The 112,694-nt window shown below is 67.0% G+C and carries 107 protein-coding genes and 2 pseudogenes (1 of these 109 running past the window's edge); 59 read left to right on the plus strand and 50 right to left on the minus strand.

Translation table 11 applies throughout. The features are described from left to right. The first annotated feature begins 33 nt into the window (after positions 1-33). On the plus strand, positions 34-993 hold the full coding sequence (locus tag L1081_RS27495; protein WP_215245501.1) for a LysR substrate-binding domain-containing protein: 960 nt from the start codon (positions 34-36) through the stop codon (positions 991-993). A 42-nt stretch (positions 994-1,035) separates the two neighbouring features. After that, complete coding sequence (gene argE / locus L1081_RS27500) at positions 1,036-2,193, plus strand: acetylornithine deacetylase (RefSeq protein ID WP_489417792.1); 1,158 nt, start codon at positions 1,036-1,038, stop codon at positions 2,191-2,193. A gap of 3 nt (positions 2,194-2,196) precedes the next feature. Here the strand turns inward: argE and L1081_RS27505 are convergent, their stop codons facing one another. Continuing rightward, positions 2,197-3,339, minus strand: a complete 1,143-nt coding sequence (locus L1081_RS27505; RefSeq protein WP_489417793.1) for an L-lactate dehydrogenase — start codon at positions 3,337-3,339, stop codon at positions 2,197-2,199. A 6-nt stretch (positions 3,340-3,345) separates the two neighbouring features. Next, on the minus strand, positions 3,346-4,596 hold the full coding sequence (locus L1081_RS27510) for an NAD(P)-binding domain-containing protein (RefSeq protein ID WP_489417794.1): 1,251 nt from the start codon (positions 4,594-4,596) through the stop codon (positions 3,346-3,348). Between the two features lie 263 nt (positions 4,597-4,859). Here L1081_RS27510 and L1081_RS27515 point away from each other — a divergent pair, with 263 nt between their 5' ends. Genes L1081_RS27515 through L1081_RS27535 form a run of 5 tightly spaced genes read left to right on the plus strand, consistent with a single transcriptional unit; the run spans position 4,860 to position 9,095 of the window. Further along, entirely contained in the window at positions 4,860-6,008 is a 1,149-nt protein-coding gene (locus L1081_RS27515; RefSeq protein WP_489417795.1) for a polyamine ABC transporter ATP-binding protein, read from the plus strand. A 49-nt stretch (positions 6,009-6,057) separates the two neighbouring features. Further along, the gene (locus L1081_RS27520; RefSeq protein WP_489417796.1) at positions 6,058-7,035 is read left to right on the plus strand and encodes a putative NAD(P)H-quinone oxidoreductase, PIG3 family; all 978 of its coding nucleotides are present in this window, start codon (positions 6,058-6,060) and stop codon (positions 7,033-7,035) included. Next, entirely contained in the window at positions 7,035-7,655 is a 621-nt protein-coding gene (locus L1081_RS27525) for a glutathione S-transferase N-terminal domain-containing protein (RefSeq protein ID WP_489417797.1), read from the plus strand. The genes L1081_RS27520 and L1081_RS27525 overlap by 1 nt, the downstream gene beginning before the upstream one ends. A gap of 7 nt (positions 7,656-7,662) precedes the next feature. Beyond that, entirely contained in the window at positions 7,663-8,136 is a 474-nt protein-coding gene (locus L1081_RS27530) for a type II 3-dehydroquinate dehydratase (RefSeq protein ID WP_489417798.1), read from the plus strand. Positions 8,137-8,138: 2 nt separating this feature from the next. Then, on the plus strand, positions 8,139-9,095 hold the full coding sequence (locus tag L1081_RS27535) for an NAD(P)-dependent oxidoreductase (protein WP_489417799.1): 957 nt from the start codon (positions 8,139-8,141) through the stop codon (positions 9,093-9,095). A gap of 10 nt (positions 9,096-9,105) precedes the next feature. On the opposite strand, the gene L1081_RS27540 is transcribed toward L1081_RS27535, so the two are convergent. Beyond that, on the minus strand, positions 9,106-9,924 hold the full coding sequence (locus L1081_RS27540) for a glucose 1-dehydrogenase (protein ID WP_489417800.1): 819 nt from the start codon (positions 9,922-9,924) through the stop codon (positions 9,106-9,108). Positions 9,925-10,102: 178 nt separating this feature from the next. Here L1081_RS27540 and L1081_RS27545 point away from each other — a divergent pair, with 178 nt between their 5' ends. The 10 genes and pseudogenes from L1081_RS27545 to L1081_RS27590 all read left to right on the plus strand — a co-directional run bounded on the left by L1081_RS27545 (position 10,103) and on the right by L1081_RS27590 (position 26,657). Beyond that, a complete protein-coding gene (locus L1081_RS27545) occupies positions 10,103-12,193 on the plus strand; it encodes a TonB-dependent receptor domain-containing protein (protein WP_489417801.1) in 2,091 nt (696 codons plus the stop codon). Positions 12,194-12,203: 10 nt separating this feature from the next. Continuing rightward, entirely contained in the window at positions 12,204-12,947 is a 744-nt protein-coding gene (locus L1081_RS27550; protein ID WP_489417802.1) for an ATP-binding cassette domain-containing protein, read from the plus strand. Then, positions 12,944-14,365: a DUF3526 domain-containing protein gene (locus L1081_RS27555; protein ID WP_489417803.1), complete on the plus strand. Its 1,422-nt coding sequence runs from the start codon at positions 12,944-12,946 to the stop codon at positions 14,363-14,365. The genes L1081_RS27550 and L1081_RS27555 overlap by 4 nt, the downstream gene beginning before the upstream one ends. Continuing rightward, positions 14,362-15,759, plus strand: coding sequence for a DUF3526 domain-containing protein (locus L1081_RS27560; protein ID WP_489417804.1), 1,398 nt, complete (start codon positions 14,362-14,364; stop codon positions 15,757-15,759). Before L1081_RS27555 ends, L1081_RS27560 begins: the two co-directional genes overlap by 4 nt. A 294-nt stretch (positions 15,760-16,053) precedes the next feature. Further along, positions 16,054-18,951, plus strand: coding sequence for a type VI secretion system tip protein TssI/VgrG (tssI, locus tag L1081_RS27565; protein WP_489417805.1), 2,898 nt, complete (start codon positions 16,054-16,056; stop codon positions 18,949-18,951). A 62-nt stretch (positions 18,952-19,013) separates the two neighbouring features. Then, positions 19,014-23,900: an RHS repeat-associated core domain-containing protein gene (locus L1081_RS27570; RefSeq protein WP_489417806.1), complete on the plus strand. Its 4,887-nt coding sequence runs from the start codon at positions 19,014-19,016 to the stop codon at positions 23,898-23,900. A gap of 6 nt (positions 23,901-23,906) precedes the next feature. Continuing rightward, positions 23,907-24,242 carry a hypothetical protein gene (locus L1081_RS27575; protein WP_489417807.1) on the plus strand — a complete coding sequence of 112 codons (336 nt, stop codon included), beginning with the start codon at positions 23,907-23,909 and terminating at the stop codon, positions 24,240-24,242. Positions 24,243-24,244: 2 nt separating this feature from the next. After that, positions 24,245-25,702 (plus strand): annotated as a pseudogene (locus L1081_RS27580) (polymorphic toxin type 47 domain-containing protein); the annotation flags it as partial. 13 nt (positions 25,703-25,715) lie between these two features. Next, complete coding sequence (locus L1081_RS27585; RefSeq protein ID WP_489417808.1) at positions 25,716-26,141, plus strand: DUF6756 family protein; 426 nt, start codon at positions 25,716-25,718, stop codon at positions 26,139-26,141. A gap of 18 nt (positions 26,142-26,159) precedes the next feature. Continuing rightward, the gene (locus tag L1081_RS27590; RefSeq protein WP_489417809.1) at positions 26,160-26,657 is read left to right on the plus strand and encodes an RHS domain-containing protein; all 498 of its coding nucleotides are present in this window, start codon (positions 26,160-26,162) and stop codon (positions 26,655-26,657) included. Positions 26,658-26,717: 60 nt separating this feature from the next. Here the strand turns inward: L1081_RS27590 and L1081_RS27595 are convergent, their stop codons facing one another. From L1081_RS27595 to adh, 9 genes are all read right to left on the minus strand, one after another. Beyond that, the gene (locus tag L1081_RS27595; RefSeq protein ID WP_489417810.1) at positions 26,718-27,014 is read right to left on the minus strand and encodes a type II toxin-antitoxin system RelE/ParE family toxin; all 297 of its coding nucleotides are present in this window, start codon (positions 27,012-27,014) and stop codon (positions 26,718-26,720) included. Next, complete coding sequence (gene relB, locus L1081_RS27600; RefSeq protein WP_489417811.1) at positions 27,011-27,319, minus strand: type II toxin-antitoxin system RelB family antitoxin; 309 nt, start codon at positions 27,317-27,319, stop codon at positions 27,011-27,013. The genes L1081_RS27595 and relB overlap by 4 nt, the downstream gene beginning before the upstream one ends. 105 nt (positions 27,320-27,424) lie before the next feature. Further along, positions 27,425-27,712 carry a copper-binding protein gene (locus L1081_RS27605; RefSeq protein ID WP_489417812.1) on the minus strand — a complete coding sequence of 96 codons (288 nt, stop codon included), beginning with the start codon at positions 27,710-27,712 and terminating at the stop codon, positions 27,425-27,427. 30 nt (positions 27,713-27,742) lie between these two features. Then, positions 27,743-28,249: a plastocyanin/azurin family copper-binding protein gene (locus tag L1081_RS27610; RefSeq protein WP_489417813.1), complete on the minus strand. Its 507-nt coding sequence runs from the start codon at positions 28,247-28,249 to the stop codon at positions 27,743-27,745. 59 nt (positions 28,250-28,308) lie between these two features. Then, positions 28,309-29,724: a multicopper oxidase domain-containing protein gene (locus L1081_RS27615; RefSeq protein ID WP_489417814.1), complete on the minus strand. Its 1,416-nt coding sequence runs from the start codon at positions 29,722-29,724 to the stop codon at positions 28,309-28,311. A 35-nt stretch (positions 29,725-29,759) separates the two neighbouring features. Next, entirely contained in the window at positions 29,760-31,184 is a 1,425-nt protein-coding gene (locus L1081_RS27620; RefSeq protein WP_489417815.1) for a TolC family protein, read from the minus strand. Continuing rightward, a complete protein-coding gene (locus L1081_RS27625; RefSeq protein WP_489417816.1) occupies positions 31,181-31,522 on the minus strand; it encodes a hypothetical protein in 342 nt (113 codons plus the stop codon). The genes L1081_RS27620 and L1081_RS27625 overlap by 4 nt, the downstream gene beginning before the upstream one ends. 117 nt (positions 31,523-31,639) lie before the next feature. Beyond that, positions 31,640-32,080 carry a hypothetical protein gene (locus L1081_RS27630; protein ID WP_489417817.1) on the minus strand — a complete coding sequence of 147 codons (441 nt, stop codon included), beginning with the start codon at positions 32,078-32,080 and terminating at the stop codon, positions 31,640-31,642. A 131-nt stretch (positions 32,081-32,211) separates the two neighbouring features. After that, on the minus strand, positions 32,212-33,732 hold the full coding sequence (gene adh, locus L1081_RS27635; protein ID WP_489417818.1) for an aldehyde dehydrogenase: 1,521 nt from the start codon (positions 33,730-33,732) through the stop codon (positions 32,212-32,214). A gap of 391 nt (positions 33,733-34,123) precedes the next feature. On the opposite strand from adh, the gene L1081_RS27640 reads away from it, so the two are divergent. The 5 genes from L1081_RS27640 to L1081_RS27660 all read left to right on the plus strand — a co-directional run bounded on the left by L1081_RS27640 (position 34,124) and on the right by L1081_RS27660 (position 39,720). After that, positions 34,124-35,629, plus strand: a complete 1,506-nt coding sequence (locus tag L1081_RS27640; protein ID WP_489417819.1) for a diguanylate cyclase — start codon at positions 34,124-34,126, stop codon at positions 35,627-35,629. A gap of 150 nt (positions 35,630-35,779) precedes the next feature. Continuing rightward, positions 35,780-37,117 carry an MFS transporter gene (locus L1081_RS27645; RefSeq protein ID WP_489417820.1) on the plus strand — a complete coding sequence of 446 codons (1,338 nt, stop codon included), beginning with the start codon at positions 35,780-35,782 and terminating at the stop codon, positions 37,115-37,117. A gap of 38 nt (positions 37,118-37,155) precedes the next feature. Further along, positions 37,156-38,211 (plus strand): Rieske 2Fe-2S domain-containing protein, encoded by a 1,056-nt coding sequence (locus L1081_RS27650; protein WP_489417821.1) that lies wholly within the window; start codon positions 37,156-37,158, stop codon positions 38,209-38,211. Next, positions 38,208-39,173, plus strand: coding sequence for a 2Fe-2S iron-sulfur cluster-binding protein (locus L1081_RS27655; RefSeq protein WP_489417822.1), 966 nt, complete (start codon positions 38,208-38,210; stop codon positions 39,171-39,173). The genes L1081_RS27650 and L1081_RS27655 overlap by 4 nt, the downstream gene beginning before the upstream one ends. A gap of 79 nt (positions 39,174-39,252) precedes the next feature. Then, entirely contained in the window at positions 39,253-39,720 is a 468-nt protein-coding gene (locus L1081_RS27660; protein WP_145743946.1) for a MarR family winged helix-turn-helix transcriptional regulator, read from the plus strand. A 40-nt stretch (positions 39,721-39,760) separates the two neighbouring features. On the opposite strand, the gene L1081_RS27665 is transcribed toward L1081_RS27660, so the two are convergent. After that, positions 39,761-40,804 carry a substrate-binding domain-containing protein gene (locus L1081_RS27665; RefSeq protein ID WP_489417823.1) on the minus strand — a complete coding sequence of 348 codons (1,044 nt, stop codon included), beginning with the start codon at positions 40,802-40,804 and terminating at the stop codon, positions 39,761-39,763. 193 nt (positions 40,805-40,997) lie between these two features. On the opposite strand from L1081_RS27665, the gene L1081_RS27670 reads away from it, so the two are divergent. Genes L1081_RS27670 through L1081_RS27705 form a run of 8 tightly spaced genes read left to right on the plus strand, consistent with a single transcriptional unit; the run spans position 40,998 to position 48,808 of the window. Next, positions 40,998-42,326: an extracellular solute-binding protein gene (locus L1081_RS27670; protein WP_489417824.1), complete on the plus strand. Its 1,329-nt coding sequence runs from the start codon at positions 40,998-41,000 to the stop codon at positions 42,324-42,326. Between the two features lie 3 nt (positions 42,327-42,329). Beyond that, positions 42,330-43,061: an SDR family oxidoreductase gene (locus L1081_RS27675; protein WP_489417825.1), complete on the plus strand. Its 732-nt coding sequence runs from the start codon at positions 42,330-42,332 to the stop codon at positions 43,059-43,061. Between the two features lie 4 nt (positions 43,062-43,065). Further along, a complete protein-coding gene (locus L1081_RS27680) occupies positions 43,066-43,935 on the plus strand; it encodes an ABC transporter permease subunit (protein ID WP_489417826.1) in 870 nt (289 codons plus the stop codon). 13 nt (positions 43,936-43,948) lie between these two features. Continuing rightward, positions 43,949-44,761: a carbohydrate ABC transporter permease gene (locus tag L1081_RS27685; RefSeq protein WP_047783884.1), complete on the plus strand. Its 813-nt coding sequence runs from the start codon at positions 43,949-43,951 to the stop codon at positions 44,759-44,761. A gap of 10 nt (positions 44,762-44,771) precedes the next feature. Next, positions 44,772-45,746: an alcohol dehydrogenase catalytic domain-containing protein gene (locus L1081_RS27690; protein ID WP_489417827.1), complete on the plus strand. Its 975-nt coding sequence runs from the start codon at positions 44,772-44,774 to the stop codon at positions 45,744-45,746. 12 nt (positions 45,747-45,758) lie between these two features. Beyond that, the gene (locus L1081_RS27695) at positions 45,759-46,823 is read left to right on the plus strand and encodes a sn-glycerol-3-phosphate ABC transporter ATP-binding protein UgpC (RefSeq protein ID WP_489417828.1); all 1,065 of its coding nucleotides are present in this window, start codon (positions 45,759-45,761) and stop codon (positions 46,821-46,823) included. A 10-nt stretch (positions 46,824-46,833) separates the two neighbouring features. Further along, complete coding sequence (locus L1081_RS27700) at positions 46,834-47,751, plus strand: PfkB family carbohydrate kinase (RefSeq protein WP_489417829.1); 918 nt, start codon at positions 46,834-46,836, stop codon at positions 47,749-47,751. 7 nt (positions 47,752-47,758) lie between these two features. Next, positions 47,759-48,808 carry a tagatose 1,6-diphosphate aldolase gene (locus L1081_RS27705; protein WP_489417830.1) on the plus strand — a complete coding sequence of 350 codons (1,050 nt, stop codon included), beginning with the start codon at positions 47,759-47,761 and terminating at the stop codon, positions 48,806-48,808. Between the two features lie 9 nt (positions 48,809-48,817). Here L1081_RS27705 and L1081_RS27710 read toward each other — a convergent pair whose 3' ends face one another. The 8 genes from L1081_RS27710 to L1081_RS27745 form a co-directional block, all read right to left on the minus strand. Then, positions 48,818-49,597: a TSUP family transporter gene (locus L1081_RS27710; RefSeq protein WP_489417831.1), complete on the minus strand. Its 780-nt coding sequence runs from the start codon at positions 49,595-49,597 to the stop codon at positions 48,818-48,820. Positions 49,598-49,711: 114 nt separating this feature from the next. Further along, a complete protein-coding gene (gene araD, locus L1081_RS27715; protein WP_489417832.1) occupies positions 49,712-51,475 on the minus strand; it encodes an L-arabinonate dehydratase in 1,764 nt (587 codons plus the stop codon). A 26-nt stretch (positions 51,476-51,501) separates the two neighbouring features. Continuing rightward, the gene (locus tag L1081_RS27720; RefSeq protein WP_489417833.1) at positions 51,502-52,320 is read right to left on the minus strand and encodes an aldolase/citrate lyase family protein; all 819 of its coding nucleotides are present in this window, start codon (positions 52,318-52,320) and stop codon (positions 51,502-51,504) included. A 20-nt stretch (positions 52,321-52,340) separates the two neighbouring features. Continuing rightward, entirely contained in the window at positions 52,341-53,324 is a 984-nt protein-coding gene (locus L1081_RS27725) for a tripartite tricarboxylate transporter substrate-binding protein (RefSeq protein WP_489417834.1), read from the minus strand. Positions 53,325-53,348: 24 nt separating this feature from the next. Further along, a complete protein-coding gene (locus L1081_RS27730) occupies positions 53,349-54,152 on the minus strand; it encodes a shikimate dehydrogenase family protein (protein WP_489417835.1) in 804 nt (267 codons plus the stop codon). Positions 54,153-54,156: 4 nt separating this feature from the next. Continuing rightward, positions 54,157-54,993, minus strand: a complete 837-nt coding sequence (locus L1081_RS27735) for an ABC transporter permease subunit (RefSeq protein ID WP_489417836.1) — start codon at positions 54,991-54,993, stop codon at positions 54,157-54,159. Further along, complete coding sequence (locus L1081_RS27740; RefSeq protein ID WP_489417837.1) at positions 54,990-55,892, minus strand: ABC transporter permease subunit; 903 nt, start codon at positions 55,890-55,892, stop codon at positions 54,990-54,992. The genes L1081_RS27735 and L1081_RS27740 overlap by 4 nt, the downstream gene beginning before the upstream one ends. Before the next feature lie 25 nt (positions 55,893-55,917). Then, positions 55,918-57,285, minus strand: coding sequence for an extracellular solute-binding protein (locus L1081_RS27745; RefSeq protein WP_489417838.1), 1,368 nt, complete (start codon positions 57,283-57,285; stop codon positions 55,918-55,920). A 164-nt stretch (positions 57,286-57,449) separates the two neighbouring features. On the opposite strand from L1081_RS27745, the gene L1081_RS27750 reads away from it, so the two are divergent. The 5 genes from L1081_RS27750 (at position 57,450) to L1081_RS27770 (ending at position 62,479) form a co-directional block, all read left to right on the plus strand. Next, positions 57,450-58,214 carry an FCD domain-containing protein gene (locus tag L1081_RS27750; RefSeq protein WP_489417839.1) on the plus strand — a complete coding sequence of 255 codons (765 nt, stop codon included), beginning with the start codon at positions 57,450-57,452 and terminating at the stop codon, positions 58,212-58,214. A gap of 34 nt (positions 58,215-58,248) precedes the next feature. Beyond that, positions 58,249-59,349, plus strand: a complete 1,101-nt coding sequence (locus L1081_RS27755; RefSeq protein WP_489417840.1) for an ATP-binding cassette domain-containing protein — start codon at positions 58,249-58,251, stop codon at positions 59,347-59,349. Positions 59,350-59,447: 98 nt separating this feature from the next. Further along, positions 59,448-60,707: a serine aminopeptidase domain-containing protein gene (locus L1081_RS27760; RefSeq protein ID WP_489417841.1), complete on the plus strand. Its 1,260-nt coding sequence runs from the start codon at positions 59,448-59,450 to the stop codon at positions 60,705-60,707. Between the two features lie 34 nt (positions 60,708-60,741). Continuing rightward, the gene (locus tag L1081_RS27765; RefSeq protein WP_489417842.1) at positions 60,742-60,885 is read left to right on the plus strand and encodes a hypothetical protein; all 144 of its coding nucleotides are present in this window, start codon (positions 60,742-60,744) and stop codon (positions 60,883-60,885) included. 88 nt (positions 60,886-60,973) lie between these two features. Further along, positions 60,974-62,479 carry a pre-peptidase C-terminal domain-containing protein gene (locus L1081_RS27770; protein ID WP_489417843.1) on the plus strand — a complete coding sequence of 502 codons (1,506 nt, stop codon included), beginning with the start codon at positions 60,974-60,976 and terminating at the stop codon, positions 62,477-62,479. A 128-nt stretch (positions 62,480-62,607) separates the two neighbouring features. Here the strand turns inward: L1081_RS27770 and L1081_RS27775 are convergent, their stop codons facing one another. Continuing rightward, complete coding sequence (locus L1081_RS27775; RefSeq protein ID WP_489417844.1) at positions 62,608-63,261, minus strand: isochorismatase family protein; 654 nt, start codon at positions 63,259-63,261, stop codon at positions 62,608-62,610. 171 nt (positions 63,262-63,432) lie between these two features. Between L1081_RS27775 and L1081_RS27780 the strand changes: the two genes are divergently transcribed. Then, a complete protein-coding gene (locus tag L1081_RS27780; protein WP_489417845.1) occupies positions 63,433-64,341 on the plus strand; it encodes a LysR substrate-binding domain-containing protein in 909 nt (302 codons plus the stop codon). Positions 64,342-64,371: 30 nt separating this feature from the next. Here the strand turns inward: L1081_RS27780 and L1081_RS27785 are convergent, their stop codons facing one another. From L1081_RS27785 to araD (L1081_RS27795), 3 genes are read right to left on the minus strand one after another with little or no spacing between them, the layout of a single operon-like run. Then, entirely contained in the window at positions 64,372-65,367 is a 996-nt protein-coding gene (locus tag L1081_RS27785) for a tripartite tricarboxylate transporter substrate-binding protein (protein WP_489417846.1), read from the minus strand. 46 nt (positions 65,368-65,413) lie between these two features. Beyond that, positions 65,414-66,124, minus strand: a complete 711-nt coding sequence (locus L1081_RS27790) for an RraA family protein (RefSeq protein WP_489417847.1) — start codon at positions 66,122-66,124, stop codon at positions 65,414-65,416. A 52-nt stretch (positions 66,125-66,176) separates the two neighbouring features. Continuing rightward, a complete protein-coding gene (gene araD / locus L1081_RS27795) occupies positions 66,177-67,904 on the minus strand; it encodes an L-arabinonate dehydratase (protein WP_489417848.1) in 1,728 nt (575 codons plus the stop codon). A gap of 82 nt (positions 67,905-67,986) precedes the next feature. Here araD (L1081_RS27795) and L1081_RS27800 point away from each other — a divergent pair, with 82 nt between their 5' ends. Continuing rightward, positions 67,987-68,682, plus strand: coding sequence for a GntR family transcriptional regulator (locus L1081_RS27800; protein WP_319434162.1), 696 nt, complete (start codon positions 67,987-67,989; stop codon positions 68,680-68,682). On the opposite strand, the gene L1081_RS27805 is transcribed toward L1081_RS27800, so the two are convergent. Then, positions 68,663-69,577, minus strand: a complete 915-nt coding sequence (locus tag L1081_RS27805) for a LysR substrate-binding domain-containing protein (protein WP_489417849.1) — start codon at positions 69,575-69,577, stop codon at positions 68,663-68,665. The two genes, L1081_RS27800 and L1081_RS27805, sit on opposite strands and share 20 nt — an antisense overlap. A gap of 97 nt (positions 69,578-69,674) precedes the next feature. Between L1081_RS27805 and L1081_RS27810 the strand changes: the two genes are divergently transcribed. Continuing rightward, on the plus strand, positions 69,675-70,778 hold the full coding sequence (locus tag L1081_RS27810; protein WP_489417850.1) for an alpha/beta fold hydrolase: 1,104 nt from the start codon (positions 69,675-69,677) through the stop codon (positions 70,776-70,778). 49 nt (positions 70,779-70,827) lie between these two features. Further along, positions 70,828-71,394 (plus strand): flavin reductase, encoded by a 567-nt coding sequence (locus L1081_RS27815; RefSeq protein WP_489417851.1) that lies wholly within the window; start codon positions 70,828-70,830, stop codon positions 71,392-71,394. A 26-nt stretch (positions 71,395-71,420) separates the two neighbouring features. Here L1081_RS27815 and L1081_RS27820 read toward each other — a convergent pair whose 3' ends face one another. Together L1081_RS27820 and L1081_RS27825 are read right to left on the minus strand one after the other, a co-directional pair. Beyond that, complete coding sequence (locus L1081_RS27820) at positions 71,421-72,425, minus strand: DctP family TRAP transporter solute-binding subunit (RefSeq protein ID WP_489417996.1); 1,005 nt, start codon at positions 72,423-72,425, stop codon at positions 71,421-71,423. A 43-nt stretch (positions 72,426-72,468) separates the two neighbouring features. Next, positions 72,469-73,251 carry an IclR family transcriptional regulator domain-containing protein gene (locus tag L1081_RS27825; RefSeq protein WP_489417852.1) on the minus strand — a complete coding sequence of 261 codons (783 nt, stop codon included), beginning with the start codon at positions 73,249-73,251 and terminating at the stop codon, positions 72,469-72,471. A 151-nt stretch (positions 73,252-73,402) separates the two neighbouring features. On the opposite strand from L1081_RS27825, the gene L1081_RS27830 reads away from it, so the two are divergent. Genes L1081_RS27830 through L1081_RS27850 form a run of 5 tightly spaced genes read left to right on the plus strand, consistent with a single transcriptional unit; the run spans position 73,403 to position 78,167 of the window. Beyond that, complete coding sequence (locus tag L1081_RS27830) at positions 73,403-74,404, plus strand: DctP family TRAP transporter solute-binding subunit (protein WP_489417853.1); 1,002 nt, start codon at positions 73,403-73,405, stop codon at positions 74,402-74,404. 20 nt (positions 74,405-74,424) lie between these two features. Further along, the gene (locus tag L1081_RS27835) at positions 74,425-74,871 is read left to right on the plus strand and encodes a type II 3-dehydroquinate dehydratase (protein ID WP_319442712.1); all 447 of its coding nucleotides are present in this window, start codon (positions 74,425-74,427) and stop codon (positions 74,869-74,871) included. 14 nt (positions 74,872-74,885) lie between these two features. Continuing rightward, positions 74,886-75,449 (plus strand): TRAP transporter small permease subunit, encoded by a 564-nt coding sequence (locus L1081_RS27840; protein WP_489417854.1) that lies wholly within the window; start codon positions 74,886-74,888, stop codon positions 75,447-75,449. After that, positions 75,446-76,726: a TRAP transporter large permease subunit gene (locus L1081_RS27845; protein ID WP_489417855.1), complete on the plus strand. Its 1,281-nt coding sequence runs from the start codon at positions 75,446-75,448 to the stop codon at positions 76,724-76,726. The genes L1081_RS27840 and L1081_RS27845 overlap by 4 nt, the downstream gene beginning before the upstream one ends. A 43-nt stretch (positions 76,727-76,769) precedes the next feature. Then, positions 76,770-78,167 (plus strand): ELWxxDGT repeat protein, encoded by a 1,398-nt coding sequence (locus L1081_RS27850; protein ID WP_489417856.1) that lies wholly within the window; start codon positions 76,770-76,772, stop codon positions 78,165-78,167. 92 nt (positions 78,168-78,259) lie between these two features. Here L1081_RS27850 and L1081_RS27855 read toward each other — a convergent pair whose 3' ends face one another. The 3 genes from L1081_RS27855 to L1081_RS27865 form a co-directional block, all read right to left on the minus strand. After that, complete coding sequence (locus L1081_RS27855) at positions 78,260-80,476, minus strand: BamB-related PQQ repeat family beta-propellar protein (protein ID WP_489417857.1); 2,217 nt, start codon at positions 80,474-80,476, stop codon at positions 78,260-78,262. Positions 80,477-80,567: 91 nt separating this feature from the next. Then, complete coding sequence (locus tag L1081_RS27860; protein ID WP_489417858.1) at positions 80,568-81,617, minus strand: ThuA domain-containing protein; 1,050 nt, start codon at positions 81,615-81,617, stop codon at positions 80,568-80,570. Between the two features lie 104 nt (positions 81,618-81,721). Beyond that, positions 81,722-82,738 carry a DctP family TRAP transporter solute-binding subunit gene (locus L1081_RS27865; protein ID WP_489417859.1) on the minus strand — a complete coding sequence of 339 codons (1,017 nt, stop codon included), beginning with the start codon at positions 82,736-82,738 and terminating at the stop codon, positions 81,722-81,724. A gap of 141 nt (positions 82,739-82,879) precedes the next feature. On the opposite strand from L1081_RS27865, the gene L1081_RS27870 reads away from it, so the two are divergent. After that, positions 82,880-83,662 carry an IclR family transcriptional regulator domain-containing protein gene (locus tag L1081_RS27870; protein WP_489417860.1) on the plus strand — a complete coding sequence of 261 codons (783 nt, stop codon included), beginning with the start codon at positions 82,880-82,882 and terminating at the stop codon, positions 83,660-83,662. A gap of 27 nt (positions 83,663-83,689) precedes the next feature. Here L1081_RS27870 and L1081_RS27875 read toward each other — a convergent pair whose 3' ends face one another. Further along, positions 83,690-84,394 (minus strand): phenylalanine--tRNA ligase beta subunit-related protein, encoded by a 705-nt coding sequence (locus tag L1081_RS27875; RefSeq protein ID WP_489417861.1) that lies wholly within the window; start codon positions 84,392-84,394, stop codon positions 83,690-83,692. A gap of 39 nt (positions 84,395-84,433) precedes the next feature. Beyond that, positions 84,434-85,291: a helix-turn-helix domain-containing protein gene (locus L1081_RS27880; RefSeq protein WP_489417862.1), complete on the minus strand. Its 858-nt coding sequence runs from the start codon at positions 85,289-85,291 to the stop codon at positions 84,434-84,436. 192 nt (positions 85,292-85,483) lie between these two features. Between L1081_RS27880 and L1081_RS27885 the strand changes: the two genes are divergently transcribed. Further along, entirely contained in the window at positions 85,484-85,684 is a 201-nt protein-coding gene (locus L1081_RS27885) for a hypothetical protein (protein WP_489417863.1), read from the plus strand. 144 nt (positions 85,685-85,828) lie between these two features. Further along, positions 85,829-86,275 (plus strand): SRPBCC domain-containing protein, encoded by a 447-nt coding sequence (locus L1081_RS27890; protein ID WP_489417864.1) that lies wholly within the window; start codon positions 85,829-85,831, stop codon positions 86,273-86,275. A gap of 11 nt (positions 86,276-86,286) precedes the next feature. Here L1081_RS27890 and L1081_RS27895 read toward each other — a convergent pair whose 3' ends face one another. Beyond that, on the minus strand, positions 86,287-87,036 hold the full coding sequence (locus L1081_RS27895) for a TerC family protein (RefSeq protein WP_489417865.1): 750 nt from the start codon (positions 87,034-87,036) through the stop codon (positions 86,287-86,289). A gap of 191 nt (positions 87,037-87,227) precedes the next feature. Here L1081_RS27895 and L1081_RS27900 point away from each other — a divergent pair, with 191 nt between their 5' ends. The 5 genes and pseudogenes from L1081_RS27900 to L1081_RS27920 all read left to right on the plus strand — a co-directional run bounded on the left by L1081_RS27900 (position 87,228) and on the right by L1081_RS27920 (position 90,038). Next, entirely contained in the window at positions 87,228-87,596 is a 369-nt protein-coding gene (locus L1081_RS27900; RefSeq protein ID WP_489417866.1) for a hypothetical protein, read from the plus strand. A 72-nt stretch (positions 87,597-87,668) separates the two neighbouring features. Further along, a pseudogene (locus L1081_RS27905) lies at positions 87,669-87,884 on the plus strand (GNAT family N-acetyltransferase); the annotation flags it as partial. Positions 87,885-88,109: 225 nt separating this feature from the next. Continuing rightward, positions 88,110-88,622 (plus strand): AAA family ATPase, encoded by a 513-nt coding sequence (locus L1081_RS27910; protein ID WP_489417997.1) that lies wholly within the window; start codon positions 88,110-88,112, stop codon positions 88,620-88,622. 83 nt (positions 88,623-88,705) lie between these two features. Further along, a complete protein-coding gene (locus L1081_RS27915) occupies positions 88,706-89,572 on the plus strand; it encodes an alpha/beta fold hydrolase (protein ID WP_489417867.1) in 867 nt (288 codons plus the stop codon). A gap of 34 nt (positions 89,573-89,606) precedes the next feature. Further along, positions 89,607-90,038: a VOC family protein gene (locus L1081_RS27920; RefSeq protein WP_489417868.1), complete on the plus strand. Its 432-nt coding sequence runs from the start codon at positions 89,607-89,609 to the stop codon at positions 90,036-90,038. Positions 90,039-90,152: 114 nt separating this feature from the next. Here the strand turns inward: L1081_RS27920 and L1081_RS27925 are convergent, their stop codons facing one another. From L1081_RS27925 to L1081_RS27955, 7 genes are all read right to left on the minus strand, one after another. Next, positions 90,153-92,105: a CHASE2 domain-containing protein gene (locus tag L1081_RS27925; protein ID WP_489417869.1), complete on the minus strand. Its 1,953-nt coding sequence runs from the start codon at positions 92,103-92,105 to the stop codon at positions 90,153-90,155. Then, the gene (locus L1081_RS27930; protein WP_489417870.1) at positions 92,106-93,401 is read right to left on the minus strand and encodes a FecR domain-containing protein; all 1,296 of its coding nucleotides are present in this window, start codon (positions 93,399-93,401) and stop codon (positions 92,106-92,108) included. Beyond that, complete coding sequence (locus L1081_RS27935; RefSeq protein ID WP_489417871.1) at positions 93,398-94,114, minus strand: response regulator; 717 nt, start codon at positions 94,112-94,114, stop codon at positions 93,398-93,400. The genes L1081_RS27930 and L1081_RS27935 overlap by 4 nt, the downstream gene beginning before the upstream one ends. 96 nt (positions 94,115-94,210) lie before the next feature. Further along, on the minus strand, positions 94,211-95,053 hold the full coding sequence (locus L1081_RS27940) for an OmpA family protein (RefSeq protein ID WP_489417872.1): 843 nt from the start codon (positions 95,051-95,053) through the stop codon (positions 94,211-94,213). 20 nt (positions 95,054-95,073) lie between these two features. Beyond that, positions 95,074-97,428, minus strand: a complete 2,355-nt coding sequence (locus L1081_RS27945; RefSeq protein WP_489417873.1) for a phage tail-like protein — start codon at positions 97,426-97,428, stop codon at positions 95,074-95,076. 555 nt (positions 97,429-97,983) lie between these two features. After that, the gene (locus L1081_RS27950) at positions 97,984-98,355 is read right to left on the minus strand and encodes a VOC family protein (RefSeq protein ID WP_489417874.1); all 372 of its coding nucleotides are present in this window, start codon (positions 98,353-98,355) and stop codon (positions 97,984-97,986) included. Positions 98,356-98,408: 53 nt separating this feature from the next. Further along, positions 98,409-98,888 (minus strand): VOC family protein, encoded by a 480-nt coding sequence (locus tag L1081_RS27955; RefSeq protein WP_489417875.1) that lies wholly within the window; start codon positions 98,886-98,888, stop codon positions 98,409-98,411. A gap of 97 nt (positions 98,889-98,985) precedes the next feature. Here L1081_RS27955 and L1081_RS27960 point away from each other — a divergent pair, with 97 nt between their 5' ends. Both L1081_RS27960 and L1081_RS27965 read left to right on the plus strand, forming a co-directional pair. Further along, a complete protein-coding gene (locus L1081_RS27960) occupies positions 98,986-99,477 on the plus strand; it encodes a helix-turn-helix domain-containing protein (RefSeq protein ID WP_489417876.1) in 492 nt (163 codons plus the stop codon). After that, positions 99,474-99,881 (plus strand): VOC family protein, encoded by a 408-nt coding sequence (locus L1081_RS27965; RefSeq protein ID WP_489417877.1) that lies wholly within the window; start codon positions 99,474-99,476, stop codon positions 99,879-99,881. Before L1081_RS27960 ends, L1081_RS27965 begins: the two co-directional genes overlap by 4 nt. Before the next feature lie 18 nt (positions 99,882-99,899). Here the strand turns inward: L1081_RS27965 and L1081_RS27970 are convergent, their stop codons facing one another. The 5 genes from L1081_RS27970 to L1081_RS27990 are packed head-to-tail and all read right to left on the minus strand — an operon-like array spanning position 99,900 to position 104,284. Beyond that, entirely contained in the window at positions 99,900-100,592 is a 693-nt protein-coding gene (locus tag L1081_RS27970) for a substrate-binding domain-containing protein (protein WP_489417878.1), read from the minus strand. Beyond that, positions 100,589-101,494, minus strand: coding sequence for a DUF1932 domain-containing protein (locus L1081_RS27975; protein WP_489417879.1), 906 nt, complete (start codon positions 101,492-101,494; stop codon positions 100,589-100,591). The genes L1081_RS27970 and L1081_RS27975 overlap by 4 nt, the downstream gene beginning before the upstream one ends. A 17-nt stretch (positions 101,495-101,511) precedes the next feature. Then, a complete protein-coding gene (locus L1081_RS27980) occupies positions 101,512-102,528 on the minus strand; it encodes a tripartite tricarboxylate transporter substrate-binding protein (RefSeq protein ID WP_489417880.1) in 1,017 nt (338 codons plus the stop codon). 15 nt (positions 102,529-102,543) lie between these two features. Next, positions 102,544-103,251, minus strand: a complete 708-nt coding sequence (gene ligK, locus L1081_RS27985) for a 4-carboxy-4-hydroxy-2-oxoadipate aldolase/oxaloacetate decarboxylase (protein WP_489417881.1) — start codon at positions 103,249-103,251, stop codon at positions 102,544-102,546. A 4-nt stretch (positions 103,252-103,255) separates the two neighbouring features. Beyond that, positions 103,256-104,284 carry an amidohydrolase family protein gene (locus tag L1081_RS27990; protein WP_489417882.1) on the minus strand — a complete coding sequence of 343 codons (1,029 nt, stop codon included), beginning with the start codon at positions 104,282-104,284 and terminating at the stop codon, positions 103,256-103,258. 193 nt (positions 104,285-104,477) lie between these two features. Here L1081_RS27990 and L1081_RS27995 point away from each other — a divergent pair, with 193 nt between their 5' ends. Continuing rightward, positions 104,478-105,752: a LysR substrate-binding domain-containing protein gene (locus tag L1081_RS27995; protein WP_489417883.1), complete on the plus strand. Its 1,275-nt coding sequence runs from the start codon at positions 104,478-104,480 to the stop codon at positions 105,750-105,752. A 21-nt stretch (positions 105,753-105,773) separates the two neighbouring features. On the opposite strand, the gene L1081_RS28000 is transcribed toward L1081_RS27995, so the two are convergent. Together L1081_RS28000 and L1081_RS28005 are read right to left on the minus strand one after the other, a co-directional pair. Further along, the gene (locus L1081_RS28000; protein WP_489417998.1) at positions 105,774-106,628 is read right to left on the minus strand and encodes an NAD(P)-binding domain-containing protein; all 855 of its coding nucleotides are present in this window, start codon (positions 106,626-106,628) and stop codon (positions 105,774-105,776) included. Positions 106,629-106,642: 14 nt separating this feature from the next. Further along, positions 106,643-106,849 (minus strand): isocitrate/isopropylmalate family dehydrogenase, encoded by a 207-nt coding sequence (locus L1081_RS28005; protein ID WP_489417884.1) that lies wholly within the window; start codon positions 106,847-106,849, stop codon positions 106,643-106,645. 69 nt (positions 106,850-106,918) lie between these two features. Here L1081_RS28005 and L1081_RS28010 point away from each other — a divergent pair, with 69 nt between their 5' ends. The 4 genes from L1081_RS28010 to L1081_RS28025 all read left to right on the plus strand — a co-directional run bounded on the left by L1081_RS28010 (position 106,919) and on the right by L1081_RS28025 (position 111,508). Next, positions 106,919-107,419, plus strand: a complete 501-nt coding sequence (locus L1081_RS28010; RefSeq protein WP_319442745.1) for a sigma-70 family RNA polymerase sigma factor — start codon at positions 106,919-106,921, stop codon at positions 107,417-107,419. Further along, positions 107,416-108,393 (plus strand): FecR domain-containing protein, encoded by a 978-nt coding sequence (locus tag L1081_RS28015; protein ID WP_489417885.1) that lies wholly within the window; start codon positions 107,416-107,418, stop codon positions 108,391-108,393. Before L1081_RS28010 ends, L1081_RS28015 begins: the two co-directional genes overlap by 4 nt. A gap of 57 nt (positions 108,394-108,450) precedes the next feature. After that, positions 108,451-110,967 carry a TonB-dependent siderophore receptor gene (locus L1081_RS28020; protein ID WP_489417886.1) on the plus strand — a complete coding sequence of 839 codons (2,517 nt, stop codon included), beginning with the start codon at positions 108,451-108,453 and terminating at the stop codon, positions 110,965-110,967. A gap of 109 nt (positions 110,968-111,076) precedes the next feature. Then, positions 111,077-111,508, plus strand: a complete 432-nt coding sequence (locus tag L1081_RS28025; protein WP_489417887.1) for a DUF3592 domain-containing protein — start codon at positions 111,077-111,079, stop codon at positions 111,506-111,508. Positions 111,509-111,548: 40 nt separating this feature from the next. Here L1081_RS28025 and L1081_RS28030 read toward each other — a convergent pair whose 3' ends face one another. Then, positions 111,549-111,992, minus strand: coding sequence for a nuclear transport factor 2 family protein (locus tag L1081_RS28030; protein WP_489417888.1), 444 nt, complete (start codon positions 111,990-111,992; stop codon positions 111,549-111,551). 126 nt (positions 111,993-112,118) lie between these two features. Next, positions 112,119-112,694 carry the 3' portion of a tripartite tricarboxylate transporter substrate-binding protein gene (locus tag L1081_RS28035; protein ID WP_489417889.1) on the minus strand. Its footprint extends 402 nt past the window's final position, so the window shows 576 of its 978 coding nt (coding positions 403-978); the start codon falls outside the window, past its right edge; its stop codon occupies positions 112,119-112,121.

Here is a 112,694-nt window from a genome sequence, read left to right on the forward strand (position 1 = left end):
CGCGCCGCTCCCCAGCCTCTTCTCTACCTCGACATGCTCAACCGCGTTTCCTTGCGTCAGATGGAGTATTTTGTCGCCACCGCGACGCACGGCAGCATCGCCGCCGCGTCGGCGCAGATCCATATCTCCTCGCCTTCGATCTCCGCGGCCATTGCGCATCTCGAGTCCGAACTGAACGTGCAGTTGTTCGTCCGCCATCCCTCCAAGGGACTGGGACTGACCGCCATCGGCACCCTGGTGCTGCGGCAGTGTGAAGACGTGCTCGACCAGTCCTCCCGCCTGTATGAGATCGCCTCGGATTCGAGCGATGTCATGCAAGGCGTCTTGCGGGTAGGCAGCTTCCAGTCGCTCACCGCCATGATTGCACCCGAGGTCATCTTCGGATTTTCCCGGGCGTTCGAGACGGTGGAAGTGGAGATGGTCGAAGGCGACCAGGTGGTCTTGATGAACAAGATCCGTGCGCTCGAGATCGACCTGGCGATCACCTACGACCTGCACCTGGGCGACGACATCGAGTTCGAAACCCTGGCGACGCTGCCGCCTTATGTGCTGGTGAGCGAACTGCATCCGTTGGCGCAGGAGAAGGCCGTCACGTTCGAGGAGCTGGCACCCCAGCCCTACGTGCTGCTCGACCTGCCGATGAGCCGGGAGTACTTCACCTCGCTTTTCGCCAAGGCCGGCGTCACGCCGAACATCGTGGCGCGCTCACGGTCCGAGGAAGTAGTGCGCTCCATGGTGGCCAACGGCATCGGGTATGCGCTGTTCAACGTGCGGCCCAAATCAAACCAGGCGCTCGACGGCAAACGCATGGTGCGTGTGCGTCTGGCCGGCACCAATCGCCCGATGCAGCTTGGCCTGGCAACGTACAAGCCAATGAAGCAGTCGCGGCTGACCCGCGTCTTCATGGAGCGCTGCCGCGCCTACATCTCCGACCAGTACATCCCCGGCATGAGCGCGGCGAGATTCTTCGACCCCCACATCGCAGCGCCCTGAAGCGCCCAACGCATCGCCATGGATCAAGAAAGTGCCGCAAGCATGTCCAGCACCTCGCTGCTGGAGACCCTGATTGCCTTTCCCTCGGTTTCCCTGAAACCGAACATCGGGCTCATCCACAAGGTCCAGGAGATCCTGGCGGAAGCCGGCATCGAATCGACCCTTGCACCGGACCCGCAGGACGCCAGCAGGACCAACCTGTTCGCCACGGTGGGCCCGCAAGGCGTCCCGAGTGTCCTGCTCTCCGGACACACCGACGTGGTGCCCGTGGACGGTCAGCCCTGGACTTCGCCGCCCTTCGAGGCCACGCACAAGGATGGCCGCATCTACGGACGCGGTGCGGCCGACATGAAGGGCTTCGTCGCCTGCGCCGTCATCGCCATGGTGGCTGCGGCCCGCAGACCGCTGAAGCGCCCCCTGCAACTGGCCCTGTCCTTCGACGAGGAGATCGGCTGCGTCGGCGTGCGCCACCTGCTGCGCCGGCTCGAGAACGACCTCCCCGCGCCCTACCTTTGCATCGTCGGCGAGCCCACCCTGATGCGCATCGGCACGGGTCACAAGGGCAAGTCCGCCTATCGGGCCATCTGCTGCGGCCAGGCCGGCCATTCGGGCCTGGCGCCAAGGTTCATCAACGCCGTCCACATGGCGAGCGACCTCGTCGCGTCGATGCGCGAGGTGCAGCGCGAACTGTCGGAGACCGGCCCTCGCGAGGAGGGCTACGGCGTGCCCTACTCCACGGTCCATGTCGGCGTGATCCACGGCGGCCGGGCCCTGAACATCGTGCCCAGCGAATGCGAGCTCAGTTTCGAGATCCGCCATGTCTCGCAAGACCAGCCCGAGGAGATCCTGGCCCGCGTGCTGCAACGCCTGGCCGAACGCGTGGCGGCCGATGCGGTGCATCCCGAGGCCCCGTTGCCGGACATCCAGCTGACCAACAGCTATCCCAGCCTGAGCACGCCCGAGGATTCGCCGGCCGTCGGCCTGCTCGGTTCCCTGCTGCCCCCCGGCACCCGCTGCACAAAGGTCGATTTCGGATCCGAAGGCGGCTTGTTCAAGCAGAGCTGGCGCGAAACTCCGGTGCTGATCTGCGGCCCCGGCAGCATCGAGGTGGCGCACAAGGCCGATGAATACGTGGAACTGTCGCAGATCGAAGCCTGCGACCGGATGATGGCCGCCCTCGTCGACTTTCTCTGCCAGTAGGCCTCAGCGCATGCGCAGGATTTCGCGGTCGACGCCGCGGACATCCGTCTTGCCGCAGAAGGCCATGGAGAGATCGAGTTCGTTCTGGATGAGGTGCAAGGCCGTGGCAACGCCTTTCTCTCCCAGGGCTCCCAGGCCGTACATCATGGCGCGGCCGATGTAGGTGCCGCGCGCCCCGAGCGCGATCGCCTTCAGCACGTCCTGTCCCGAGCGAATGCCGCCATCCATGTGCACCTCCACCCGGTGTCCGACGGCCTCCACGATGCGTGGCAAGGTGGAGATCGACGACGAGGCGCCGTCGAGCTGCCGCCCGCCGTGGTTGGACACCACGATGGCGTCGGCCCCGCTTTCAGCCGCCAGCCGCGCATCCTCGGGATCCTGGATGCCCTTGACGATCAGCTTGCCGTTCCAGCGCTTCTTGATCCATTCGATGTCTTGCCACGACAGGCGCGGATCGAACTGTTCCCGGGTCCACTCCACCAGCGAGCCGATGTTGTCCACGCCCTTCGCGTGCCCGACGATGTTGCCGAAATGGCGATGCCGCGTGCCCAGCATGTTCCAGCACCAGCGCGGCTTGCTCGCCAGGTTCACGAGATTGCGCAGGGTCGGCCGAGGGGATGTAGACAGGCCGTTCTTCTTGTCCTTGTGACGCTGCCCGAATACCTGCAGGTCCATGGTGACCACGAGCGCGGAACAGTTGGCGTTGCCGGCCCTCTCGATCAGGCCTTCCACGAAGCTCCGGTCGCGCAGCACATAGAGCTGGAACCAGAACGGATGGCGGCCGGTCGCTTCGGCCACCGCCTCGATCGGGCAGATGCTCATGGTCGACAAGGTGAACGGTATGCCGAACTTCTGCGCCGCGCGCGCCGCCAGGATCTCGCCATCGGCATGCTGCATGCCGGCGAGACCCGTGGGCGCAATCGCCACCGGCATGCTGACCGCCTGTCCCACCATGGTGCTGGCGGTGCTGCGCTCGGTGATGTCCACCGCCACGCGCTGGCGAAACTCGATCTTGCCGAAATCCTCTTCGTTGGCACGGTAGGTGTATTCGGTCCACGAGCCGCCATCCACATAGTCGTAGAACATCCGGGGCACGCGTTTCCTCGCCAGGCGGCGCAGGTCTTCGATGCAGGTGATCTCGGCCATGCAGGCTCAGGTCTTGCCGTACGACATGTACGCATCCTGGACCGCGATATGGTCGGCGATGTATTTCGCGTCGTGCCACACGCCGTAGATGAAGGACGAGGCGCGGTTGACCAGGTTCGGGAGTCCCAGGAAGTAGATGCCGCTCTCCGCGGAAATGCCCCGCTTGTGAAACGGCGCACCCTTTTCATCGAAGGCATTGACCTTCAGCCAGCTGTAGTCGAAGGCGAATCCGGTGGCCCAGAGAATCGTCGTGATGCCGGCCTTGGCGAGATCCAGGCTCATGATCGGCTCCTTGAGGCAGTCCGGGTCCGGCAGCAGCTCCCAGGCTTCGGGCTCCGGCGCAAAGGGCAAGCCGTTCTGCTCGATGTAGGCATCCGCTTCGCGCAGCACGTCGAAGTACGCCTGGTCGCCTTCCGCGACATTCCTGGCCAGGCCTTCTTCGAACTCGATGACACCGTCCTTGTAGGCCTTGGTCAGGCCGACCAGCGTCACGCCCATGTGCGCAAGGCGACGGAAATCGACCGTCTTGCCGCCCTCGTAGCCGCTGACGGCGAACGCGACGTGCTGCTTCTTGGGCTTGGTCTTGACCTCGTCCCACAGGCCCAGGGCACCGAGCCACCAGCAGTAATCGCGGCCGCGGTAGGAACGCGGCGGGCGGTAGTGCTCGCCCACCGAGAGATAGACCGTCTTGCCCGCCTTGCGCAGTTCCTCGGCAATCTGCGAGCCGGAAGCGCCCGCACCCACGACCAGCACGGCGCCTTCCCGCAACTGGCCCGGGTTCTTGTACGCCGAGGAATGCAGCTGCTGGATGCTGTCGGTTTCGGGAACGATCTTCGGATAGGCCGGAATCTGGAAGGGACCGGTGGCCGCAACGACGTTGATCGCTTCGATGACTCCCTCCGAGGTCGTGACCTTGAAGCCCGGGCGACCCACGTTGCGTTCCACCTGCTTGACCTCGACACCGGTGCGCACGGGCGCCTTCAGCATGGCGGCGTAGTCCTCGAAATACTGCGCCATGCGCTCTTTCGGCGGAAATGCCTCCGGCGAAACGCCTTCGAACTTCAACCCTGGAAAACGGTCATGCCAGGCGGGGCCATTCGCGACCAGGGAATCCCAACGCTCCGAGCGCCAGCGTTCCGCGATCCGGTTGCGCTCCAGCACCACATGCGGCACGCCCACGAGCGAAAGATGCTCGCTCATGGCGATGCCGGCCTGACCAGCGCCGACCACCAAGGTATTGATTTTTTCCACTGACATTTGTGTTCCTAAAGAAGATCGCACTGATGCACGTCGCCAGGCAGCCTGGAGACACCAGCCATCGATGCAGGCGAGTCTGAAGAAGCACACCGCATTTGAAAATCACGTTTTTCGGATTCAGGGCTTAGGAAAAAGCAAAGCGCTGCCCGCAAGGCCCTCGCTGGGACCTGTGCCCCGCGGCCATCGAGACCTTTCGTTTTTCCGAGGGGCGGCATCAATTTCGGCAAAGGCCTGGACACGGACTCCTGGCTTATCGTTCGCGCATGAAAGTAGTCCACTCCGACCCTGCAGCGCAGCCCGGCCTTTCGCATCCGCAGGCCGACACAGCCGTCAGCCTGGAGGGCGTGGTCAAGAAGTACCACGACCAGACCGTGCTGCACGAGGTCTCGCTGAAGATCAAGCGTGGCGAGTTCCTTACCCTGCTGGGTCCGTCGGGCTGCGGCAAGACGACGCTGCTCAACCTGATCGCGGGCTTTGCCGAGGCCGACAGCGGCGAGATCTTCATCGAGGGCCAGCCGGTGACCAGCGATCCGCCGCACAAGCGGCAGATCGGCATCGTCTTCCAGAACTACGCGCTCTTTCCGCACATGACCGTGGAGCGCAACATCGGCTATGGCCTGCGGATGCGGGGCGTACCCAACGACGAGGTGGCCCGGCGCGTCAAGGAAGCGATGGCCATGGTCAAGCTCACCGGCCTGGGGCACCGCAAGCCGCGCGAACTCTCCGGCGGCCAGCAGCAGCGTGTGGCGCTGGCGCGCGCACTGATCATCCAGCCCAAGGTGCTGCTGCTCGACGAGCCCTTCTCGGCTCTGGACAAGAGTTTGCGCGGCTCGATGCAGGTCGAGATTCGCGAGATCCAGCGCCGCCTGGGCCTGACGACGGTCTTCGTCACCCACGACCAGGGCGAGGCGCTGGCGATGTCGGACCGCATCGCCGTGATGTCGGCCGGCGTCATCCGCCAGATCGCTTCGCCGGCCGACCTGTACCGCAGTCCGCAGGATCCGTTCGTGGCGTCCTTTCTTGGCGACGTGAACATCCTGCCGGCCCACTACCACGGCAAGACCGCCCACGAGATCCAGCTGCGCCTGGGCTCCGGCTATCTCAGTCTTCCGCAGGCTCGGCTGGTCGATGCATCGCACGAAGGCGAAAGGCTGGACGTCTACGTCCGGCCGGAACACATCCTGCTGGAGAGCCTGCATGCCGGTTCGGTCCTGAGCGGCACCGTGATCCACCACGTCTTCCAGGGTGACCACATCAACACCTACGTGGATGTGGATGTTCCGAGGACGGCCCGGCAGGTGATCACGGTGCGCAGTGCAGGCCTGGACGCCATGCAGCATTGGCCCGTCGGCTCGGTCGCCGGGCTGGCGCTTCTCGATGAGGGCATCAGCGTCTTCAGCTCCCGAAAGTAACAGCCCGGCAAACCCCATGACCGACGTCAGAACCTCCCTTCCAAGTTCAATGCAAGCCATCGTCGCCCGGGAGCCCGGCGATGCCAGCGTGCTGGTGCTGGCCGAGCGCCCCATGCCCGTCCCAGGCGCCGGCGAAGTCCTGCTGCGCGTGCTGGCCGCCGGCATCAACCGGCCCGACGTCATGCAGCGCCAGGGCATCGCCAGGCCCACGCCCGGCATCACCGACGTCCTCGGACTGGAGGTGTGCGGCGAGGTGGTTGCCTGCGGCCCGGGTGCCGACAGCGCGCTGGTGGGCCAGCGGCTCATGAGTCTGGTGCCCGGCGGGGGCTATGCGCCGTGGTGCACGGCATCGGTCGATCATTCCTTCGTCGTGCCGGCCCCTCTGTCCGACATCGAGGCCGCGGCCTTGCCCGAAGGACTCTTCACCGTCTGGCACAACCTGTTCGAACTCGGGCGTCTCGCGATGGGCGAGACGGTGTTGATCCACGGCGCCGCGGGCGGCATCGGCACCCTGGCGATCCAGATGGCCCATGCGGCCGGCTGCACGGTCATCGTGACCGACAACGATGAAGCCCGGTTCCCCGAACTGAAGGCCCTCGGCGCCGATCTGGCGATCTGCTGGCCCACCACCGACTTCGCCCAGGCCTGCCTGGACTACACCGCGGGGCGTGGCGTGGACGTGGTGCTCGACATCGTCGGCGGCGACTATGTGCGCCGCAATCTTCAAGCCATGGCTTTCGGCGGACGGCATGTCAGCCTGTCCTTCATGCAGGGCTCGGCGGTCAGCATCGAACTGCTGACGCTGATGCAGCGCCAGCTGAGCCTGCACTCCTCCACCATGCGTCCGCAAAGCCACGCCGAAAAGGCCCGCATGGCCAGGCGCCTGGCCCACCACGTCATGCCGCTGCTGAGGAGCCGGCGGATCGCGCCGCGCATCCACGCCACTTTTCCGGTCGGCGAGGCCGCGGCATCGCATGCCATGCTGGAAAGCGGCAAGGTGTTCGGCAAGCTGGTGCTGGTGCCCTGATGATGAAACTCCTCTTTGCTCCGACGTCGCCCTTCGTGCGAAAGGTCATGGTGTGTGCGCATCTGACCGGACAGGCCGAGAAAATCCAACTCCTGGACAGCGCCGCTCATCCGGTTCGACGCGACCCGCGCATCGCGGCTCACAACCCGCTCGCCAAGGTGCCGACCCTGATCCTGCAAGACGGCCAGGTCCTCTACGACAGCCGCGTGATCTGCGAGTACCTGGCCAGCCAGGCGGACGCAGGGGCGATATTTCCCGCGTCCGGCGCCGATCGATGGACGGCGCTCAGCCGCCAGGCGCTGGGCGATGGCCTGCTCGACGCCGCGCTGCTGGCGCGCTACGAGCTGACGGCGCGTCCCCCCGAATTCCAGTGGCCCACCTGGCGCGAGACCCTGTTGACCAAGGTCACGGCCTGCCTCGCCTCGATCGAAACCATCGCATCCGAGCTGGCCCACGACAAGCCCACCATCGGCGAGATCACCGTCGGCTGCGCATTGGGGTATCTGGACTTCCGATTTCCCGAACTGAACTGGCGCGCGAAATGCGGCATCGCCGCCCGTTGGAACGAAGCTTTCCAGAGCCTGCCCGCCATGCAGGCCACCCAACCCTACGAAGCTTGAGAAAACGATGACCGAAACCTCGAATCCTCCCATCTCCGTCTGGTTCCTGAACGGCCCCAACGCCAACCTCTACGGCCTGGATTCCGCCAAGAACTACGGCACCGACAGTTTCCCCGTCCTGCAGTCGCGCTGCGAGCAAAAGGCCGCCTCGCTGGAGGTCCGCCTGCGCTTTCTGCAGTCGAACCATGAAGGACAGCTGATCGACTGGATCCAGGAAGCCCGCGGCGTCGCGGACGGCATCGTCATCAATGCGGCCGGTTTGACCTACACGTCCATCTCCATCCTGGATGCCCTGCTGTCTTTTCCCGGGAAGATCATCGAAGCCCATATGAGCAATATCTGGAAGCGCGAGCCCTTCCGCCATCACTCCTACATATCCAAGGCGGCGGATGGTGTCATTGCAGGACTCGGCGGAGACGGCTATGAACTCGCCATCGAGGCCGTCGCGCGCCTGGTGCGAAAGAACAAACAGGTTTCCTGAAGATGACGTTTCCTGAAGCAGCGGCTGTCGGCACCCTGGCCTTCTATAGCGACTTCGACGATTTCCAGACCTGGAAGAAGGCGCTTCAGACCCAGCTTCCGGCACTCCAGGTGATTCACGCAAGCCAGACCGAGCGGCCGGAAGAGATCGACTACGCCATGGTCTGGAAACCCCCGCAGGGCATTTTCGAACGCATGACGAATCTGCGGCTGATCATCAACCTGGGCGCCGGAGTCGACTCGCTGGTGGGGCGAGGCGACCTCCCAGGGAACGTTCCCATCACCCGGATTACCGATCCGCAGATGTCGCGGATGATGGCCGGGTATGTCCTGTTCGCGGTGCTCCGGCACGCCCGGGATATTCCGGTCTTCGAGCAGGCCCAGCGCTCAGGCCAGTGGGCCTATCGCCACCCGCGTTCGCCGGAGGAAATAACCGTTGCGGTGCTGGGACTGGGGCATCTGGGAGCCAAGGCAGCGCATGAAATTCAGCGCCAGGGGTTCAGGACGCTGGGTTGGTCGCGCAGCCTTGCGCAGATCGATGGCGTGGAGTGTTCGGCCGGCATGGAGACGCTCGATTCCGTGATTGGCCAAGCGGACATCGTCGTCCTGATGCTGCCACTCACGCCGCAGACAAAGCAGCTCTTCGATCGCGCCCGCCTCGAAAAATTGCGGCCCGGCGCTGCATTCGTCAACGTCGCAAGGGGCGCCCTGGTGGATCAGGCCGCGTTGACGAAACTCCTCCAAAGTGGCCACATCGGCGCGGCAACGCTGGATGTCTTCGAGCGCGAACCCCTGCCGGCCAGCGATGCGCTGTGGAGCATGCCCAACGTGCTCATCACCCCGCACCTCGCATCGGTGGCCATTCCATCATCCTCGGCCAGGCAGATCGCAGCCAACATCCTGCGCGTCTCAGCCGGCGAACTGCCAGACAACATCGTCGAGCCATCCCGCGGATATTGACGGGCGTCCTTCAGGCGTGGCCGGTGGGAGGCACGGGCATGCCCCGGCGCAGGGTCGGCAGGCCGACGCCCGCGGCATCGAAGCCGCCATCGACGGCCAGCACCTGGCCGTTGATGAAGCTCGCCTCGTCGCTGCACAGAAAGCCCACGGCGTTGGCCATTTCCTCCGGCGTGCCGTAGCGGCCCAGCGGAATGGTGTCGTGGTAGTCGGAGCGGATCGCCACGCTGTGCACGAGCTTGGCCATCTCGGTTTCCACCGGCCCCGGCGCGATCACGTTCACGCGCACGCCGGCGTTGCCCAGCTCCACCGCATGCTGCTTGGTCAGGTGGATGAGCGCCGCCTTGCTGGTGCCGTAGGCCACCCGCAGCGTGCTCGCGCGCAGGCCGGAGATGGAGGCGATGTTCACCACCGCGCCGCTCCCGCGTTCGACCATCAGCGCGCCGAAGGCCTGTGTGCACAGGAACGCGCCGTCCAGGTTGGTGCCGAGCACCGTGCGCCAATCCTCGAACGAGGTCTGGAGCACCGGCTTGAACACCGCCACGCCGGCGTTGTTGACCAGCGCATCGACGCGGCCGAAACGCTCCACCACGGCCTTTGCGGCGCTCTCGACCTGCGACGGCTTCGACACGTCGCAGTGCAGGCCGAGCAGCTCTGCAGGCTGCGCGAGTTCGGCCACCGCCTGGTCGAGCGTGGCGCCGTCGATGTCGAGCAGCGCGACGCTGTAGCCGTGCGCCAGGAACCAGCGGCCGATGGCCAGGCCGATGCCGCGCGCGCCTCCGGTGACGACGGCGACGCGGGGTGAGGAAGATGAAGTGGAGAGACCTGTCATTGGAACTCCTGCAGTGGAAGAAACCCGTGCGACAGCGCCGACGGGGGAGAAAGCCTGGAAGTACAGCACAAGCGCCGGAATTCATGACCACTTGTTATTGCGAATGCAATATCATTAATAATTCCAACGACTCCACCTGCCCCCGTGCCCGCCGCTCGGCCCCGGGCTCCTCCCATCCATGAACGCGCTCGCAAATTTCACACGTCGGCTCCCCTCGTCCTTTACGCTGATTGCCGGCGTCGCCTGCGCAGGGGCTGCGGCCGCGCAGCCTTCGGTCCAGACGCTCGGCGAAGTCAGCGTGACCGCGAACGACGAGGTTGCCGAGCGCCAGCGCAAGCGCACGGCGGTCACCAGCGACAGCACCGGCCTGCCCTCGGGCCTGAGCGTGATCACGGCCGAGGAGATCGGCACGCTCAACGTGGGGCGCGACATCTCCAACGTCTTTCGGCGCGTGCCCGGTGTGGTGGCCAACAACATCGACCAGGGCGACACCGGCAACGGCTTTCGCATGCGGGGTTTCGCCACCCAGGGCACGCATGGCGCGGATACGGCGGTATACGTGGACGGCGTGCCGCAAAACATGCCTTCGAGCCAGGCGGGCGCAGGACACGGGCCGGCGTACCTGGAATGGATCACCCCGGACATGATCGGGCGCATCGACGTCATCAAGGGGCCGATCTCCGCGCTCTACGGCGACCAGAACCGCGCCGGCGCGGTCAACCTCGCGACGCAAAGCGGCCCGATCCCTTCCAGCGTGGGGCTTTCGCTCGAAAGCCATGGCGGCCGCCGCGCCTCGCTGGTGCTGTCGAACGCATTCAACGAAGTGCAGTCGCTGCTCATCGCCGACAGCTATCGCACCGACAGCTACCGGCGCGACGGCAAGACCGCGCGCGACAACCTCTTCTGGAAACTCTCGACGCGCGCGGGAGACGGCCTCTACAGCCTGCGCATCAATCACTACAAGTCCGACGCCGTCGCGGCGGGCTATCTACTGCTGCCGGATCTGCAGCGTGGCGCCGTCGATCCACGCTCGACCCAGTTCAACCTGCCGGGTTTCGGCAGCGGCGAGCGCACCGCCCTGGTTTTCAACCGAAGCCCCGCGGTGGGAGAGGAAGGCTGGTCCGCCACCGCGTATGCCGAGCGCTTCGAGCGCGTGCGCGGCATCGCGAGCAGCAGCGTCCAGCACACGGTGGGTTCGGACGACCGCCACTTCTACGGTGGCCGGCTGGCGCACAACCTGGTCTTCGGCGACAGGGCATCGCTCATCTTCGGCGGCGAATTGCGCCGCGATGCCGGCGATGCCAGCCGGCGGATCTGGCGCTCGTGGCTGCCGACCGCCAACTACGTGAACAACCAGCAGCTCGATCTTCTGACCTACGGCCTCTTTGCCCAGGGCCAGTACAAGCTGGCATCCAATTTCAAGCTGCTGGGCGGCGTGCGGCGCGACTGGTTCGACTACGACATCCAGAACCGCAAGCTGCCGGGCGCCTCCACGGTCTACAAGGACGCGGTGACGACGCCGAAGATCGGCGCGGTCTGGGGCATCACGCCGGCACTCGAGGTGTTCGCGAACGTGGCCGAGGGCTTCCGCTCGCCGGCCGCCGAGCAGATCAGCAGCAGCGGCGCGACCGGTCCGCTAGGCGCCGCGGGAGGCACGGTGTACGGCGTTGCGCCATCCAAGGTGAAATCCCGCGACATCGGCTTCGCGCTCACCGCCGCACCGGGCTGGACGGCCTCGGGGGTGGCCTATCACACGCTCAACCAGGACGAGATCGTCGCGCAGCCGGACGGTTCGTACAAGTCGGTGGGCGACACGACGCGCAAGGGCTACGAACTCGAGACGCGGCTGCGGCTCGGCCCGAGCTGGTCGGTCTACGGCAGCTACGGCCGCATTGTCGAAGCGCGCGTGAACAACCCGCTGCCCAACACGGGCGCACGCCTTTCGGTGCCCGAGCACCAGTTCAAGCTCGGCGCCGAATACCGGCAGCGCCTCGGGGCCGGGCGCCTCACGCTCAACGTCGACGCCTATCTGACGGCCAACAATCCCTACTACCTGGGCACGCCGCAGACACAGCTGCGCATGATGCCCACCTACACGCGCTACGACCTCAAGGCCACCTACGACCGCGAGAACATCCAGTTTTCCGTCTTCGCGATCTTCCAGCCCCATCGCTTCGCCTTCGACATTGCCTACGGCTCCTCGGCCGGCTTGCTGATCTCGCCCCAGCCGCGCACCCAGGTGGGCGCGTCGGTGCGCTATTTCTTCTGACGCGCGCTCCATGGCACAGGAAGAAGAAGAGATCCTTTCGCTGCGCGCGCTCACGGTCGAACGCGGGGGCCGCCGCACCATCGACAGCCTCGACCTCGGGGTTCGCGCCGGCTGCGTCTACGCGCTGCTCGGCGGCAACGGCGCGGGCAAGACCACCACGCTGAATGTCTTCCTGGGCTTCGTGCAGCCGGCCTCCGGCGACGTGCGGGTGGCCGGCTTCTCGCCGGTGCGCGAGGCCCCCCAGGTGCGCCGGAGACTGGCCTACCTGCCCGAGAACGTGGCGCTCTATCCGTACCTGAGCGGCGTGGAGAACCTCCAGTATTTCTGCACGCTCGCAGGCATCGCGCTCTCGCGCGCCGCGGCGCGGGGGCTGCTGGAGCGGGCGGGGCTGCAGGCACCGGCACACGACGCCAGGGTGTCGACATATTCGAAGGGCATGCGCCAGAAAGTGGGGCTGGCCATCGCCGACGCCAAAGAGGCGCAGGCCATGCTGCTGGACGAGCCGACCTCGGGGCTGGACCCCGGCGCCGCCAACGATTTCGCGCAGCGCATCCGCGCCGCCGCCAGCAACGGCATGGCGGTGCTGATGGCCACGCACGACCTGTTCAATGCGAGGCAGGTGGCCGACCGCATCGGCATCCTGAAGGAGGGCCGGCTGGTCGCCGAGTTCGACGCGCACACGGTCAACCACGGCGAGCTGGAACACGCCTACCTCGCCCACACGCGCGGCGGCGATCCGGAGGCGCGTTCGTGAGGCTGTTCGCGGTCTTGCGCAAGGAACTGCGGGCGCTGCTTCGCGATGGACGCTTTGCGGTGCTGGCGCTGGCCATGGGCCTCTTGCTCGCCGGCCTGCTGGTCACGTCGGCGCAGCAGCATCGGCGGCTTGCCGCGGAGAAGGCGCAGGTAGCCGCGGCCGTGCGCGCGCAGTGGGACGCGCAGGGCGACAAGCATCCCCACCGCGGCGCGCACTTCGGGCTCTATGCCCTGCGCCCGGACTCGCCCCTCGCCGCCATCGACCCCGGGCTCGATCCCTACCTCGGGCAGGCGCTCTGGCTCGAGCCGCATCGCCGCAACATGACGCGCTTCCGTCCCGCGGCCGACGAAGCACCCTCGGTCCGCTTCGGCCAGCTGACACCGGCCTTTGCGCTGGTGGCGCTGCTGCCGCTGCTCATCATCGCGCTGGCCTTCAATGCCGTCAGCGCCGAGCGCGAGAGCGGCACGCTGCGCATGCTGCACAGCGCCGGCCTTCCGGGCAGCCGCCTGCTGGCAGGCAAGTTCGCCGCATTGATGTCGGTCGTCGCGCTGTTGCTGCCGGCCTGCGTCGGCGGTGGCCTCGCGCTGGCGGCGGCCGGGGGCCTTCCGCAGGTCGATGCGATCGCGCGCGGCGTGCTCGCGGCGGGGTCGTTTCTTCTCTACTACGGCATCTTTGCCGCGCTGGCGCTCGCGGTGTCGGCATGGCTTCCCACCAGCCGGCTCAGCCTCTTCGTGCTGCTGGGCCTGTGGATCGCCTTCGTCTTCGTCGTGCCGCGCCTGGGTGCCGCGGCGGCCGAGCGTGCCGTGCCGCTGCCGACGGCCGAGCGCTTCTGGAGCGACATCCAGCGCGACTACACGCAGGGCCTTCCGGGCGACCCCGACCTCGCCGCGCGCGGCAAGGCATTCGAGGCCGAACTGTTGCAGCGCCACGATGCCAAGCGGCTGGAGGACCTGCCCTTCGGTGTCGCGGCGGTGCGGCGCATGGCGCGCGATGCCTATGCGGACCGGGTGCATGCGCTTCACTTCGACGACCTGTGGCGGCGCCACATGCTGCAGGCGCAGTGGCTGCGCGCCGCCGCCGCATTCAGCCCGGCCATGGCGATGCGCGCCATCTCGATGAAGATGGCAGGCACCGACCTCATGCACCAGCGCCATTTCGAAGATGCCGCCGAAGCGTATCGGCGCCACGTCAACGCGAAGATCGACCAGTGGGACGCGGACCACACGCGCGGCCTGACCTCCTTCGACGACCGCTACGCGGACAACGACCTGTGGCGTTCCGTCGATGCGTTCCGCTATGTCCCGCCAGGCATCGGCTTCGCGCTGAAAGCCGCCCTGCCCGATTTCGCCCTGCTGCTGGCCTGGGCGCTGGGCGCCGGATGGCTTCTGGCCGCCAGCGTGCGAAAGCTCCAGCCATGACCGCCATGCCGATGCGCCTGGCGCGCGCCGAATGGCATCGTTTCCTGAAGCAGCGCCTGAACCTCTGGGTGCTTGCGGTGTTTGCGCTGCTGCTCGGTGCGAGCGCGGCATGGTCCGGCCTTGCCGCGCGGGACTACCGTGCGGCGGCCACGGCACAGCAGGAGAACTGGGAGCAGCTTCGCATCAAGGCCCGGGCCATGGCGGCCCAGCCAGCAGACGGCACCAGGGCCATGATGGCGGCCTTCCAGTTCGCGCGCGGCGATGCACCGCCGGCCCGGTTGCCGGCGCTCGGCGGCCTGGCGCTCGGCACCGGAACCTTCGAGCTGCTGAGTCCGGATGCGCGGGTGACCGTCGAAAGCCGCCATACCGATGCCCGCAAGGCGGAACGGCTCGGCAACCCGCTGCTGGAAGACCTTGGCCTGCCCGACTTCTCCACCGTGCTCGCGTTGCTGCTGCCCCTGGCGATCCTGGGCCTGAGCTGCGGGCTGGTGCAGGAGGAGCGCGAGCAGGGGCGATGGCCATGGGTGGTGACCCAGTGCGCCCGGCCCACACAGGTCTTTGCCATGGCGCTGGGCCTGCGCGGCATCGCGGCCTGGGGCATTGCCGCGGCAGCTTCGTTGCTCGCCTTCGCGCTCGATCCGGGTGCTACCGCCGGGGCCCTGTTCTGCTGGCTGGCCGCCGTGACCGCGTTCTGTGCTTTCTGGCTGGCCCTGGCCGGCCTGTTCTGCCTGCTGCCGGTGTCCTCGGGTTCCGCGGCCCTCGGCCTGCTTGCGTGCTGGCTGCTGTCGACCTTTGCCATCCCGGCCGCGCTGGCTGCATGGGCCGATCGGCAGGCGCCAATGCCGTCGCGGCTGGCCGCCATCGCGGAGATTCGCGATGCGCAGCAGGATGCCGAGGTTCACATGGACGAGCATCTGGCGGATTGGTATGCCGCCCATCCCGCAGCCGCGCCGTCCGCAGCCCGCAGCCACACGTGGCCGGTCTCGTTCCTGCCGCGCTACCTCGCGCAGGACCGCCGGATCCGGCCCCTGATGGAAGGCTTCGACGACGCGCGCGCCCGCCGCTTCGCCTGGCTGGAACGCAGGAACTGGCTGTCCCCGAGCCTGGCACTGGCCATGGCCGCGGACCGGCTGGCCGGCATCGACGCGCCGCGCTACCTGCGCCACGTGCAGCGCGTGAACGCCTACGAAGACGCGTGGCGTGACTTCTTCGTCCCGCGCATCATGAACTATCAGGGGCTCGCGGCCGAGGATTTCGACAGGCTGCCTCGCTTCGAGACGCCATCGGACGCAAGCACATCGGAGGTGCTGCGCCAAGTCCTGCTGCTGGGATTGGTGGCGCTGGCGCTGTCGGGCTGCATCGCGCTCGCACGCAGATCGTTGGAGAAACCATAGCCGCGCGAGGCCGGCGAGCCGCTCGGCCGGCTAACCCAAAGGGCCTCGTCCAGCGTCTTGGTGCGCGAGGAATGTAGCCCGTATTGATTACATCTTACGCCAACGGTCATCAAATAGCCTCGATCCGTGTCGAATTACCCATGAATGACCAAAGCCCTCTTGCATAATCCAGCTGATTGATGCGTCCTGTCACACACATTGCATCCAGACAGTTGATTGGCTAGTTTCTTCTCGAGAAGAAGAAAAAGATCAGGGAGGTCACATGGACACCACGTTCCTGCAAGGTGGCGGCTCGTGAAGCGCCGCGTCACCATCCAGACGCCGGTGGGCGAGGCACTGCAATTCCACCGCCTGGCGGGGCGCGAGGCGCTCAGCCAGGCCTATGCCTTCGACCTGGACCTGCTGGGCAGCAGCAACGCCATCGATGCGAAGGCCCTGCTCGGCAAGCCCGCCACCGTGGTGATGGAGACCGAGAGCGGCACCCCGCGCTACCTGGCCGGCCTTGTCACCCGCTTCGGCCTGTCGCACGAAGACGACCGCCAGGCCTTCTACAAAATGCGGCTGCGCCCCTGGCTGTGGCTCGCCACGCGCCGCTCCGACTTCCGCATCTTCCAGGACCAGACCGTGCCCGAGATCGTTGCGGCCGTGCTCGGGCGCTACGGCCACCCGATGGAGCAGAAGCTCAGCCGCAGCTACCGCCCCTGGACCTACTGCGTGCAGTACCACGAGAGCGACTTCGACTTCATCTCGCGCCTGTGCGAGCACGAGGGCCTCTACTTCTGGTTCAGGCACGAGGCCGGGCAGCACGTGCTGGTGTTCGCCGACGACATCGCCAGCGCCCACGCCTCCTTGCCCGGCGGCGAGACCGTGCGCTACCACCCGCACGAGCAGGCCGGCATGACCGGCGGGCTGGAGGCCAGCGAGCGCATCTACGAATGGGCGCAGGCCGAGGAGATCCGATCCGGCCACCACTTTCGCAACCACTACGACTTCGAGAAGCCCCAGGCCGACCTCGCCAGCCGGCGCCAGATGCCGCCGGGCCACGCGCACGACGGCTTCGAGCAGTACGAATGGCCGGGCGACCACCTGCAGCACGACGACGGCGAGACCTACGCGCGCATCCGCACCGAGGAGCAGCTGAGCCAGCGCAGCAGGGTCAGCGGCCGCGCCAACTTGCGCGAACTGGCCCCTGGCCACACCTTTCGCCTGCGCGACCATCCGCGCGAGGACCAGAACCGCCAGCACCTGCTGCTGGCGGTCGACTACGACCTGCAGGAGAACCTGCAGGCCAGCGAAGGCGCCAATGCGGGCGAAGGCTCGGTGCAGCGCTTCGCCTTCGAGGCCCAGCCCACCAGCTACGCCTGGCGCCCGCGGCGCGCCACGCCCAAGCCGCGCACCCGCGGCCCGCAGACCGCCGTGGTGGTGGGCCCGCCCGGCGAGGAGATCTGGACCGATCCTTACGGCCGCATCAAGGTCCAGTTCCACTGGGACCGCCTGGGCCAGCGCAACGAGAACGCCAGCTGCTGGCTGCGCGTGTCCACCGCCTGGGCCGGCGCCAGCTTCGGCGCGGCCGCGCTGCCGCGCATCGGGCAGGAGGTGATCGTCGATTTCCTCAACGGCGACCCGGACCACCCGATCGTCACCGGCCGGGTGCACAACGCCGACCAGATGCCGGCCTGGCAGCTGCCCCAGCAGAAGCAGCTCACGGGCCTGCGCAGCCGCGAGCTGGGCGGTGGCAAGAGCAACCACCTGGCGCTCGACGATTCGAACGGCAAGGTGCAGGCCCAGCTCAAGAGCGACCACCAGAGCTCCAGCCTGAGCCTGGGCCACATCGGGCGCATCGAGGACACGGCCGGGCGCCAGGACGACCGCGGCCAGGGCTTCGAGCTGCGCACCGACGGGCACGGGACGGTGAGATCGGCCAAGGGCCTGCTGCTGAGCACCGAGGCCCGCGCCAATGCCCAGGGCCACATCACCGACATGCGCGAGACGGTGGCGCGGCTCACGCAGGGGCGCGACCTGCACGAGAGCCTGGCGCAGATGGCGCAGCAGGCCCAGGCGCACGAGGCGGGCGACCAGGACGAGGTGGCCCGGAGCCTCAAGGAACAGAACGATGCGATCAGGGGGCAAGGCGGCAGCCCGGCCCAGGGCGAGTTCCCGGAGTTCCAGGAGCCGCACCTGACGCTGGCCAGCCCCGCGGGCATCCAGGCCACCACGGCCGCGAGCACCCACCTCGTGAGCGTGGCGCACACGGCCATCAGCAGCGGCGCGCACACCAGCGTGGCCACGGGCAACAGCTTCCTGGTGAGCGCCAAGGATGCGGTGCGCATGGTGGCCTTCAACAACGGCATCCGCATGGCGGCGGCGGCGGCCGACATCGACATCACGGCGCTCAGGGACAGCATCAACGCGCTGGCCAAGCTGGACATCAAGCTGGAGGCCAACCGGATCACCATCACGGCCAAGGAAGAGGTGCTCATCAACGGCGGCTCCAGCTACACGCGCTGGACGGCCGGCGGCATCGAGAGCGGCACCAACGGGCTGTGGCGCGCGCATGCGGCTTCGCATTCGATGGTGGGGCCGAAGAGCGACGGACAGCCGCGGCTGCCGCAGCCACCCCAGCTTCCGAGGGGCCAGCTCGACCTGTACCACCAGTACGTCAAGGCCGACGGCGCCACGCGGCAGGGCGTGCGGCAAGGCGACTACACGGTGGTCGACTCCGATGGCGGCACGCACACCGGCACGCTCGACGCCAATGGCTTTGCCAGCGTTTCCGGCCTTCCCATCGGACAGGCCAAGGTCACGTTCGGCAAGGACCCGAGCGATCCGTGGGAAAAGGGCAGCTACTTCGGCGAGCCCGATCGCTGGCCCGAAGAGCCCGCCACCACCGCGAGTATCGGCGCGGCAAACGGCGGCGGTGCAGCCGGCCTGCTCAGCAGCGTCGGTGGTGGTGTTGCCAATGTTGCCGGCATTGCCGGCAGCGCCCTGGGCCAGCTTGGCGGCCGTGCGGCACAGCTCGCACAGGCCGCGGGCATCGCCCAGCAGGCCGTCGGTGCGGCGCAAGCCATCGAGCAAGGCGGCGCCAGGGCGCTGCTCGGACAGGCCACCCAGGCCGCAGCCGGCATGGCGCCCCGGCTGCTGCCCGGTGCATCGGCCGGGATGCCGGGCCAGACACCGGGCTTTGCGGGCTGACGGCCGCAGCCGGTGCCGCATCCATCAACAAAAAGCAAGCATCCAGTTCAGGGGCAACAAAAATGACAGGCGACACGCCACAACAGAATCGACCGGCGCAAGAGGAGCAGGAACGCGAGCCCCAGGTAGCGGTGGCACCGCTGAACGCCATCGCGCAGGAAGACATCGGCACGGGCGCGGCCAAGCTGGACGCCTGGCTGCAAAGCATCAGCGACGGCTGGATCACACTGGCGCGCCTGTCGACCGTGGCTGGCAGCATCCCGGTGGTCGGCAACATCATGGCGCTTGCCGACGCGATCATGGACGTGGTGCGCATGATCCAGAAGAAGAGCTGGAACCAGTTCCTGGAGTGGGTGTCGCTGGTCATCAACGTGATCGGCGTCATCCCCGTTCCGCCGACCATGGCGGCCGCGCGCATGAGCCTGCGGCCCATGCTGGCCCTCATCAGGCAAAACGCCGGCCGCGTGGTCAAGGACCAGGCCGGCCGCGCCTTCGCCAATGCCGGCGAGGCCATGGTCACCGTCGCCGTCGGCCACCTGAACGACACCATTGCCGGAGAAATCGACAAGTTCGTCGACGAGGCCATGGCGCTCCTCGACAACATGCTGAAGGACTGCGCCAACATGATCGACGCGATCGTGGACGCCTTGCTCGACATCATGCAGCGCGGGCTTGGAGAAAAGCCCCTGCTCACGATCACGCCGCCGATGGAGCGGAAGACCTACGACCCCCATACCCAGACCACCATGGGCAGCCTGCTGAGCACGCTGAGTGACTGGGGCACCTCGGCCAGCAATACTGCCAAGAGCGGGATCAACCGCGTCAGCAAGGCGGCCTCCAGCCTCATTCCCGCGTGGGCGGTGGCCCAGGTCAAGGAGATCATGGGCGACCTGCTCGACATCAAGCAAGTCGCACGCGGCAAACTGCAGGCCATGGCCAGCGAAGCCGAGCGCAACAGCATCAAGTCGCTCCTCAAGATGCTGAAGACCGCCTTGCTCAATCGCAAGAATCGCCGAAACGGCATCGTGAACGCCACCGAGGGGGCGCGGGTGGACAGCAAGAAACCGGGCGGCGAAGTCGGCTTGGCCACCGCACAAGCCGGCCCGGGCGGCGATCCCGGCTGCAAGAACTGCCCCGCGCGTTCAAGCGAGGGCGGCGCGATCAGCCTGGCCATGGGCTGCGAAAGCTTCACGCACACCGATTTCGTGCTGGCCGCGCCCCTGCCCATCACCTGGGCGCGCACCTACCGCAGCAACCTGGGCGCCTTCGACCAGGGCAGCCTCGGCGCACGCTGGCTCACGCCCTACGGCACCCGCGTGGACATCGCCACGCCCGCGCAGGGCCCTCGGCGGGGCCAGCCGAGCCTCGTCTACCACGGCGCCGATGGCCGCAGCCACGCCTACCCCCTGCTCGCCGTGGGACAGCACCACCGCGATCCCATCGAGGAAGTCACCCTCACCCGCCTGAGCCCGAACCTGCTGACGCTGGACTTCGGCAAGCCGATGCCCGCCGGTGCGGCCAGCGACTGGCGCGAGACCTACGAGCTCGTCGACACCGCCGCCGCCAAGGTCCGCGCCCAAGGCAAGCAGCACTTCCGCCTGGTGGCGCAGCACGCGAGCAACGGCTTTGCCATCGGCCTGCGCTACGACCACGTCATTGCCGCGACCGGCGAGCAGGTGCTCAGCGACATCATCAGCAAGCAGGGCGACGCCACGCTCGCCCATGTCGGTACCCGCCCCCATGCCCACAACGGACTCATCGAAAGCCTGTGGGAAATCAAGGACGGCCAGCCCGTGCGCCAGCTCGCCGCCTACGTCCACGACGCCGAAGGCGACCTTGTCTCGGCACAGGACGAGAACGGCGCGCGTTGGAGCTACGGCTACAGCCACCACCTCCTGACCCGCTACACCGACCGCACCGGGCGCGGCATGAACCTCGAATACGACGGCACAGGCGCAGACGCCAAGGCCGTGCGCGAGTGGAGCGACGACGGCAGCTTCGCGCTCAAGCTGGAGTGGGACAAGAACATCCGCCTGACCTATGTGACCGACGCCCTGGGGCAAGAGACCTGGTACTACTACGACATCCTGGGCTACACCTACCGGATCATCCATCCCGACCAGTTGGAGGAATGGTTCTTCCGCGACAGCGCCAAGAACATCACGCGCCACATCCACACCGACGGCACCACCGACGACTACGTCTACGACGCCAACGGCAACCTCAAGACCCACACCCGCGCCGACGGCAGCAGCGTGCACTACGCCTACGACGCGCGCCACCGCGTCACCGGCATCCTCGATGCCGAAGGCGGCGCCTGGAAGCGCGACTACGACGCGAACGGCAACCTCACCGAAGAGATCGACCCGCTCGGCCACAAGACCGAATACGCCTACGACCCCGCCGGGCGTCCCGTGCGCATCACCGACGCCAAGGGCGGCATCAAGACGCTCACCTACACGAGCGCCGGCCAGCTGGCCAGCCACACCGACTGCTCGGGCAAGACCACCCAGTGGGCCTACGACGATCGAGGCCGCCTGGCCAGGATCACCAACGCCCTGGGCCACGCCACCCGGTACCGCTACACCGAAGCCGGCGAAGCCGCGCAGTCCGCGATGCCGGACCACGCCAACCACCCGGGCCAGCTCGAGGAGATCGTCCACCCCGACAACACCAGCGAGCATTTCGCGCACGACGCCGAGGGCCGCCTGCTCGCCCACACCGACGCGCTGGGCCGCCGCACCAGCTACAGCTACACCCGCGCCGGACTCGTGTCCCAGCGCACCGACGCGGCCGGCCACACGCTCAAGTACCACTGGGACCTGCTGGGGCGCCTGCGCGAACTGCACAACGAGAACGGCAGCCGCTACGACTTCCGCTACGACCCGGTCGGCAGGCTGCTCGAAGAAACCGGCTTCGACCGCAAGACCACCCAGTACCGCTACGACGAAGCCAGCGGCGTGCTGGCCGAAGTCATCGAAGCCGGCCACAGCACCCGACTCGAATTCGACCCCCTGGGCCGCCTGAGCGAGCGCCAGGCCGGCGAGCAGGCCGAGCGCTTCGCCTACGACTGCAACGGCCGCCTGGTCGAGGCCACCAACGCCGAGGCCAGGCTCCAGTGGTTCTACGACCGCGCGGGCAACCTCGTGCGCGAGCACCAGCACTACCTGGACCACGGCCACACGGCGGTCTGGCAGCACGGCTACGACGAGCTCCACCAGCGCGTTGCCAGCGTCCGCCCCGACGGCCACATCACCCAATGGCTCGCCTACGGCTCCGGCCACGTGCACGGCCTGCTCGTGGACGGCCAGGACATCCTGGGCTTCGAGCGCGACGACCTGCACCGCGAGATCGGCCGCGACCAGGGCAACGGCCTGCACCAAGGCTCGAGGTACGACCCGGCCGGCCGGCTGCTGGAGCAGCAGATTTCCTATACGAAATCCGGCGCGGCAGCATCCGCAACGAGTGCGGGTAATGCAGCAGGCGCAGCCGGCATCCGCCGTAGTTACCAATACGACAAGGCCGGCCAGCTGGTGGCCATCGGCGACAGCCGCCGCGGCAACCTGAGCTACCGCTACGACCCCGTGGGGCGCCTGCTCGAAGCCCACAGCCGCCTGGGCCGCGAGACCTTCGCCTTCGATCCGGCGGGCAACATCGGCAACCCTTCCGACACCGATGCGGACACACAGGCGGCCGGCCGCGTCACCACCCGCGTGGCGGTGCGCCTGAACGGCGATGGCCGCAGCATGGCCGGCCGGCTGATGGACAACCTGCTCAAGGACTATGCGGGGACCCACTACACCTGGGACGAGCGGGGCAACCTGGTCGAGCGCAGCCGCAATGGAGAAAAGACCACCTTCACTTGGGACGGCTTCAACCGCATGCGCAGCGCCGAGACCTTCGGTGAGACCACGAGCTTCAGCTACGACGCGCTGGGCCGTCGCATCGCCAAGCGAAGCTCACACGCGACGACCTTGTTTGGCTGGGACGGCGACACGCTGGCCTTCGAGAGCACGCAAAGCATCGAGGGCCGCCAGGAATACCTGGGCCGCGGCGACAGCGTGCACTACATCCACGAGCCCGGCTCCTTCGTGCCGCTGGTGCAGATCCGGCAAGCCCAGGCCGTGGCGCTGAGCCAGACCACCGACGTGAAGGCGCTGATCGCAGCCAACGGCGGGCGCTACGACATCGAGCAGGATCCGCTGTGGAACGGGGCGCAGCTCAACACGCCAGCGCCGTTCGCGAAGGAAGAGATCGCGTTCTACCAGTGCGACCACCTGGGCACACCGCAGGAGCTGACGGACCATGAGGGACGCATCGCCTGGTCGGCCAGCTACAAGGCCTGGGGAGAGGCCAAGCAGGCAATCAGCGAGGCGGGGCGGAAGGCCGGGTTCAGGAATCCGATTCGCTTCCAGGGGCAGTACTTTGACGACGAGACGGGGCTGCACTACAACCGGTATCGGTACTACGACCCGGTGAGTGGGAGGTTTGTATCGAAAGATCCAATTGGCCTCTCGGGCGGCATTAATTTGCATACATATGCGCCCAGTTCAATCGTATGGATCGACCCGCTGGGGTTAAGCGGGTTTCAACCTAAACCACTTAAAACCGGAAGCGTTTATAGAAATGCCTCCGGAACTGCCGATAGCATGACTCCGCGTCCGGGTGTGGACGATGTTAGAAAGGGAAGTCGACCGCCTGGACTTTCTGCTGCCACAAGTATTGATGGATTGGATTCTGGAAAGTATGTCGAATTAGATGTTGCGCATGCGTGCTCCTGCGGGCTAGATGTAATACATGATAAAGCTGATGGGCATGTCACCATACGGCCGGCCAACGACCCAAATGATGAAAAGCTCAAATCCTGGTCAGCCACTCGCGGCACCGGAAAACCACATTCATATACAGAAGGTCTGCTCGGAGGCGTTCGATCAAAAGGCAAAAAGTAACCGCACATGAAGTTTTTTTTGGAAAAATATCTCAAGGAAATAGAAACGCATTTCCTGAATGCAGGCGACGTGACCAGAGCCAATTCCGGAGTGAATGACAACGGAAGAGTGTTTTATGGTTACGCAAGCTTTTATCCACAGGAGCTTGATTTGATAGTTCAATTAAGCAAACATGGAGAAGAAAATTATCTCGTTGCCGCGGAAATAATGAATCAGGAAGGACAGGAAGATGAGGAAATCTTCAATTTTGTAGGCGATGCATTTTCCGTGGAAAAAGAATTAAATGCACGTCGAGATGAGCTGATTTCCAGGATTTTTTTGCGCTTAAAGCAATCTCCTTGAACCGACTGCTGGAGCAGCAGATCTCGCAGACGAAACCCGGCGCGGTCGAGGCCGTGGGCATCCGCCGCAGCTATGCCTACGACAAGGCCGGCCAGCTGGTGGCCATCGGCGACAGCCGCCGCGGCAACCTGAGCTACCGCTACGACCCCGTGGGGCGCCTGCTCGAAGCCCACAGCCGCCTGGGCCGCGAGACCTTCGCCTTCGATCCGGCGGGCAACATCGGCAACCCTTCCGACACCGATGCGGACACACAGGCGGCCGGCCGCGTCACCACCCGCGTGGCGGTGCGCCTGAACGGCGATGGCCGCAGCATGGCCGGCCGGCTGATGGACAACCTGCTCAAGGACTATGCGGGGACCCACTACACCTGGGACGAGCGGGGCAACCTGGTCGAGCGCAGCCGCAATGGAGAAAAGACCACCTTCACTTGGGACGGCTTCAACCGCATGCGCAGCGCCGAGACCTTCGGTGAGACCACGAGCTTCAGCTACGACGCGCTGGGCCGTCGCATCGCCAAGCGAAGCTCACACGCGACGAACTTGTTTGGCTGGGACGGCGACACGCTGGCCTTCGAGAGCACGCAAAGCATCGAGGGCCGCCAGGAATACCTGGGCCGCGGCGACAGCGTGCACTACATCCACGAGCCCGGCTCCTTCGTGCCGCTGGTGCAGATCCGGCAAGCCCAGGCCGTGGCGCTGAGCCAGACCACCGACGTGAAGGCACTGATCGCGGCCAATGGCGGGCGCTACGACATCGAGCGGGATCCGCTGTGGAACGGGCAGCAGCTCAAGACGCCGCAGGCCTTCGCGAAGGAAGAGATCGCGTTCTACCAGTGCGACCACCTGGGCACACCGCAGGAGCTGACGGACCATGAGGGACGCATCGCCTGGTCGGCCAGCTACAAGGCCTGGGGAGAGGCCAAGCAGGCAATCAGCGAGGCGGGGCGGAAGGCCGGGTTCAGGAATCCGATTCGCTTCCAGGGGCAGTACTTTGACGACGAGACGGGGCTGCACTACAACCGGTATCGGTACTACGACCCCCATTCCGGCAGGTTCATAAGCAGTGACCCGATCAAGTTACGGGGAGGGATCAATCTGCACCGGTATGTTCTCAGTCCAGTGCAGTGGATCGATCCACTGGGCTTGGCGGAACTGAGTCAAGCTCCTGACTTTGATACGGCAAGGCGACAGGCATTTGAGCGAGCAGGCATGACGAATCCCGCAAATGTTTCGTTCTCGAAAATGGATCCAGCAACGGGAACTGTTGTTGAGTTCAAGGGATCGGGCGGGGCCAAGGTTGCATACGATGCGCCGCACGCAGATCTAGATGCCACGCAGGGACATGACAAACCACACGTTGGATGGCAAACCGCTGGAAAGCGAGGCTGTGGATGTGGTAAGCGCGGCAATATCACATATGGGGGGCCTCAGCATCCTCATAGACCAGACGAGAAACTCTAAGGGGGGATCTGAGATGGGAAAGACAGATGCAGATGGACTTCGGGCCGAGCTATCAGCGGCACTTCGGAAATGTGGACTGAGCGACCGAGAACCAAGCAACAAACAAGAGATCCTTGAAAAAATCCAAGGCGCCTTTGTCGTCGGAAATCCAAGAGCTTGGTGGACCAATCTGAAGATCAAGCCCATCGTGCGGCACTACGAGGATGACAGTGGCTACTTGCATATTGGTGAGCTGGCACCTTCTTCTGAGGAAGGTGTCTGGTTCTTAGTGGATGAGGACAACGAGGAAAAATTTCTGTTTGATGTCCCCCTCCACGCTGTGCCGGAAATCATCAAGGAATGCCGATACTTTGAGTACTACATCGCCGCGCAGGATCTGCAGTGGCTGCTGGCCGAGAACGACCATGGAGACTTGTTGTTTGTGACCAAGAACGGCTAACGAAACGTTCCGAGCGTTGTGAACCTGCACAGCGGCGGAGGCGGCTTCAACCGCATGCGCAGTGCGACCACCTACGGCAAGACCACGCACTTCAGCTACGACGCATTGGGCCGGCGCATCGCCAAACGCGCCGAGCACGCCATCACCCTGTTCGGCTGGGACGGCGACACGCTGGCCTTCGAGAGCACGCAAAGCACCGAGGCTCGGCAGGAACATCAGGCCTGGCGCGGCGACAGCGCGCACTACATCCACGAGCCCGGCTCGTTCGTGCCGCTGGTGCAGATCCGGCAGGCGCAGGCGGTGGCGCTGAGCCAGACCACGGACGTGAAGGCGCTAATCGCGGCCAACGGCGGGCGCTACGACATCGAGCAGGATCCGCTATGGAACGGAGAGCAACTCAACCAGCCGCCCCAGCCCTTCTCAAGAGAGGAGATCGCGTTCTACCAGTGCGACCACCTGGGCACGCCGCAGGAGCTGACGGACCATGAGGGGCGCATTGCCTGGTCGGCCGACTGAGACCCAAAGCTTGCACCTGCCATGCAAACACCGGGGTGACGATCGAGATGCAACCGCTCTTCACAGCAGGTCTGTCAGCTCGCCGGGCCACAACTGGGCGCTGTGCAGAACTCGCAGGATGCGAACGCTATCCTTTCCAATCTGGTAGGCCACGACGTACGGCGTGCGGCGAACGATTAGCTCGCGCGTCCCTTCGATGCGCCCTGGACGCCCGCCCTCCGGAAACTGCGACAGCACCAGCACTTGCGTGGCGATGCGCTCGTCCACTGCAACTGCCGCGCGCGGGTCGTCCTGTTCGATGAAGTCGAAAATCCGCTCTCGGTCATCCATCGCCAAAGGCGACCACTCGAGCCTCACGCGTCTCCTTCGCCCGCTTTGAGCAGCGCGGCTGCCCGACGCTTGGCGAAGTGCGCTTCGACCTTCTCATGCGGAATGGCGGGACGCGGATCATCCAGGGCCTCTTGCACTTTGGCTCGGAACCAGGCGTCATGGGCCGCAGCGTCAACGGTAAAACCCGCCGGCAATGCGCCCTCCCTGGCTACACGTGTCAGAACGATCCTCATCACATCGGAGACGGTGAGGCCGATGTTGTCGAGCACCGCGGTGGCGCGCTCCTTCACGTCGGGGTCGATGCGGGTCTGGACCAATGCGTTTGCAGCCATGGCGGCCTCCGAGTCAGAAAATGGATCCATTGTAATTCAATTGAATGACATACGGCATGCAGGGTGCAGGGGGCCCGGTTCCTCCGCGGACCCGCCCCGCCCCCGTCAACGCACAGCTTCGATGTGCGTCACCACGATCTTCCCGTCCATCTTCCCCGCATCGAAGCGAACCTTGTCCCCCGCCTGGAACTTGTCCAGCACGGCCTCGTCGCTCACTCCAAAGACCATGGTCATGCCGGGCATGTCCAGGCTCTTGAGCGGGCCGTGCTTGATCGTGAGTTTCTTGTTGTCCTTGTCCACCTTGCGGATCTCGCCATCGGCAAGTTCCGCGGCGGAGACTGTGAAGGCCAATGCGGCCAGCGCCGCCATGAGTGAAATGCGAATCTTCGACATGGTCATGTCTCTCCTGGAGGTTGGGGTTTCTTACTTGGCGGCCGCGGTCTTGGCCACGGTGACGGCGCCCTTCATGCCGGCGTCGTAGTGGCCCGGCTGCAGGCATGCGAAGTCGACCTTGCCGGCCTTGGTGAACTGCCACACGATCTCGCCGCTCTTGCCCGCGGCCAGGGTCACCATGTTCGGATCGGCATGTTCCATCTCGGGGTTCTTCTTCATGGCTTCGTAGTGCTCCTTGAGTTCCTTCTCGGTGCCGAGCACGAGCTCATGCTTCAGCTGGCCCGAGTTCTTGACGACGAAGCGCACGGTCTCGCCTTGCTTCACCTTGATGTCGGCGGGCGTGAAGCGCATGCCGTCGGTCATGTCGACGTTGATGGTTCGCGTGGCCTTGGCGGCGACGCCGGGTTGCCCGATGGCCGCTTCGGCGTCGCCGTGGCCATGGCCCCCGGCGTGGTTGCCGGCAGCGGAGGCGCCTGCGGCCGCGAGGACGGTGAGCGCGGCGAAGGCGGTGTTGCGCAGGATGTTGTTGTGCTTCATGGTTGGATTCCTTCTGAGGGTTGGAGGTTGGAAGAAAGAGAGAAAGGAGAAACGAAAAATCAGTGGCCGGTGTGGCCGCTGCCGGGCTTGCGGATCTGGACTTCGATGTTCTTGGCAGGCATGTTCTGCGCGGGCATCGCGGCCGCACCGGCATCGCGTCGGCGCGAGGCTTCAGGCGCCTGGCCGTCGAACTCGTAGGCCACGGTGCCCTTGGGATGCTTGAACCAGCCGGGGTTGCTGTAGTCGCCGGGCTTCTGGTTCCTGCGCACCTTCACCACGCTGAACATGCCGCCCATCTCGACCGAGCCGAACGGCCCTTCGCCGGTCATCATTCGCGCGGTGTTGTCCGGAATGGGCATCTCCATCTCGCCCATGTCGGCCATGCCGCGCTCGCCCATCACCATGTAGTCGGGCACCAGGTTCGTGATCTGCCTGGCCACGTCCTTGTGGTCGAGGCCGATGAGGGTGGGCACGTCGTGGCCCATCGCGTTCATGGTGTGGTGGCTCTTGTGGCAGTGGAAGGCCCAGTCGCCCTCCTCGTCGGCCAGGAACTCGATCTGGCGCATCTGGCCGACGGCCACGTCGGTGGTCACTTCGTACTGGCGCGTGCTCTTGGGGGTCGGCCCGCCATCGGTGCCGGTGACGAGGAACTCGTGCCCGTGCAGGTGCATCGGGTGGTTGGTCATCGTGAGGTTGCCGATGCGGATGCGCACCTTGTCGTTGAGCCGCACGTTGAGCGAGTCGATGCCGGGAAAGATCCGGCTGTTCCAGGACCACAGGTTGAAGTCCAGCATCGTCATGATCTTGGGCGTGGCGCTGCCGGGCTCGACGTCGTAGGCGTTGAGCAGGAACACGAAGTCGCGGTCGACCTTCTCGATCAGCGGATGCTCGGCCTTGGGGTGCGTCACCCAGAAGCCCATCATGCCCATGGCCATCTGCGTCATCTCGTCGGCATGCGGGTGATACATGAAGGTGCCGGGCCGGCGCGCGACGAACTCGTAGACGAAGGTCTTGCCCGGGCGGATCGGCGGCTGGGTCAGGCCCGAGACGCCGTCCATGCCGTTGGGCAGGCGCTGGCCGTGCCAGTGCACGCTGGTGTGCTCGGGCAGCTTGTTGGTCACGAAGATGCGCACGCGATCGCCTTCGACCACCTCGATGGTCGGGCCGGGCGACTGGCCGTTGTAGCCCCACAGGTTGGCCTTGAAGCCGGGCGCCATCTCGCGCACCACGGGCTCGGCCACCAGGTGGAACTCCTTCACGCCGTTGTTCATGCGCCAGGGCAGCGTCCAGCCGTTGAGCGTGACCACGGGGTTGTAGGGCCGCCCGCCGGATGGCATGAGCGGCGGCATGGTGTTGGGCGTGGACTGGGTCACGGGCTCGGGCAGCGCGGCCATCGCCACCTTGCTCACGCTCGCGGCCGCGAGGGCGCCGGTGATGGCACCGGCGCCGCCGAGGAAATTGCGTCTGTTTGTCATGTCGTTCGAATCGTTGGTGAGTGCGGGTGGCGCATTCAATGGGCGGCGCCGGCGGAGGCGGCTTCGCCCCCCGCGCTGGCGGTCGGGGCGCCCATGGCCGTGGGCTTGCCGATCACCGAAGCCGCCAGTGCGGCATCGGCCAGCCAGAACTGCTGCTGGGCGTTGATGGCGTTGCTCACGCTCGCGATCTGGTCGCGCGCCTCGGCCAGCAGCTCGAAGACGCCGATCAGCATGCCGTTGTAGCGAAGCACGTTCTCGTCGGCCATGGCCTGGCGCAGCGGCACGATCTCGTCGCGGTAGTGCCGAGCGATGTCGTAGGCGGTGCGGTAGGCCGAATAGCCTTCGCGCAACTGCGACGAAGCGCCGCGCACGGTGGCGTCGTAGCGGTTGGCCGCCGCCAAGGATTGCGCGTTCAATGCATCGCGCTGTGCCGAGCCCCAGTCGAACAGCGGCAGCCGGATGTCGAGCTCGAAGCCGCGCCGTGTGCTCCGGGCGCCTTCGGCGCTGTCGAACACGGTGTCGCGCCGGCCACCCACTTCCACGTCGACGAAGGTCGACAGCAGGTTGATGCCCTGCGACTTGCCCGCCACGTCGAGCTGGGCGCGCGCGAGCTGCACGTCGAGGCGCTGCTCGGTCGCGGTGGCGGCCACTTCCTTGGCCTCGCGCGGCGCTTTCGGCAGATCGGGCAGCCGGTCGGGCAAGGCTAGCTTGGCGGCCTGCGCATCGTCCAGGCCCAATGCCCGAACCAGCTCCTCGCGCGCAGCGGTGGCTGCATGCTGCGCCGAGGCCAGCTGCGTGGTCGCGTCGGCATAGAAGACCTGCTGGCGCGCGCGCTGCAGCTTGCTGAAGTTGCCGATCTGCTGCATGCGCCGCGCGAGTTCCGCGCTGGCCTGCGCCGATCGGTTGACCTGCTCGGCGTAGCGCAGCATCTGCTGCGCGGCCACGGCGCGGACCCAGGCCTGCCGCACCTGCGTGACCTGGTCGACCACCGCGCCGGTGAGCTGCACCTTGGCCTGGCTCGACTGGCTGCGCGAGATCGACAGGCGCTGCGGCAGCAGGAGGAGGTCCACGAGACCGAAGGACAGGAGTCGCCCGAGTTCGAGTTCGCTGCCCAGGCGCATGCGCTCGAAGCTGAAGACCGGGTTGGGCAGCCGGCTCGACTGGTTGGACGCGGCGATGTCGCCCCAGCTCTGCGCGACCAGCGCCTGCACCGCGGGGCTGTTGGTGAGCGCGAGCTGCACCGCGTCGCCTTGCGACAGCGGCCTGGACAGCAGCTCCTGCGCGAGCGCGGCGCGGCGGTCGCGCTGCTCCTGCGTGCGGCTGAGCTCGAGCTTGCCGCCGGTGAACTGCCCGGCCTGGGTGTTGGTGTCCTGCAGCGCGTCGTCGATGCCGACCGAGGCGCAGCCGGCCAGCAAGGCGACCGCCGTGGCGACAACCGTGAGGCGCAAGGCGCGCTTCATGGCTTCTTCTCCTTGCCGGCGGGAGGCATGGGCATCGTATGCCCCTGGCGCGCGGCGGGCGCCTCGGAGGCGCCGCCACCCGCGGTCTCTTCGGCATAGGCCTTCCAGCCCCCGCGCTGGCGGACGGTCTCGTTGGCCTCCTTCCAGGGAATCGGCTTGTCGTCGGTGAAGGGCCGATAGCCCTCGAGCGCGGACTTGTAGCTCAGTGTGGTGGGCGCGCGGGTGGCTGCTTCCTCAGCGCGCGGCGCGGGAGCCGGTGCCGGCTGGGCCGCGGCAGCGAGCGCCGCCGCCATGGCCGGAAGGACAGCCAGCCAACGGGCCGGCAAAGATTGGGACATGGAATCCTCGCGTGTTCATGAACGGAATGCGTCACGGCCGCCCGAAGGGGCATGACGCAGGCGATGCATGCGCGCTGCTGCGGCCCGTGACCGGGCGCGCGCAGGCGCACGAACGCTTCAGGCGCGAGGAGGTTTGTCGAGAAGGCGCGGCGCGACCGTGGCCACCGTGCTGGCGGGCTCGATGAGGTCGGCGCGGGGAAGGCCCTGGAACACGATCAGTTCCAGCGTGCTGGTGAGCGCGGTGGCGTGGCAGGCGCCGCAGGTGCCGCACTTGTGCATGCCATCGGGATCCGCATGCGCGGCGGCGGTGCCGCTGTGCTCACCGGCGGATGGACCGGCGTCCTGCGCGGCGGCATCGTGGTGGTGATGGCTTGCATGCCCATCGCCGTGCGCCTGCTGCGCATGCCGATGCGCTGCGGCCGGCGCGGCGGTTGCCGCAACCGCCAAGGCCGCACCCTCATGGCCCGGCCCGCAAAAGACCATGGCTGCCGCCGCATACGCCTGGAAGGGCACGGCAAACATCACGATCCAGAGGACAAAGAGGCGAACCCGGTGCATGCGGAGCATTGTAGATAGAGCGGCAATGCCTGTCTGTATTCGACGGGCATGCGTGCCACTCTAGCCGTCCAGTCCGACGGTTTCCCGCCGGCTGGATTACAGCGCCGTCATCTTCGGGCGCCGCCGTGCCGTCAGAAGAACCCGAGCTTCTTCGGCGAATAGCTCACGAGCAGGTTCTTGGTCTGCTGGTAGTGGTCGAGCATCATCTTGTGCGTTTCGCGGCCGATGCCCGATTCCTTGTAGCCGCCGAAGGTGGCGTGCGCCGGGTAGGCGTGGTAGCAGTTGGTCCACACGCGGCCGGCCTGGATGGCGCGGCCCATGCGGTAGGCGGTGCTGCCGTTGCGCGTCCACACGCCGGCGCCCAGGCCGTAGGGCGTGTCGTTGGCGATCTCCAGCGCCTCGGCCTCGGTCTTGAAGGTGGCAATGGCGAGCACGGGGCCGAAGATCTCCTCCTGGAAGATGCGCATCTTGTTGTGGCCCTTGAACAGCGTGGGCTCGATGTAGTAGCCGCCGGCCAGCTCGCCGCCGAGCTGCGCGCGGCCGCCGCCGGTCAGGCACTGCGCGCCCTCTTCCTTGCCGAGCGCGAGGTAGCTCATGATCTTGTCCATCTGCATGGCCGAGGCCTGGGCACCCATCATGGTGTCGGTGTCCAGCGGATGGCCCTGCTTGATGGCCTTGATGCGCTCCAGCGCGCGCGCCATGAACTTGTCGTAGATCGATTCCTGGATCAGCGCGCGCGACGGGCAGGTGCAGACCTCGCCCTGGTTGAAGGCGAACAGCACCAGCCCTTCGACGGCCTTGTCGAAGAAGTCGTCGTCCGCGTCGGCGATGTCCTCGAAGAAGATGTTGGGGCTCTTGCCGCCGAGCTCCAGCGTGGCGGGAATCAGGTTGCCGGCCGCGGCCTGCGCGATGACGCGGCCCGTGGCCGTGGAGCCCGTGAATGCGATCTTCGCGATGCGCTTGCTGCCCGCCAGCGCCATGCCGGCCTCGCGGCCGTAGCCGTTCACGATGTTGAGCACGCCGGGCGGCAGCAGGTCGGCCAGCAGCTCGGCCATCACCATGATGCTCACGGGCGTCGATTCGGCCGGCTTGAGCACCACGCAGTTGCCCGCGGCAATGGCGGGCGCGAGCTTCCATGCGGCCATCAGGATCGGGAAGTTCCACGGAATGATCAGTCCCACCACGCCCAGCGGCTCGTGGAAGTGATAGGCGATGGTGTTCTCGTCGATCTCGCTGAGGGCGCCTTCCTGCGCGCGCAGGCAACCGGCGAAGTATCGGAAGTGGTCGATGGTCAGCGGAATGTCGGCGTTGAGCGTCTCGCGGATCGGCTTGCCGTTGTCCACCGTTTCCGCATAGGCGAGCAGTTCGAGGTTCTGCTCCAGTCGGTCGGCGATCTTCAGCAGCACGTTGGCGCGCTCGGCCGGCGAGGTGCGTCCCCATGCGCCCGCGGCGGCATGGGCCGCGTCGAGCGCGAGCTCGATGTCTTCGGCACCCGAACGGGCGGCGCGCGTGTAGGGCTTGCCGGTGATCGGCGTGATGACATCGAAGTACTGGCCCTTCACCGGCGGCACGAACTTGCCGTTGATGAAGTTGTCGTAGGCCGGCTTGAAGTCGATCTTTGCGCCGGGGGTGTTGGGGCTCGCGTATTGCATGGTCTGTTGTCTCCGTCGGGTAAGGGTTGGAAGGCGACCGCGCAAGCCGGATGCTGCGCGGTCCCGCGTGCTGCATTGCACGCGCCGTGCCACGCGGGACTGAAGGCCATTCGCACGATCTGGCACAAGGACCCGGGGGGACCGGGGCGGTTTCCTGCGCCAGGCTGCCACAGAGCTGTGTGCCGCGCTGAGCACCTGTCACGAAACGGGACAAAGCACCCGCCGCTGGCACACAAGATCAAGCAGTCGCCGGGTGCGCGCAGGGCGTCGCATTCGGATACATTGGGGCCGCGCTCGCCTCCGGCGGGACGCCGTCCTACCCCATGGCTGCCATGCTTCATTGCCCTGAGAGCGCGTAGTGCTTCGCGGACCTTCCATCACCGCCAAGACCATGGCTTTCGTGGCCGTGGTCTGCCTCAGCCTGCTGGCGATCGATTTCTGGAACAGCTGGGAGTCGCGCGCCGACCAGCTCCAGCAGATGAACGTGGCCGCGTCGAACCTCGCGCGCGCCATGGCGCAGCAAGCCGACGACGCCATCAAGAAGGCCGACACGGTGCTCGTCGGCATTGTCGAGCGCGTGGAGCACGACGGCACCGATCCGGCCGACGTGGCGCGGCTTCGCCGGGTGCTTTCCATGCGGGTCGCCGAACTGCCGCAGCTCGACGGCCTGCACATCTACGACAAGGAAGGCAACTGGGTTGCGAACTCCCGTTCCACGCCGCCGGAAAACCTGAACAACGCGGGCCGGGAGTATTTCGTCTATCACCGTACGCATGCAGACCGCGGACCGCACATCGGCATTCCCGTAAAAAGCCGCACCAGCGGCAGGCTGCTGGTTCCGGTTTCGCGGCGCATCAATCATGCGGATGGCAGCTTTGCCGGCGTGGCGCTCGCGACGATCCACGTCGAGTTCTTCTCCAGGTTCTACGACAGCCTGGACATCGGCCAGGCCGGCGCCGTCGCGCTGGTGCTCGAAAACGGAACCATGATGACGCGCCGGCCCTACAGCCCGGAGATGGTGGGCCGGAACATGCTCGAAACCGAGCTCTTCCGCGCCTACACCGCGCAAGGGCCGGTCGGAATGGCCTTCATCAAGTCGGCGCAGGACGGCGTGACGCGGTTGAACAGCTTCCGGCGCCTGGCCAACTATCCGCTGTTCGTCTCTGCGGCGCTGTCCAAGGACGAAATCCTGGCCAACTGGTGGCGCGAGACGCTCTGGCATTCGGGTGGCGTTCTTCTGCTGACCCTGATCGTCGGCTTCACCGGGTGGCGGCTGGTGCGGCAATTCCAGCTCCAGACCCGCACCGAAGCCGAGCTGCGGCAGGCGCGCGATGCGCTGGAAACGCTCAACGAGACCCTCAACACCCTGGCCATGGAAGACGGGCTGACCGGGCTCGCGAACCGCAGGCAGTTCGACATGGCGCTGGACAGCGAATACAGCCGCGCGGCGCGCACGGCGAGCACGCTGGCCCTGATCATGATGGATGTGGATTGCTTCAAGCAATACAACGACATCTACGGCCATGCCGCAGGCGACGAGTGCCTGCAGACCATCGGACGCACCATCGCCAGCGTCGCCTCCCGGCGCCCCGGGGACCTGGCGGCCCGCTATGGCGGTGAAGAGCTGGCGGTGCTGCTGCCGAACACCGACGTGGCGGGCGCGGTGATGCTGGCCGAACGCATCCGCAGCGCCGTGCGGGACCTGAAGATCGAGCACGCCGGCTCCGCCGACGGATTCGTGACACTGAGCGCGGGCGTGGACGCGCTCAGCCCCGCGGCCGGAAAGGCAAGCCAGCCCAAGGAACTGGTCCGCGCCGCCGACAAGGCGCTCTACGCGGCCAAGACCAGCGGACGCAACCGCGTGTGCGCACCGACGGTGCAGCCGGTGCCTGCGTGACCCGACTGGCCCGCCGCTCCAGCCAAGGGTAAACCCCAGTCAACGAGCCCTTGATTCCACGCGGGATGATTCAGTACACTGATTGTCATTCAGTGTACTGAATCAAAGGGCGCCAGCAACGTACTTGGCTGCCCTGCACAAGGAGACAAGATGACCCACGATCTACGCAAGACCTTCGATGAAGGCCCCATGAGCCGCTTCCAGTGGAGCGCGATCACGATCTGCATCACGCTGATCATGCTCGACGGCTTCGACGTGCTCGTCATGGCCTTCACCGCCGCCAGCGTCTCGGCAGAGTGGAAGCTCAGCGGTGCCCAGCTCGGCGTGCTGTTCAGTGCTGGCCTGTTCGGCATGGCGGCCGGCTCACTGTTCCTCGCGCCGCTGGCCGATCGCTTCGGGCGCCAAGCCATCATCCTGCTGTGCCTGGTGGTGATCGCGCTCGGCATGGGACTGTCGGCGCTGGCCCGGAGCAGCACGCAGCTGGCGGCGCTGCGCGCGCTCACCGGCGTGGGCATCGGCGGCATGCTGGCCAGCGTCGGTGTCATCACCTCCGAATACGCGTCGAACAAATGGCGCAGCACCGCGGTGGCCCTGCAGGCGACCGGCTATCCGATCGGCGCGACCATTGGCGGCAGCATTGCCGCGGTGCTGCTGGAGCACTACGGCTGGCGTTCGGTCTTCGTCTTCGGCGGCCTTGCCACGGCGCTGATGATTCCGCTGGTGCTGTGGCGCCTGCCCGAATCGGTCGACTTCCTCGTCTCCAGGCGCCCCGCCGGCGCGCTGCGCAAGCTCAACGCGCTGCTGCGCCAGATGAAGCGCCCGGCACTGGCCGAACTGCCGCCGCTGCCGCCGGCCGGCGAGCGCTCCGCCTCCACGGTGGCGAGCCTGTTCAGTGCAGGCCTGGCATGCTCGACACTGCTGCTGTGGGCCGCGTTCTTCCTGCTGATGTTCGGCTTCTACTTCGCGCTGAGCTGGACGCCGAAGCTTCTGGTCTCGGCGGGGCTGTCCGCGCGGGAGGGCATCACCGGCGGCGTGCTGCTGAACATCGGCGGCATCGTCGGCGGTAGCCTGTTCGGGCTGCTCGTCGCGCGGCTGGACCTCGGGCGCCTGACGGCCGCCAGCCTCGCCATCACGGCGCTGGCCATGGCCGCATTCGGCGCGGCCACCGGCCACCTCGGCGCATCGTTCGCCATCGCCTTCCTGATCGGCGGATTCATCTTCGGCTCGATGGCCGGGCTCTATTCGTTCGCACCGGTGATCTACCCGGCCGCCGTGCGCACCACCGGCATGGGATGGGCGATCGGCATCGGCCGCATCGGTGCCATCCTCGCGCCGCTCATTGCCGGGATGCTGCTCGATCGCGGCTGGCAGCCGCCGCATCTCTACTACGCCTACGCGCTGCCGCTGGTGGCAGCGATGGCTGCCGTCCTCGCGCTGCGCAGCAGCGCCGCGGCCCAGCCGGCCGGCCGCGTGGCCGCCGCCCACTGATCCCCTCGTTCCAACCCAGCCATCCGAAGGAGAGCTACATGTTCCCGAAAAACACCTGGTACGTGGCCTGCACCGGCAACGAAATCGACGACAAGCCCCTGGGCCGCAAGATCTGCGGCGAGAACCTCGTGCTGTACCGCGCCGCGGAAGGCAAGGCCACGGCGCTGGAAGACTTCTGCCCGCACCGCGGCGCGCCTCTGTCCCTGGGCCGGGTGGTCGAGGGCAAGCTGGTGTGCGGCTACCACGGCTTGGAGATGGGCTGCGACGGCAAGACGGTCGCCATGCCCGGACAGCGCGTGCGCGGCTTTCCGCCGATCCGCGCCTTCCCGGTGATCGAGCGCTACGGCTTCGTCTGGGTCTGGCCCGGCGACCCCGCCCTGGCCGACCCGGCCAGGCTGCATCACCTCGAATGGGCCGAAAGCCCCGACTGGGCCTACGGCGGCGGCCTGTTCCACATCCAGTGCGACTACCGCCTGATGATCGACAACCTGATGGACCTGACGCACGAGACCTACGTGCACTCGACCAGCATCGGCCAGAAGGAAATCGACGAGACGCCCACCACCACCAAGACCGAGGGCGACCAGGTCACCACCAGCCGCTTCATGGAGAACATCTCGGCGCCGCCGTTCTGGCGCATGGCGCTGCGCGGCAACCACCTGGCCGACGACGTGCCGGTCGACCGCTGGCAGATCTGCCGCTTCACGCCGCCGAGCCACGTGCTGATCGAAGTCGGCGTCGCCCACGCCGGCAAGGGCGGCTACCACGCCGATCCGGCGCACAAGGTGTCGAGCATCGTGGTCGACTTCATCACGCCCGAGACCGAGACCTCGCACTGGTACTTCTGGGGCATGGCGCGCAACTTCCAGCCGCACGACAAGGCGCTGACCGCATCGATCCGCGAAGGCCAGGGCAAGATCTTCAGCGAAGACCTGGAGATGCTCGAATCGCAGCAGCGCAACCTGCTCGCCCATCCGGATCGCGCGCTGCTGAAGCTCAACATCGACTCGGGCGGCGTGCAATCGCGCCGCGTGCTGGAGCGCCTGATCGCGCAGGAAGGCCAGGCCCCCGCGACTCCGGCAGGTGCGGCATGAACGCCTCCGAACTGAACGTGCGCGTCGCCCGCAAGCATGCGGAGGCGCTGGACATCTGCACCTTCGAGCTGGTGCATGCCGAGGGGCATGCCCTGCCTGCCTTCTCGGCCGGCTCGCACATCGACGTGCATCTGCCGAACGGCCTCACGCGCCAGTACTCGCTGTGCAACGATCCGCAGGAGAGCCACCGCTACCTGATCGGCGTGCTGCGCGACCCCTCGTCGCGCGGCGGCTCGCAGGCCATGCACGAGCTGGTGCAGGAGGGCAGCCTGCTGCGCATCAGCGCACCGAAGAACCATTTCCCGCTGGCCCACGCGGCCACCCGCAGCGTGCTGATCGCGGGCGGCATCGGCGTGACGCCGATCCTGTGCATGGCCGAGCGGCTGGCGCTGAGCGCAGCGCCGTTCGAGATGCACTACTGCACGCGCTCGCGCGAGCGCACCGCCTTTGCCGGGCGCATTGCGCAGTCCGCGTTCGCATCGCAGGTGCAGTTCCACTTCGACGACGGCGACGAGGCACAGAAGCTGTCGCTGCCCCAGGCGATCGGCACGCCGCAGCCGGGCGTGCACCTGTACGTCTGCGGCCCCAAGGGCTTCATGGACTGGGTGCTGGATGCCGCGCGCACCGCCGGCTGGCCGGCCGACCAGCTGCACTACGAGTTCTTCTCGGCCGAGATCGCCGCGTCGGACAGCGACGCGGCGTTCGAGGTCAAGCTGGCGAGCTCGGGGCGCATCGTCAAGGTCCCCAAGGACCGCACGGTGGTGCAGGCACTTGCCGAGGCCGGCGTCGAGGTGGCGACCTCCTGCGAACAGGGCGTGTGCGGTACCTGCCTCACGCGCGTGCTGGAAGGCGAGCCGGACCACAAGGACATGTACCTGACGCCGGAAGAACAGGCCGCCAACGACCAGTTCACCCCGTGCTGCTCGCGCTCGCGCTCGGCAATGCTGGTGCTCGATCTGTAGCGGCCCGCTCGGCGGTCGACCCCCTAGAATCGCGGGCTCCGCCCTTGCCGCCGGAGACCCGATTCAGCTTTCGACATCCATGCCCAGCCCCACTTCCGACGCCGCCGAGATCGACATCAACGACCAGCCGGGCCACCTGATTCGCCGGGCCCACCAGATCGCGGTCTCGGTGTTCCACGAGAAGCTGGGGCGCGACATCACGCCGGTCCAGTACGCGATCCTGCGCACCTTGCAGAAGAAGCCGGGCATCGACCAGGTCACGCTCGCGCAGCAGGTGGCGCTCGACACCTCCACCGCCGCCGACATTGCCGCGCGCCTGGAGACCAAGGGATGGATCACGCGCCAGGTGCTGGCACGCGGCCAGCGCGAACTGCGCCTGACCGCCGCGGGCACCGAGCTGCTCGCGCAGACGGTGCCGGCCATGGCCCAGATGCAGGACGCGCTCTTCAGCACCATGAGCGAGCAGGAGCGCCACGATTTCATGAAGCTGCTCGCCAAGTTCGTCACGGCCAACAACGACAGAAGCCGCGCGCCCATGCGCGCGTGAGTGCAGATCGGGCGCCCGCCGGCTTCGCGGCGCGGGCGCTTCAGCGGGCCTTTCGGCCCCCCTCCGGCCGGGGCCGCGACGTCGATTCGCGCACCACCAGCGACACATCGACCTCATGGTGCAGCGCGGCCGCGCGGCCCGACAGCGACCGGACCAGGTACTCCCCGGCGCGCGTCCAGACCTCGTCGGTGGGCACGTGCATGGTCGTGAGGCTGGGGCGTAGGTGGCGGCTCCATTCGAGATCGTCGAAGCCCATCACCGACAGGTCGTTGGGCACGTTGAGTCCGCGGCGCTCGGCCTCCAGCAGCACGCCGTAGGCGATCACGTCGTTGCCGCAGACCACCGCCGTGGGCCAGCCTTCGCGCGGCGACGACAGCAGCGACCGCGCACCCTGGCGCGCATCGTCCAGGTGGTAGGGCACCTCGATGTACCACTCGGGCTTCAGCGAAAGTCCGCTCTCCGCCAGCGCGCGCCGCACGCCCGACACGCGGGCCGTGGCCCGGTCGTTGTTGGACGAGATCGCCGCCACCATGCCGATGCGCGTGTGGCCGAGCTCGACCAGGTAGCGGCAGGCGCGGTAGGCGGCGGCCTCGTTGTTGCCGCCGACCGAGGCGTACGGCTTGTCCGGGTGGTACACGCCCACGTTCACGAAGGGAATGCGCTGCGACGCGAGCAGCCGGCGCAGCGCATCGGTGTGCATGTCGCCGCGCAGGATGAGCCCGTCGATGCCGCGGCTCACCATGTTCTGCGCCTGCCGAGCCTCGGTCTCGGGGTCGTAGCCGCTGGTCGACAGCAGCAGCAGGTAGCCCTGCAGCGACAGGTAGCTCTGCAATGCCTCGATGCCGCGCGCGAACATCGCGTTGTCCACCGTTGGAATGATCGCGCCGATGGTGCGCGTGCGGCGCGACGACAGCGCGCGCGCCGCCGCATCGGGGATGTAGCCCAGTTCGGCGATGGCCGCGTCGATGCGCATGCGCAGCTCGGGGCTCACCGACTCGGGGTTGTTGAGGGTGCGCGAAATCGAGGCCGTCGAGACGCCCACGTGTTTTGCAACGTCACGGATTCCCACGGATTTCGGCTTCATGATGAAACAGTTTACAGGAAACGATACGTAGCCGTTTACAGCCAATTTCCAGGGAAATCCCCTACGAATCTCTCTGCATGACGGCGCTTTGCGCGTTGACATTGATGAAGCTGATTCCGATAATTTTGTAAACGGTTACATGACGAATCGCTCGCTTGATGACCCGCCTTTGACACGTCACAGGAGACAGAAAATGAGCCAGGCCTTCCGCCATCCGGGCACCCGCCCCAGTGCCCGCACCACCGTGCGTGCCGTCGCCCTCCTCGTTGCGGCTTCGTGCGCCGGTGCCGCCTTCGCGCAGGAATTCAACTGGAAGAAGCACCAGGGCAAGACCCTGACCTTCCTTGCCAACAACAACCCAGTCGCCAACGCGCTGCTCAAGCACAAGGCCGATTTCGAGCAGCAGACGGGCATGACGCTGAAGGTCGACTCCTACCAGGAGCAGCAGATGCGCCAGCGCCTGGTCACGGTGATGAACTCGCGCAGCGACGAGGTCGACGTGTTCATGTCGCTGCCTTCGCGCGAGGGCATGCAGTTCGCCAAGGCCGGCTGGTATGCCGACCTTTCGGAGCTGGTGAAGACAGCGAGCGCCAAGGACTACGACTTCGCGGACCTGAGCGCAGGCATGCTCAAGGACGCCACCTACGACAAGCAGCTCACGGGCATCCCGATGAACGTCGAGGGGCCGGTGCTGTACTACCGCAAGGACCTGTTCCAGAAGTGCGGCGTGACGCTGCCCAGGAGCCTGCCCGAGCTCGAGGCCGTGGCGGCCAAGCTCAAGAGCTGCGAGCCCGGCGTCACGCCCTTCGTGTCGCGCGGCCTCAAGCCCGCCCTGCCCTTCACCTACAGCGTGTTCCTGCACAACATGGGCGGCCAGTACATGAAGGGCGGCAGGTCGCAGCTGTGCAGCAAGGAAGGCCAGGCCTCGCTGGCCCTGTACGCCAAGCTGCTGAAGGACTACGGCCCGCCGGGCGTCGTGAACTACAGCTTCTATCAAATCTCCTCGCTCTACCGCGAAGGCAAGGCGGCGATGGCCTTCGAGTCGTCGAACGAGCTGCGCAACGTGATGGACGGCGGGGCGCGCCTGAAGGACACCGCCGTTGCGGTGCTGCCCGCGGGCCCGGGCGGTTCGCATCCGACCGTCATCGGCTGGACCATGTCGGTGTCGGCGCACAGCAAGAACAAGGAAGCCGCCTGGTACTTCGTGCAGTGGGCCACCAGCCCCGCCACCCAGGCCAAGCTGGCGCTCGACGGCGTGGCGCCGCCGCGCGCGGCCGTCGCCAAGTCACCCGGCTACAAGGCCTGGACGGACGAGCAGCCGGTGCGCGCCGAATGGGTGGCGGCCGTCAACGAACTGGCCCGCACCGGCACGTCCGAGGTGGGCTATCCCATCGTCGCCAATCCGGCCTCGCGCGAGTTCATCGGGCAGGCCGCGACCGAACTCCTGCTGGGCCAGAAGATGCCCGCGCAGGCCTGCGCGGACGCCGACAAGCAGCTCGACGCGCTCATCGCCAAGGACTGACCGATGGCCGTGTTCGACTTCCCCGCAGGCCACCGTGTGCTGGTGGTCGGTGGCGCCGGCGACATCGGCGCCGCCATCTCGCGCGCCTTCCTCGAGATGGGCTGCAGCGTCACGGCCACGGGCGTGGACGAGGCGGCGCTCGCGGCGAGTTCGCTGGCGCCGCAGCCGCGCCTGGCGCTGCGCACACTCGACGTGACCGATGACGCCCAGGTCGCGGCCTTCGCGGGCGGCCTCGGCGGCCTCGGCACGCTGGTCAACTGCGCGGGCATCCTGGCACGCTTCAAGGAGTTCGAAGTCGAGACCTTCCAGCGCGTGCTGGACGTCAACCTCACCGGCACCTTCCGCCTGTGCAATGCCTGCCTGCCGCTGCTGGAAGAAAGCAAGGGCAGCATCGTCAACGTGGCATCGATGAATGCCTTCGTCGCGCTGCCGTTCATCCCGGCCTATTGCGCGAGCAAGGGCGGCGTCGTGATGCTGACCAAGTCGCTCGCGCTCGCCTGGGCCGAGAAGCGCGTGCGCGTGAACGCCATTGCGCCGGGCTATGTCGAGACCGCCATCAACGCGGCCGGCCGCCAGGACACGGCGCACTACGAGCGCATCCGCGCGCGCATTCCGCTGGGCCAGTGGGCGCAGCCGGACGACATCGCGGGCAGCGCCGTCTACCTGGCCTCGCCGGCGGCGCACTACGTGACCGGGACCGTGCTCGCGGTCGACGGCGGCTTTCTCGCGGGGTGAATGCATGAGCCAGTCGATCGGCACGCGCGGCCAGCTCGCGTTTCTCTCGCTGCCGGCCGTGATCTTCACGACCGCGATGATCGCCTTCCCCTTCGCCTACACCGTGTGGTTCAGCCTGCACGAGTACAGCTTCGGCGGCAAGCCCAAGCTCAACTTCGGCATGAACTACGTCGAGATGGCGGGCGACGGCGAGTTCTGGAACGGGCTGAAGATCACGCTCGCGCTGTACCTGCTCTCGCTGGTGCTGCAGCTCGTGCTCGGCACCTGGATCGCGCTGCTGCTGCACGGCTCGAAGAAGCTGTCGGGCATCGTGCGCACCCTGATGATCTCGCCCTTCGTGCTGCCGCCGGTGGTGGTCGGCATGATGTGGCTGGTGGTGCTCGACCCTTCCATCGGCGCCGCCAACTACCTGCTGACGGCCGCGGGCCTGCCGCGCTCCGACTGGCTGGCCTCGCCTGTGTGGGTGATCCCCACCGTGGCGATGATCGACACCTGGCAGTGGACGCCCTACGTGGCGCTGATCGTGCTGGGCGGCCTGCAGTCGCTGCCGCCGAACGTGTACGAGGCCGCGCAGATCGACGGCGCCTCGCGCTGGAAGACCTTCTGGCGCATCACGCTGCCGCTGCTCGCGCCCACGCTGGTCACGGCCGCGATCCTGCGCAGCGTGGACCTGCTGCGCTTCTTCGACATCATCTACATCACCACGCAGGGCGGGCCGGGCAACGCCTCGAACACGCTCAACATCTACGGTTTCCGCAAGGGCTTCGAGCTGTTCGAGATCGGCTATTCGAGCGCACTGATGATCACGCTGTCGGCCATCGTGCTGGGCGCGGTGATGGTGCTGACCCAGGCGCGCAGGCGCGTGGCCTGGTGAAAGAGACCACGCCATGAACGACAAGCTGGTGCAACGCCTCAACCTGCTGCAGATCGCCTTCGTGGCGCTCTTGATCCTGCTGCCCATCGCGTGGATGGTGCTCTCGTCCTTCAAGCCCTCGGCCGAGGTGACGGCCTATCCGCCCAAGCTGCTGTTCTCGCCCACGCTGGAGAACTACCGCACGCTCTTCGGCACCACGCCCTTCCTGCACTACACCTGGAACAGCACGGTGATCACCGTGGGCTCGACCGCCATCGGGCTGCTGCTGGGCATTCCGGCCGCCTTCGCGGTCTCGTGGACGCGCATCACCTGGCCCGCCACCGTCACGCTGCTGGCGCGCATGGCACCGGGCACGCTGTTCCTGCTGCCCTGGTACGTGATGTTCCGCGAAGCCGGAATGATCGGCAGCTACTGGGCGCTGATCCTCACCCATGCGGCCATCACGATGCCGATCGTGATCTGGGTGCTGCTGCCCTTCTTCGACAACATTCCGCGCAGCGTGCTCGAAAGCGCGCAGGTCGACGGCTGCAGCGTGCCGCGCATCCTCTGGCGCATCGCGCTGCCGCTGGTGATGCCCGGCGTGGTGGTGGCGTCGATCCTGTCCTTCGTGTTCTCTTGGAACTACTTCCTGTTCGCGCTCGTGCTGTCGAACGGCGACACCAAGACGCTGATCGCGGCGTCGTTCAACTTCATCGGCGAGGGCGCGTCCAACTGGGGCGCGCTGATGGCGGCGGCCTCCCTGATCGCGCTGCCGCCGCTCGTCCTCGCATTCATCGTCCAGCGCAGGCTCGTGTCGGGCCTGGCGATGGGCGCCGTCAAAGGTTAGGAGACTCTTCATGCAAGCTGCGATTTTTCATGGCGACAGGCGCATCACCATCGGCGAGGCGCCGATGCCCGAGCCGGCTGCCGGAGAGGTGCTGCTGCGCGTGCGGCGCACCGCGCTGTGCGGCTCGGACACCAAGCTGTGGTTCAGCGGCGCCAGCTTCACGCCGGGCCACGAGATCTTCGGCGTGGTGCAGCAGCCGGGCCATGCGCTCGACAGCAGGCGCTGCCTGGTCTACATCCCGGTGCACTGCGGCCATTGCGACGCGTGCCGCGCGGGCGACACGCAGATGTGCCTGAACGAATCGGTGCTGGTCGGCTGGAACCGGCCGGGCGGCTATGCCGAGTACCTCGCGGTGCCCGAGCAGTGCCTGCTGCCCGTGCCCGACGACATCGAGGACGAGCTTGCGCCCCTGCTGCTGGACACCATCGGCACCGCCGCGCACGGCATCCGCTTCGTGAAGCCACTGGTGCCGCCTGAAACCACGGGAGCGGTGCTCGTGACGGGCGCGGGCCCGGTGGGCATTGGCGCGCTGATCGCCCTGCAGAACATGGGCTACACCGACGTGTACGTGTCCGACCTGAAGGAAGAGCGGCTGCAGCTGGCCGAATCGTTCGGCGCCCGGCGGCATCCGGTGGGCGACGCGAGCAAGCGCTTCAAGCTCATCGTGGAGTGCAGCGGCGCGCATGCCGCGCGCAGTCTGGGCATGGAGATCGTGCTGCCGCGCGGCGTGCTCATCCTCATCGGCGAGAGCGACAAGCCCTGGCCGGTGCAGGAGAACAAGGCCATCCGCCGCAAGGACTTCTACATGGTGCGCACCTTCTATTTCCCGAAAAGCGACTTCGCGCTCAACGTGGAACTGCTGCGCGGCGAGAAGGCGCGCTACCGCAAGCTGGTGGATGCGCAGTTCGGCCTCGACCGGCTGCCCGAGATGTTCGGCCGCTTCGTGGCGGGCGAGCTGGTCAAGCCGCTGCTGGCGTTTGCCTGAGGACGCACCGGCATGGCAGCCATCCGCATGAACGGCCTGGTCAAGCGCTTCGGCGACGTGGCCGTGATTCCCTCGCTCGACCTGGAGATCCGCGACGAGGAGTTCGTCGTCTTCGTCGGCCCCTCGGGCTGCGGCAAGTCGACCTTGCTGCGCATCATTGCCGGGCTCGAACCCATCGACGGCGGCGAGCTCTACATCGGCGACAGGCGCGTGAACGACGTGGCACCGGCCCAGCGCGACATCGCCATGGTGTTCCAGGACTACGCGCTCTACCCGCACATGACGGTGCGCGACAACATGGGCTTCGGCCTGGAGATGCGCAACACGCCCAAGGACGAGATCGCGCGCCGCGTCGACCGCGCGGCCGGCATGCTGCGCATCGAGCCGTACCTCGACCGCAAGCCCAAGGCGCTGTCGGGCGGCCAGCGCCAGCGCGTGGCCATGGGCCGCGCGATGGTGCGCAATCCGAAGGTGTTCCTGTTCGACGAGCCGCTGTCGAACCTCGACGCCAAGCTGCGCGGTGAGGTGCGCACCGAGATCAAGGCGCTGTCGCAGCAGCTCAAGACCACCATGGTCTTCGTCACCCACGACCAGGTCGAGGCCATGACCATGGCCGACCGCATCGTGGTGCTGAAGGCCGGTGTGGTGCAGCAGTTCGGCACGCCCGAAGAGGTCTACAAGTCGCCCGCGAACCAGTTCGTGGCTGGCTTCATCGGCTCGCCGACGATGAATTTCTTCGACGTGAACGCCGAAGGCACCAACGTGCGCATGGACGAGGGCGTGCTGTTCCCGATGCCGCCGCGCTGCGGCGGTGTGGCCGGCCCTGCCGTGCTGGGCGTGCGGCCCGAGCACATGCGGGTGCTGCCCGGCAACGCACCGGGCCTGCGCGTGCAGGTCAGCGCGGTCGAGCCGCTGGGCTCCGACACGCTGGTGTACTTCGACCGCGCCGGCCAGCGCCACGTGGCGCGCGTGGCGCCCGAGCTGCAGGTGCGCCCGCGCGACACCATCACGCTGGATTTCGACATGGACAAGTGCCACCTGTTCGACAAGAACGACGGTGCGGTGCTGAGGTGCTGAGGTGAGTCCCGTGGAACGCCCCGCCCCGCGCGTGATCTGCCTGGGCCTGTCCGCGCTCGACATCACCTGGCAGGTCGACACCCTGCCGCAGGGCGGCGGCAAGACCCGCGCGAACGATGTGCGCGAGGGCGGCGGCGGCATGGCGGCGAATGCCGCCGCGGCGGCCGCGAAGCTCGGCGCATCGGTACAGTTCTGGGGCCGCGCCGGCTTGGACAGTGCGGGCCACGAGATGAAGGCGCAGCTCGCCGCGCTGGGCGTGGACGTGTCGCGCTTCAGGCTGTTCGAGGGCGCACGCTCGTCGCTCTCCGGCATCGTGGTCGATGCGCGCGGCGAACGCATGATCGTGAATTTTCGCGGCGCTGGCCTGCCGGCCGATCCGGCCTGGCTGCCGCTCGACGCACTGGCCGCGACCGACGCGGTGCTGGCCGATCCACGCTGGCCCGAAGGCGCGCTCGCGCTCTTCGGCGCGGCGCGCGCACGCGGCCTGCCCACCGTGCTCGACGGTGACGTGGCCGATGCCGCCGTCTTCGACATGCTGCTGCCGCACACCGACCACGCCGTGTTCTCCGAGCCCGGCCTTGCAGGCTATGCCACCGGCGCGCGCACGGTCGAGGAGCAGTTGCATTTCGCACTCTCGCGCGGCTGCCGCCTCGCGGCCGTCACGCTCGGCGAGCGCGGCCTGCGCTGGGCCGATGCCCAAGGGCTGCACGCCCTGCCCGCCTTCGCGGTGGAACCCGTCGACACCACCGGCGCCGGCGACGTCTTTCACGGTGCGCTGGCCTTCGCGCTCGGCGCCGGCTGGCCCGTGCCCCGCGCCTTCCAGTTTTCCGCCGCGGTGGCGGCCATCAAGTGCACACGACCCGGCGGACGCGCCGGGGTGCCCGACTTCGCCACCGCGATGTCCCTCGTCGATTCCATCAAGGAGTGATCCCCTCATGACAACGCCCCCCCTCCACCTCGGCAAGAAATGGGGCCTGCGCCGCATGGCCACGCCCCAGGGCCACTTCACCATGGTCGCGCTCGACCAGCGCCCGCCGATCGCGCAGCTGATCGGCGCCAGGCGCGGCATCGCACCCGCCGACGTGAGCTTTGCCGACATGGTGGCCGTCAAGCGCACGCTGGTCGACACGCTCGGTGCGCACGCCAGCGCCATGCTGTTCGACCCGAACTACGCCTTCCCCGCGGCGCTGCAGAAGCTGCCCGCGCACACCGGCCTGGTGGTCACGCTCGAGGACCACCGCTTCCGCGACACCCCGGGCGGCCGGCTCTCGCACTCGATCGAAGACTGGAGCGTGGAAAAGATCAAGCGCGCCGGCGGCGACGGCGTGAAGGTGCTGGCCTGGTACCGTCCTGACGCCGAGCCCGAGGTGCTCGCGCACCAGCAAGCCTATGTGCAGAAGATCGGCGAGGAATGCCGCCAGTGGGATATTCCGCTGGTGCTCGAACTGCTGGTCTATCCGTTCCCCAGGAGCGAACGCCACACGGTCGACTACATCGAGTCGCCCGAGAAGATGCCCGAGCTGGTGATCGAGAGCGTGCGCGAGTTCGCCAAGCCGAAGTACGGCGTCGATCTCTTCAAGCTCGAGAGCCCGCTGCCCGGCGCCACGCTGCCGGCACGCGACGGCAGCGCCGCGCCACAGGCCGCGCAGGCCTGGTTCGACCAGATGGGCGCGATCTGCGAGGGGGCGAACATTCCCTGGGTGATGCTGTCGGCCGGCGTGACGCCGCCGCAGTTCCTGCGCGTGATGGAATACGCCTACGCAGCCGGCGCCCACGGCTTCCTGGCGGGCCGCGCGGTGTGGTGGCAGGCGCTGCAGCACTTTCCCGATCTCGAACGCTGCGCCGAGCAGCTGCGCCGCGAAGGCAGTGCCACGCTCGCACAGCTCGAAGCGCTCACGCTGCGCGCGGGCAACGCCTGGCAGGCCGACTACAGCGCCTTCGATGCCATGACGGCCGAAGGCGAACTCTGCGCGGCCTATGCCTGAGCCCAGGCATCAGCCCTGCGCGATCGCAAGCCACGCGCTCGCGACCAGCGTCGAGCCCGCCGCGGCCAGCAGGCCGCCCACCAGCCATTTGAGGGTGCGCGGCTGCAGCTTGTTCGGCAGCCGATGGTGCAGCCGCGTCACGCCGTAGACCACCGGCATCGCGCAGGCGGCGAGCAGCGCCGCGCGCCACGAGAAGTGCCCCGTGGGCAGCACGATCACGAGCCGCACCAGCGAATTGAACGCGAACATCAGCAGCAGCGCGCGGCGCACCAGTTCGCGCTCCAGCGGCTGGCGGTACATGTGGAAGACGATGGGCGGCCCCGAGCTGGAGAACAGCCCGCCCAGCACGCCCGACAGCCCGCCGATGACGGCAAAGCTCGTGCGGCCCGACACCGCGGGCTGCGGCCTGCCCTGCAGCACCAGCAGCAGCGCGCAGCCCAGGATCGACACGCCCAGCAGGCCCCGCAGCCAGTTCACCGCGCCGCCGCTGAGCCAGGTGAGCAGCATGAGCCCCGCGATCACGCCCACCGTACTGCCGTTGAGCGCCGGCTTCATCAGCCGCCACGGCACCACGCCGGGCCGTGCGCGGAAATAGGTCCATGCATTGATCAGGCTCAGCACCGTGGCGGCGTTGGCCGTGTCGCTGACGCTGGCGACGTGGAACACCGACACCAGGCCGAGCAGGATGAGGCTGAATGCGAACCCCGTGAGGTTCTGCGCGTAAGTGGCCAGCGCCACGCAGGCCATGAAGACCAGCACGGGGCCGGCTTCGGAAAGAATCGCTTGCACCGGAAATGAAAATCGTCGAGAGGCCGCGTCGGGCCCGAATGTCGCGGGCCGTATTGTCCCCGAACGGCGGGTGTGCCGATTCCGGTGCGCCGCGCGCAAGGCGCGGAGGCTTTTTCAGTAGATCGGCGGCTCGGGCGTCGGCGCGTTGCCGGCCAGGCTCGCGAAGTCGCAGCCCAGATGCGCCTGCGTCACTTCGTGCTGGAAGATCCTCGTGTAGCCGCGCGCGTAGGCCTGTGCGGGCGGCGTCCACTGTTTGCGGCGCTCGGCCAGCTCCTCGTCGGGCACCAGCATGTCGAGGCGGCGCTCGCCGATGTCGAGACAGATCGTGTCGCCGGTCTTCAGCAGCGCGAGCGGACCGCCGATGGCCGACTCCGGCGACACATGCAGCACGCAGGTGCCGTAGTGCGTGCCGCTCATGCGCGAATCGGAGATGCGCAGCATGTCGCGCACGCCCTGCCGCAGCAGCTTCTTCGGGATCGGCAGGTTGCCCCACTCGGGCATGCCGGGTCCGCCGACCGGGCCGCCATTGCGCAGCACCAGCACGGTCGATGCATCGCAGTCGAGTTCTTCGTCGGCCATGGCCGCGAGCATCTCGGCGTTCGAGTCGAATACCAGCGCGCGGCCGGTGTGGCGCAGCAGCTCGGGCGTGGCGGCCGAAGGCTTGATGACCGCGCCGTCGGGGCACAGGTTGCCGCGCAGCACGGCCAGCGCAATGCCGGCCTCGGGGCACTCGGGCGTGCCCTGCCTGAGTGGTGCGGCGGGGTCGAGGATGGTGCCGTCGTCCTCCGACGGCCAGCCCGCGATGTCCTCGCCGAGCGTGCGGCCCGTGACGGTGCGCGCCGACAGGTCCAGGTGCGCCGCGATCCTGTTGAGCACCGCCGGCAGGCCGCCGGCGTAGTGGAAGTCTTCCATCAGCTTTTCGCCCGACGGATAGAGGTTGGCGATGACGGGCACGCGCCGCGCGACCGCGTCGAGCTCGTCGATGTTCAGCTCGATGCCCGCACGCCCCGCCATCGCGGGCAGGTGCACGGCCGCATTGGTCGAGCCGCCGAGCGCCATGTAGGCGGCCACGGCGTTGAGGAACGAGGCCTTGGTGACGATGCGCGAGGGCTTCAGGTCTTCCCACACCATCGAGACGATGCGCTCGCCGCAGCGCCACGCCATTCGACTGTGCTCGGAGTCGACGGCCGGGATGCTCATCGCCCCCGGCAGCGACAGGCCCATGGCTTCGGCGATGGCGGTCATGGTGCTGGCCGTGCCCATGGTGTTGCAGGTGCCGGGCGTGCGCGTCATGCGCGCTTCGAGGCGGATCCATTCGGCCTCGCCGATGTTGCCGATGGTGCGCTCGGCCCAGAACTTCTTGGTGTGCGTGCCCGCGCCCACGGCCTGGCCCTTGTAGCGGTCGTTCATCATCGGACCGGCGGGCAGGAAGATGGCGGGAATGTCCATCGACAGCGCGCCCATGATCAGCCCGGGCGTGGTCTTGTCGCAGCCGCCCATCAGCACCACGCCGTCGATCGGCAGGCTGCGCAGCAGCTCCTCGCATTCGATGGCGAGCAGGTTGCGGTAGATCATGGTCGTGGGCTTGACCATCACTTCGCCCAGGCTCAGCGCGGGCAGCTCGAGCGGATAGCCGCCGGCCTGCAGCACGCCGCGCTTGACGGCCTCGGCACGCGCGCGCAGGTGCGCGTGGCAGGGCGAGAGCTCGCTCCAGGTGTTGACGATGCCGATGACCGGCCGGCCCATGAACTCCTCGCGCGCGAGCCCCTGCTGCTGCATGCGCTGGCGGTGCGCGAAGCCGCGGATGTCGTCGCTCGCGAACCAGCGCTGGCTGCGCAGTTCCTGCAGGGTCTTGGGGCGGGCGGCTTCGGTGGACATGCGGTGCGTTCTCTGGATCTCTGGGTTCAATAGGTGGCGGGGGCCGGCGCCGAAGCGGGCGCGGCGGGTGCGCCGCGCTGCTTGAAGCGCGCCGCGATGTCGTCGGCGCTCTTGCGCAGCAGCAGCTGGTCGTTGGCCACCGCCACGAAGAGCGCGCCAAGGTCGAGCAGCTCCCGCGCGCGCGGCTCGTCGTTCATGAGGATGCCGGGCGCCTTGCCGCAGGCGAGGATGCGCGCGATGGCGCGGTCGATGGCGGCGCGCACCGTGGGGTGGTTGACCTGGCCGGCCACGCCCATGCTGGCCGACAGGTCGCCGGGGCCGATGAAGACGCCGTCCACACCGTCGACGTTCGCGATGTCCTCGAGATGTTCAAGCGCTTCGACGGTCTCCACCTGCACCAGCACGCAGATCTCGCCGGAGGCCTCGGCCACGTATTTGGTGTCGCGCCCGAAGCGCGTGGCGCGCACCGTGCCGCCCATGCCGCGGATGCCGTTCGGCGGATAGCGCGTGGCGGCCACGGCGGCCTCGGCCTCGGCGCGGTTCTGTACGAAGGGCAGCAGCAGCGTCTGCGCGCCGATGTCCAGGTACTGCTTGATCAGCACCGGGTCGTTCCACGGCGGACGCACCACGGCCGAGGTGGGCCGCTCGCGCTCGGCCTGCACCGCCTGCAGCTGGCGCAGCATGGTGGTCGGATCGCCGGGCGTATGCTCGGCGTCGAGCAGCATCCAGTCGAAGCCGGCGCCCGCGAGCAGCTCGGAGACATAGGGGTCGGGCAGCGTCGACCAGAGGCCGATCTGCGGGATCTTCGCCGCGAGGGCGTGCTTGAAGGTGTTGCGTGAGGGCATGGGTTCGGTCCTTGCGTGGTTCAATCGATCTTCACGTTGCCGGCCTTGATGACCTCGCCCATCGAGGCGTGGTCGGCCTTCAGGCGCTCGGCGAACGCCTGTGGCGTCGATGAGAGTACATCGAAGCCCTGCTCTTCCAGCGGCTTGCGGAACGCAGGCTCCTTGAGGATCGCAACCATCTCCTTGTGCAGCCGCTCGACCACCGGCGCGGGCGTGCCGCTGCGCACCAGCATGCCGCTCCATGCAAGCTGCACCACGCCGGGCGCGCCGGCCTCGGCCATGGTCGGCACGTTGGGCAGCAGCCTGGAGCGCTGCGTGTCGGCCACGGCCAGCACGCGCACCCGGCCGCCTTTCTCCTGGCCCAGCACGGCCGAGAGGTTGTGGAACATCATCGGGATCTGCCCGCCCATCACGTCGTTCAGCGCGGCGGGCCCGCCCTTGTAGGGCACGTGGATCAGCCGGGTGCCGGTCTTCGCCTCGAACTGCAGCCCCGTGAGGTGCATGGTGTTGCCGTTGCCGGCCGAGCCGAAGCTCAGCGTGCCGGGCTCCTTCCTGGCGGCCGCCACCACGTCGGCCACGCTCTTGTAGGGCGTGCCCGCGCCCACCACGAGCACGTTGGGCGTCTGGTTGGTGAGCGTGATCGGCTGGAAGTCCTTCAGCGCGTCGAAGCCCGTGGCCTTGTAGAGGTGCGGGTTCACGGCCAGCGTGCTGACCGAGCCGAAGAAGATGGTGTAGCCATCGGCCGGCTGGTTGCGCGCCACGTAGGCGGCCGCGATGTTGCCGTTGGCGCCGGGCCGGTTGTCGATGACCACCGGCTGGCCCAGCCGCTGCGCCAGCGCCTGGCCGAAGGGCCGCGCGAACTGGTCGGCCGCGCCGCCCGCGGGCTGCGGCACGACGAGCACGATGGGCTTGTGCGGATAGTCGGCCTTGGGCTGCGCCAGCGCGGGTGCGGCGGCGAGCGCCATGGCCGACAGGGCCATGGCGGCCCTTGCGAATTTTTTCATGAGGTCTCCTGGATCAAGTGTTGTTCATGCGGCGCCGCCGCGCCAGAACGCGATCTGCGCGGCGACCTGGTGGTCGATCATGGGTTTGCCGCCGACCACCCGCAGCCCGCGCGCGGTGCATGCGGCCATGAGCTCGGTATCGCGCGCGGCGATGATGTCGAACAGCGCCGCACCGGCCGGCAGCTGCGCCGGGTCGAAGGGCATCGGGTCGCCCGCGTGCAGGCCGAGCGAGGTGGCGTTGATGGCGAGGCCGGCACGCCCCAGGCTGTCGGCGCGCGTGTCGGCATCGATGCCGGGGTAGGCCTTGCGCAGCTCGGCGCACAGCTGCTCCGCGCGCTCAGCTTCGCGGTTGACGATGTGCAGCTCACGCACGCCGGCCGCGGCCAGCGCGAAGGCGATGGCGGTGCCCGCACCGCCCGCGCCCACCAGCACCACCGGCCGATCGGTGCTCAGCACGCCGTGTGCGCATGCGGCGTCGACAAAGCCCACGCCGTCGAAGCTCTCGCCCGACCATTGGCCATCGGCATCGATGCGCATGGTGTTGACCACGCCGGTGCGCCGCGCCTCGGGCCCGAGCCGCGCGCACAGCGCATGCGCCGCGGCCTTGTGCGGGATCGTGAGGTTCAGGCCCTGCAGGTTGTCCACGCGCGCGAGCTGCGCCACGGTGGCCGCGAAGTCGCCGGGGTGCACGCCCATCGGCACCAGGCACCAGTCGAGGCCGGCAGCTGCGAAGGCCGGGTTGTAGATGCGCGGCGCGCGCACGTGGTCCACCGGGTGCGCGAGGATCGGCACGAGGCGCGTTGCGCCGCTGAGGTTCGCGGGGACCATCGCCTCAGCCCTTCACCGCGCCGGCCGTGAGGCCGCTGACCAGGTAGCGCCGCACCAGCATCGAGAACACCAGCACGGGCGCCATCACCAGCGAGCCGCCGGCGGCGATCTTGCCCCACTCCCAGCCCTCGTAGTTCATGAAGTTGACCACCGCGACCGGCGCGGTGCGCGCGTCGGTGCGCGTGAGAATGAGCGCGAAGAAGAAGTCGTTCCAGGCGTAGAGAAAGCACAGGATCGCGGTGGCCGCGATGCCCGCGGCCGCCACCGGCATCACGATCTCCATGAATACGGTGGCGTAGCCCGCGCCGTCCATCAGCGCCGCCTCTTCGAGCGAAGCCGGCACCGCGTCGAAGAAGGGCTGCATCATCCAGATCACCAGCGGCAGGTTAAAGGTCATGTAGATGAGGATCAGGCCGGTGCGGGTGTCGAGCAGGCCGAGGTAGCGGTACGCCAGGAAGAACGGGATCGTGAAGGCGATCGGCGGCGCCATGCGCGTAAGCAGGATGCCCAGGCCGAGGCCGAAGCGCCCGCGTCCGGTCCAGCGCGACAGCGCGTAGGCCGCGGGAATGCCGAACACCAGCGCGAGCAGCGTCGACACGATGCTCGTGACCAGGCTGTTGACGAAAGACTCCGGAAAGCCGGCCTGCCAGAGCCCCACGTAGTGCTCCAGCGTGGGCATGAAGAAGACCCGCGGCGGAAACTCGAGGATCAGCGGCGTCGGCTTGAACGACATCTGCAGCAGCCACAGGAACGGCAGCAGCATCGCGAACAGCACGAGCGGCACGGCCCAGCGCGCGAGCGGCCAGCGCCGGCGCAGCGAACTCAATCGACCGTTGCTCATTCGGCACCTCCGGCATGGCGGCTCACGCGCATCGCGCCCCAGCTGATCAGCACGGTGGCCGCGAGCAGCACGACGGTGATGGCGCTCGAATAGCCGAGCTCGCCGAAGTTGAAGGCCACCAGGTAGGCGTAGTAGTTGGTCACCTCCGTCACCGATCCCGGGCCACCGCCGGTCAACAGGAAGATCAGCGGAAAGGCCTTGATGCTGTCGATCAGGCGGAACAGCGTGCACACCAGCAGCACCGGCGCGATGTAGGGCAGCACGATATGGCCGAACACGCGCCAGGCGTCGGCGCCGTCCATGCGCGCGGCCTCGACGTATTCGGCCGGCAGCGTCTGCAAGGCGGCCAGCACCATCAGGAAGGTGAACGGTGCCCACTCCCAGGTGTCGGCGATGACGATGGACCACAGCGCGAAGTCGACGTGCGTGGTGAGCGCCGGCAGCGTCACGCCCAGCATGCGGGCGGCCTGGTAGATCGGGCTGATGTCGGGCGTGTAGATCAGCTTCCAGATCACCGCGACGACGATCGGCGGCAGCACCATCGGAATCACGAACAGGTGGCGCAGCGATTTCCAGCGCTCCTGCCCCGAATGCACGAGCAGCGCCAGCCCCGTGCCCAGCAGCACCTGCAGCACGACCGTGTAGACCGAGAGCCGCGCCTGCACGCCCAGCGAGCCGACGAAGCGCTCGTCGCTGCCCAGCAGCCTGTAGTTGCGCAGCGGCTCCGAGAAGTCACCCAGCGAGCCCGGGTTCACCAGCGCCCCGGGCGTCAGGCTCGTGACCAGCAGGAAGACGGTGGGCAGCCCCGCCACCACCAGCAGGAACAGCAGGCTCGGCGCCATAGCCATGCGCACGAAGCGTCGGCGCTGCGCCTCGTAGGACGCTTCTCTCGCGCTCACTGGTGCACCCTTGGCACTGCTGCGCTCATACCTTGGCTCCGGCGCGCCGCAGGCTGCCGAGCGCGGCCTCCTGCGCGGTCTTCATGGCATCGGCGGCCGGCGCCTGGCCCGAGACCACGCGCTCCACGGCCTTGTTCAGCACGTCGCCCACCAGCGGAAACTCCTTGACCGTGCGATACGCCATGTAGTTGCGCGTCTTGCCGGGCTGCTCGAGCACTTCGAGATAGAGCTTGCCGATGTCCTGCCCGTTGATGGTGTTGATGCGCTTGTACTCGGCGCTTTCGATCACCGAGCGCCGGCAGATCGACGGATGCCCGGTGTCCTTCACGATGCGCGCGGTGAGCTCGGGGCTCAGTGCCCACTTGATGAACTCCCAGGCCGCTTCCTTGTTCTTCGCGTTCCTAGGAATGCCGAGGCCCTGGCTGTTGGCGGCGGGAAAGTCGCCCTTCGGGCCGGCCGGCATGCGCACCACGCGCGCGGTGTCCTTCACCTTGCTCTCCGGCGAGCTCAGCATCGCCGTGACCCAGGAGCTCGAATGGATGAAGATGTTCGACCGGCCGCCGATCAGCGCGGCGCGCGCCTGGTCCTCGGTGTAGCCGAGCACGCCCTGCGGGCTGTATTTGGACAGCAGCGTCGAATAGAAGGCCGTGGCCTGCACCGCGGCGGCCGAGTCGAGCGTGGGCTTGATGTCGGTCGGCGGATTCGCGAACAGGTCGCCGCCGAAGCCGTGGATGTAGGGCGGCAGGAACCAGTGGTGCAGGTTGGAGCTCACGAAGCCCGTGACGCCGTCCTGCCCGTGCACCGCCTCGCAGACCTTCATCAGCTCGTCGAAGGTCTGCGGTGCCTCGACCCCGCGCTTCTTCATCAGGTCGGTGCGGCTCATGCCCATGAGCATCGCGCCGCCCTCCCATGCAAAGCCGTAGGCCTTGCCGGCCTTGTCGAGGTACGGCAGCTGCGCGCCCTTGACGAAGTCGTCCGGGTTCCAGCTGGCGGGCGTGAGCTTGCGGTCGGACGTGAAGTCGCTCAGGTTGGCGAGCAGGCCGGCCGCGACCCAGCGCGCGGCAAGGATGAAGGTGACGTTGCAGAAATCCCAGGCGCTCCCGCCCGAGGACAGTTCCAGGTCCGCCTGCTGGTTGTAGACCGGGAAGGCCGACAGCTGCAGGTCGACCGTCATGCCGGTCTGCTGCTCGAACTCCGGGATGTACTTGCGCAGGATGTTGAAGAAGCCGTGCTGGTACGCCGCGCCGCGCAGCTTGAGGCCGGCAAAAGGCTTGGCCTGCGCGATGGCGGGAAAGGCCAGCGCGCTGCCGGCGCCGACCACCGCCGTGGCGGCCGCGGCCTTGATCAACTGGCGGCGCTGCGTGTCGACAGCGGGGGTTTGCAGGAGGCTCATGCTTGTCTCTCTTTCGATCAGAATCACGCGGCGCAACGGTGGCGGCTGGCATGTTCAACTTGCTCGTGGAAGAGAATATGACAGACAAATAAGATCTTACCGATCATGGAAAACCCGGAATTCCGTACGACATCAGCCCATATAAGCTCATCACATCGATAAATATGTCAGACCATAAAATAAAAATTCCGAAGAAACCCACCGCCGCGGACGCGCCTGTCCGGCGCGGTCCGCTGGCCGTGACGGAGGCGCTCGCGCGGCGCGTGATCGGCGGCGAATGGGATGACGAATCGACGCTGCCGACCGAGGTCGAGCTGGCCGAGCAGCTGGGCGTGGCCCGCACCTCCGTGCGCGAGGCGCTGACACGGCTGAAAGCCAAGGGCCTGCTGGCGTCGCGGCAGAAGGCCGGCACGCGGGTGCTGCCGCGCATGCAATGGAACATGCTCGACGAGGACGTGCTGCGCTGGACCTGGTCGGGCCACGACCGCGCGCAGATGGCGCAGCACCTGATGCAGCTGCGGCGCATCGTCGAGCCGGCCGCCTGCGAGATTGCGGCGGCCTCGGCGCCCGATGCGGCCATTGCCGCGATCGAGCGCGCGTACCGCCTGATGGATGCCGCGGGCATGGACCCGGTGGCCTATGCCGGGCCGGACCTGAGCTTTCACCAGGCCATCCTCAGCGCCACCGGCAATCCGTTCCTGGTGGCCTTCGGCGCCACCATCGAGGCGGCGCTGCGCATGTCCTTCGAGCTGTCGACGCGCCAGCCGGGCGCGCCGCGCAAGAGCCTGCCGATGCACCGCGCGGTGCTCGACCAGATCTGGGCCCGCAAGCCGGCCGCGGCGCGCAAGGCCATGGAAGAGCTGCTCGGCCTCACCGAATCGAACATCCAGCGCGGGGTCGCCAGGTCAGGCGCCACGCCGCCGGCCTGAAGACCCTTTCCCTCCTTATCGGCAATCCACCACCATGGCAGAGATCCAGCTCCAATCCATCAGCAAGCGCTTCGGCGACGTCGAGGTGATCCCCGGCATCGATCTCACCATGCCCGACGGCCAGGTCACGGTGCTGCTCGGGCCTTCGGGCTGCGGCAAGTCGACCTTGCTGCGCATGATCGCGGGGCTGGAGACGCCGAGCGGCGGCCAGGTGCTGGTCGGCGGCCGCGTGGTGAACGACGTGCCGCCCGCCGAGCGCGGCTGCGCGCTGGTGTTCCAGAACTACGCGCTCTATCCGCACAAGACGGTGCGGCAGAACCTCGCCTTTCCCTTGCGCATGGCCAAGGCCACGGCCGCCGAGCAGGAACGCAGCGTGGACGAGATCGCGCACAAGCTCGAACTCACGCCGCTGCTGGAGCGCTATCCGCGCCAGCTCTCGGGCGGCCAGCGCCAGCGCGTGGCGATGGGCCGCGCGATGATCCGCAAGCCCGAGGTGTTCCTCTACGACGAGCCGCTGTCGAACCTCGACCTCGAACTGCGCGTGAAGCTGCGCCTGGAGATCGCGCGCATGCAGCGCACGCTGAAGGCCACCGCCGTCTACGTGACGCACGACCAGACCGAGGCCATGACGCTGGCCGACCAGATCGTGGTGCTGCGCAAGGGCCGCATCGAGCAGGTGGGCTCCCCGCTCGCGCTGTACCGCTCGCCCGCCAACCTGTTCGTGGCGGGCTTCATCGGCACGCCGCGCATGAACTTCTTCAAGATCGATGCCGCGCAAGCCGACGCGAACGGCACGCTGCTGCGGCTCGGCGATGCCCGCGTGCAGTTGCCGCGCCACGTGCCTGGCCAGCCCACCACGCTGGGCTTTCGCGCCGAGCAGGCACGCATCGGCGAACCTGCGCCCGGCGAAGTGCTGCTCGAACTCCAGGGCTGCGAGACGCTGGCGGTCGAGCAGCTGGGCGACCGCGCCTACTGCTATCTGCGCTCGTCGCTGGGTGAACTGGTGCTCATGGCGCCCGATGCCGCGACGGATCTCTCGGGCATCCTGCGCCTGGCCATCGCGCCGGCCTCGCTTCATTTCTTCGATGGCGACGGTATGGCCGTGGGCAGCGAGGAGCGGCGGCTCGCGGCTTGAAGGTTTCGGGTGAGTGCGGGGCGCGGCTGGTTGCGGAAGTACAAGCCCCACAATCGATCGCGACCGCTCCATTGCTCGAGCCTGGCTGACAATGACGCATGACCGACGAACGAGAGAACGCAGCAGCCTGGCCCGAATTCATGAGTGCCTTGGAGCCGGAGGCATCGGAGAGCACGGTGGCTGCTGCCGCGCCAGCAGACCTGGCCGTTCTGACCCCATCGAACGATCTTCCGGCTTCGGTCTCCGCTTGGTCCGGGGAATGGTCAGGATGGGCTGGCCAAGGCCGCCGCCACGACATCAAGCTCATCGTCGAGAGCCTCTCATTGCAGGCGGCCACGATCGTGTGCGCGCGAGCGTCCGATGCCCAGGGTGCTTCTAGCGAACGCGTGCTTGCTCGAATTCGCGGGAGTGAAGTTCTAGGCCGCTTGGCGAATGGTGCAGACATCCGATTCCGAATGAGAAATACAGATGTCGTCGAGCTTCTGTGGCACGAGCCGGACGGCCGCTGGATCGCTGGAGTCTTGTCCCGGCAGAGTGCCGACGAGCAACGACGCATCAGCGAGCGCGTACCCACCGCATTGTTCGAGCGTGGCGAGCAAGTCATGCTCGAGATGGTGACGTTCAAACCGGCCGGACGAGGTCCTTTTCCGACGCTCGTGTTCAATCACGGTTCGACCGGTAGTGGAAGCGATCCGTCGCTGTTTGCCAGCACGGTGACCAGCCCGGCACTGGCGAAGTATTTCAACGATCGGGGCTGGATGGTCGTTTTCCCACAGCGGCGCGGGCGCGGGAAGTCCAGCGGCCTTTACGACGAGGGTTTCGAACCGGATAGGTCGCGGTACTCCGATGACCCCCGATATGCTCTTGCGGGTTTCGAGCACGCGCTGGCAGACGTGGCGTGCATCGTCGAGCACTTGCTTTCTAGGGCTGACGTGGACAGTGAACACCTGCTCATCGGTGGCCACTCCCGAGGAGCCTTTCTTGCGTTGGCATGTGCTGGCGCACGGCCGGAGCTTTTTGGCGGGGTCCTCAATTTCGTGGGCGGCTGGGTCGATGAGCACGGACCCGCATCCGAGATGATCAATCAAGCAATCGCCAGGAGGGGAGCAACATTTTCCGGACCGACCGTATGGCTGTATGCGGAGAACGATCTGTTCTACAGCGTTGCCCATAGCCGCGAGAACTTTCACGCGTTCGAAGCTGCCGGTGGTCAGGGTCGGTTCCATGTACTCGAAACATTGCCGGGGCAGGACGGCCACCACGTCCTGTCCCTGACTGGCCTTTGGGAACCCGTCGTAGATCCCTTTCTTCAACGGCTCCATCCGGCGAATGCCCTTTCAGGAAGTCCACTCAGATGAGCGAAACCGTTGTCCTTTATCGACCGAACGGACCATGGATCGCTACGAGATCCAGAAGGTAGGCGGCGATCACCACACGGAATGCTGGATCCCCGCTGAGGACCTTGATGAACTCAACGAGAACATCGTTGGCATTACCGCTGCTGAAAGGACTCACGCAGAGCCGATGGCAACTTAACTCTACGTTGACAACTTCATCGACCCCGACATCATGTCCTGCGGATCGAAGAGAGCACTCTGATGCCAACCGGGGAAAGAAGGAATCCATGCCTCATGCCTTGCTGCGACGACTTTTGATGTCATTGGGCTGCCTGTCGGGACTTGCCGCTGCTCCTCTGGGGCAGGCCGCGCCGCTCGGCGAGCCCATCATGGTGAATACCGCCACTGCGGGCAATCAGCGTCCGATCTACTTCTCCGCAGGATCGAACGGAGAAAAACTTCTGATCTGGTTCGACGCCGCAGCAAATGCCACCTACGCTCAAAGAATAAGGTCCTCAGGAACGCCCTTTCTGACAAGGCACCAGATCCAGGCACCTCCGGCGTATGCGAATTTTTCGGTTGATCGCGCCGGCAACTTCGTCTTCGGAAGCCACCCTGGAAGAGTCATGGCTTATGACAGAAACGGAAATCTGCTCTCCAGCTTTCAAACAACTCCGGATTCATCGAGCACAGTCGCCAGCATGGATACGGATGGCAATATCACTGCAGCCTATTCGCGCTCGGCCTCGGAAGGCGCACCTCGGACGATCGCAATCAGGCGATTCAATACCAGCGGAATTCCCATCGGTCCTGAAGTCATCGTTGCATCGGATGCCCCGGACAAACTCTCCGGCCCCAGTTCGATTGCCACGGACGACGCTGGAAACATCGCATTGTCATTTGCGACCAGGCCCGGTCCGACGGCAAACCAATCCAACATCATGATCCAGCGCTTCAGCCGCGCAGGGGTTGCGCTGACTCCGGCACTTGTCGTCAGCGCCATCCGATCGATCTACAGTTCAGGCGGCCGTATTGCCATGGACCCCGGCGGAAAATCCGTCATCACCTGGAGCGCTTCCCAGGATGACAACTACACCTGGAACATCTACGCCCGGCCCTATGACGCGAATGGCAACCCCACCGAATTGGTGCGAGTCAACCAACGCATCCACGAAGGCGAACCCGGGCCGAATCCGGGAGTTGCAGAGAATGGAGATTTTGTCGTTTCATGGATTGCATCGAGCGGCGTTGTCGGCGGCCCCCAAAGCTCTACGTTGGCTGCCAGACAATTTCGCAGCGATGGAACTCCGATTACCGATGAATTGCGAGTCGACCCGCCGCAACCCCAATTTGGAGCCAACCCGCTGCTGGCAATGGATCCGGTGGGAAATTTTGCAGTGACATGGGTCAGCACCTCTGTCGAGACCGGATGGGACGTCATGGTGCGCTCCTTCAAGATGGACACCCGGCCGCCCCTTGTGCAGCTCCTGAACAACCAGGCCGTCCAAGGCCTGGCTGGCGGCACCGATAGCTGGAGCTATTACAGGATCACGGTCCCTCCCGGCGTCGCGCAGCTGAACATCAACATGGCCGGCCCCGTCGGCGGTGGTGATGGCGACATGTACATCCGCCTCGGCGCACTCCCGTCGCTGACGGCCTGGGACTATCGCCCCTACGTCAACGGCAGCAACGAAGCCATCGCGATCAGCAACCCCCTGCCGGGTGACTTCTACATCGCGATCCACGGGCGCAGCGCGTACTCGTCGGTCGGCCTGACCGCCAGCTACGACTGAGGCTCGCCTGGACACGCCAGGCGTTCGCCTCCGTGAACTCGTCCTCCCGCCAGCCCGACCGCTTCGCCGCGGCAAGGAAACGACACGGCGCTTCATGGCCGCCTTCCTTCTTTTTTTTAGTCTCTTGCTCAGCCTTCGTGCGCGCCGAACATGGTCTTGGCGTAGGTCACGCCCAGACCATAAGCACCACCGAATTTCTTGGCAATGCCGGTGGTCATTTCGTAGGTGTCCGAGCGGGCCCAGTCGCGCTGCAGCTCGAGAAGGTATTGCAGCGAGGTCATCGGCTGCGCGCCGGCCTGCACCATGCGGTCCATCGCACGGTTGTGCGCCTCGGCCGAGACGTCGCCGCAGGCGTCGGCGATCACATACACCTCGAAGCCCTGGTCGATGGCCGACAGCGCCGGGCCCACGATGCACACGCCGGTCCACAGGCCCGCGAGCACGATGCGCTTCTTGCCGATCTCGTTCACGCGCTCGATCACGGCGGCGTCTTCCCAGGTGTTCATCGAGGTGCGGTCGAGCATCTTCTGGCCCGGGAAGGCGTCGGTGATCTCGCTGAACATCGGGCCCGAGAAACTCTTCTCGGCCACCGTGGTCAGGATGGTGGGCACCTTGAAGCCGGCCGCGGCCTGCGCCACCAGAGCGGCGTTGTTGCGCAGGTTCACCGCATCGATGGAGTGCGTGGCAAAGGCCATCTGCGACTGGAAGTCGATCATCACCAGCGTGTGGTCGGTGGGAGTGAGCAGCTTGGCGCCGGCGGCGGGGGTGGCTTGGATGGACATGAAAAGTTCCTTCGGGGTTGAGTGGATGTTCGATTCGATTCACAATTGCTTTCGGAGAAAATCTCCTTGGCATGGACTGAATCATCGGGCCCTGGTCATGCGTCATCGACGAAACTTTTTACAAGCAACGATCGAAGTTTTCGATCACTGCTTTCCACCGGAAATTGCCACGTGCTCAAGCTCAGCCTGGAAGCCATCGAGGTCGTCGACGCCATTGCGCGCCACGGCTCCTTCGCCGCCGCCGCCGCGCGTCTGAACAAGGTGCCCTCCACCATCTCGTATGCGGTGGGCAAGCTGGAGGAGCAACTGGGCATGCTGCTGTTCGAGCGCAACGGCCCGCGCGTGACGCTCACCGGCGCCGGCGAGGAAATGCTCAAGGAAGGCCGCTGGCTGCTCAGCGCCGCGAGCGACCTCGAATCGCGCATGCGGCAGATCGCCACCGGCTACGAGTCGGAGCTGCGGCTGGTGCACGACTCGCTCATTCCCACCGAGGCGCTCATCGGCGACATCCGCGCCTTCGAGGACCTGCGCTGCGGCACCCGGCTGCGCGTGGGCTGCGAGGCGCTCACGGGCACCTGGGAGGCGCTGCGCGAGGGCCGCGCCGACATCGTCATTGCCGCGGGCGAAGGCCCGGCCGGCGGCGGCTACCAGGCCGTGATGGTGGGCAGCCTGGAGTTCGCGTTCTGCGTGGCGCCCACGCATCCGCTCACGCGCCTGGGCCGGCCGCTGCAGCGCGGCGACCTGCTGGAGTGCAACGCCATCGTGGTGGGCGACAGCGCGCGCACGCTGTCTGACCGCACGGTAGGCCTGCTCGCGGGCCAGCCGCGCATCACCGTGCCGTCGATGGCCGCGAAGATCGCCTGCCAGGTGGCCGGACTGGGCCATGGCTTCCTGCCGCGCGCCTGCATCGCGGACGAGCTCAGGCGCGGCACGCTGGTGGAACTGCCGACCGAGGAGCCGCGGCCGCCCGAAGCCTTCTGGCTCGCATGGAAGACCAATGCCCAGGGTCAGGCGCTGCGCTGGTGGCGCGAGCGGATGAACCGCACGCTGGTGCCGGCGCTGCTGCCGCGCTCGCGCTGAGCGGCCCGCACCGGCAGGACGCCGGGGAATTCAGTCCGCGGTCGCACCCGACTTCTTCACCAGCTCGGCCCAGCGCGGGATCTCGCGCGCCATGTGGTCGCGCAGTTCCTCGGGCGTGCTGCCGACGATCTCCATCGCCAGCTGGCCCGAGAGCTTGGCCTGCACATCGGGCTGCTTCAGCGCCTTGACGATTTCGGCATTCAAGCGCTGCACGATCGGCTTGGGCGTGCCCTTGGGCGCATACACCGCCTGCCACGACGACATCTCGAAGCCCGCCACGCCCGACTCGATCATGGTCGGCAGTTCGGGCACCAGCGCGATGCGCTTGCCGGTGGTCACGGCCAGCAGCTTGAGCCGGCCGCTCTTGACGAGCGGCAGCGCGGCCGTCACCTGGTCGAACATGAAGGGCACCAGGCCCGACGCGACGTCGGTCATGGCCGGCGGCGTGCCCTTGTACGGCACGTGCGTGAGCTTCACGCCGATCATGTCGGCGAACATCTCGCCCGCCAGGTGCGTCGAGGTGCCGGCGCCGGAGGACGCGAAGGTGCGCTTGGACTCGTCCTTCTTGAGCAGCGCGATCAGCTCGGCCACCGAGTTCACGCCGAGCTGGCTGTTGACGATCAGCACGTTGGGCAGCCGCCCGACCAGCGACACGGGCTCGAAGTCCTTCAGGGGGTCGTAGGGCAGCTTCTTGTAGAGGCTGGCGTTGATGGCGTGCGTGCTGATGGTGCCGCCGAACAGCGTGTAGCCATCGGGCGCGGCCTTGGCCACGTAGGCCGCGCCGATGCCGCCGGCCTGCCCCGGCTTGTTGTCCACCACCACCGACTGGTGAAGGCTCTCCTGCAGCTTGTTCGAGAGGATGCGGCCCACGATGTCGGTGGAGCCGCCGGCCGTGAAGGGCACGACGTAGGTGATGGTCTTGGCGGCGGGCCATTCGGCCTGCGCGAGGACCGAGGCCGGTGCCAATGCAAGTGCGGAGGCGAGTGCGGCGAACAGAAGGCCCGCGGCGCGTGGAATGAAGGGCATGGTGTTGTCTCTGTTGTCGTTGGTCGTCGTCGGAAAAAAGCCGGCGTCAGCGCCCGCGGGCCTCGCGCCAGGCCGCGAACTCGGTGCGGCTTTGCTCGTCGGTCGGCGGATAGAGGCCGAGGATGGAGCGGCCCTCGAGCACCTTCTCCTGCACGAAGTCCTCGAAGACGGTCATCTCGGTGGCCTCGGCCGCCACCTCGTCAGCCATGGCCGCCGGAATCACGATGACGCCTTCGGCATCGCCCACCACCACGTCGCCGGGCCACACGGCCACGTCGCCGCAGCCGATCGGCACGTTGATGTCGATCGCCTGGTGCAAGGTCAGGTTGGTGGGCGCGCTCGGGCGCTGGTGGTAGGCGGGAAAGCCGAGCTTCGCGATGTCGGGGCTGTCGCGAAAGCCGCCGTCGGTGACCACGCCGGCCACGCCGCGCTTCATGAGCCGGCTCACCAGGATGCCGCCGGCCGAGGCGGCGCGCGCGTCCTTGCGGCTGTCCATCAGCAGCACCGCGCCCACCGGGCACTGCTCCACGGCCTGGCGCTGCGGATGGTTGCGGTCGTTGAACACGGTGATCGGATTCAGGTCCTCGCGCGCCGGCATGTAGCGCAGCGTGAAGGCCTCGCCGACCATGTTGGGCAGACTCGGGTCGAGCGGATGCACGTCCTGGATGAACTGGTTGCGCAGTCCGCGCTTGAACAGCGCCGTGCACAGGGTGGCGGTGCTGACCTTCATCAGCTTCTCGCGGGTTGGGGGATTCACGTCGTCGGTCTCCGTTGGCTGTTGGCTTGGTCGTTGAAGGGGGAAGCGGTCTTCAGAAGATGTCCGGCTCGGGCACCGGGCGGCCGAACGCGGTTTCGAGGAAGTCGAAGTCGCAGCCCTCGTTGGCCTGCAGGATGTGGCGGCCGAACATCCAGCCGTAGCCGCGTTCGTAGCGCGCAGGCGGCGGCGTCCAGGCCGCCTTGCGCAGGGCCAGCTCTTCGTCGCTCACCTCGAGATGGATCGTGCGCGCGGGCACGTCCACCGTGATGCGGTCGCCCGTGCGCACCAATGCCAACGGCCCGCCCACGGCCGCCTCGGGCGAGCAGTGCAGCAGGCAGCCGCCGTAGCTGGTGCCGCTCATGCGCGCGTCCGACAGGCGCAGCATGTCCTTCACGCCCTGCTTGAGCAGCTTGGTCGGGATCGGCAGCATGCCCCACTCGGGCATGCCGGCGCCCTTGGGGCCGGCATTGCGCAGCACCAGGATGTCGTCGCCGGTCACGTCGAGCGCGGGATCGTCCACCGCCTTCTTGAGCGCCGGGTAGTCGTCGAACACCAGCGCGCGCCCGGTGTGCTGCAGCAGGTGCGGCGCGCAGGCGCTGGGCTTGATCACCACGCCGTCGGGCGCGAGGTTGCCGCGCAGCACGGCCAGCGCGCCTTCGGCATAGATGGGGTTGGCGAGCGGGCGGATGACGTCGTCGTTGAACACTTCGGCGCCCTCGATGTTCTGGCCGAGCGTGCGGCCGTTGACCGTGCGCGCCTCGGTCTTCAGGTGGCCGCGGATGCGCTCGAGCATCGCGGGCAGGCCGCCCGCATAGAAGAAATCTTCCATCAGGTAGGTGTCGCCGCTCGGGCGGATGTTGGCAACCACCGGCACGCGGCGGCTCGCCGCGTCGAAGTCGTCCAGCGTGACCGGATGGCCGGCGCGGCGCGACATGGCAATCAGGTGGACGATGGCGTTGGTGCTGCATCCCATGGCCATCGCGCAGGCGATGCCGTTCTCGAAGTTGGCGCGCGTGAGCATGCTGGCGGGCGTGAGGTCGTCCCACACCATCTCGACGATGCGGCGTCCGCATTCGGCGCTCATGCGCACGTGGTTGGCGTCGGCCGCCGGAATGCTCGATGCGCCCGGCAGCGTGAAGCCCACGGCCTCGGCAATGCCCATCATGGTGGCGGCGGTGCCCATGGTCATGCAGGTGCCATGGCTGCGCGCGATGCCCGCTTCCATCTCCTGCCAGGCCTGGTCGCTCAGCTGGCCGGCGCGGCGCTGGTCCCAGTACTTGAAGGCGTCCGAGCCCGAGCCCAGCACCTGCCCGCGCCAGTTGCCGCGCAGCATCGGGCCAGCCGGCAAATAGATGAACGGCAGCCCCATGCTCAGTGCGCCCATCGTGAGGCCCGGCGTGGTCTTGTCGCAGCCGCCCATCAGCACCGCGCCGTCCACCGGATGGCTGCGCAGCAGCTCTTCCGTCTCCATCGCCAGGAAGTTGCGGTAGAGCATGGTGGTCGGCTTGACCATGCTCTCGGACAGCGAGATGGCCGGCAGCTCGAGCGGAAAGCCGCCCGCCTGGAAGATGCCGCGCTTGACGTCGTCCACACGCTGCTTGAAGTGCGAATGGCACTGGTTGGCGTCGCTCCAGGTGTTGACGATGGCGATGATCGGCTTGCCCACCCAGTCGGCGGGCGCATAGCCCATCTGCATCACCCGCGAGCGATGGCCGAAGGAGCGGAAGTCGTCGGGCGCGAACCAGCGGGCGCTGCGCAGGGTGTCGTAGGAACGTGGCATCGGAGGCGGACCGGCATTCTTTGTGGGATCCACTACATTAAAACACTAATATATCACTCGGTCAAAGCGAAAATTCAAGCGAATGACAGCCCTCCCCCGGATCCGACTCGACCGCACACGCCTTGCAGCGCCCCAGGTGCTCGAAAAGCTGCGCGATGCCATCCTCTCCCTCGAACTCGTGCCCGGCACCGTGCTGGTCCGCCAGGAGCTGGCCGACCGCTTCGGCGTGAGCCAGACGCCGGTGCGCGAGGCCCTGCTGCGCCTTGCCGAGGAAGGCCTGGTGGATGTGTTCCCGCAGCACGCCACGCTGGTGAGCCGCATCGACGTGGACGCCGCGAGGCAGGCGCACTTCCTGCGCCGCTCGATCGAACTCGAGATCGTGCACCAGCTGGCCGAAGAGGCGCCGCCCGAACTCGTGGCCCAGCTGCAGGCCCAGGTCGCGCTGCAGGCCACGCTGGCGGCCGCGCGGCAGTACGGCGACTTCGTCGGCGCCGACCGCAAGTTCCATCACCTGATGTATGAAGCCGCGGGCGTGCCGAGCCTGTGGGACATGGTGTCCCGCGTCTCGGGCCACGTGGACCGCCTGCGCCGCCTGCACCTGCCCACGGCCGGCAAGACCGAGGCAATCCTGCGCGATCACCGCGCCATCGTGCGCGCCATTGCCAGGCACGACGGCGCTGCGGCGCAGAAGGCGCTGCGCGAGCACCTCTCCGGCACGCTGAGCTCGCTGCCGGAGATCTGCGCGCGTCATCCGGACTTCATTGCGGGCGGGAGCTGAAGCGCACCGGGAGCTTCGCACCGCTGGCCACCGCCACGAACGCATCGACCAGCGGCGTGCGCCTCGGGAAGGCCAGCGCAAGCTGATAGCTCACCGGCGTTCCCTTGCCGGCAAGCGGACGGAACGCCACGCCGGTGCGTCCCGCTGCCGCGAGGGCCGGCGCGACCAGCGCAACACCGACGCCGCCGGCCACCAGCGCCGCAATGGTCTCCATCTGGATGGCTTCCTGCGCCACGCGCGGCACGAACCCGGCGCTTCGGCAGGCCGTCACGATGCGGTCGTGCAGGCCCGGTCCCGCGCTCCTCGGAAAGAGGATCCACGGCTCCTGCGCCAGATCCGGCAGCTCGACCTCGGCTTGCGCAGCCAGCGAATGGCCTTCGGGTAGCGCCGCGACCAGCGCCTCTTCGCGCAGAGCGACCAGCTCCAGATCGCCTGCCCCGGCACAGGGCAGCACGACCAGGCCGATGTCGGCTTGCCCGTCCTGCAGCGCGGCCAGCTGCTCGGCGGTGGTTGCTTCGCGCAGCACGAGATCGACCTCGCCATGCGCATGCGAGAACGCGCGCAGGATCGCAGGCAACACGCCATGCGCAGCGCTCGCGACGAAGCTGATGCGCAGTGAGCCGACCAGTCCGCCCGCGGCGCGCCGCGTCAGCTGCAGCGCGCGTTCCGCCTGGCGCAAGGTGCGCCGGGCTTCTTCCAGCAGCACCTGTCCCGAAGGCGTGAGGCGCTCGACACGGTTGCTCCGCTCGAGAAGAACCGTTCCCAGCTCTTCCTCCATGTGGCGGATCGCCGCGGTCAGCGGCGGCTGTGCCATGTGCAGGCGTTCGGCCGCCTTGCGGAAGCTCAGCTCCTCCGCGACAGCGACGAACTGCCGCAATTGACGCAGGTCGATCATGCGATACGTCCGGTGGATCACTCGTTCACGAAGATGGTATTGGAAATATCGCGCGGGTAGCGGGAACATGGCCGCAGTCCATTGCAAGGAGAGTTGAATGCTGTTTCGAAAACCTGTTCTTGCGGCCGCCCAGGCGGCGGCCCTCATCCTCGGCGCGGCCGGCGCCGCAGGCGCGGCACCGGCCCGCACCGACTTTCGCGTCGAGACCCTCGACGGCCAGACCATTCGTGTGCGCGAAATCGTCGCCGCGAAGAAAGAAAATCGTCCGAACGCGCAGCCCCTCGTTCTCATTCATGGTGCCCGGGTGCCGGGCATCGCATCCTTCGATCTCGACGTGCCCCATGGCTCGCTCGCCGTGGACCTGGCGTCGGCCCTGGGCACGGCCGTGTATGTCATGGATGCGCGAGGCTATGGCGGCTCCGGCCGGCCCGCCGCAATGGAGCGGCCGCCCGGCGAAAGCCGCCCGCAGTCGCGCGCGAACGAGGTGGTGCGCGACATCGATGCCGTGGTGCGCGAGGTGTCGCGCCGCCATGCGAACGCACAGGTGAACCTGCTCGGCTGGGCCACGGGCGGCATGTGGGCCGCCTATTACGCATCGCTCTGGCCCGAGCGGGTCGGGCGCCTGGTCACGCTCAACACGCTCTATGGCGGCGCGTCCACGCATCCCACGCTCGGACCGGGCTCGCCCAACTCGGACCCGGCGCATCCCGAGCGCCTGCGGCCGACCACAGGCGGCTACGCGCGGTACGACGCCGCCTCGCTGCTGCCTTCGTGGGACCGCTCGATTCCATCGGACGACAAGGCCGCCTGGCGCGCCCCCGAGATCGCCAGGGCCTACGCCGACGCTGCACTGCGCAGCGATCCCGAATCCGGCCGCCACACCCCGCCCGCCTTCCGCGCGCCGCTCGGCGCCACCGAGGACAGCTTCTACCAGGCGGGGGGACGGCGTCTTTTCGACGCCTCCTTCATCACGGCGCCCGTGCTGGTCGTTCGCTCGGAGCACGACTTCTGGAGCCGCCCGGAAGACGCCGAGGCCTTCGCGCGCGACGCCGTCCGCGCCGCGAGTGTCCGCACCGTCACGATCCCCGGGGCCACCCACTATGTGCATCTCGACCGGCCCGAGCGCGGCCGCGAGCGGTTGATGGGCGAGCTCGCAGGATTTCTCCGCGGCACGAGCGCCACGGCTTCGAGCGGAAGCTGATGCTTCGCGGTACCGTACGCATTTCCGGATGCGACGACACGGTATCGCGATGACGAAGAAAAAGCTCTTCACCAAGGCGGACTTCCCTGTCTCCCAGGTGCGCCGGTTCCTGGAGCCAGGCCCGATCGTGCTCCTGTCTTCCCGCTGGCAGAGGGAGAACAACATCATGACGCTGGGCTGGTACACGGTGATCGAGTTCACGCCCTCGCTGGTCGGCTGCGTGATCGCGCGCGCGAACCACAGCTTCGAAATGATCCGCCGCAGCGGCGAGTGCGTCATCAACCTCCCCACACGGCCGCTCACCGACGAGGTCGTGCGCATCGGCAACAGCTCGGGATCCAAGATCGACAAGTTCGCAGCCTTCGGCCTCACTGCAGTCGACGCCGAGCGCGTGGAGGCGCCGCTCATCGGCGAATGCCACGCGAGCTTCGAATGCCGCGTTCACGACCGCAGCCTGGTCGGCAAGTACGACTTCTTCATCCTCGAGGTGGTGAAGGCCCACGTCGCTGAATCGCCCCGGCATCCGAAGACGATCCACTACACCGGCGAAGGCGTTTTTCTCGAATCGGGCAAACCCTTCAGCCGGCGCTCCCTGTTCAGGAGCGCGCTGCTCTGAATTGCCGAGGCTCTCGCCTCCCGAGCCTACTTGCGCACCTTGTCGATCTCCGACATCAGCTCCTTGACCGTGGCCTCGCCCACCGATGCGGAATACTTGTCGATCACCGGCTTCACCTTGGCGCGCAGCTTCGCCATTTCTTCCGGCGGCAGTTCCGAGACGGTCATGCCGGCCTTCCTGAGGGCGTCGAGCGCGCTGTCGGCGGCGCTGCGCGAGGCCGCGCGCTGGAACACGGTCGAATCCCTGGCGGCCTCGGTGAGGATCTGCCGCTCGTCGGCGCTCATGCCGTCCCAGGTCTTCTTGCTAACCAGGAGCGCCTGCGGGTTGTAGACGTGCCGCGTCTGGGTGATGTACTTCTGCACCTCGGCAAACTTGGATGCAAGGATGGTGGTGTTCGGGTTCTCCTGCCCGTCGACCGCCTTCTGGTCGAGCGCCGGATAGAGCTCGGGGAACGGCAGCGGCGTGGCGTTGGCGCCCAGCGCGCTGAACAGGTCGATGTAGATCGGCGATTGAATGACGCGGATCTTCAGCCCCGCAATGTCGTCCGCCCTTGCGATCGGCCGCTTGCTGTTGGTGAGATTGCGAAAGCCCAGGTCCCAGTAGCCCAGACCGTGCAGGCCCTTGCCATCGAGCCTGGCCATCAGCTTCTGGCCGAAGGGCCCGTCGGTGACCGCATCGGCCTCCTTGCCGCTGTTGAAGAGGAACGGAAAGTCGAAGACCGCGAACTCCTTGACCTGCGCCGAAAGGATGCCGGCGTTGAGCACCGTGAGCTCGACCGTTCCGCCCTGCAGCGCGGACACGGTCTGCAGGTCGCCGCCGAGGGTGCCGCCCGGAAACAGCTTCACCGTGATCTTGCCGCCGGACTTGGCCGTGACGATGTCGGCGAACTTCTGCGCGCCCTGCGCCTGCGGATGGCCGGTCTGGTTCTGGAATGCGAACTTGAGCGTGCGTTCCTTGACCTGCGCTGCCGCACCGGCTGTGGCCAGCGCGGCGACGGCCCCCACGGCGGCCAGCAGCAGTCTTGTTTTCATCGAGTGCTTCTTCATGGTGAATGTCTCCTTCATGCCAGACAACCTATGCTCTTTTCTTGAACAGCGCCGAGGCTCCGCTGGCACGGGCCACATCTTCCGCAGTCCGCAGAAGCAGCGGCCCCAGCGCCTCCATCCGCTGCGGCGTCAACCGGACCAGGGGCCCCGCAATGGTGACGACTCCTATCACCACGCTGTGCGTGCCGAATACCGGTGCGGCCATGGCCGTCATTCCTGGTGCGAACACCTCGTTGATCATGCTGAAGCCACGCTGGCGCGCCGATTTCACATAGGCCATCACGGTCTTGATGGAAGTCGGGGCCCTGGGACCGTAGTCTTCCGGTTTTCCCAATCCTTTTTTCGCTACCAACGCAATGGCGTCTTCCTCGCTCATCGTCGACAGCCACGCGTGCCCGGCCGCGCTGCATGAAAGCGCGACCGACAGCCCCATGTCCGGGTCGTAGCGCAGTCCATGGGTAGCACCCTGCGCCTTGGCGACGAAGGTCAGGTCATCGCCATCGACCACCGCCAGCCGCACCAGTTCGCCCGAGGCTGTGGCAAGCTGGTCGAGCAAGGGCTGGGCGATGTCCACGATGCCGGAACGACTCAGGAACGACAAGCCGAGCGAAACCAGCTTGATGGTCAGCATATAGTGGCCATCGCGCAGGTCCTGCCGCACGTAGCCGCAGCGGATCAACTCCGCCAGCAGGCGGTGCGATGCACTCAAGGGGATCTGCAATTCGGCCGCCAAGGTCGACAGCGCACAGCCCTCGGGACGATCCGCCAGGTATTCCAGCACCTTGAAGCTGCGCTCCAGTATCCCGCTCATTTCGCTCTCCGAATTCGTTTCACAGACGCAGGCGATCATGCCCGGGCCAGGTGCGACTCAGGGGAAGGGATTTCCATAGTGGAAATTCTTTCCAAGAAACTTATGATCGCCGCCGACCCGGCTTTCCCTCCCTTTTTCCTGAGGACGACTCGTGAAATTTCTTCGTACGCTTGCCCTGGCCAGCTTTTGCGTCTGCATTGCCTCTCCCTCGTGGGCCCAGCAGGAGCGAGTGATCCGCTTCGGCCACCTGAACAACGCCGACCACCCGGTGAGCCTGGGCGTGAAGCGCTTCGCCGAACTGCTGGCAGCCAAGAGCGGCGGCCGGATGAAGGTGCAGGAATACCCCGCCTCCCAACTGGGCAACGAGATGCAGCAGCAGTCCGCCCTGCAAGGCGGCGTGCAGCAGATGTCCGCACCCGCCACCACCTCGCTCGCAGGCATCGTCAAGGAGTTCGGCCTCGTCGACTTCCCCTTCTCGGTGACCGACTTCGCCCAGGCCGACGCGCTGCTCGACGGTCCGCTCGGCCAGGCCCTCATCGCCAAGCTGCCGGAGAAGGGCCTGGTCGCGCTGGGCTACTGGGACCTGGGCTTTCGCAACGTCACCAACAGCAAGCGCCCCATCACCCGGCCCGAGGACCTGGAGGGCCTGAAGATCCGCGTGATTCCCAACCCGGTGTTCCTGGAGACCTTCAAGGCCTTCAAGGCCAACCCGGTGCCCATGCCTTTTGCCGAGCTCTATGGCGCGCTCGAGTCGAAGGCGGTCGATGGCCAGGAGAACCCGTATGCGGTGATCCTGTCGAACAAGTTCTTCGAGGTGCAGAAGTTCGTGAGCGCCACCAACCACGTGTATGCGGCCAACATCGTGCTGGTCAGCAAGAAGTTCTGGGACTCGCTCACGCCGGGCGAGCAGAAGATGATGAACGAGGCGGCCAACGAGGCGCGCGGCTACCAGCGCCAGGTCAGCCGCGCGGCCGCGCAGAAGGCCGTGGGCGAACTGCAGGCCAAGGGAGCGCAGTTCAACGAACTGAGCGCCTCCGAGCAGGTGCGCATGCGCGAGATCGCCAAGCCGGTCATCGACAAGTTCGCCGCACAGTACGACCCCGCCATCGTCACGCTCTACAGCAACGAACTCGCTCGCATCCGCAAGCAGTGAACGTCCGAGCTCGCCCCACCATGAAAATCCTCGTCCTCCACGGCCCCAACCTCAACCTGTTCGGCCGCCGCGAACCCCACATCTACGGCAAGACGACTCTGGCCGAGATCAATGCACAGCTGCAGGCGCTCGCACAAGAGCTCGGCGCGACGCTGGAAACAATCCAGTCGAACCACGAAGGCGAGCTGATCGACTTCCTCCATGCCCATATCGACGATGCACAGGGTGCACTGGTCAACCCCGCCGGCCTCACGCAGCACGGCGTGCCGCTGCACGACGCAATCAAGGCCATGCCGTTCCCGACCATCGAGGTCCACATGTCCAACATCGCGGCGCGCGAGGCATGGCGCGCGCATTCGATCATTTCCCCGGCAGTCAAGGGCACCATCCAGGGGCTCGGCCCGCAGTCCTACCTCGCCGCGCTGCGCGCGCTGGTGGAGATCCAGAAGCAGGCAGCCACCACCTGAAGCGAGCAGACCCCATGAATCGTTGGATCGATCGATGCTGCACCGGCATCGAGGCATCGATCGCGGCCGCGCTTGCAGTCATGGTCGTTCTCGTCTTCGGCAACGTGGTACTGAGATACGGCTTCAACTCCGGCATCACGGTGTCGGAGGAAGTCTCGCGCTGGCTGTTCATCTGGATGACCTTCCTGGGCGCGGTGGTCGCGCTGAAGCAGCACGCGCACCTTGGCGTCGACATGGTGGTGCAGAAGCTGCCGCCCGCCGGCAAGAAGATCTGCCTCGCCGTGGGTCACGTGGTGATGCTCTACATCGTCTGGCTGCTGTTCCAGGGCAGCGTCGCGCAGGCGCGCATCAACTGGGACGTGACGGCGCCGGTCACCGGCGCGTCGATGGCCCTCGTCTACGCTTCGGGCGTGGTGTTCTCGGTGCTGGCCGGGTTCATCCTCGCGCTCGACCTGTTGCGGCTGCTCACGGGACGCATCGCCGAAAGCGAGCTGGTGATGGTCCAGGAATCGGAAGAAGCGGTTCAGCTGCAGCAGATCCTGGGCTCGCAAGGCGATGGCCTGGGTGAGCGCAAATGACCATCCTCGTCTTTGTCGGTTCCCTGCTGCTCGCCATGGCGATGGGCATTCCCATCGCGTTCTCGCTGCTCGCCAGCGGCGTGGCGCTGATGTGGCACCTCGACCTGTTCGATGCGCAGATCCTCGCGCAGAACGTGATCGGCGGCGCCGACAGCTTTCCGCTGCTGGCCGTTCCGTTCTTCATGCTGGCCGGCGAGATCATGAACGTCGGCGGCTTGTCGAAGCGCATCGTCGACTTCGCGCTCGCACTGGTCGGCCATGTGAAGGGCGGTCTCGGCTACGTGACCATCATGGCCGGCTGCCTGCTTTCCGCGCTCTCGGGTTCGGCCGTGGCCGACGCCGCCGCGCTGACCGCGCTCCTGCTGCCGATGATGGTCAAGGCCGGCCATGACAAGCCGCGCGCGGCCGGCCTCATCGCGGCCACCGGCGTGATCGGGCCGGTGATCCCGCCGAGCATCGGGCTCGTGATCTTCGGGGTGGCCGCCAACGTGTCGATCTCCAAGCTGTTCCTCGCGGCGATCGTGCCAGGCCTGCTCATTGGCGGGGCGCTCTGGCTCACCTGGGCCTGGCTGGTGCGCCGCGAGAAGATCGTGCCGCCGCCGCGCAAGTCGACGGCCGAGATCTTCACCACGTTTCGCAAGGCGCTGTGGGCACTGATGCTGCCGCTGATCATCCTGGTGGGCCTGCGCATGGGCGTCTTCACGCCGACCGAGGCCGCGGTGGTGGCCGCCGTGTACGCGCTCTTCGTGTCGACGGTCATCTACCGCGAGATCACCTGGCGCGACCTCTACGGCATCTTCGTGAGCGCCGCCAGGACGAGTGCCATCGTGATGTTCCTGATCGCCGCGGCCATGGTGAGCGCATGGCTCATCACGGTGGCCGACCTGCCCTCGAAGATCGTGGGCCTGCTGCAGCCGTTCATGGGCAACCAGATCCTGCTCATGCTCGCGATCATGGTCGTGGTGATGGTCGTCGGCACCGCAATGGACATGACGCCGACCATCCTGATTCTCACGCCGGTGCTCATGCCCGTGGTGAAGGCAGCAGGCATCGACCCGGTGTACTTCGGCGTGCTCTTCATCATCAACAACTCGATCGGGCTGGTCACGCCGCCCGTGGGCACGGTGCTGAACGTGGTGGCCGGCGTCGGGAAGATATCGATGGACGACGTCACGCGCGGCGTGGTGCCTTTCATGATTGCCGAGTTCGCCATCCTTCTGGTGATGGTGGTGTTTCCGCAGCTGGTGATTGCGCCGGCCAGATGGCTGGGCGGCTGAGATGCCGCCCTATCGCTGCGCCTTCGCCTTGCGGCGCCCTGCCTTGCTGGCAGCGCTTGCGCTCGCGTTCCTCGTGCAGCTTCCCGCGGCCGCGCAGGATCCCGAGCGCGAGGTGCTTGCCGAACAACTGACGCCGCTGGCCTTTGTCTCCCCCACCGGACTGACCCCGCTGGGCGGGCGGATGCTCTTCACGGCCTTTCACGTGGCGTCCGGCCAGGAGCTTTGGGTCACCGACGGCAGGGCCGCCGGCACGGCCATGCTGAAGGACATCCGCCCCGGCTTTCGTGGTTCCTTTCCCGCCTGGCCGACGCCATTCCGGGGCCACGTCTACACCACCGCCACCGACGGTGCGAGCGGACTCGAACTCTGGCGCACCGACGGCACGGCCGCGGGAACCTCGCGTGTGATCGACCTGCGCCCGGGCGAGGAAGGCGCCATGCCCAGCGAGCTCATAGTGTTCCGCGATGCGCTGTACTTCGTGGCCGACGACGGCCACAGCGGGTTCCAGCTCTGGAAGACCGCGGGCACCGCGAAGAGCACGATGCGCGTGTCGTCGATCAACACCGGGCCTCGCGCAGTCGCGCGCCAGCTCACCGTCGCCGGCAAGCGCCTCTTCTTCACCGCAACAACCCGCGAGCATGGCCACGAACTCTGGGTCAGCGAGGGCACGCCAGAGAGCACGCGACTGGTGAAGGACATTCGTCCGGGCACCGAGGACGCAGACCTCCATGCGCTGACGGCCGTGGGTGACGACATCTACTTCACCGCCAACGACGGCGAGCATGGCATCGAGCTGTGGAAGAGCGATGGCACCGAAGGCGGCACACGCATGGTGAAGGACCTGCGTCCGGGAACCTCCCCCTCGCGGCCGAACCACCTGGTTGCGCTCGGCCACCGCTTGTACTTTGCCGCGGACGATGGCGTGCACGGCACCGAGCTCTGGGGAACCGACGGCACTGCGGCTGGCACGGCGCTGGTGAAGGATATTCGCCCGGGACCGGGCGGGTCCATCTCGAGTCCTTTCGCGGCGATGGGCAACCGGCTGTATTTCGCGGCGACCGATGGAGCCTCCGGTGCGGAACTGTGGCGCAGCGATGGCACCGCCAAGGGCACCACGCTGGTCAAGGACATCGCGCCAGGGTCCGAGAGCGGATCCCCCGCCCGCTTCGCGGCGATCGGTTCGCGCTTGTGGTTCTCCGCGAACGGCGGCGGCGCCAGCGGTGTGGAGCCGTGGACCACCGACGGCTCGTCCGCCGGCACGCGCCCTGTCGCCGATGTTGCGGCCGGTGCGCGCAATGCGATGCCCCTGGGCTTTCGCGCGCTCGCAGACATGGTGCTCTTTGTCGCCGACGACGGCCGCGGCAACGAGCGGCTGTGGGCGCGCCGCCGCGATGGGCGGGTGACGCTGATCGGGGATCCGCTCTTCGCCCGCCTGCGTTGAGCCGGGCGCCCGGCACCGGGCGCGCGCACAAAAAAAAGCACCGGCCAAAGCCGGTGCCGTCGTTGCCGGCGCCTGGCCGGTGAGGAAAACGATCAATACACAACGATCTTTCCGGTGGGCCGGGGGCTGTGGCAATCGTTGTAGAAGTATTCGCCCGGCTTGTCGAAGGTGTGGTTCGCGGACTGCCCCGGCGCCAGCCTGAAAGCGAAGCGGCCCTCGAAGAACTGGGTGGCGCAGTGCGTGTTGGCATTGGTGCCCGGGTTCGTGAAGGTTACCGTGGTGTTCGCAGGCACGCGCATCCAGGTCGGCGTCATGGCATTGACCGCGGTCGATTCGGTTGCGCCCGGCTCGTTCGCTGCGGTCTGCACGCGCGCCAGGAACACGGTGTTGGGCGTCGGCAGCGCCGCACCCTCCACCGCGGCGCCGGACACCGGGCGACGCACGATGGGCGGTTGAGGCGTCGGCGGCGGCTGCACCGTGCCTCCAACCTTGAAGGCCCACAGGCGGTCGCCGCGCGGCGCCGAATCTCCGTACGGGATGCCCGTGCCGCCCGAGTACACCGCAACATACTGCTCGCCGTCGATCTCGTACGTCACGGGGCTGGCGCTGATCGCCGCGCCCGTCTGGAAGCGCCACAGCTCGCTGCCGTCGTTGGCATCCAGGGCCAGCAGGTTGCCATCGGGCTGACCGATGAAGAGCAGGTCGGATGCCGTGGTCAGGATGCCGTTGCCGTGCGCCAGCGAATACGGCATCTGCTTCTTCCACTTCACCAGGTTGGTGCCGGGATCGACGGCCACGACCGCACCGGTCATGTAGGTGCCCGGCGGGCGCAGGCCGTTGCTGGACTCGGTCAGCGAGTGGGCTGCCGCCACATAGCCCATGCCGGTATAGACCAGGCCGGTGCGCTGGCTGAAGGCCTGGTGGTTCCAGTTTGCGCCGCCGCCGTGGCCCGGGATGGAGAGGATCGGCACGTCCCAGTGCGCGTCGTAGAGGCAGCCCTTCGTGTAGTTGGGCACTGCGCGGTTGGGGTCTCCGGGAATCGCCGTGCCCAGCGGCTGATCGACGATGCAGGTCTCCGTCCATGCGCCCTGGCGCGGCAGGGGCTGCGTGGGCCAGCTTGCCTGGCGGGCGTCCTGCTTCACCGGCACCTCGTCGATGCCGAGCGGCGCACTGCCATCCTTGCGGTCCAGGATGTAGTACATGCCCGTCTTGCTGCCGTAGATGACGACCTTGCGTTCGCGCCCGTCGATCTTCACGTCCGCGAGCACGGGCGACATCACGTTGTCCATGTCCCAGATGTCGTGGTGGACCGACTGGAAGTGCCATTTGTATTCGCCGGTCTTGAGGTCCAGCGCAACGATCGAATTGGCGAACAGGTTCAGGCCCGGCCGGGTGGACCCGTTCTGGGACGAGCCGCCGCGCACGTTGCCGAAGGTCCAATACACCATGCCCAGCTCCGGGTCCACCGCGGGATGGATCCAGGGCGTTGCGCCGGCGCGGTCGGACTCGGCAGCACCGCCCCAGGTGTCGTAGCCGATCTCGCCGGGACGCGGCACGCCCCAGAACGAGGTCAGCACCTTCCCGGTGGTCGCGTCCGCCGAGAACGCGGCGCCGCGGTTGCCGTCATTGGTGCCCAGGTACACGCGCTTGTCGTGATAGACCAGCGCCACCTTCTGCAAGGCGCCCTGGTAGTCGGGGTCGGTGTTGCTGGTCGGATACTGCTTGATCCAGGCGATGGAGCCCGTATCCGTCCTGAGCGCCACCAGCCGGTTGCCGGTGGCGACGGTGAACACCAGGCCCAGGTCCTTGGCAACGGCCACGCCGCGGCGCGTGATCGAGCCGTAGGGGGTGGTCCACTTCCACTTCGTGAGGCCGGTCTTGCCATCCACCGCAATCACGTTGCCGAGCGCGGACTCGATATAGATGACACCGTCGACGACGACTGTCGTGCTCTGGTTGGTGCCGGTGGTCATGCCACCTTCGATCTGATTGACCCAGGCACCGCCCAACTGGCCTACGAGGCCCTTGTTGATCTTGTGGAGGCTGGAGTAGTTCTGGTTGCCCAGGTTGCCTCCCACCTTGGGGAAGTCCTTGTCGCCCGCAGTGCAGCAGCTCGACAGATCGGATGCGGGCGGCTCGGGCGCCGCGGCCGGCGGCGCGGACGGAGGCGGGGGTGCATTGGGTGCCGGGGCCGGCATCGACGGAAATACGGGCGCGCTGCCGCCCGATCCGCCGCATGCGCTGATCAACAGCGGCGACGTGAGCACGCCGCAGGAAAGCAGCAGCGTGACCAACGATTTTTGTTTCATGGGTATCTCCACTCGGTGAACGTGTGAACGGATGAACTCGGGGTGACCAGCGCCGCGTTTTCTCCACCGCGCCGATCGCTGCTGGAGGTCGCTATTCGGTGCAGAACGGCGTCAGTCCCATCGCCGACTTGACGCCCTGGACGACGAGCTTCTGGAACTCGATGGCACCGACCCCCGACAGGTCGGCAGCGAACGAGTGCGCGTTGTGCCCGAGCGTCGTGAGCCAGGCGCGGCCGCCGTCGTAGTACTGGCACCAGGCGACCGGATGGAAGTCCGCGTGGCCAGGGTGCGGGGCCGAGGTCAGTGGCTTCAGCGTGGAGGTGTCGACCTTGGCCAGGAACTTCACCTTCGTGGGAAAGGGCGCGAGGTTGTACCACTCGTCCTGGAAGCTGAAGCGCTTGGGCACGTCCTTCGTCGATGGGTCGTCCGAGACGATTTCAACGTCGCCGGCCCGGTTCGGCCCATGGTTGTAGAAGTTGGCGTTGCCGAGCAGGCCCTCGTAGTAGGGCCAGTTGTATTCGGCCCCGAATGCGTTGTGCAGCCCGACGAAGCCGCCGCCGCGGCGCATGTAGTTGCGCAGCGCCGTCCGTGCGGCATCCTGGCTCGTGCTGACAGCGCCGTTCCACAACGTGTCGCGGTTCGAGCTGGCAAAGATGACGGCCTTGTAGTTGTTGATGCGGCTTCCGAGGACCGCGACGTCTTCGGTCCAGTCGACGGTGATGCCTTCGGCCGTCAGCATGCGCACCAGCCCTGCCTGCATGATGTTGTCCGGATTCATCACCGGGTTCAGGCCGCTTCCCATGGGCGTGCCCAGGTTGGCGTGGCGCGGGCCGGCCGTGCGGGAGTAGACCAGCACGCGATCGGGCGTCGAGGCAAAGGCGCCCCAGTCGTTGTAGCACTTCGGATTCGTTCCCCTGCAGACGTTGTAGTAGGCGTCGAAGCTGTCGTCCTCGGCTTCGGCCACCGGATCCGTCGGCGCGTCCGGAGTGGGCTGCGCAGGCGCGCTCGGTGCCGCGGGCTGGACCGGGATGATCGGAAACGACACGCCGCCGCCGCCGCTGCCTCCGCCGCACGCGGTCACCAGCAGCGCCAGGGCCGCGGTCGATGCAAGTCCGAAAAGAAATGATCTGGGATCGTTCAAGGGAGTCTCCTTTTTTGGGGTCGATGGCGGAACCGGCCCGCAGGGGCTGCGGATTGATCAGGCACGGCGATGCCGTTCACGAGGAACGGCGAAGCCTCGGACGTTCACTGCTTGCGGATGCGAGCGAGTTCGTTGCTGTAGAGCGTGACGATGGCGGGGTCGTACTGTGCGGCGAACTTGTCGATGACCGGCTTGGCGATCTCGCGCATGCGCACCTGCTCGGAGGCGCTCAGTTCGTTGAACTGCGCTCCCTTGGCCTGCAGTTCGCCCACGGCCTTCTGCGCGGCCGCGCGGCTGACCTGGCGCTGGTAGCCGCGCGCCTCGTTGGCCGCCTCGTTCATCATCTTCTGCTCGCCCGGCGTGAGCGAGTCCCAGAACTTCTTGCTGACCAGCACGATGTTGGCCGCATACACGTGGTTGGTGGCGCTCACGAACTTCTGCACCTCGAAGAACTTGTTCGACAGGATCACCGCATACGGGTTCTCCTGGCCATCGACCGCCTTCGACTCGAGCGCGCCATAGAGCTCGGCAAAAGGCATGGGCACCGGGTTGGCCTTGAAGGCCTTGAAGGTCTCCAGGAACACCGGGTTGGGAATCACGCGGATCTTCAGGCCCTCCAGGTCCTCGGGCCGGGTGATGGGGCGCTTGCTGTTGGTGACGTTGCGAAAGCCCAGGTCCCAGTAGCCCAGCGCGACCAGGCCCTTCTCCGGCAGCTTGGCGATGAGGGCCTGGCCGAGCGGACCGTCGAGCAGCGCGTCGGCCTGGGCGAAGTCGGTCACCGAGAAGGGGAAGTCGACGAGGCCGAACTCCTTGACGATGCCTGCGAGCGAGGTGGTGGCGGGTGCGGACATCTGCTGCACGCCGCCTTGCAGGGCGGACTGCTGCTGCATCTCGTTGCCCAGTTGGGAGGCGGGGTATTCCTGCACCTTCATCCGGCCGCCGCTCTTGGCTGCCAGCAGTTCGGCGAAGCGCTTCACGCCCAGGCTCACCGGGTGGTCGGCGTTGTTCAGGTGGCCGAAGCGGATCACTCGCTCCTGCTGGGCCTGCGCGAAAGCAGGAGCAGGAACGGCCAATGCGAGGGTCAGGCCGGCAACTGCCAGCGAGCGGTAAAGCATTCTCAAGATGAACTCCTGCTGCGATGTGAGGGGTGCTGCCGGGGCGGTCTCCCGACGTTCTCCAACCCCAGGCGGCGCGATCTTAGTTGTTAAGTGGAAAAAGTTTCTACTAGTGAAAACACTTGGCAAAATGCTAGAGTTGTCCCCATGACCGCCATACTCGAACGCAGCTTCAAGGTCCTAGAACACCTGGCCGGCCACCCCGAAGGCCGCGCGCTCTCCGCGCTCTCCGCCGAGCTGGAAATGCCGCTGAGCGCTACCCACCGCCTGCTGAGCGAACTGATCCGCTGCGGCTACGTGCGGCAGGACCAGAGCCATGGCGACTACATGCTCACGATCAAGCTCGTGTCGCTCGGCCTGAGCTTCCTGAGCAACAGCGGCATCGTCGACGTGGCGCAGCCGCTGCTCGACCGGCTCGCGGCCGAATCGGGCGAGCTGGTGCGGCTGGCGGTGGTCGACGGCGACGAGCTGACCTTCGTCGCCAAGGCGCAGGGCGCCACGCGCGGCCTGCGCTACGACCCCGACATGGGCCTCTCGGTCAACCTCTCGTGCAGTTCCGCGGGCCACGCGTGGCTGTCGACGATGACGGACGAACAGGCGCTCCAGCTGGTCGCCAGGCAAGGCTTCGGACAACCCGAGGACTTCGGTCCGAAGGCGCCGACCACCGTCAAGGCACTGCTGGCGTACCTGCGCGCGGCCCGCAAGCGCGGCTTCGCGATGATCAACGAGGTGTTCGCGCCCGCCATGACGGCCATGGCCGCACCCGTGCGTAGCGGCAACGGCGCGGTGATCGGCGTCATCACCATCGCCGGGCCGCTGGTGCGGCTGACCGAAGAACGCATGCTCGCGCTGGGCCCGGCCCTCCTGGCCACGGCCGAGGACGTGGCGCACGCAAGCGGCGCGTCCGCGCTCTTCAAGCGGCGCGCCTGACCGGGCGCCTCGGGGGACGGCCGCTCTTCAGAACGCCAGGCGGGGCGCGTCTTTCCGCAACAGCGCGCACGCGGCAGGCGGCGCCCAGGTCTCGGCCAATGACCGGGACAGCGCATCGAGCAGCTGCCGGACATCGTTGACGGCGTCCGCATGCAAGGCCTCGGCCACGATGAGGACACGGGAGGTTTCGTCCCGCACGGCGGAACGCGCGCTCTGGCGATGGGTCCAGCGCCGGGCGTGCGCGCAGCCTGCGGCATCCGCAAAGACGACTTCGCCGCGATCGGGCGTTTCCGTTTCGCCCGAGAACGCGAGGTAGCTTTCGGTGCCGTCGGCGCACCGCACTTGCAGCCCCTCGGCCACCTTCGACAGGTCGAACATCGCGACCGGAATCGCGAAGGCCAGCGACAGCGCGTTGCAAAGATCGACGAGCGGATGGATCGGCGGCAGCGCGCCTTCCTTCCTGAACCGGCGCAGCAGCGACTCGGACGCGCACCGGTACTGCGTGGGCTTGAGGCCCATGCGTGCGAAGGTGCGGCGCCAGGCCTGGATCTCCGGAAGATCGGCTTCCGAGCCGACGGCTTCGAGCCGTGTGCGCGCCACGCCGTGGTAGTGCGCCACCTGCGCCTGCACGCAGGTGTTCCGGTGGATGCCCTGGGCCAGCAGGACGCCGGGCACCAGCTCGGGATGGCGCTGCCAGATTTCCGGCGAATGAGAGAAGAAGAAAGAGTGCATGGCGCAGTGTGTCGCCGGCGCGGTGGCCTGTCTTGAACGCTATTGCAGCCGTGCGGGCCGCGCCCAGGCGCGCTGCCATGCGCCGGGCGTGAAGCCGAAGTGCAGTGCGAACGCGCGCGTCATGTGGCTCTGGTCGGTAAAGCCGGCCGCCATGGCCGCATCCGCCAGTGCAGCGCCGCGCCGGATGAGGCCACGCGCCACTTCCGCGCGCTGCTGGAGCAGCCACGCGAACGGCGTGACGCCATGGACCGCCTTGAAGCGCCGCAGCAGCTGGTATTTGCTCAGCCCCGAAGACGCCGCAAGCTGCGCCAGGCTGGGCGGCTGTGCAAGGCAATCCGCGAGCATTTCGCGCGCCCGCGAGACGCCGGCCGATGCGGCGCGCGTGGGCAGCCTTTGCGCACCGTGGTGCGATGCGAGCACGGTGCAGGTCTGCACGAGCAGTTCCTCGCAGCGCAGTGCATCCGCCAGTGCCCGCTGCGGCGCGGCAGAGCGCGCCTCCAGCAGCTGCAAGAGCTCGCCCAGCGTGCGCCGCAACCGGTCGTCCTTGATGACGGGGCGGATCAGGGCCATGTCGTCATTCGCCGCGCCCGTTGCAGCCGCATCCACGGCCCATCGAAGCGCAGCGGGTTCGAGATACAGCATGCGCCAGCGCCGAAAAGGCTCGCCGAGCGGCCGCCCGTCATGCACCTCGCCCGGATTCGTCGCGATGAGGTGGCCGGCATGGGCCTCGACCTCGCCGCACCCGCTGGCCGAGCGTTGGGCGCCTTCGTCGATCACGCCGATGCCGAAGGTGGCATGCCAATGCCTGCCGTAGCGGCGCTGGCTCGAGATGCTGGTGCCATGCACGCCCTCCCAGGGAGAGCCGAAGACGCGGCAGTCGTGGTGCGGGTTCTTCATCGCGCGGAGTATGCATGGGCACGCGAACCCGCAGGATTCGCCGCAAAGTGCGCAAATTTGCACAGCTTCCTCCGCTGGCACCCTGCCCAACGTACTCCGTTTGCCAATGCGCGCTTGTAGGATCGCCGCCATCCAGCAAAGCACGCCATGCGGCCCGCACCCCACCACCCTTCCCCGTCCGCCTCGAATCGAATGAAGCAAATCTGCGTCAACTGGCGTTCGAGCGTCGTCCACGACGAGGACGACGAGCACTGCGACGACGGCCTGTGGGTACCCGAAACCCCTGCGGCGCGCAGGGAAGCCCAGGTGATCTGCGAAGTCCAGAATGCGATCTACGGGCACGGCTCGCACTGGATCGAAGAGCGCGAGGCTCTTCTTCTGCGCTCCACCTGACCAGGGCGCGCAGGCCAAAGAAACTGCGAACTTTCGGCCTCAAAAATTTTTATCGCGCGGCGCTACAGTTCGCTGTCGATTTTCCGCAGCCTCGTTCGTCGTGTCAGTGGAGGGTCATCCTCTGCACTTCAGGAGAACACAGCCATGGCTACCAACACCGTCCGCCTGCACCGCGTACTGCGCACCCCGCCCGAGCGGCTCTACCGCGCCTTCGTCGAACCCAGTGCCTTCGAGCGCTGGCTGCCGCCATTCGGATTCACCGGCAAGGTCCACAGCATGGATCCGGTGGTCGGGGGTGCGTGGCGCATGTCCTTCACCGCCTTTGGCAGCGGCCAGAGCCACTCGTTCGGCGGGAAGTACCTGGAACTCGTTCCGGGCCAGAGAATTGCCTACGACGCGGCCTTCGACGATCCCAACCTGCCGGGCACGATGAAGACCACCGTGACACTCACGGCCGTGTCCTGCGGCACCGAGATGTCCGTCGTGCAGGAAGGCATCCCCGACGTGATTCCCGTGGAGATGTGCTACCTGGGCTGGCAGGAGTCGCTTGTCGCGCTGGCCCAGCTGGTCGAGCCCGAGATTCCCGGCTGAGAAGCCGGGCTTCAGTCGCCCGGAATATGGGGCGGGTGCAGCTCCACGGGTTTGGCTGATTTCTTGCGCAGCCGGATGTTGAGCATCTCCACGGCCAGCGAGAAGGCCATCGCGAAGTACACGTAGCCCTTGGGCACGTGATGGCCGAAGCCCTCCGCGACGAGAACCACGCCCACCACCACCAGGAAGGCCAACGCCAGCATCTTGATGGTGGGATGGTTCGAGACGAAGCGGCCGATCGGGCCGGCGAACAGCATCATGAGGAACACCGACACGATCACCGCGGCGATCATCACCCGCACGTCGTCCACCATGCCGACCGCGGTGATGATCGAGTCCAGCGAGAACACCAGGTCGATGACCATGATCTGGAGGATGACGCCCGCGAAGGTCGCCTTGGCCGCGCTCGACTTCTGCTCATGGCCGCCCTCCAGCGACTGGTGGACCTCGCTCGTGCTCTTCCAGATCAGGAACAGCCCGCCCAGGATCAGGATCAGGTCGCGTCCCGAAATGTCCTTGCCGAGCACCGAGAAAAGCGGCGCGACCAGGCCCACGATCCACGCGAGCACCAGCAGCAGGCCGATGCGCATGAACATGGCCATGAACAGGCCGACGCGGCGCGCGAACTCGCGCTTGGCGGCCGGCAGCTTGTCGACCAGGATCGAGATGAAGATGATGTTGTCGATGCCCAGCACGAGCTCGAGCGCGGTCAGGGTCGCAAAGGCGATCCAGACCTGGGGATCCGTCAGCAGTTCAAGCATGGAAGATCTTTCGGCACGGCAGCGCCGGCAAAAAAGAAGGATGGGAAGCAGGAGCGAAGTCTGCCATGCGGCTTCCTGAGGGTTTTTCGCGTGACATCTTGAAATGTTCTTCACCGAAGCGATGTGTGCGAGTTCGCGCGGCCGAACGTTGGAAGAAGCATCGGGATCATTCCCATATCTCTGGAGACGAGATGACCTTTCCTCGAACCGTCCTCAAGCTGGCTCTCTCGGGCACGATTGCTGCAGGCGCACTTTTCGGTGTGGCCGCTGCAACCGCGGGCACCAGCTGGTCCATCGGCGTGTCGCTGCCCGGCGTGGTGGTGAGCGAGCCGGCACCGGTGTACTACGAACCCGCGCCGGTGTACTCGCGGCCGGCGCCTGTCTACTACCAGCCGGCGCCACCCGTGCGCTACCAGCCGCCCTCCTACGTTGCACCGGCGCCCGTCTACTACGAGCCGGGACCGAGCTGGGAAGAACGCCGCGCCGAGCGCCGTGAATGGCGCCGCCGCGAATGGGAGCGCCGCGAGCACTACCGCCACTATCGCGAAGACAGGGACTGATCCCGAGACTGATCGCAGCCGCGCGAACGGCTACAGTCGCCCTCGATGCCATTCAATTCTCGAGGAGCGGATATGCAGATTCGCAGCGCTGCGGCTTCCGATGCCGATGCGATACATCGCCTTCTTTCCGCCAACGGATGGGCGCACCGGATCGCCGATGCCGCACACCTCGGCCGGCTGATCTCGGCGTCGCAGCAGGCGGTGGTCGCGTTGTCGGCGGACGGCGAAATCGTCGGCTTTGCACGCGCTATCGACGATGGCATCTCCAACGGCTACCTGTCGATGGTCGTGGTCGCCGAGCCGTGGCGCCGGCGGGGCATCGGGCAGGCGCTGGTCCGGCACATCCTGGGGTCCGGGCCGGACATCACATGGGTGCTGGGCCGGCCGGCCGGGTGCCGCCGAGTTCTTTGCCAAGCTGGGCTTCAGCCCCTCGTCGGCCGCGATGGAGCGGCCGAGGGAGCGACACCTGCGGATGGCGCCTTGATCCGGGGAATCACGCGCATGGCGAAGCCGATGCTGATTGTTCTCGGCGGATTGCCGGGCACCGGCAAGACCACCATCGCGCGCGAACTCGCTGCCCGCTTCCCCTGCGCCTATCTGCGCATCGACACCATCGAGCAAGCGCTCATCCGATCGGGGGCTCTCGAGGAAGCGGGCCCCGCCGGCTACGCCGTGGCCTGCGAGCTTGCCCGGTCCAATCTCGCGCTCGACATGTCGGTGATCGCCGATTGCGTCAATCCGCTCCCGGTCACCCGCGAGGCATGGCGTGCGGTGGCAGCCGGCACATCCTCGGACTTGCTCGAGCTTGAGATCATGTGCTCCGACCCCGCCGAGCACCGCAGGCGCGTGGAGAGCCGGAGGGCCGACATTCCGGGCCACGTTCCGCCGACCTGGGAGGCAGTCGTGCGCCATGAATACGAGGCCTGGACCACGAGCCGCCTGGTCATCGATTCGGCGGTCGTCAGCGCGAGCGAGGCGGCCACCCTGATCCTGGACCGGTCGCGCAGCCAGGCCGCAGGCGAGTAAACGGCCTACATCCGGCTGCGCGCGAGGCTGATCAGCACGGGCTTCGCGAGGCATACGGTGCCTCTCGAAGGAGCACGCACCCAATGGCCCGCGATTCCACGCTTTCGATCGACGGCTTGACCCTTTCCTACCGCTGCGTCGGCAATCCCCGATCGCCGTGGCTGGTCCTGCTGCACGGCTGGCCGCAATCGAAGTCGCTCTACGACCCGGTGCTGGACGAATTGGGAAGGGATGCCCATGCCATTGCCTTCGACCTGCCCGGCATCGGCGGATCGCACGGCGTACCGCCGGCCCCATCGCCGTGCGAGCTGCATGCACTCGCCGGCCTCCTGCTGCGCGCGGCCGAATCGCTGGGCGCGCATTCGACCGTGTTCGCGGGCGTGGACATCGGCGGCATGCTCGCCTTTGCAGCGGCCCGCGAGCACGGCGCGCGCATTGCCGGCGCGGTGGTCATGAACACCGTCATCCCCGGCGTTGCGCCGTGGTCGAGACTCATCGCCGAGCCGCGCATCTGGCACTTCGCGTTTCATGCGATACCGCAGCTGCCCGAACTGCTGGTGAGTGGACGCGAGCGCGCCTATTTCGAGTACTTCTACGACCTGCTCGCGGGCGACAAGCATGCGCTGACGAGCGAGATCCGAAACGACTGGACGCGCGCCTACCAGCGGCCCGAAGCATTGAAGGCCGGCTTCGATTGGTACCGGGCGCTCGAGAGCGCCGCGCAGCGCAATGCAAGGCCCGTTCGCATCGACACGCCCATCCTGTACCTGCGCGGCGACGCGGGCGGCCGCGACATCGATGACTATGTCGAAGGCCTGCGCAATGCCGGGGCCGCGAATCTTCGATCGCGGCTCATCAGCGGCAGCGGCGAGTTCCTTCCCGTCGAGGCGCCCGCTGCAACCTGCGAGGCGCTGCGCGCATTTCGCGCTGAACTCGGGCATGCGGCCTGATCCAGGCAACATCGCCTTTTCTTCGGAGACCTCCATGCAACCAAGAATCACCGTCATCACCCTCGGCGTCGACGACCTGGAGAGAGCTGTCGCCTTCTATCGCGACGGGCTCGGCCTGCCTACCAACGGCATCGTGGGCAGGGAGTTCGAGAACGGCGCCGTCGCCTTCTTCGACCTGCAGCACGGGCTCAAGCTGGCCGTGTGGCCGCGCTCGAGCATCGCGGCCGATGCCGGCCTTCCGCTGCGCGCGGGCGGGACCCTCGAATTCACTCTCGGGCACAACGTCATGTCGAAGGCCGAAGTGGACGCAGTGATGCAGCAAGCCGCAAGGGCCGGTGCCACGGTGGTGAAAACCGCGGCGGACACTTTCTACGGCGGCTATGCCGGCTACTTCATGGACCCGGACGGACACCTGTGGGAGGCGATCTACAACCCGCAATTGCTGCCAAGGGTTGATGCTGCGTAGGGACTCCCTGTTCCCGCGTCGCCGCTTGTTTGAGGGCTGCCACCACGACGTCGAAGAACGGAACCACCGGCAAAACGCTTGTGCACTTCCCGATGGCGAGTATGCGTCGCGGCGCTAGGCTCCGTCGTTCTCATGGAATGTGATGCTGAACACTGTTCCTTTTCCGGGGGCACTCCGAACCTCGATGCTGCCGCCATGGCGCTCGATGACCGTCTTGACCAAGCTCAAGCCCAGTCCATGGCCAGCAACGCCTCCGTTTTGCTCGAGCCGGCTGTAGCGCTCGAACAAGGTCGGCAACGCTGACGCCGGAATTCCATCGCCCTGATCGCTCACCGTAACCACGGGCACCTGCCCCGGCGTCCAGACCAGCGCCAAGTCAGTGTGACTGCCGGCCGAGCTGTACTTGACGGCGTTCTCGGCCAGGTTGAACAGCGCGCGACCGAGCAAGCGAGGCTCGACGCACAGCCAACAGCCTGGAGCGTCGTCATCAAATTCCGGCAGAGTGAGTGTGAGCCGAATGCCCTTTTCCTTGGCAAGCGGCCAGACACGCTCATAAACTTCGGTCAGAAGCTGTGCCAGATCGACCTCCTCTCGCACATACTCCTCGCCCTCTGCACGCAGGTGCAATACAAAATCGTCCGCCAGGGAAAGCGTGGTTCTTACCTGTCGCTCGATGCGCCCATACAGCAGCGCGTCCTCACCACGGTGTGGAGGCTGCGTGCGCAAGAGTGCAAGCACGGCCGACTGCGGGGCGCGCAGATCATGCGAGAGCAGCTGCAGCGCCTCGGTGCGCCGGCGCTCCGCGTGATGCCTGGCCTGCAAGGCACGGTCAAGCGCATCAACCACTTGCTGCCAACCATCCCGTTTCGGTTGCGTCGATCCTGGCAGCATCGCGTCGGCGCGCAGGCTCAGATCGGCCAACAGCACCGCCAAACGTCTCCAGCTCCAGAGCAGATAGCCCAACAACGCCCCCAGCATCCAGCCTCCCACCGGCAACCACCAGCGCAGCCCCATCTGCAGTACCGTCGTGATCACCATCGCCAGCACACCAAAGGCCGACAGGCCCAAGAGGCTCGCACGCGGTCCCGCACGCCAGAGCCAGATCATCCAGCCCAGCAGTGCAAGCGCAGAAATGACGGCCTGGAGCCACGGAGGGACCGGAATCAGCGAGCGGTCGCGCAGCAATCCGTCCAGCGCCGCGGCATTGATCTCGACACCTGGCATCAGACCCGAGCCGCTGGAGAAAGGCGTCGGGTACTGGTCACCGATCCCCGTTGCGGTCAACCCGATCAAGATCGTCTTCCCGCGCAATGCGGCATCAGGTACCTCGCCGTTCAGCACGCTCACATAGGGTACGGTCTTGTAGTGCCCCGGGGGGCCTGAGAACGGGATGAGGATGCGAGATCCACGCAGCCAGCCCGTGCCATCCTGCGGCTCATCGGGGCCGCCGGCGGGTTTGTTTGCATCACTGACTTGCGCAAGTGCCAGCGACAGCGCCGGCCAACGATGCCCGGCGTTGCCCTCGTGTAGATAAAGGCTGCGAGCTACGCTGTCGCTGTCCAGTTCCACATGAATGTGACCCAGCCCTGTCACCGCCCGCTCCAGGAGCGGCAAGGGGGTGAGCACTTCGGGCGTTCGACCTGTCACCAAGGGGGTGCGCACTGTCATTGGAAGAAATACCGGACTGACCGCCTTCATGAGGTCTAGGGCACCTGCCAATCGAAGGTCTGCCCCCGGTTCGCTCGCCGCTTCGGTGAACAGCATGTCGAACGCGACCGCACGCGGCCCCGCGGCGGCGAGGCGTTGCAATAGCTGTGTGTGAAATTCGCGCGGCCAAGGCCAGCGACCGAGTGCTTGCAGGCTCGCGTCGTCCACTGCGACGATCAAGATCTCCGAATGAGCGGGCTTGGCATCGAGCCGGAGCAGCTCGTCATAGACCGCAAGATCCACCCGCTCCAGAATCCCGTAACGCTGCACCAGCCCGGCAAAAGCCAGCACGATCAGCAGGCAAGCGATCCATTCGCGCCAGAGGACGCGGGGCCTGGAAGACTCGACCCCCGCGGTCACTCAGCGCACCCCTTCGATCAGCAAGGGCAGCACCGGGCCGACGGTCTCGGAGCGCTGGCCCTGCAAAATCGTTTCGGCGCGCACCCGCCAAAAGTACTGGCCCGGCGGCAATGCCTCCACCCGCACGCGGTGACCGAGCAGACCGTCCACCCGTACCACAACGCGAGCGAGCGCGGCATCCTCGGCAATCTCCAGCCCGTAGGTGCTGCCGGCAACCGGATCCCAGTCGAGTTCGATCTCGTTGCTGGCGGCGATCCAGCGCATCCGGCCCACCAGAGAGGCCGACAAGGATGCCCGCGAAAAGGCGCTGACCGCAGCTTGCCCCTCGATCCCTTCCGGCGTCACGGCCGCTACCCGAGCGAAGTAGCTTCCGCTGGGAATCCCGTCAAACAGCGCCAGTTCGCGGGGACCGGAGCGCGCCACATGCCGCTCGGCCACCACGTCCAGAAATTCGGCGTCGCGTGCGAGTTGCGTGTGGTAACCGGCAGCGCTGGTCACCTCGGCCCACGCCAGCAGGACGGCCGGCTGGTTTTGCGGCAGGCCGGAATCGATCCAATCGGGTACCGGCAGCAGGTCCTGCACAGCGCCGCCCTGCGGGCCATCGTCGATGACCACGCCCTGCGGTGCCCTCACCGGCAGGTCCGGCTGTGTTGGCGTGCTGACCACGACACCACTCTCCAGCACGCTCACCACCACACGATGTTCATTGGCAAGGTTCACACGAAAGTGGGTGCCACGCACGCCCACGGTCGCCATGCGCGTGCGCACCCGAAACACGTCCTGGCCCGCAGGAACTACCCTGGGCGGCACGCGCGATTCGACTTCGCCCGCCTGCAGGTCCAGCACCGCAGCGGCGCGGCCCGCCGCATCGGAAAACCGGACGAGCCGGACAGTGGAGTTCGAAGGCAGCGTGCACAGCGAGCCATCGGGCAGCCGCAGCGTGACGAAGCTGTCGGGCCCGGTGCGGATCCACCCGCCCTCGGAAAGCCGCATGGCCGGTTGTGCAGCGCTGCGCTCGCCGTTGCCGGACTCCGCACGCACGTCGCCGCTGACGGCCACCACGACGGCCTGGGAATTCCCATCGGCGAAATGCAGGACTTTGCCGACCGGCAGTTGCCGCGGCTCGGCCACGCCGTTGCGTTGCTGGATCGAGGGCCACAGCAGCGGCCGGCCCAGATGCCGCTGCGAAATACCCCACAGGGTTTCTCCAGGCTGCACGACGTGCGGCGTGGGTTGAGCAGCCAGGCCCACGGGCAGACACAGGCACGCGATGGCCAGCCATCGAATTGCACTCATGCGACGCGGTCCAACCGGTAGCCGAAGCCGTAGATTGCCTGCAGCTGAAACCCTCTGTCGATGGTCAATCCAAGGCGGCTGCGTACCCGCGATACGTGGGTGTCTATCGTTCGCGATGCTGCCTGCCGCGCCCAGAGCGTTTCGTTCAAGTGCTCGCGCGACAACGGCCTCCCCAGATGGCGGAACAACATTCGAGCGACCTCGAACTCCTTCAGCGGCAGACGGAATTCTTCGGTACCCCTTCTGACGGTCTGATCTGCGGCACTGAAATGCCAGCCTTCGATCTCGTCTTCGCCCGGCGCGGCGGGTTGCGATCGGCCGCTGCGCAGCTGCACCTGAAGACGGGCCAGCAGTTCGAACGGTCGCCACGGCTTCACAAGATAGTCGTCGGCGCCTCCGTTGAGGGCCTGCACCACCTCGAACTCGCTGCCGCGCGCGGTGAGCATCACCACAGGCACATTGGAGCGAAGGTTATCGCGCACGCGGCGCAGCACCTCATAGCCGGACAGCTCCGGCACGCTCCAATCGAGGATGAGGATGTCGAAGCTGTCGCGCTGCAGCATCTCGAAGAAGACCTTCCCGCTTTCTTGATGCACGACCCGATGGCCGTTGTGGGTCAGAAGTTCGATCGCCGCCTGCGCCTCTTCCGGGGAGTCTTCAAGCAGCGCGACGCGCGGCCGCGACGCTGGCGTGTCGCCAGACTTGTGGCTCACCGATGACTCCCTCACAGCCGCTCCGATGATGCATGGGGTCTTCGCCCGGGCCGAGCGGGCAGCGGTGCCTTCAATGGCATCGTGCGGCAACGCAATCTATCGCTCACCGGTGACTTCGAGTTCCACACGCCGGTTGGGCTGCAAGCAGGCAATGAGTTGGGCGCGTTGTTGGCTGTCAGTGCACTGGACCAGCGGCTGCGTCTTGCCGACACCGAAGGCACGCAGCGCCGATTGCGGAAGGCCCTGCGCGATCAGGTAGTCACGCACCGTGGCTGCACGCGCGATCGAAAGTGCCTGGTTGTAGGCGTCGCTTCCCAACCTGTCGGTGTGTCCAATGACGGTGACCGTGTCGAAGCGCTTGTATTGCCCCTTGAGCTGCGCCGCCAGCGCGTCGAGCTGATTTCGGCCCTCGGGCAGCATGTCGGCCGTACTTGACCTGTCGAAGGCAAACAGTGCATCGGCCGCGACCTTGAACCGCTGCGGTGCCGCCGTGGCCGCCACCGGGCGCACCACCTCGCTGACTCTGGGCTGGAGATAGCCCGCGCAGGCCGGGTCCTTCCAGTACATCGCATCGGAGACGCCATCCTTGTAGACCACCTTGTACTGGCAGGTGATGAATTCGTCGCCGCGGCCGGTGCGAAAGTTGAACAGGTAGTCCCATTCCTTCGGACCAAACAAGCCCTCGCTGAAATGCGGATAACTGATGAGCTCGCGCACCTGGTTCTTCGTCATGCCGCGGCCGATGCGGCGCAATTGCTCCACGTCGATGAAGGTTCCACCCTTGAGCCAGGCGTTGCCCGCATCGGGAAAGCTCACGGACTCATTGGCAGCGGATGCCTCGGCCGCCTGATCGGGCGTGTTGACGTTGGAGGCGCAGCCGCCCAGCATTGCCGCGAGAACTACCAGCGCGAGAGATTGGATTGCATTGTGTTTTTTCATGAATATTGCTCCTCTGCCGGTCAATCGAACGAGAACCCAAAGCCCACGCGCACGATGGCCTTGCTGCCACCCGAACCCCAGCCCACGCCGGCGTGCAGGGTGGTCTGTCCGTTCTCGGAACGCTTGAGCAGGTTGAAGCCGATGCCGGCCTGGCCGTTGTAACCGGCCACGGCGCCGCTCACGTGGTAGCGGCCCGGCTCCACCGGCGTAACCACCGCCATCGCGGCTGAAGCTGCGATACCACCCGAGAGCATCTTGGTGTTGGCATTGACCTTGTCGTCCAGCGCATTGATGCGGTTGTTGATACCCCCGACCGCGCTGTTGAGCTGGTTCACGTTGACTGCGTCGTTGGGTGCAACGCCGTTGGCGACGTTGTGGATCGCCACCGGGTTGGTCGAATTGGCGCCGCCCATGGTCACGCTGTTGTAGTTGGTCGTGCCGTCGGCATTGGTGTCGTACTTGACTGTCGACTGGTCGATCACGGCCACCGTGCCCTGCACCGCTCTCAGTTGTGACACGTTCACCGCATCGCTGTCGGCCGCGCCTGCGGCCACGCCGGTAATCTGGCGAAACTGGCCGTTGGCAGCATCACCGACCGACACCGCAGCCAGCGTGCTGGTGGTGGCACCAATCGCGAGGCGTTGCGAGTCGGTGGCCGTCGGCGGCACATAGCCGGCCACGCCTGCGGCTGTCGAAGCGACCGAGCCGGCGCCGAGCGCAACGCCCCCGGCCTGGGTGACACTGGTGCCTGCGCCGATGGCCACGCCTTGGACAGCTGCAGCCGAGGACTGGGTGCCCAGTGCAATGGAGTCCGCCATGTGCGAGGTGGCACTCTGGCCGATGGCGATACCGCCAGGCGCGCTCTGCTGCACCACAGCACCATTGCCGATGCCCACGCCGTTGTTGCCGTTGACCACCGTCTGGGGGCCCACGGCCACCGATTCGGTGCCGATGGCGAGAGAATCCGCGGCGCTTGAGTTGGCGTGGAAGTACTTCGCAGGCGTGACGGCAAAGGACTGCAGCGCGCTGGACAACTGCCGGATCGTGACGGCATCCTGTGCCTGCGTCCCGTCGGCCACATTGGTGATCTGACGGTAGCTGGTCGCATTGCCGACGGAAACCGCACCGAGGAGCGTCCGGTCGGTGGTGTTGTAGTCGATGAGGGAGCTGCCGGCGGGAATGGTGCCCGTCGTAGGGGCAATCACGCGGTCGGAGACAGAATCCGCACCCAACGCCACCGCGCCGGCCTGGCTTGCCTGGCTCAATGCACCCAGCGCCAAGCTCCGGTCCGCAGTGGCTCTCGCTCCTGACCCGTTGGCCGTCGCCAGAATGCCCGTTGCCTGCGTGTCTACGAAACTGTCAAAGGCCGTTGCGAACCCGGCGTTGGGGGTATACGTGCTGTCCAGCGGGGCACCATTGAGCAGGTACACCCGTCCACCGGTGGCGGTTGCGTAGTTGCCGGTGGCGGCACTCATCGATCCAAGGGCCGTCGCAGCGATACCCGATGCCGCCGAGTTCGCACCCAAGGACGTCGCGCGCACGTTGCTCGCGTTCGCCAGCCGTCCCATGCTGATGGCATAGTCGTTCGTGGCCACGGCGCTCTGGCCCAGCGCGACAGTAGAGAACGCATTCGAGGTCGTGGCGTCGCCGATCGCGACGGCACCGTTGCCGGCTGAAGTCGACGCAAAGCCGATGGCGATGCCCAGCCGGGTGGTAGCCGTTCCGCCAATCGCAATCGTGTTCTGCGCCAGCGACCGTGCACCGGGCCCGATGGCCACGAGGCCGCCATTGCTTGCGTTGGCATTGGCCCCCAGCGCCACACTGTTGGGCGTGACCGCCGTGGCACCAAGACCGGCCGCCACCGTGTTGGCGCCGGAGGCCACCGCATTGGGGCCGATAGCAACGGAATTCGCGCCAGTAGCACCCGAATTTGCCAGGGTCGAATTGCCGACAAGGGTCGAATTGGTATGGAAGTACGGCGTTTCGTCTGCGCTGATCCATTGACCGTTCTTCCAGACAGCCAGACCTTCCTGCAGGCCATTAGCCCCGGTTGTCGCCGTCGTGTTGTAGACAATCATGCCGTCGACAGGCTGATTTCCATTGAGACCCCAGGTGTTGCGGTCGGTCACCGCAATGCGTGTGATGAGGACACCGCGATTGGTGCTTTCGACTTCGAGCGCAGAGCCGGGATTGATGCTCAGCGGGTTGTCGCCGATCTTGACTTGTGCCTGCGCCGTGCCCGCCAATACGACGACACAAGCGGCCAGCGTTGAACGTTTGGCGCGAAATTTCTTGCCAGGAACACGGGCCGCCGTTGACTTGCTCACCTCAATGTCAAGGGCTTCGCGTTCCAGAGATCGATAGGATTCATTCATAAGCTCACCTCCAAGTGTTTCAAAAAGTGAGCGGAATTCTGCTTACTCCTATCGATTGGAAAACGATTCCTGACCTTTGTTAACAATCTGCAAGCTGATTTGGTGAAGAACTGCACATTTCCTACCAAGTTGAGGCTTTGGAAGTAGAGAAACGTAATACGCAGACAGGTTTAGAAGAACGCCAATTGCGGGTCGTCCTGCCAACTCCATAAGTGCGGGCGCAATTGCCAAATGAGACGTGTAGAAATTCTTCGTATTAATTCCCAGCGCATTCGGTTCCCTGCTTCTGGAAACATGAAGCAGTGATCGAATGAATGCAGCAGTGCAGGCCCGGCGCGATGACGCTGCGTCGATCGACCGTCGAGCACGATGGTCGTCCGGTCTGGGGGCGACGATATGACCGTGGCGCCGGAGGCGCCCGGTGCCACGATGGTGAAAACCGCGGCCGATACTTTCTACGGCGGGTACGCCGGCTACTTCATAGGCCCGGACGGGCACCTGGGTTGAAGCTGCGTAGGCGCTTCGGGCAGCGACGCTGCCAATCGGAAATCGACGCTATCGCACTGGCTGCTGCACCAGCTGAAGCTCGTTGCCGGCAGGGTCGCGAAGCGTGGCGAGGATGCCGCCCCAGTCCTGCTGCTCGGGTTGGCCGGTGAATGCAACGCCGAGCGTGGAAAGCTCCCTGAACTTCGACTGGACGTCCGCGACATCGAAAGACAGCCCTGTGAAGCGTCCGATGAGCGCCTGGTCCTGCGCCGGAGCACTTTCGTCGACCTGCTCGACCACCAGGCTCGTCGGGCCCGCATCGAAGATGCAGTATCCCTGCCTGCTTCCGTCGGCCTTGAGTGGCAGGCCGAGCATTTCTCCATAGAAGCGGGAGGCGCCCGGCAAGTCCCGGACAAAAATGCGCGCGGTGCGAAGCTGCATGGTTTCTCCAATTGCTGCAGTGAAACTGGGGCCGAGGCTGGCGTGCGAACGCGTCAGCCGCGCCGAGCCGCTTCGACCGCGGCGATGTCGATCTTTGTCATCTCCATCATGGCTTCGAACGCGCGCTTGGCTGCCGCCGGGTCGGGATCGGTGATGGCGGCCGTCAGGGCGCGCGGCGTGATCTGCCACGACAGTCCCCACTTGTCCTTGCACCAGCCGCATGCGCTTGCCTGGCCACCGTTGCCGATGATCGAGTTCCACAAGCGGTCCGTTTCGGCCTGGTCGTCGGTCGCAACCTGGAACGAGAAGGCCTCGCTGTGCTTGAACGCCGGTCCCCCGTTCAGGCCCAGGCAAGGGATGCCCATCACCGTGAACTCGACCGTCAGCACATCGCCCTCCTTGCCCGAGGGAAAGTCGCCGGGCGCGCGATGGACGGCGCCCACCGCGCTGTCGGGGAAGGTCTCGGCGTAGAACTTGGCGGCATCCAGGGCGGTGCCGTCGTACCAGAGACAAATCGTGTTCTTGCTGATCATCTTGGGTCTCCTGAATGGGACAGATTCGAACGCCAGTTGCGATCCACGGCAGGATAGCGCCTCCAGCCGCCACACGCGCGTCCCCGATAATTTTGCGATGGCCATCAACCCGATCAACCAGGACCCCGCACTGCTGCGGCGGCTGCTGCGCGCCAAGGACCGGATGGACGCCGCATCGCACGAGGAGTGGCCCGTCGAGCGGCTGGCGCAGGTGAGCGGCGTGTCGGAGGCGCACTTCGCGCGATCGTTCAAGCAGGCCTTCGGCAGCCCGCCGCACCGGTACCTGCTCACGCGGCGCATCGAGCGCGCGATGGCGCTGCTGCGCGAGACCGACCGGCCCATCACCGACATCGCCTTCGAGACCGGCTGGGCGAGCCTGGGCACCTTCGGGCGCACCTTCCGCGACATCACCGGCAGCAGCCCGAGCGCGATCCGCTCGCGCGCCAAGGCCACGCCGCACGAGCTCGGCCGGGTGCCCGCCTGCATCGTCAATGCCGCGCACCGGCCCCATCTCACAACCGCAGTTTCGGAGAAGCGGCGCCTGGCCGCAGACGGTACAAACAAGCCCCAACAACAGGAGATCCCATGAATCAGGGCATTGAAGTGGCCGGTCTGTATGTGCACGATCAGGACGAGGCGCTGGCGTTCTATGTAGAGAAGCTCGGCTTTCGCATCCACACGGACGTGGGAAACGGCGACTACCGCTGGCTCACGGTGCAGCACCCCGAGCAGCCGTCGTTCCAGCTCGGCCTGTTCAAGCCCGGGCCGCCGGTGCTCGATGCGGCCACGGCGCAGGCGGTGCGCGCCATCGTGGCCAAGGGCGCGATGCCGCCGCTCGTGCTGAAGGTGGACGACTGCCGCGCCGCCTACGCCCGGTTGCTTGCGCTGGGAGTGGAATTCACGCAGGAGCCGGTGGAGCGCTATGGCACCGTGGACGCGGGCTTTCGCGATCCGTCGGGGAACGGATGGAAGATGATCCAGGGGCGCGGCTGAGCCCCCGCCGAGCTTGCCTCAGGCCGGCGCCATGCCATGGCGGCGCTTGGCCTCGGCGCTGTCCGCCGAACGCATGGATTCGAGCAGCGCGCGCACCGCGGCCGGCTGCGCGCAGCCGACCACCGGCGCTGCGGAAAAGACCGTGGTGATCTGGACCTCCGGCGGCAAGGGGCCGACCAGGTCGATGCCTTCGACGCCGACCAGCTCGCTCAGTTGCTGAAAGCCCAGCGCGGCATCGCCGCGTGCGAGCAGCGCGCCGACCGGCACGCCGGGCGGCGCCTGCACCAGGCGGTCGCGGATCTCGCCGGCGATGCCCCAGCGCTCGAACAAGGCCATCAAGGCGACGCCGCTCGGCCCGGTCGAATATGCGATGCCGGGTGCAGTTCGCACGGCGCTGCGCAGCGCGTCTTCGGTGGCAATGTCAGGACGCGCCGCGCCCGCGCGCACCGCCACGGCCACGCCCGAACGGACCAAGTCGACCTTGCCTGCGCCATCGAGCCTGCCCTGCGCGACGAGCGTGTCGATCGCCTCCGAGGCCAGCACCACCACATCGAAGGGCTCGCCCGCGGCCACGCGCCGCGCCGCCTCGACGCCGCCGACCGCCAGGAAGGAGACCGGCACGCCGCTGCGTTGCGAATGGGCGGCCGCAAGCTCCTCCAGCAAGCCCCGCGTCGCCATCGAGCAGAGGCCACGGATCGCGGGCGCCGTCATTTCTCGCCGCCCTGCCCTCTGCCGATCAGGCGGTCCGCGTAGTCCTGCCATGGGCTCTTGGCGTCCAGTCCTTCGACAAGGCCGGTACGCGCCTGCTGCGCGACCCAGTCCTGCTTGGCTGCAATGGCCGCCGCCATGAAGGGCTCGAAGCCGGTCTCGCGAACGGTCTGCGCCGCCTCGCGCATTTCTTCCGCGCGCCGCTTGCCATGCTGCACGACGCGGCTGAAGAAGTAGGCGCCCTGGCGCTCCCAGTCGATCTGCGGAAAGGTCTCCGCGAGCGTGGGCAGCACATGCGCCTCGACGCCGTAGCGCCGCGCCGTGGTGTAGCTTTCGATCACCAGCGCCTCCAGTCCCTTGATCATGATGCTGCGGCTCATCTTGATGGCCGAGGCCACGCCGAGCCGCTCGCTCACGGCGCGCGCGTCCATGCCCCATGCGCACAGCGTGGCCGCGAGCGCCTCGGCCTGAGCGCCGCCCAGCAGCATGGGCACGCGGATCCCGTAGGGCGGCACCGAGGTCATCACGCCGGCTTCCACATAGCCGACGCCGGCGGTTTCGAGCACCGCGCCGGCCCGCTGCTTGGTGCCGGGTGAGGCCGAATTGAGATCGAGAAAGCGGCTGCCCGCACGCGCATGGCGCGCGGTCTCCTGGGCCACCGCGAAGGTGTTGGAGGCGGTCACGGCCGAGATCAGCAGATCGGCCGCGGCGCACAGCGCCTGCATGCCCGATGCGACGCGCAGGCCGTCGGCTTCGGCGGCGGCACGGGCCGCTGCGCCGATTGCGGGATCGGCGAATTTCAGGTCCCAGACCCAGACCGCCTCGATGCCTTCCTTGTGCAGCAGGCCGCGGCCGAAGATGCCGCCCACTTCGCCGCAGCCGACGATGCCCAGTGTGATGCCCATGTGTGTCTCCTAGCTGTTCAATCGACGGTGATGCGGGCCGACTTGATCACGCGCTCCCAGCGCACGATCTCGCTCGCGATCAGCTGGCCGAAGATTTGCGGCGTGGCGGGCGTGGCCTCGGCGCCCTCGGCCGCCAGGCGCGCCCTGACCTCCGCCGAGCCGAGCGAACGGTTGATCTGCTGGTTGATCATCGCAACGATCGGCGCGGGCGTGGCGGCCGGCGCGACCACGCCGTACCACTGGTCGGCCTCGAAATCCTTGGTGCCGGGCACGCCGCTCTCGGCCACCGTGGGCACGTCGGGCAGCGACGCGATGCGGCGTGGGCTCGACACCGCGAGCGCGCGCAGCTTGCCGGCCTTGATGTGCGGCAGCAGCGCGGGCGTGCCGGTGAAAAGTGCCTGCAGCTGGCCCGCCAGCAGGTCGTTCACGGCCGGCGCGGTGCCGCGGTAGGGAATGTGCAGCAGCGAGGCGCCGGTCTGCAGCTTGAGGTATTCCATCGCAATGTGCGCCGCACTGCCGTTGCCGCCCGAGCCATAGGCCAGCTGGCCGGGCCTGGCCTTGGCCAGCACGATCAGCTCGGCCAGCGTGCGCGCCGGCACCGACGCATGGACCACGAGCACGTTCGGCACGCGCGCGACCCATGCCACCGCCGCGAAGCTGCGCAGCGGGTGGTAGCCGAGCTTCGGGTAGAGAGACGGGTTGATGGCCAGCGTGCCGATGTGCCCCATCAGCAGCGTGTAGCCGTCCGCGGGCGCCTTCGCGACCTTCTCCGCGCCGACGGAGCCGCCCGCGCCGGGCACGTTGTCGATCACCACGGCCTGGTTCCACGCGCGGCCGAGCTCCTGCCCGATGCCGCGCGCCAGCACGTCGGTGGAGCCGCCGGGCGTGAACGGCACGACGAGGTGCGGCGGATGGTCCGGATAGGTCTCGGCCGCGGCACTGCGGCTCGCGAGCCAGAGCGCGCTGCCTGCGGAAAAGATGCAGGCCTGGCGGCGGGTGATGCCGGTCGTCGCGGCGCCGATGATGCGAGCCATGCCGTCCCGCCGCCGTCAGTCGATGTAGCGCAGGCCGGCCTTGGCCAGCGGCTCGCGCATGGCGTACATGTCGAGCCCGAGCTCGCCGGCCGCGAAGCGCGCGCGCTTGGCCGTCTCGTTGGCCTCGCGCGCTTCGGCCGCATCGGCCACCTGCTGCGCGCGCGCGGCCGGCACCACCACCACGCCATCGATGTCTGCGAGCACCACATCGCCCGGATGCACCAGTGCGCCGGCGCACACCACCGGCACGTTGACCGAGCCGAGCGTGGCCTTGATCGTGCCCTTCGAATGGATGGCGCGGCTGAACACGGGGAAACCCATCGCGTTGAGGTCGCGCACGTCGCGCACGCCGCCGTCGATCACCAGGCCCTTGCAGCCGCGCGCCTTGAACGAGGTGGCGAGCAGGTCGCCGAAGAAACCGTCGGTGCTGTCGCTGGTGCAGGCCGCGACCACCACGTCGCCGGGCTGGATCTGCTCGGCCGCCACATGCAGCATCCAGTTGTCGCCGGGCTGCAGCAGCACCGTGACGGCCGGACCGCAGAAGCGCGCGTCGGGGTGGATCGGACGGATGCGCGGCTGCATCAGCCCGAGCCGGCCGAGCGCTTCGTGCACGGTCGAGACGCCGAAGCGCGAAAGCTTGTCGACCGCGGCGGCATCCGCGCGCGCCACCTTACGATGGACCACGCCGATCTGCTGGAGGGAGTTGGAAGAAAAAGAAGTCATGAGATCAGAGCCCCTTGGCGATGAGTGCGCGGTCCAGGCGCGGGTACACGCGGCGCGCGTTGGCTTCGAACACCTTGTGGCGCGCTTCGGCGTCGAGCATGGGCGTGGCGTCGATGTAGCGGCGCGTGTCGTCGTAGAAGAAGCCGGTCTCGGGATCGATGCCGCGCACCGCGCCGATCATTTCGCTCGCGAACAGGATGTTGTCGACCGGAATCACGCGCGTCAGCAGGTCGATGCCCGGCTGGTGGTACACGCAGGTGTCGAAGAAGATGTTGTTGAGCAGGTGGTCCTTGAGCAGCGGCTTCTTCATCTCTTGCGCCAGGCCGCGAAAGCGGCCCCAGTGGTAGGGCACCGCGCCGCCGCCGTGCGGGATCACGAAGCGCAGGGTCGGAAAGTCGGTGAACAGGTCCGACGTGAGGCACTGCATGAAGGCCGTGGTGTCGGCATTCAGGTAGTGCGCGCCGGTGGTGTGGAAGCAGGCGTTGCAGCTCGTGCTCACGTGCACCATGGCCGGAATGTCGTGCTCGACCATCTTCTCGTAGAGCGGGTACCAGTGGCGGTCCGACAAGGGCGGCGAGGTCCAGTGCCCGCCCGAGGGGTCAGGGTTGAGGTTGATTCCCACGAAACCGTAGTCGCGCACGCAGCGCTCCAGCTCGGGGATGCAACTGCGCGGGGCCACGCCGGGCGACTGCGGCAGCATGGCCGCGCCGATGAAATGCTCCGGAAACAGCTGGCTAACGCGAAAGCACAGCTCGTTGCAGATGGCGGCCCAGGTCGAAGACGTTTCGAAGTCGCCGATGTGATGCGCCATGAAGCTCGCGCGCGGGCTGAAGATCGTCAGGTCGCTGCCGCGTTCCTTCATGAGGCGCAGCTGGTTGGTCTCGATCGACTCGCGCAGCTCGTCGTCGCTGATCTTCAGGTCGGCGGCGCGGGGCTTCAGCGCGGGGTCTTTCAAGCCCGCGATCTGCTGGTTGCGCCAGTTCTCCAGCGCCTTGGGCGCCGTGGTGTAGTGGCCGTGGCAGTCGATGATCATGGCGATTCCGTGGTGGCTGGGTGGTGTCTTGCCGGCATGCGCAGCGCGTGCGCCGGCCCCTTGCGTCAAGTGTGATTCCGAACGCCGCCGCGTGGCGTGAGTTCGGCTTGCCCTACCATCAGACTTTCTTATCGGCCAGGGCTCGCGCCCCGGCACCTCTGGAATGACGGGCCGACACCAGCTGCAAGACAAAGTGATCGATCGCACGCACACGCATGCGCTGGGCCTCAACCTGCGGCACCTGCGCGCGTTCACGGCCGTGGCGGCGGCTGGCAGCATCGCCCGGGCCGCGGACGAGCAGCTGTTCCGCGTCGCCTCGGGCGTGACGCGCTCCATTTCCGAACTCGAAGGCGCGCTCGGCCGGCCGCTGTTCGACCGCGGCCCGCGCGGCATGGCGCTGAACTCCTACGGCGAGCTGGTGCTGCTGCGCGCGCGCCGCATCGAGCGCGAGTTCGAGGACGCGCGCGCCCAGCTCGTCGCGCGCGGCGGCATCGGCGCGTCCGCCGACGTGCATTCGCTCTTTGCGTCGATCCTCAACGGCCGGCGCCTTGCGGTGATCGCGAGCCTGGTGGAAAAGCGCAACATGCCGGCGGTCGCACGCGAGTTCGGCATCACGCAGCCGGCAATCAGCAGCACTCTGAAGGACCTCGAGGGCGGGCTCGGCGTCGCGCTGCTCGAGCGCAGGACGCGCGGCCTCGTGCCCACGCCGGCCGGCGAAATCGTGGCCTTCCATTTCAAGCGCGTGCTCGCGGAGCTGCGCCACATCGGCCCCGACATCGCGGCCAGCGAAGGCATGCTGCAGGGCAGCGTGAACGTGGGGGCGCTGCCGCTCGGCCGCACGCAGATACTGCCGCAAGCGATCGCCTCGCTGCTGGCGCGCCATCCGGGGCTGCACGTCGCCACGGTCGAAAGTCCTTACGACGCACTGGCGGCATCGCTGCGCAGCGGCGACATCGACTTCATCCTGGGCGCGCTGCGCAGCGGCGCCGAGGCGCGCGACCTGCAGCAGGAAGCGCTGTTCGAAGACCGCATATCGGTGATCGCGCGCGCCGGCCATCCGCTGGCGCTCGCCGCGCGCGTCGACTTCGATGCGCTGCGGCAGGCGAGCTGGGCGCTCTCGCGGCAGGGCACGCCGTCGCGCGAGCTGCTCGAGCGCTTTTTTTCGGCCGCATGCGAGGCGCCGCCGGTTCCGTCGGTGGAGACTGGCGACCTCGCCGTGCTGCGCGGCCTGCTGCTCGAGAGCGACATGCTGACCGCGATCTCGGCCCACCAGCTGCGCCACGAGATCCGCAACGCCAGCCTGGTGGTGCTCGACTTTCCGCTCGACGAGACGCGGCGCGAGATCGGCCTCACCCAGCGCCTCGGTGCGTTTCCCTCGCCCGGTGCGAGTGCACTGATGCAGGAGATCCGCGCGGTGGTCGCCCGCTCGCCGGACTTCCACGCGAAGGCCGGAAACCGCGGCCCGTGAAATGCGGACGGCCGCCGGCGCTCAGCGCCGGGCCAGCAGGTCCGCCAGCTCGGGGACCAAGGCCTCGGGCGCCAGGCCTTGCGCATGCTGCAGCGTCTGCAGCACCGCCGCCGCAATGTCGCGGTGCGCACCGGCATCGCCCGCCATGGTGTTGTAGTAGCCGAGGTCCTTGCTCGCATTGGCGATCGAAAAGCGCAGGCTCGACGTGTCCTTGGCCGTGAGGTAGGGCCGCAGCCGCTCCAGCGCCACGCCGCCGCCGCCGCCCTTGGCCAGGATCTCCACGAACATTTCGGGCGCCACGCCGTGCTGGCCGGCGCAGGCGGCCGCCTCGGCGATCAGCGCCACCGTGCCCAGCGAGACGAAGTTGTGCAGCAGCTTCATGCCATGGCCCGCGCCCACCGGGCCCGCGTGCAGGATGTTCTCGGCAAAGCACGACAGCAGCGGGCGGCATTCCTCGAGCAGGGCCGCATCGCCGCCCACCAGCAGGTTGAGCCGTCCTTCGGCCGCTTCCTTGGGCGTGCGCGTCATCGGCGTATCCAGGAAGCGGCTGCCCGCAGCCTGCACGGCCTCGGCCATGCGCAGCGTGGAAGCGGGAATCGCGGTGGAGCAGTCGATGACGATGCTGCCCGGGCGCAAGCCCTGCAGCACGCCGCCTTCACCCGTGAGCACGGCCTCGACCTGGGGCGAGCCCGTGAGCACGAGGATGACGATGTCGGACTGCGCCGCCAGCTCGGCCGCGCGCGTGAAGCTGCGCACGCCGGCGGCCTTGAGCGCGTCCAGCGGCTGGTTGCCGGAGTGCTCGAGCACGGCCAGCGGGTAGCCGTGCTTCACGATGTTGCTGGCAATGCCGTGGCCCATCATGCCGATGCCGATCATGCCGATGTTCTTTTTCAAGGGAATCTCCTGGGTTGCGATGAATGGCGCTCGCCGAGCCAGCGCAGCATCAACGCGCCGGACAGGATGGTAGCAAGGGGGCTGGCGAGGTCCTGGTCCGCGATGTCGGGCGCCGAGCCGCGCGCGCCCTGGAACGGGCCTGTCGCCGAGCTCGGCCGAGGCGGTCGCGACGATTTGTTTGTCTTAAAGGTAATAATTCTCATTAAAATCCAGCGCGCCCAGCCGCCGCCGCCCGCGGCCTCCCTTTTTCCGCCGCGCTCAGATCAACTCCGATGTCTTCTGCTTCCGTCCTGCCAGATCTGGAATCCGTCTTCCGCGATCACCATGCATGGCTGCTCGGCCGATTGCTGCGGCGGCTGCCCAATCGCAGCGATGCGGAGGACGTGACGTCGGAGACCTTCGTCCAGCTCAGCGAGAACGGCGGGCGCACCGAGATCCAGGATGCGCGCGCGTTCCTCACGACCATCGCCAAACGCGTGCTGTTCCAGCTGTGGCGACGGCACGACCTGGAAGCGGCTTACCTGGACACATTGCGGCACATGCCCCAGGCAATGGCGCTGTCGCCGGAGGAGCACGCGCAGTTGATGGATGCGATCCAGCAGATCGACCGCATTCTTTCCGCGCTGCCCGCGCCAGTGCGCACGGCCTTCCTTCTCTCGCGGCTGGACGGGCTGAGCTACCCCGAGATCGCGCGCCAGCTCGGTGTATCGCTGGCCACGGTCGAACGCCACATGCGGCGGGCCATGATGCAGTGCTTGCGCCACGCTCCGTGACGGCCTCCGCGTCACGCGACCGGGCGCTGGATGCCGCCGTGGACTGGCGGGTGTGCCAGGAGTCCAACCGCTTCGGAGAGAGGGAGCGGCAAGCCTTCGAGCATTGGCTGTCCTCCGACCCGGACAATCAGGCGGCCTGGGCCCGCGTCAGCGGCGGCGTGCTGGAGGCGCCGCTGGAGACCGTGCGGGCCTTTCGGGAACGCGGTGCCATGCCCCATGCGCAAGCGGCCGTGCTGGCGCTTCACAAGGTGCGGCGCCGGCGCGTCTTTCGGGGCGCGCTCGCAGTCGCGGGCACGGCCGCGACTGCTGGCTTGCTGGCGGACCGCCTCACGCCGATCGGCGAGCTCACGGCCGACCTGCACACCGGCACCGCACAGCGAAAGAACTTCACCCTTGCCGACGGCACCGATGTGCTTCTGGATGCCCGTTCCGCGGTCGATGTTCTCCACCGTTCCGGCGCAATGCAGTTGCGGCTGCGGTCCGGCGCACTGATCGCGACGCCCGCCGCGTCGAGCGCGTCCGTCCTGGCCATCGATACGCCGCACTGCCGCGTGCTTGGCGAGGGAGCCCGCATGCACTGCCGCGCGCGCGCGTCCGCCACCGAGGTGGTCGCGATGGACGGCGCCGTGCAGGTGCAGCTCGCGGACGGACGCTCGGTGCGCCTGCGTGCCGGCGAGGGAGCTTCGGCCTCGAATCAAGCGCTGGAGCCACTCGCAGGCCGCGCCACGGATCGTGCCGCCTGGCGCGACGGAATGCTCGCCGTGCGGGACTGGACGCTCGGGGAGACGGTCGACGCCCTGCGGGCCTACCACACCGGCTTCATCCGGGTGTCCAGGCCGGCGGCGGCATTGCGGGTGTTCGGCATCTTCCGGCTCGACGTGGACGATGCGCTGGCCGCCCTCGCCTACACGCTGCCGCTGCAGGTGCAGCGGCTCGGACCCTGGCTGGTGTCGATCGACGTCGAAAAAAGATGAGGGGTTTTCCGGTCTCGCTCCACAAGGTCTTCAAGACAGAGCGAAAGGCCCCTTCTCATGATTCATTCCCCTTCCCTTCTCCCGCGCTCCCGCCATCGGCTGCGCGGACTGGCCTGCGCCGCCACGCTGGCCTGCGCGGCATGGCCCGCGGCCGCGTGGGCCGCCGAGCCGGCTGCCGCCGCAGCCGCCGTACGGCTCGACATTCCTGAAGGCCCGTTGGCCGACACCCTGACCCGCATCGGCCAGGACAGCGGACGCACCATCACGGCCGATCCCGCATTGCTCGGCGGCCGGCGGGCACGCGCCATCCACGGCGCGTTTCCGCCGGCGCAGGCGGTGCGCCAAGCCCTGGAAGGCTCCGGCCTGGTGGTCGACGAGTCGCCAGCCGGCGCCCTGCGGATCCGGTCGCGGAATGCGACCGACGACGGCACAGCCCCATCCGGTGCGTCCGCCGCTTCCGGCGGGGGCGCTTCGGCCGCCAGCGGTGCGTCGTTGCTGCCGGAAGTCGCCGTCACCGACCAGCGCCTGGGTGGTTCCCTGATGCAGCCGACCCGCCAGGTCACGGTGATCGAGGGCGAGGAACTGGAGGATCTGCGGGCCACCTCCCCGAACCTCGGTGCCATGCTGACCAAGAGCGTGCCCGGGATGTCCGACTCCAGCCGCAACCTGAGCGACTTCGGCCAGACGCTGCGCGGACGCAACGTGCTGGTGCTGGTGGACGGCATCCCGCTCAACACGAACCGGGATTCCTCGCGCAACCTGGTGAACATCGAGCCCAGCCGCATCGAGCGGCTCGAGGTGCTGCGCGGCAGCAACGCGGTCTACGGCAGCGGCGCCAGCGGCGGCATCGTCTCGGTCACCACGCGCCCGGTGGGCGGCGAGCCGGTGGTGCAGACCACCGTGGGCATCGATGCCTCGCTGTCGCATCTGAGCCGCAATGGCCTGGGCGGACAGGTGCAGCAGTACATGTCGGGCCGCGGCGAGGTCATCGACTACGAGGTGGATTTTTCCGCACGCCGCATCGGCGGCTCCTACGACGGCCACGGCGACCGCATCGCCCCCGACGCGAGCCAGGGCGACCTGTTCGATTCCAACACCTTCAGCCTGGGGGGCAAGCTGGGGATCCGCATCGACGCCGACCAACGGCTGCAGTTCGCGGCCAGCTACCTGCGTGCACGCCAGCACTCGGACTACGCCAGCGATCCGAGCGTCAACCGGGCGCCGCTGGGCAGCGTCGCGGCGCGCGCCATCAAGGGCCTGGTGCTCGACGAGCAGAACCAGGTCGAGAACACGCTGCTGAGTGCCAGCTACGAGCACAGGAACCTCGCCGGCAGCTCTGTATCGGCCATGCTCTATGGCCGCGACAACTTCACCCGCTTCGCGCCATCCGATTCGCGCAACAACCCCAACCGGGGAGGCCATGTGGATCAGGTGATGCAGAACAACAAGGTGGCGGGCGGCCGCCTGACGGTGGACACCCCGCTGGGCGACAGTGGCGATTCGCGCGTGGTGTGGGGTGCAGACTTCATTCGCGAGCGCAGCAACATGCCGATCGACGTGTTCAACCCGGCCCTGTACGACGCCAGCGGGGGCCTGGTCTTCCGCACGATCGGCCAGCAGATCTACATGCCCTGGACCCGGACCCAGAGCGCCGGCGCCTTCGCGCAGTTGCAGCACCGCTTCAGCGATCGCTGGTCGGCGGAGGCCGGCCTGCGCTACGAGAAGGCGCAGGCCAGCTTCGATGATTTCCAGCCGCTGTCGCAGTCCAGGCTGGCCCGGCCGGCCACCGTTCGCGGCGGCAAGCTCAGCTACGACGCCTTGCTGTACAACGCCGGCGTCGCCTTCAAGCCTGCGAAGGGCCAGGAGTTCTACGCCTCGTTCAGCCAGGGCTTCGACCTGCCGGATGTCGGCCTGCAATTGCGCAACGCGGGTGCGCGCTTCAACATCGGCGCGTCCGATCTGGAGCCGGTCAAGACTGACAACTACGAGCTCGGCTGGCGCGGCAGTTCCGGCAATACCGCGGCATCGCTAGCGATCTTCCATTCACGCTCCGACCTGGGTGCGGTGCAGTCCTTCAACAACGGCTTGCGCCTGCTGCGCACCCGTGAGCGCATCCACGGGCTGGAGGCCACCGTGGACCACTACGGAAAGGCCTGGTCCACCGGCGGCACGCTGACCTGGATGCAAGGCCGCGAGACGCCGCAGGACGCGCTGCGCGACCAGATCATGACCGGCTACCGGATTCCGCCGGTGAAGGTCACGGGCTACGTGCAGTACAAGCCCGGCGAGCGCTGGAGCGTACGCACGCAGCTCACCTGGTTCGGTGCGCGCGACTACCGGCTGGCCGACGGCCGGACGCAGTTCGCCCGCGCCGACGTGAAGAGCTATTACTCGGTCGACGTGGTGGGCCGCTACAACCTGGATTCCAAGCGCTACATCACCGTCGGCATCCAGAACCTGTTCAATCGCTACTACCTGCCGCTGTACAGCCAGCTGATTCGCAGCGGCAGCAACAACAGCCGCCTGCCCGCAGCGGGCGCCGTGTTGACGGCCAGCTATACCCACCGCTGGTAGGCCGCGCCGGGGCCATCGCGCGGCGATTCCCTCCCTGCCGCTGGCTGCGACCGCATAATCGCATGCGTCTTTCCCGGCGCAGAAAACCAGGGTGTCCGCCCCTCATCGAATGAAGATCGAAACCTGCGCCAAGTTTGTTCTTTCCCTCATCGGCATTGCACTGCTCACGCTTTCGGGATTTCTCTTCTATCAACGGGTCGCTTTCATCGCGTCTGCCGCCCGTGCCGAGGGCGAGGTGACGGACCTGGAGCACGTGCGAAGCAGCAGCAAGAGCAACACCGAGGGCACCTGGCGGCCGCGCGTGCAGTTCCGGGCGCCGTCCGGCGCGTTCATCGAATTCACGTCGTCGAGCAGCAGCGGCACGCCGCGCTACGAGGTCGGAGAATCCGTCGGCGTGTTCTTTCAACCCTCCGACCCGCGCGACCTGTTGCTCGACGATTGGTTTGAACTGTGGGGCGGCACGCTCATCGCGGGTCTCATCGGCGCGGTCTTTACCGGCTTTGGCTGGCTGGTCCACAAGGTGACGACGCAAGCCGCATGAAAACCAACCGCGTTGTGCTTGCGGCACGCGCACGCGGGCGTCACCGCGGCGCCGCAGCCGCAGCCGCAGCCGCAGCCGCAGCCGCAGCCGCAGCCGCAGCCGACTGACGGTTCTTGCGATAGGAGTTCTTCAGAAGAATCCTGCCGTCGCGAAAAGTAAACAGATCGCAGCCTTGGACTTCGACGCGGGTTCCGTCCGTGCGCGTTCCCGTGAACGTCCACTCCGACACGCCGCGGTCCCCATGGACGAAATGGCGTGCGTTCCCCCAGTGGGCATCGGGAAAGACCGCCCAGACTTCCGCAAAAGCAGCTCGCACCGCCGCAGCGCCGACGTAGCGAGCGCCGCAGGCTTCGGCGCCGGCTGAGGCTTCGAAGACGCAGTCGGGCGTCATGAACGACATGAGCGCATCGACATCGTGCCGATTCCATGCATCGGCAAATGCCTGCAACACTTCCGTGGTCACTTCGGGATTCGGCGTTTGCATGATGGGGCACCTCCGGCGGGCGGCTTGGATGCCGAGATTAGTCCGATCGACCCCGGCCAGCAAGCTCATAGAGGGCCAGTTGGCTGCGCCGTTGGCATCGCGCGTTGCACGCGACCCCACCCGCCCTCACTCCGCCTGGATCCCCGCCTCCTTCACCACCCTGCCCCACTTGGCAAGGTCGGACTTGATCAGTGCGGCATACGCCTGCGGCGTGCCGCCCTGTACCTCGATGCCGGCAGCCTCCAGTTTCGCCCGTACGTCGGGCAGCTTGAGCGCCGCGTTGATCTCGGCATTCAGCTTGGCAATGATGGCCTTGGGCGTTCCGGCCGGCGCCAGGAACCCGCCGTTCGTGTTGGCGTCGTAGCCCTTCAATCCCTGCTCGTCCGCGGTCGGCACTTCGGGCAGCGAGCTTGTCCGCTTGCGCATCGACACCGCCACGGCGCGCACGTTGCCGGCCTTCACCTGCGGCTGGATGGCACTGATGGTGTCGATGAAGAGCGCGGTGCGTCCGGCCAGCAGGTCCGGATGCGCGGCGGACGAGCCCTTGTAGGGCACCAGCAGCATCGGCGCGCCGCTGGCCATGCGGAACATCTCGGCCGCCATTTCCTGCGCGCTGCCGCGGCCGGAGGTGGCAACCTTGGCCTCGTCCGGATGGGCCTTCATCCACGCCACCAGCTCGGGCAGCGTCCTGGCCGGCAGTTG

The organism is Variovorax sp. MSC1_012 (assembly GCF_023667525.1).
Lineage (GTDB): Bacteria > Pseudomonadota > Gammaproteobacteria > Burkholderiales > Burkholderiaceae_C > Variovorax > Variovorax beijingensis_B.

Excerpts from the sequence above, each read along its gene's own strand:
- L1081_RS27875 (WP_489417861.1), bottom strand. The coding sequence starts at position 84,394 with ATGCACTCTTTCTTCTTCTCTCATTCGCCGGAAATCTGGCAGCGCCAT.
- L1081_RS28020 (WP_489417886.1), top strand. The coding sequence starts at position 108,451 with ATGATTCATTCCCCTTCCCTTCTCCCGCGCTCCCGCCATCGGCTGCGC.
- L1081_RS27645 (WP_489417820.1), top strand. The coding sequence starts at position 35,780 with ATGACCCACGATCTACGCAAGACCTTCGATGAAGGCCCCATGAGCCGC.
- L1081_RS27550 (WP_489417802.1), top strand. The coding sequence starts at position 12,204 with ATGGCACAGGAAGAAGAAGAGATCCTTTCGCTGCGCGCGCTCACGGTC.
- L1081_RS27735 (WP_489417836.1), bottom strand. The coding sequence starts at position 54,993 with ATGAGCAACGGTCGATTGAGTTCGCTGCGCCGGCGCTGGCCGCTCGCG.
- L1081_RS27975 (WP_489417879.1), bottom strand. The coding sequence starts at position 101,494 with ATGGGCATCACACTGGGCATCGTCGGCTGCGGCGAAGTGGGCGGCATC.
- L1081_RS27785 (WP_489417846.1), bottom strand. The coding sequence starts at position 65,367 with ATGCCCTTCATTCCACGCGCCGCGGGCCTTCTGTTCGCCGCACTCGCC.
- L1081_RS27675 (WP_489417825.1), top strand. The coding sequence starts at position 42,330 with ATGGCCGTGTTCGACTTCCCCGCAGGCCACCGTGTGCTGGTGGTCGGT.
- L1081_RS27680 (WP_489417826.1), top strand. The coding sequence starts at position 43,066 with ATGAGCCAGTCGATCGGCACGCGCGGCCAGCTCGCGTTTCTCTCGCTG.
- L1081_RS28000 (WP_489417998.1), bottom strand. The coding sequence starts at position 106,628 with ATGATCGGCATCGGCATGATGGGCCACGGCATTGCCAGCAACATCGTG.
- L1081_RS27845 (WP_489417855.1), top strand. The coding sequence starts at position 75,446 with ATGACCATCCTCGTCTTTGTCGGTTCCCTGCTGCTCGCCATGGCGATG.
- L1081_RS27955 (WP_489417875.1), bottom strand. The coding sequence starts at position 98,888 with ATGATCAGCAAGAACACGATTTGTCTCTGGTACGACGGCACCGCCCTG.
- L1081_RS27765 (WP_489417842.1), top strand. The coding sequence starts at position 60,742 with ATGGATCGCTACGAGATCCAGAAGGTAGGCGGCGATCACCACACGGAA.
- L1081_RS27805 (WP_489417849.1), bottom strand. The coding sequence starts at position 69,577 with ATGATCGACCTGCGTCAATTGCGGCAGTTCGTCGCTGTCGCGGAGGAG.
- L1081_RS27545 (WP_489417801.1), top strand. The coding sequence starts at position 10,103 with ATGAACGCGCTCGCAAATTTCACACGTCGGCTCCCCTCGTCCTTTACG.
- L1081_RS27775 (WP_489417844.1), bottom strand. The coding sequence starts at position 63,261 with ATGTCCATCCAAGCCACCCCCGCCGCCGGCGCCAAGCTGCTCACTCCC.
- L1081_RS27620 (WP_489417815.1), bottom strand. The coding sequence starts at position 31,184 with ATGAAGCGCGCCTTGCGCCTCACGGTTGTCGCCACGGCGGTCGCCTTG.
- L1081_RS27570 (WP_489417806.1), top strand. The coding sequence starts at position 19,014 with ATGACAGGCGACACGCCACAACAGAATCGACCGGCGCAAGAGGAGCAG.
- L1081_RS27770 (WP_489417843.1), top strand. The coding sequence starts at position 60,974 with ATGCCTCATGCCTTGCTGCGACGACTTTTGATGTCATTGGGCTGCCTG.
- L1081_RS27900 (WP_489417866.1), top strand. The coding sequence starts at position 87,228 with ATGACCTTTCCTCGAACCGTCCTCAAGCTGGCTCTCTCGGGCACGATT.
- L1081_RS27690 (WP_489417827.1), top strand. The coding sequence starts at position 44,772 with ATGCAAGCTGCGATTTTTCATGGCGACAGGCGCATCACCATCGGCGAG.
- L1081_RS27650 (WP_489417821.1), top strand. The coding sequence starts at position 37,156 with ATGTTCCCGAAAAACACCTGGTACGTGGCCTGCACCGGCAACGAAATC.
- L1081_RS27910 (WP_489417997.1), top strand. The coding sequence starts at position 88,110 with ATGCTGATTGTTCTCGGCGGATTGCCGGGCACCGGCAAGACCACCATC.
- L1081_RS27755 (WP_489417840.1), top strand. The coding sequence starts at position 58,249 with ATGGCAGAGATCCAGCTCCAATCCATCAGCAAGCGCTTCGGCGACGTC.
- L1081_RS27810 (WP_489417850.1), top strand. The coding sequence starts at position 69,675 with ATGCTGTTTCGAAAACCTGTTCTTGCGGCCGCCCAGGCGGCGGCCCTC.
- L1081_RS27990 (WP_489417882.1), bottom strand. The coding sequence starts at position 104,284 with ATGATCATCGACTGCCACGGCCACTACACCACGGCGCCCAAGGCGCTG.
- L1081_RS27605 (WP_489417812.1), bottom strand. The coding sequence starts at position 27,712 with ATGTCGAAGATTCGCATTTCACTCATGGCGGCGCTGGCCGCATTGGCC.
- L1081_RS27820 (WP_489417996.1), bottom strand. The coding sequence starts at position 72,425 with ATGAAAACAAGACTGCTGCTGGCCGCCGTGGGGGCCGTCGCCGCGCTG.
- L1081_RS27895 (WP_489417865.1), bottom strand. The coding sequence starts at position 87,036 with ATGCTTGAACTGCTGACGGATCCCCAGGTCTGGATCGCCTTTGCGACC.
- L1081_RS27745 (WP_489417838.1), bottom strand. The coding sequence starts at position 57,285 with ATGAGCCTCCTGCAAACCCCCGCTGTCGACACGCAGCGCCGCCAGTTG.
- L1081_RS27815 (WP_489417851.1), top strand. The coding sequence starts at position 70,828 with ATGACGAAGAAAAAGCTCTTCACCAAGGCGGACTTCCCTGTCTCCCAG.
- araD (WP_489417832.1), bottom strand. The coding sequence starts at position 51,475 with ATGTCCACCGAAGCCGCCCGCCCCAAGACCCTGCAGGAACTGCGCAGC.
- L1081_RS27950 (WP_489417874.1), bottom strand. The coding sequence starts at position 98,355 with ATGCAGCTTCGCACCGCGCGCATTTTTGTCCGGGACTTGCCGGGCGCC.
- L1081_RS27615 (WP_489417814.1), bottom strand. The coding sequence starts at position 29,724 with ATGACAAACAGACGCAATTTCCTCGGCGGCGCCGGTGCCATCACCGGC.
- ligK (WP_489417881.1), bottom strand. The coding sequence starts at position 103,251 with ATGACTTCTTTTTCTTCCAACTCCCTCCAGCAGATCGGCGTGGTCCAT.
- L1081_RS27730 (WP_489417835.1), bottom strand. The coding sequence starts at position 54,152 with ATGGTCCCCGCGAACCTCAGCGGCGCAACGCGCCTCGTGCCGATCCTC.
- L1081_RS27705 (WP_489417830.1), top strand. The coding sequence starts at position 47,759 with ATGACAACGCCCCCCCTCCACCTCGGCAAGAAATGGGGCCTGCGCCGC.
- L1081_RS27980 (WP_489417880.1), bottom strand. The coding sequence starts at position 102,528 with ATGGCTCGCATCATCGGCGCCGCGACGACCGGCATCACCCGCCGCCAG.
- adh (WP_489417818.1), bottom strand. The coding sequence starts at position 33,732 with ATGCAATACGCGAGCCCCAACACCCCCGGCGCAAAGATCGACTTCAAG.
- L1081_RS27940 (WP_489417872.1), bottom strand. The coding sequence starts at position 95,053 with ATGAAAAAACACAATGCAATCCAATCTCTCGCGCTGGTAGTTCTCGCG.
- L1081_RS27725 (WP_489417834.1), bottom strand. The coding sequence starts at position 53,324 with ATGAAAAAATTCGCAAGGGCCGCCATGGCCCTGTCGGCCATGGCGCTC.
- L1081_RS27575 (WP_489417807.1), top strand. The coding sequence starts at position 23,907 with ATGAAGTTTTTTTTGGAAAAATATCTCAAGGAAATAGAAACGCATTTC.
- L1081_RS27525 (WP_489417797.1), top strand. The coding sequence starts at position 7,035 with ATGATGAAACTCCTCTTTGCTCCGACGTCGCCCTTCGTGCGAAAGGTC.
- L1081_RS27535 (WP_489417799.1), top strand. The coding sequence starts at position 8,139 with ATGACGTTTCCTGAAGCAGCGGCTGTCGGCACCCTGGCCTTCTATAGC.
- L1081_RS27800 (WP_319434162.1), top strand. The coding sequence starts at position 67,987 with ATGACAGCCCTCCCCCGGATCCGACTCGACCGCACACGCCTTGCAGCG.
- L1081_RS27695 (WP_489417828.1), top strand. The coding sequence starts at position 45,759 with ATGGCAGCCATCCGCATGAACGGCCTGGTCAAGCGCTTCGGCGACGTG.
- L1081_RS27495 (WP_215245501.1), top strand. The coding sequence starts at position 34 with ATGCTCAACCGCGTTTCCTTGCGTCAGATGGAGTATTTTGTCGCCACC.
- relB (WP_489417811.1), bottom strand. The coding sequence starts at position 27,319 with ATGGCTGCAAACGCATTGGTCCAGACCCGCATCGACCCCGACGTGAAG.
- L1081_RS28030 (WP_489417888.1), bottom strand. The coding sequence starts at position 111,992 with ATGCAAACGCCGAATCCCGAAGTGACCACGGAAGTGTTGCAGGCATTT.
- L1081_RS27625 (WP_489417816.1), bottom strand. The coding sequence starts at position 31,522 with ATGTCCCAATCTTTGCCGGCCCGTTGGCTGGCTGTCCTTCCGGCCATG.
- L1081_RS27660 (WP_145743946.1), top strand. The coding sequence starts at position 39,253 with ATGCCCAGCCCCACTTCCGACGCCGCCGAGATCGACATCAACGACCAG.
- L1081_RS27920 (WP_489417868.1), top strand. The coding sequence starts at position 89,607 with ATGCAACCAAGAATCACCGTCATCACCCTCGGCGTCGACGACCTGGAG.
- L1081_RS27540 (WP_489417800.1), bottom strand. The coding sequence starts at position 9,924 with ATGACAGGTCTCTCCACTTCATCTTCCTCACCCCGCGTCGCCGTCGTC.
- L1081_RS27885 (WP_489417863.1), top strand. The coding sequence starts at position 85,484 with ATGAAGCAAATCTGCGTCAACTGGCGTTCGAGCGTCGTCCACGACGAG.
- L1081_RS27665 (WP_489417823.1), bottom strand. The coding sequence starts at position 40,804 with ATGAAGCCGAAATCCGTGGGAATCCGTGACGTTGCAAAACACGTGGGC.
- L1081_RS27960 (WP_489417876.1), top strand. The coding sequence starts at position 98,986 with ATGGCCATCAACCCGATCAACCAGGACCCCGCACTGCTGCGGCGGCTG.
- L1081_RS27640 (WP_489417819.1), top strand. The coding sequence starts at position 34,124 with ATGGCTTTCGTGGCCGTGGTCTGCCTCAGCCTGCTGGCGATCGATTTC.
- L1081_RS27720 (WP_489417833.1), bottom strand. The coding sequence starts at position 52,320 with ATGCCCTCACGCAACACCTTCAAGCACGCCCTCGCGGCGAAGATCCCG.
- L1081_RS27510 (WP_489417794.1), bottom strand. The coding sequence starts at position 4,596 with ATGTCAGTGGAAAAAATCAATACCTTGGTGGTCGGCGCTGGTCAGGCC.
- L1081_RS27750 (WP_489417839.1), top strand. The coding sequence starts at position 57,450 with ATGTCAGACCATAAAATAAAAATTCCGAAGAAACCCACCGCCGCGGAC.
- L1081_RS27685 (WP_047783884.1), top strand. The coding sequence starts at position 43,949 with ATGAACGACAAGCTGGTGCAACGCCTCAACCTGCTGCAGATCGCCTTC.
- L1081_RS28005 (WP_489417884.1), bottom strand. The coding sequence starts at position 106,849 with ATGAGAATTATTACCTTTAAGACAAACAAATCGTCGCGACCGCCTCGG.
- L1081_RS27530 (WP_489417798.1), top strand. The coding sequence starts at position 7,663 with ATGACCGAAACCTCGAATCCTCCCATCTCCGTCTGGTTCCTGAACGGC.
- L1081_RS27760 (WP_489417841.1), top strand. The coding sequence starts at position 59,448 with ATGACCGACGAACGAGAGAACGCAGCAGCCTGGCCCGAATTCATGAGT.
- araD (WP_489417848.1), bottom strand. The coding sequence starts at position 67,904 with ATGCCACGTTCCTACGACACCCTGCGCAGCGCCCGCTGGTTCGCGCCC.
- L1081_RS27520 (WP_489417796.1), top strand. The coding sequence starts at position 6,058 with ATGCAAGCCATCGTCGCCCGGGAGCCCGGCGATGCCAGCGTGCTGGTG.
- L1081_RS27970 (WP_489417878.1), bottom strand. The coding sequence starts at position 100,592 with ATGACGGCGCCCGCGATCCGTGGCCTCTGCTCGATGGCGACGCGGGGC.
- argE (WP_489417792.1), top strand. The coding sequence starts at position 1,036 with ATGTCCAGCACCTCGCTGCTGGAGACCCTGATTGCCTTTCCCTCGGTT.
- L1081_RS28010 (WP_319442745.1), top strand. The coding sequence starts at position 106,919 with ATGTCTTCTGCTTCCGTCCTGCCAGATCTGGAATCCGTCTTCCGCGAT.
- L1081_RS27835 (WP_319442712.1), top strand. The coding sequence starts at position 74,425 with ATGAAAATCCTCGTCCTCCACGGCCCCAACCTCAACCTGTTCGGCCGC.
- L1081_RS28025 (WP_489417887.1), top strand. The coding sequence starts at position 111,077 with ATGAAGATCGAAACCTGCGCCAAGTTTGTTCTTTCCCTCATCGGCATT.
- L1081_RS27825 (WP_489417852.1), bottom strand. The coding sequence starts at position 73,251 with ATGAGCGGGATACTGGAGCGCAGCTTCAAGGTGCTGGAATACCTGGCG.
- L1081_RS27840 (WP_489417854.1), top strand. The coding sequence starts at position 74,886 with ATGAATCGTTGGATCGATCGATGCTGCACCGGCATCGAGGCATCGATC.
- L1081_RS27630 (WP_489417817.1), bottom strand. The coding sequence starts at position 32,080 with ATGCACCGGGTTCGCCTCTTTGTCCTCTGGATCGTGATGTTTGCCGTG.
- L1081_RS27655 (WP_489417822.1), top strand. The coding sequence starts at position 38,208 with ATGAACGCCTCCGAACTGAACGTGCGCGTCGCCCGCAAGCATGCGGAG.
- L1081_RS27855 (WP_489417857.1), bottom strand. The coding sequence starts at position 80,476 with ATGAAACAAAAATCGTTGGTCACGCTGCTGCTTTCCTGCGGCGTGCTC.
- L1081_RS27890 (WP_489417864.1), top strand. The coding sequence starts at position 85,829 with ATGGCTACCAACACCGTCCGCCTGCACCGCGTACTGCGCACCCCGCCC.
- L1081_RS27965 (WP_489417877.1), top strand. The coding sequence starts at position 99,474 with ATGAATCAGGGCATTGAAGTGGCCGGTCTGTATGTGCACGATCAGGAC.
- L1081_RS27870 (WP_489417860.1), top strand. The coding sequence starts at position 82,880 with ATGACCGCCATACTCGAACGCAGCTTCAAGGTCCTAGAACACCTGGCC.
- L1081_RS27505 (WP_489417793.1), bottom strand. The coding sequence starts at position 3,339 with ATGGCCGAGATCACCTGCATCGAAGACCTGCGCCGCCTGGCGAGGAAA.
- L1081_RS27610 (WP_489417813.1), bottom strand. The coding sequence starts at position 28,249 with ATGAAGCACAACAACATCCTGCGCAACACCGCCTTCGCCGCGCTCACC.
- L1081_RS27945 (WP_489417873.1), bottom strand. The coding sequence starts at position 97,428 with ATGAATGAATCCTATCGATCTCTGGAACGCGAAGCCCTTGACATTGAG.
- L1081_RS27880 (WP_489417862.1), bottom strand. The coding sequence starts at position 85,291 with ATGAAGAACCCGCACCACGACTGCCGCGTCTTCGGCTCTCCCTGGGAG.
- L1081_RS27585 (WP_489417808.1), top strand. The coding sequence starts at position 25,716 with ATGGGAAAGACAGATGCAGATGGACTTCGGGCCGAGCTATCAGCGGCA.
- L1081_RS27915 (WP_489417867.1), top strand. The coding sequence starts at position 88,706 with ATGGCCCGCGATTCCACGCTTTCGATCGACGGCTTGACCCTTTCCTAC.
- L1081_RS27560 (WP_489417804.1), top strand. The coding sequence starts at position 14,362 with ATGACCGCCATGCCGATGCGCCTGGCGCGCGCCGAATGGCATCGTTTC.
- L1081_RS27930 (WP_489417870.1), bottom strand. The coding sequence starts at position 93,401 with ATGAGTGCAATTCGATGGCTGGCCATCGCGTGCCTGTGTCTGCCCGTG.
- L1081_RS27670 (WP_489417824.1), top strand. The coding sequence starts at position 40,998 with ATGAGCCAGGCCTTCCGCCATCCGGGCACCCGCCCCAGTGCCCGCACC.
- L1081_RS27515 (WP_489417795.1), top strand. The coding sequence starts at position 4,860 with ATGAAAGTAGTCCACTCCGACCCTGCAGCGCAGCCCGGCCTTTCGCAT.